The organism is Methylobacterium sp. M6A4_1b (assembly GCF_053345175.1).
Genome location: NZ_JBKEZQ010000006.1, coordinates 110,115 through 219,906 on the forward strand (window position 1 = coordinate 110,115; position 109,792 = coordinate 219,906).

General features: G+C 70.4%; 106 protein-coding genes (1 of these 106 running past the window's edge). 53 read left to right on the plus strand and 53 right to left on the minus strand.

Translation table 11 applies throughout. From position 1 onward, the window contains the following. Together ACLBWX_RS08560 and ACLBWX_RS08565 are read left to right on the plus strand one after the other, a co-directional pair. Positions 1 to 630, plus strand: partial view of an ABC transporter ATP-binding protein gene (locus ACLBWX_RS08560; protein ID WP_447676645.1) — the 3' end only. 984 nt of this gene lie to the left of the window's left edge; the window shows 630 of its 1,614 coding nt (coding positions 985-1,614); the start codon falls outside the window, past its left edge; its stop codon occupies positions 628 to 630. A 200-nt stretch (positions 631 to 830) separates the two neighbouring features. After that, positions 831 to 1,094 carry a hypothetical protein gene (locus ACLBWX_RS08565; RefSeq protein WP_447676646.1) on the plus strand — a complete coding sequence of 88 codons (264 nt, stop codon included), beginning with the start codon at positions 831 to 833 and terminating at the stop codon, positions 1,092 to 1,094. Positions 1,095 to 1,273: 179 nt separating this feature from the next. Here ACLBWX_RS08565 and ACLBWX_RS08570 read toward each other — a convergent pair whose 3' ends face one another. Continuing rightward, positions 1,274 to 2,269: an SDR family oxidoreductase gene (locus tag ACLBWX_RS08570; protein WP_447676647.1), complete on the minus strand. Its 996-nt coding sequence runs from the start codon at positions 2,267 to 2,269 to the stop codon at positions 1,274 to 1,276. An 88-nt stretch (positions 2,270 to 2,357) separates the two neighbouring features. Continuing rightward, positions 2,358 to 3,704 (minus strand): PQQ-dependent sugar dehydrogenase, encoded by a 1,347-nt coding sequence (locus ACLBWX_RS08575; protein WP_447676648.1) that lies wholly within the window; start codon positions 3,702 to 3,704, stop codon positions 2,358 to 2,360. Between the two features lie 197 nt (positions 3,705 to 3,901). Here ACLBWX_RS08575 and ACLBWX_RS08580 point away from each other — a divergent pair, with 197 nt between their 5' ends. Together ACLBWX_RS08580 and ACLBWX_RS08585 are read left to right on the plus strand one after the other, a co-directional pair. After that, entirely contained in the window at positions 3,902 to 4,858 is a 957-nt protein-coding gene (locus tag ACLBWX_RS08580) for a TAXI family TRAP transporter solute-binding subunit (RefSeq protein ID WP_447676649.1), read from the plus strand. Positions 4,859 to 4,922: 64 nt separating this feature from the next. Further along, positions 4,923 to 5,435 (plus strand): SRPBCC family protein, encoded by a 513-nt coding sequence (locus ACLBWX_RS08585; RefSeq protein ID WP_447676650.1) that lies wholly within the window; start codon positions 4,923 to 4,925, stop codon positions 5,433 to 5,435. Between the two features lie 26 nt (positions 5,436 to 5,461). Here the strand turns inward: ACLBWX_RS08585 and ACLBWX_RS08590 are convergent, their stop codons facing one another. Next, complete coding sequence (locus ACLBWX_RS08590) at positions 5,462 to 7,009, minus strand: sensor domain-containing diguanylate cyclase (protein WP_447676651.1); 1,548 nt, start codon at positions 7,007 to 7,009, stop codon at positions 5,462 to 5,464. A gap of 224 nt (positions 7,010 to 7,233) precedes the next feature. On the opposite strand from ACLBWX_RS08590, the gene ACLBWX_RS08595 reads away from it, so the two are divergent. Then, positions 7,234 to 7,458: a hypothetical protein gene (locus ACLBWX_RS08595; RefSeq protein WP_447676652.1), complete on the plus strand. Its 225-nt coding sequence runs from the start codon at positions 7,234 to 7,236 to the stop codon at positions 7,456 to 7,458. Positions 7,459 to 7,483: 25 nt separating this feature from the next. Here ACLBWX_RS08595 and ACLBWX_RS08600 read toward each other — a convergent pair whose 3' ends face one another. After that, positions 7,484 to 7,771 (minus strand): MTH1187 family thiamine-binding protein, encoded by a 288-nt coding sequence (locus ACLBWX_RS08600; protein ID WP_447676653.1) that lies wholly within the window; start codon positions 7,769 to 7,771, stop codon positions 7,484 to 7,486. 418 nt (positions 7,772 to 8,189) lie between these two features. On the opposite strand from ACLBWX_RS08600, the gene ACLBWX_RS08605 reads away from it, so the two are divergent. After that, entirely contained in the window at positions 8,190 to 8,735 is a 546-nt protein-coding gene (locus ACLBWX_RS08605; RefSeq protein ID WP_447676748.1) for a hypothetical protein, read from the plus strand. A gap of 114 nt (positions 8,736 to 8,849) precedes the next feature. On the opposite strand, the gene lpdA is transcribed toward ACLBWX_RS08605, so the two are convergent. The 8 genes from lpdA to gloB form a co-directional block, all read right to left on the minus strand. Further along, positions 8,850 to 10,250: a dihydrolipoyl dehydrogenase gene (gene lpdA, locus ACLBWX_RS08610; RefSeq protein WP_447676654.1), complete on the minus strand. Its 1,401-nt coding sequence runs from the start codon at positions 10,248 to 10,250 to the stop codon at positions 8,850 to 8,852. Between the two features lie 114 nt (positions 10,251 to 10,364). Next, a complete protein-coding gene (gene odhB / locus ACLBWX_RS08615; RefSeq protein WP_447676655.1) occupies positions 10,365 to 11,648 on the minus strand; it encodes a 2-oxoglutarate dehydrogenase complex dihydrolipoyllysine-residue succinyltransferase in 1,284 nt (427 codons plus the stop codon). Between the two features lie 95 nt (positions 11,649 to 11,743). Then, complete coding sequence (locus ACLBWX_RS08620; RefSeq protein WP_447676656.1) at positions 11,744 to 14,716, minus strand: 2-oxoglutarate dehydrogenase E1 component; 2,973 nt, start codon at positions 14,714 to 14,716, stop codon at positions 11,744 to 11,746. A gap of 208 nt (positions 14,717 to 14,924) precedes the next feature. After that, the gene (sucD, locus tag ACLBWX_RS08625; protein ID WP_447676657.1) at positions 14,925 to 15,809 is read right to left on the minus strand and encodes a succinate--CoA ligase subunit alpha; all 885 of its coding nucleotides are present in this window, start codon (positions 15,807 to 15,809) and stop codon (positions 14,925 to 14,927) included. An 8-nt stretch (positions 15,810 to 15,817) separates the two neighbouring features. Next, a complete protein-coding gene (sucC, locus tag ACLBWX_RS08630) occupies positions 15,818 to 17,014 on the minus strand; it encodes an ADP-forming succinate--CoA ligase subunit beta (RefSeq protein ID WP_447676658.1) in 1,197 nt (398 codons plus the stop codon). A gap of 136 nt (positions 17,015 to 17,150) precedes the next feature. After that, positions 17,151 to 18,113, minus strand: a complete 963-nt coding sequence (gene mdh / locus ACLBWX_RS08635) for a malate dehydrogenase (protein WP_447676659.1) — start codon at positions 18,111 to 18,113, stop codon at positions 17,151 to 17,153. Positions 18,114 to 18,385: 272 nt separating this feature from the next. Further along, positions 18,386 to 19,129 (minus strand): TetR family transcriptional regulator, encoded by a 744-nt coding sequence (locus ACLBWX_RS08640; protein ID WP_056471965.1) that lies wholly within the window; start codon positions 19,127 to 19,129, stop codon positions 18,386 to 18,388. Between the two features lie 145 nt (positions 19,130 to 19,274). After that, positions 19,275 to 20,054, minus strand: a complete 780-nt coding sequence (gloB, locus tag ACLBWX_RS08645; protein ID WP_447676660.1) for a hydroxyacylglutathione hydrolase — start codon at positions 20,052 to 20,054, stop codon at positions 19,275 to 19,277. A 260-nt stretch (positions 20,055 to 20,314) separates the two neighbouring features. Here gloB and ACLBWX_RS08650 point away from each other — a divergent pair, with 260 nt between their 5' ends. From ACLBWX_RS08650 to ACLBWX_RS08675, 6 genes are all read left to right on the plus strand, one after another. Beyond that, positions 20,315 to 21,049, plus strand: a complete 735-nt coding sequence (locus tag ACLBWX_RS08650) for a class I SAM-dependent methyltransferase (RefSeq protein WP_447676661.1) — start codon at positions 20,315 to 20,317, stop codon at positions 21,047 to 21,049. A gap of 4 nt (positions 21,050 to 21,053) precedes the next feature. Then, the gene (locus ACLBWX_RS08655) at positions 21,054 to 21,743 is read left to right on the plus strand and encodes a MarC family protein (RefSeq protein ID WP_447676662.1); all 690 of its coding nucleotides are present in this window, start codon (positions 21,054 to 21,056) and stop codon (positions 21,741 to 21,743) included. A gap of 77 nt (positions 21,744 to 21,820) precedes the next feature. Then, positions 21,821 to 22,618: a 4-hydroxy-tetrahydrodipicolinate reductase gene (gene dapB / locus ACLBWX_RS08660; protein ID WP_447676663.1), complete on the plus strand. Its 798-nt coding sequence runs from the start codon at positions 21,821 to 21,823 to the stop codon at positions 22,616 to 22,618. A gap of 158 nt (positions 22,619 to 22,776) precedes the next feature. Next, positions 22,777 to 23,415, plus strand: coding sequence for a 2,3-bisphosphoglycerate-dependent phosphoglycerate mutase (locus ACLBWX_RS08665; protein WP_447676664.1), 639 nt, complete (start codon positions 22,777 to 22,779; stop codon positions 23,413 to 23,415). Positions 23,416 to 23,426: 11 nt separating this feature from the next. Beyond that, the gene (locus ACLBWX_RS08670) at positions 23,427 to 24,104 is read left to right on the plus strand and encodes an alpha-ketoglutarate-dependent dioxygenase AlkB (RefSeq protein WP_447676665.1); all 678 of its coding nucleotides are present in this window, start codon (positions 23,427 to 23,429) and stop codon (positions 24,102 to 24,104) included. A gap of 105 nt (positions 24,105 to 24,209) precedes the next feature. Beyond that, a complete protein-coding gene (locus ACLBWX_RS08675; protein WP_447676666.1) occupies positions 24,210 to 25,169 on the plus strand; it encodes a hypothetical protein in 960 nt (319 codons plus the stop codon). A gap of 133 nt (positions 25,170 to 25,302) precedes the next feature. Here the strand turns inward: ACLBWX_RS08675 and grpE are convergent, their stop codons facing one another. Continuing rightward, positions 25,303 to 25,932, minus strand: coding sequence for a nucleotide exchange factor GrpE (gene grpE / locus ACLBWX_RS08680; protein ID WP_447676667.1), 630 nt, complete (start codon positions 25,930 to 25,932; stop codon positions 25,303 to 25,305). Between the two features lie 114 nt (positions 25,933 to 26,046). After that, positions 26,047 to 28,836, minus strand: a complete 2,790-nt coding sequence (locus ACLBWX_RS08685) for a [protein-PII] uridylyltransferase (protein WP_447676668.1) — start codon at positions 28,834 to 28,836, stop codon at positions 26,047 to 26,049. Positions 28,837 to 29,070: 234 nt separating this feature from the next. On the opposite strand from ACLBWX_RS08685, the gene ACLBWX_RS08690 reads away from it, so the two are divergent. The 3 genes from ACLBWX_RS08690 (at position 29,071) to ACLBWX_RS08700 (ending at position 31,135) form a co-directional block, all read left to right on the plus strand. Beyond that, positions 29,071 to 29,586 (plus strand): hypothetical protein, encoded by a 516-nt coding sequence (locus ACLBWX_RS08690; RefSeq protein WP_447676669.1) that lies wholly within the window; start codon positions 29,071 to 29,073, stop codon positions 29,584 to 29,586. A gap of 181 nt (positions 29,587 to 29,767) precedes the next feature. Then, positions 29,768 to 30,475, plus strand: a complete 708-nt coding sequence (gene rpiA / locus ACLBWX_RS08695; RefSeq protein WP_447676670.1) for a ribose-5-phosphate isomerase RpiA — start codon at positions 29,768 to 29,770, stop codon at positions 30,473 to 30,475. Between the two features lie 66 nt (positions 30,476 to 30,541). Beyond that, positions 30,542 to 31,135, plus strand: coding sequence for a DUF2059 domain-containing protein (locus ACLBWX_RS08700; RefSeq protein WP_447676671.1), 594 nt, complete (start codon positions 30,542 to 30,544; stop codon positions 31,133 to 31,135). A 62-nt stretch (positions 31,136 to 31,197) separates the two neighbouring features. On the opposite strand, the gene ACLBWX_RS08705 is transcribed toward ACLBWX_RS08700, so the two are convergent. Beyond that, entirely contained in the window at positions 31,198 to 32,571 is a 1,374-nt protein-coding gene (locus ACLBWX_RS08705; RefSeq protein ID WP_447676672.1) for a PleD family two-component system response regulator, read from the minus strand. Positions 32,572 to 32,632: 61 nt separating this feature from the next. Then, positions 32,633 to 33,013: a response regulator gene (locus ACLBWX_RS08710; RefSeq protein WP_055946254.1), complete on the minus strand. Its 381-nt coding sequence runs from the start codon at positions 33,011 to 33,013 to the stop codon at positions 32,633 to 32,635. Positions 33,014 to 33,088: 75 nt separating this feature from the next. Between ACLBWX_RS08710 and ACLBWX_RS08715 the strand changes: the two genes are divergently transcribed. Together ACLBWX_RS08715 and ACLBWX_RS08720 are read left to right on the plus strand one after the other, a co-directional pair. Continuing rightward, a complete protein-coding gene (locus tag ACLBWX_RS08715) occupies positions 33,089 to 33,391 on the plus strand; it encodes a DUF3572 domain-containing protein (protein ID WP_447676673.1) in 303 nt (100 codons plus the stop codon). Between the two features lie 135 nt (positions 33,392 to 33,526). Continuing rightward, a complete protein-coding gene (locus tag ACLBWX_RS08720) occupies positions 33,527 to 33,934 on the plus strand; it encodes a DoxX family protein (RefSeq protein WP_447676674.1) in 408 nt (135 codons plus the stop codon). Between the two features lie 22 nt (positions 33,935 to 33,956). Here ACLBWX_RS08720 and ACLBWX_RS08725 read toward each other — a convergent pair whose 3' ends face one another. Next, on the minus strand, positions 33,957 to 34,616 hold the full coding sequence (locus tag ACLBWX_RS08725; protein ID WP_447676675.1) for a class I SAM-dependent methyltransferase: 660 nt from the start codon (positions 34,614 to 34,616) through the stop codon (positions 33,957 to 33,959). Further along, positions 34,613 to 35,215 carry a hypothetical protein gene (locus tag ACLBWX_RS08730; RefSeq protein ID WP_447676676.1) on the minus strand — a complete coding sequence of 201 codons (603 nt, stop codon included), beginning with the start codon at positions 35,213 to 35,215 and terminating at the stop codon, positions 34,613 to 34,615. Before ACLBWX_RS08730 ends, ACLBWX_RS08725 begins: the two co-directional genes overlap by 4 nt. An 87-nt stretch (positions 35,216 to 35,302) precedes the next feature. Here ACLBWX_RS08730 and ACLBWX_RS08735 point away from each other — a divergent pair, with 87 nt between their 5' ends. The 3 genes from ACLBWX_RS08735 to ACLBWX_RS08745 all read left to right on the plus strand — a co-directional run bounded on the left by ACLBWX_RS08735 (position 35,303) and on the right by ACLBWX_RS08745 (position 39,330). Continuing rightward, positions 35,303 to 36,520, plus strand: a complete 1,218-nt coding sequence (locus ACLBWX_RS08735; RefSeq protein ID WP_447676677.1) for a DNA topoisomerase IB — start codon at positions 35,303 to 35,305, stop codon at positions 36,518 to 36,520. A gap of 271 nt (positions 36,521 to 36,791) precedes the next feature. Next, positions 36,792 to 37,799: an SDR family oxidoreductase gene (locus ACLBWX_RS08740; protein ID WP_447676678.1), complete on the plus strand. Its 1,008-nt coding sequence runs from the start codon at positions 36,792 to 36,794 to the stop codon at positions 37,797 to 37,799. 121 nt (positions 37,800 to 37,920) lie between these two features. Beyond that, a complete protein-coding gene (locus ACLBWX_RS08745; RefSeq protein WP_447676679.1) occupies positions 37,921 to 39,330 on the plus strand; it encodes a cytochrome ubiquinol oxidase subunit I in 1,410 nt (469 codons plus the stop codon). Between the two features lie 18 nt (positions 39,331 to 39,348). Here the strand turns inward: ACLBWX_RS08745 and ACLBWX_RS08750 are convergent, their stop codons facing one another. The 3 genes from ACLBWX_RS08750 to ACLBWX_RS08760 form a co-directional block, all read right to left on the minus strand. Then, positions 39,349 to 40,029, minus strand: a complete 681-nt coding sequence (locus tag ACLBWX_RS08750) for a response regulator transcription factor (protein WP_447676680.1) — start codon at positions 40,027 to 40,029, stop codon at positions 39,349 to 39,351. A 239-nt stretch (positions 40,030 to 40,268) separates the two neighbouring features. Next, positions 40,269 to 41,165, minus strand: a complete 897-nt coding sequence (locus ACLBWX_RS08755; protein WP_447676681.1) for a diguanylate cyclase domain-containing protein — start codon at positions 41,163 to 41,165, stop codon at positions 40,269 to 40,271. 102 nt (positions 41,166 to 41,267) lie between these two features. Continuing rightward, on the minus strand, positions 41,268 to 41,783 hold the full coding sequence (locus tag ACLBWX_RS08760) for a hypothetical protein (protein ID WP_447676682.1): 516 nt from the start codon (positions 41,781 to 41,783) through the stop codon (positions 41,268 to 41,270). A gap of 425 nt (positions 41,784 to 42,208) precedes the next feature. Between ACLBWX_RS08760 and ACLBWX_RS08765 the strand changes: the two genes are divergently transcribed. Continuing rightward, entirely contained in the window at positions 42,209 to 42,691 is a 483-nt protein-coding gene (locus ACLBWX_RS08765; protein ID WP_447676683.1) for an ABC transporter ATP-binding protein, read from the plus strand. A 185-nt stretch (positions 42,692 to 42,876) separates the two neighbouring features. On the opposite strand, the gene ACLBWX_RS08770 is transcribed toward ACLBWX_RS08765, so the two are convergent. From ACLBWX_RS08770 to crcB, 6 genes are all read right to left on the minus strand, one after another. Further along, positions 42,877 to 43,116, minus strand: coding sequence for a hypothetical protein (locus tag ACLBWX_RS08770; RefSeq protein ID WP_447676684.1), 240 nt, complete (start codon positions 43,114 to 43,116; stop codon positions 42,877 to 42,879). Between the two features lie 193 nt (positions 43,117 to 43,309). Beyond that, positions 43,310 to 43,468: a hypothetical protein gene (locus ACLBWX_RS08775; protein WP_447676685.1), complete on the minus strand. Its 159-nt coding sequence runs from the start codon at positions 43,466 to 43,468 to the stop codon at positions 43,310 to 43,312. Positions 43,469 to 43,612: 144 nt separating this feature from the next. Beyond that, a complete protein-coding gene (locus ACLBWX_RS08780) occupies positions 43,613 to 43,960 on the minus strand; it encodes a hypothetical protein (RefSeq protein WP_447676686.1) in 348 nt (115 codons plus the stop codon). Then, the gene (locus tag ACLBWX_RS08785) at positions 43,957 to 44,154 is read right to left on the minus strand and encodes a hypothetical protein (RefSeq protein ID WP_447676687.1); all 198 of its coding nucleotides are present in this window, start codon (positions 44,152 to 44,154) and stop codon (positions 43,957 to 43,959) included. Before ACLBWX_RS08785 ends, ACLBWX_RS08780 begins: the two co-directional genes overlap by 4 nt. Before the next feature lie 208 nt (positions 44,155 to 44,362). Further along, on the minus strand, positions 44,363 to 44,800 hold the full coding sequence (locus ACLBWX_RS08790) for an EamA family transporter (RefSeq protein WP_447676749.1): 438 nt from the start codon (positions 44,798 to 44,800) through the stop codon (positions 44,363 to 44,365). 22 nt (positions 44,801 to 44,822) lie between these two features. Beyond that, the gene (crcB, locus tag ACLBWX_RS08795) at positions 44,823 to 45,191 is read right to left on the minus strand and encodes a fluoride efflux transporter CrcB (RefSeq protein WP_447676688.1); all 369 of its coding nucleotides are present in this window, start codon (positions 45,189 to 45,191) and stop codon (positions 44,823 to 44,825) included. A gap of 403 nt (positions 45,192 to 45,594) precedes the next feature. On the opposite strand from crcB, the gene ACLBWX_RS08800 reads away from it, so the two are divergent. Continuing rightward, entirely contained in the window at positions 45,595 to 46,686 is a 1,092-nt protein-coding gene (locus ACLBWX_RS08800; protein ID WP_447676689.1) for a DUF2778 domain-containing protein, read from the plus strand. Between the two features lie 59 nt (positions 46,687 to 46,745). Here the strand turns inward: ACLBWX_RS08800 and ACLBWX_RS08805 are convergent, their stop codons facing one another. Genes ACLBWX_RS08805 through ACLBWX_RS08815 form a run of 3 tightly spaced genes read right to left on the minus strand, consistent with a single transcriptional unit; the run spans position 46,746 to position 50,543 of the window. Beyond that, complete coding sequence (locus ACLBWX_RS08805) at positions 46,746 to 48,998, minus strand: xanthine dehydrogenase family protein molybdopterin-binding subunit (RefSeq protein WP_447676690.1); 2,253 nt, start codon at positions 48,996 to 48,998, stop codon at positions 46,746 to 46,748. A gap of 10 nt (positions 48,999 to 49,008) precedes the next feature. After that, on the minus strand, positions 49,009 to 50,022 hold the full coding sequence (locus tag ACLBWX_RS08810) for an FAD binding domain-containing protein (protein ID WP_447676691.1): 1,014 nt from the start codon (positions 50,020 to 50,022) through the stop codon (positions 49,009 to 49,011). After that, complete coding sequence (locus ACLBWX_RS08815) at positions 50,019 to 50,543, minus strand: (2Fe-2S)-binding protein (RefSeq protein ID WP_447676692.1); 525 nt, start codon at positions 50,541 to 50,543, stop codon at positions 50,019 to 50,021. The genes ACLBWX_RS08810 and ACLBWX_RS08815 overlap by 4 nt, the downstream gene beginning before the upstream one ends. A gap of 393 nt (positions 50,544 to 50,936) precedes the next feature. Here ACLBWX_RS08815 and ACLBWX_RS08820 point away from each other — a divergent pair, with 393 nt between their 5' ends. The 5 genes from ACLBWX_RS08820 (at position 50,937) to ACLBWX_RS08840 (ending at position 57,861) form a co-directional block, all read left to right on the plus strand. Then, a complete protein-coding gene (locus ACLBWX_RS08820; protein ID WP_447676693.1) occupies positions 50,937 to 52,331 on the plus strand; it encodes a M20/M25/M40 family metallo-hydrolase in 1,395 nt (464 codons plus the stop codon). A 70-nt stretch (positions 52,332 to 52,401) separates the two neighbouring features. After that, the gene (locus tag ACLBWX_RS08825; protein ID WP_447676694.1) at positions 52,402 to 53,109 is read left to right on the plus strand and encodes a hypothetical protein; all 708 of its coding nucleotides are present in this window, start codon (positions 52,402 to 52,404) and stop codon (positions 53,107 to 53,109) included. Next, positions 53,106 to 54,959, plus strand: a complete 1,854-nt coding sequence (locus tag ACLBWX_RS08830; protein ID WP_447676695.1) for a glycosyltransferase — start codon at positions 53,106 to 53,108, stop codon at positions 54,957 to 54,959. Before ACLBWX_RS08825 ends, ACLBWX_RS08830 begins: the two co-directional genes overlap by 4 nt. Further along, complete coding sequence (locus ACLBWX_RS08835) at positions 54,956 to 57,010, plus strand: glycosyltransferase (protein WP_447676696.1); 2,055 nt, start codon at positions 54,956 to 54,958, stop codon at positions 57,008 to 57,010. Before ACLBWX_RS08830 ends, ACLBWX_RS08835 begins: the two co-directional genes overlap by 4 nt. Continuing rightward, complete coding sequence (locus ACLBWX_RS08840) at positions 57,007 to 57,861, plus strand: hypothetical protein (protein ID WP_447676697.1); 855 nt, start codon at positions 57,007 to 57,009, stop codon at positions 57,859 to 57,861. The genes ACLBWX_RS08835 and ACLBWX_RS08840 overlap by 4 nt, the downstream gene beginning before the upstream one ends. Before the next feature lie 27 nt (positions 57,862 to 57,888). On the opposite strand, the gene bioD is transcribed toward ACLBWX_RS08840, so the two are convergent. From bioD to ileS, 9 genes are all read right to left on the minus strand, one after another. Beyond that, positions 57,889 to 58,587 carry a dethiobiotin synthase gene (gene bioD, locus ACLBWX_RS08845; RefSeq protein WP_447676698.1) on the minus strand — a complete coding sequence of 233 codons (699 nt, stop codon included), beginning with the start codon at positions 58,585 to 58,587 and terminating at the stop codon, positions 57,889 to 57,891. Then, the gene (locus ACLBWX_RS08850; protein WP_447676699.1) at positions 58,584 to 59,357 is read right to left on the minus strand and encodes a ferredoxin--NADP reductase; all 774 of its coding nucleotides are present in this window, start codon (positions 59,355 to 59,357) and stop codon (positions 58,584 to 58,586) included. Before ACLBWX_RS08850 ends, bioD begins: the two co-directional genes overlap by 4 nt. Positions 59,358 to 59,503: 146 nt before the next feature. Further along, entirely contained in the window at positions 59,504 to 60,439 is a 936-nt protein-coding gene (locus tag ACLBWX_RS08855; RefSeq protein WP_447676700.1) for a ring-cleaving dioxygenase, read from the minus strand. A gap of 103 nt (positions 60,440 to 60,542) precedes the next feature. Next, positions 60,543 to 61,148 carry a HupE/UreJ family protein gene (locus ACLBWX_RS08860; RefSeq protein WP_447676701.1) on the minus strand — a complete coding sequence of 202 codons (606 nt, stop codon included), beginning with the start codon at positions 61,146 to 61,148 and terminating at the stop codon, positions 60,543 to 60,545. A gap of 167 nt (positions 61,149 to 61,315) precedes the next feature. Further along, entirely contained in the window at positions 61,316 to 62,617 is a 1,302-nt protein-coding gene (locus ACLBWX_RS08865; RefSeq protein ID WP_447676702.1) for a M16 family metallopeptidase, read from the minus strand. A gap of 85 nt (positions 62,618 to 62,702) precedes the next feature. Beyond that, entirely contained in the window at positions 62,703 to 64,082 is a 1,380-nt protein-coding gene (locus ACLBWX_RS08870) for a M16 family metallopeptidase (RefSeq protein WP_447676703.1), read from the minus strand. Between the two features lie 153 nt (positions 64,083 to 64,235). Further along, positions 64,236 to 64,874 (minus strand): hypothetical protein, encoded by a 639-nt coding sequence (locus tag ACLBWX_RS08875; RefSeq protein WP_447676704.1) that lies wholly within the window; start codon positions 64,872 to 64,874, stop codon positions 64,236 to 64,238. Between the two features lie 208 nt (positions 64,875 to 65,082). Beyond that, entirely contained in the window at positions 65,083 to 65,571 is a 489-nt protein-coding gene (gene lspA / locus ACLBWX_RS08880; RefSeq protein ID WP_447676705.1) for a signal peptidase II, read from the minus strand. 85 nt (positions 65,572 to 65,656) lie between these two features. Continuing rightward, positions 65,657 to 68,638, minus strand: a complete 2,982-nt coding sequence (gene ileS, locus ACLBWX_RS08885) for an isoleucine--tRNA ligase (protein WP_447676706.1) — start codon at positions 68,636 to 68,638, stop codon at positions 65,657 to 65,659. Positions 68,639 to 69,042: 404 nt separating this feature from the next. Here ileS and ACLBWX_RS08890 point away from each other — a divergent pair, with 404 nt between their 5' ends. Continuing rightward, on the plus strand, positions 69,043 to 69,309 hold the full coding sequence (locus ACLBWX_RS08890; protein WP_447676707.1) for a hypothetical protein: 267 nt from the start codon (positions 69,043 to 69,045) through the stop codon (positions 69,307 to 69,309). Here the strand turns inward: ACLBWX_RS08890 and ACLBWX_RS08895 are convergent. Next, a complete protein-coding gene (locus ACLBWX_RS08895; RefSeq protein ID WP_447676750.1) occupies positions 69,300 to 70,187 on the minus strand; it encodes a DMT family transporter in 888 nt (295 codons plus the stop codon). The genes ACLBWX_RS08890 and ACLBWX_RS08895 overlap by 10 nt on opposite strands. A 333-nt stretch (positions 70,188 to 70,520) precedes the next feature. On the opposite strand from ACLBWX_RS08895, the gene ACLBWX_RS08900 reads away from it, so the two are divergent. Beyond that, on the plus strand, positions 70,521 to 70,802 hold the full coding sequence (locus ACLBWX_RS08900) for a hypothetical protein (RefSeq protein ID WP_447676708.1): 282 nt from the start codon (positions 70,521 to 70,523) through the stop codon (positions 70,800 to 70,802). 43 nt (positions 70,803 to 70,845) lie between these two features. On the opposite strand, the gene ACLBWX_RS08905 is transcribed toward ACLBWX_RS08900, so the two are convergent. Next, positions 70,846 to 71,466, minus strand: coding sequence for a MarR family winged helix-turn-helix transcriptional regulator (locus tag ACLBWX_RS08905; protein WP_447676751.1), 621 nt, complete (start codon positions 71,464 to 71,466; stop codon positions 70,846 to 70,848). Positions 71,467 to 71,804: 338 nt separating this feature from the next. On the opposite strand from ACLBWX_RS08905, the gene rfbF reads away from it, so the two are divergent. Genes rfbF through ACLBWX_RS08930 form a run of 5 tightly spaced genes read left to right on the plus strand, consistent with a single transcriptional unit; the run spans position 71,805 to position 76,385 of the window. Beyond that, positions 71,805 to 72,572: a glucose-1-phosphate cytidylyltransferase gene (rfbF, locus tag ACLBWX_RS08910; RefSeq protein ID WP_447676709.1), complete on the plus strand. Its 768-nt coding sequence runs from the start codon at positions 71,805 to 71,807 to the stop codon at positions 72,570 to 72,572. Between the two features lie 31 nt (positions 72,573 to 72,603). Beyond that, complete coding sequence (gene rfbG / locus ACLBWX_RS08915; protein WP_447676710.1) at positions 72,604 to 73,710, plus strand: CDP-glucose 4,6-dehydratase; 1,107 nt, start codon at positions 72,604 to 72,606, stop codon at positions 73,708 to 73,710. A gap of 5 nt (positions 73,711 to 73,715) precedes the next feature. Then, the gene (locus ACLBWX_RS08920; RefSeq protein WP_447676711.1) at positions 73,716 to 74,948 is read left to right on the plus strand and encodes a methyltransferase domain-containing protein; all 1,233 of its coding nucleotides are present in this window, start codon (positions 73,716 to 73,718) and stop codon (positions 74,946 to 74,948) included. A 4-nt stretch (positions 74,949 to 74,952) separates the two neighbouring features. Continuing rightward, positions 74,953 to 75,483 carry a dTDP-4-dehydrorhamnose 3,5-epimerase family protein gene (locus ACLBWX_RS08925; protein WP_447676712.1) on the plus strand — a complete coding sequence of 177 codons (531 nt, stop codon included), beginning with the start codon at positions 74,953 to 74,955 and terminating at the stop codon, positions 75,481 to 75,483. Further along, positions 75,480 to 76,385 carry an NAD-dependent epimerase/dehydratase family protein gene (locus ACLBWX_RS08930; protein ID WP_447676713.1) on the plus strand — a complete coding sequence of 302 codons (906 nt, stop codon included), beginning with the start codon at positions 75,480 to 75,482 and terminating at the stop codon, positions 76,383 to 76,385. The genes ACLBWX_RS08925 and ACLBWX_RS08930 overlap by 4 nt, the downstream gene beginning before the upstream one ends. A gap of 12 nt (positions 76,386 to 76,397) precedes the next feature. On the opposite strand, the gene ACLBWX_RS08935 is transcribed toward ACLBWX_RS08930, so the two are convergent. Both ACLBWX_RS08935 and ACLBWX_RS08940 read right to left on the minus strand, forming a co-directional pair. Beyond that, positions 76,398 to 76,784, minus strand: a complete 387-nt coding sequence (locus tag ACLBWX_RS08935; protein ID WP_447676714.1) for a response regulator — start codon at positions 76,782 to 76,784, stop codon at positions 76,398 to 76,400. Between the two features lie 177 nt (positions 76,785 to 76,961). Then, a complete protein-coding gene (locus ACLBWX_RS08940) occupies positions 76,962 to 78,215 on the minus strand; it encodes an adenosylmethionine--8-amino-7-oxononanoate transaminase (protein ID WP_447676715.1) in 1,254 nt (417 codons plus the stop codon). A 428-nt stretch (positions 78,216 to 78,643) separates the two neighbouring features. Here ACLBWX_RS08940 and ACLBWX_RS08945 point away from each other — a divergent pair, with 428 nt between their 5' ends. The 4 genes from ACLBWX_RS08945 (at position 78,644) to ACLBWX_RS08960 (ending at position 85,413) form a co-directional block, all read left to right on the plus strand. Beyond that, positions 78,644 to 80,659, plus strand: coding sequence for a TonB-dependent siderophore receptor (locus ACLBWX_RS08945; RefSeq protein WP_447676716.1), 2,016 nt, complete (start codon positions 78,644 to 78,646; stop codon positions 80,657 to 80,659). A gap of 216 nt (positions 80,660 to 80,875) precedes the next feature. Beyond that, positions 80,876 to 83,071 (plus strand): TonB-dependent siderophore receptor, encoded by a 2,196-nt coding sequence (locus ACLBWX_RS08950; protein ID WP_447676717.1) that lies wholly within the window; start codon positions 80,876 to 80,878, stop codon positions 83,069 to 83,071. Further along, the gene (locus ACLBWX_RS08955) at positions 83,068 to 84,327 is read left to right on the plus strand and encodes a PepSY-associated TM helix domain-containing protein (protein WP_447676718.1); all 1,260 of its coding nucleotides are present in this window, start codon (positions 83,068 to 83,070) and stop codon (positions 84,325 to 84,327) included. The genes ACLBWX_RS08950 and ACLBWX_RS08955 overlap by 4 nt, the downstream gene beginning before the upstream one ends. Positions 84,328 to 84,399: 72 nt before the next feature. After that, positions 84,400 to 85,413: a bifunctional riboflavin kinase/FAD synthetase gene (locus ACLBWX_RS08960; RefSeq protein ID WP_447676719.1), complete on the plus strand. Its 1,014-nt coding sequence runs from the start codon at positions 84,400 to 84,402 to the stop codon at positions 85,411 to 85,413. A gap of 49 nt (positions 85,414 to 85,462) precedes the next feature. On the opposite strand, the gene ACLBWX_RS08965 is transcribed toward ACLBWX_RS08960, so the two are convergent. Further along, complete coding sequence (locus ACLBWX_RS08965; RefSeq protein ID WP_447676720.1) at positions 85,463 to 86,014, minus strand: YcgN family cysteine cluster protein; 552 nt, start codon at positions 86,012 to 86,014, stop codon at positions 85,463 to 85,465. 303 nt (positions 86,015 to 86,317) lie between these two features. Between ACLBWX_RS08965 and ACLBWX_RS08970 the strand changes: the two genes are divergently transcribed. From ACLBWX_RS08970 to ACLBWX_RS08980, 3 genes are all read left to right on the plus strand, one after another. Continuing rightward, entirely contained in the window at positions 86,318 to 88,561 is a 2,244-nt protein-coding gene (locus ACLBWX_RS08970) for a transglycosylase domain-containing protein (protein ID WP_447676721.1), read from the plus strand. Positions 88,562 to 88,681: 120 nt separating this feature from the next. After that, a complete protein-coding gene (locus ACLBWX_RS08975) occupies positions 88,682 to 89,296 on the plus strand; it encodes a DUF1214 domain-containing protein (RefSeq protein WP_447676752.1) in 615 nt (204 codons plus the stop codon). Beyond that, entirely contained in the window at positions 89,284 to 89,889 is a 606-nt protein-coding gene (locus tag ACLBWX_RS08980) for a DUF1254 domain-containing protein (protein ID WP_447676722.1), read from the plus strand. Before ACLBWX_RS08975 ends, ACLBWX_RS08980 begins: the two co-directional genes overlap by 13 nt. A gap of 8 nt (positions 89,890 to 89,897) precedes the next feature. Here the strand turns inward: ACLBWX_RS08980 and ACLBWX_RS08985 are convergent, their stop codons facing one another. Continuing rightward, entirely contained in the window at positions 89,898 to 90,722 is an 825-nt protein-coding gene (locus ACLBWX_RS08985) for a hypothetical protein (protein WP_447676723.1), read from the minus strand. A gap of 23 nt (positions 90,723 to 90,745) precedes the next feature. Further along, complete coding sequence (locus ACLBWX_RS08990; protein WP_447676724.1) at positions 90,746 to 90,958, minus strand: hypothetical protein; 213 nt, start codon at positions 90,956 to 90,958, stop codon at positions 90,746 to 90,748. A 536-nt stretch (positions 90,959 to 91,494) separates the two neighbouring features. On the opposite strand from ACLBWX_RS08990, the gene ACLBWX_RS08995 reads away from it, so the two are divergent. After that, positions 91,495 to 91,788: a hypothetical protein gene (locus ACLBWX_RS08995; protein WP_447676725.1), complete on the plus strand. Its 294-nt coding sequence runs from the start codon at positions 91,495 to 91,497 to the stop codon at positions 91,786 to 91,788. 75 nt (positions 91,789 to 91,863) lie between these two features. After that, entirely contained in the window at positions 91,864 to 92,820 is a 957-nt protein-coding gene (gshB, locus tag ACLBWX_RS09000; protein WP_447676726.1) for a glutathione synthase, read from the plus strand. 70 nt (positions 92,821 to 92,890) lie between these two features. On the opposite strand, the gene ACLBWX_RS09005 is transcribed toward gshB, so the two are convergent. Genes ACLBWX_RS09005 through oxlT form a run of 4 tightly spaced genes read right to left on the minus strand, consistent with a single transcriptional unit; the run spans position 92,891 to position 97,646 of the window. Further along, complete coding sequence (locus ACLBWX_RS09005; RefSeq protein WP_447676727.1) at positions 92,891 to 94,438, minus strand: acyl--CoA ligase; 1,548 nt, start codon at positions 94,436 to 94,438, stop codon at positions 92,891 to 92,893. 26 nt (positions 94,439 to 94,464) lie between these two features. Then, a complete protein-coding gene (locus ACLBWX_RS09010) occupies positions 94,465 to 95,475 on the minus strand; it encodes a ketopantoate reductase family protein (protein ID WP_447676728.1) in 1,011 nt (336 codons plus the stop codon). A 55-nt stretch (positions 95,476 to 95,530) separates the two neighbouring features. Further along, positions 95,531 to 96,295, minus strand: a complete 765-nt coding sequence (locus ACLBWX_RS09015) for a fumarylacetoacetate hydrolase family protein (RefSeq protein WP_447676729.1) — start codon at positions 96,293 to 96,295, stop codon at positions 95,531 to 95,533. 4 nt (positions 96,296 to 96,299) lie between these two features. Then, positions 96,300 to 97,646 (minus strand): oxalate/formate MFS antiporter, encoded by a 1,347-nt coding sequence (gene oxlT, locus ACLBWX_RS09020; protein ID WP_447676730.1) that lies wholly within the window; start codon positions 97,644 to 97,646, stop codon positions 96,300 to 96,302. A 357-nt stretch (positions 97,647 to 98,003) separates the two neighbouring features. Between oxlT and ACLBWX_RS09025 the strand changes: the two genes are divergently transcribed. The 6 genes from ACLBWX_RS09025 (at position 98,004) to ACLBWX_RS09050 (ending at position 102,488) form a co-directional block, all read left to right on the plus strand. Further along, the gene (locus ACLBWX_RS09025; RefSeq protein ID WP_447676731.1) at positions 98,004 to 98,216 is read left to right on the plus strand and encodes a CsbD family protein; all 213 of its coding nucleotides are present in this window, start codon (positions 98,004 to 98,006) and stop codon (positions 98,214 to 98,216) included. A gap of 149 nt (positions 98,217 to 98,365) precedes the next feature. Next, positions 98,366 to 98,749, plus strand: a complete 384-nt coding sequence (locus ACLBWX_RS09030) for a CsbD family protein (RefSeq protein WP_447676732.1) — start codon at positions 98,366 to 98,368, stop codon at positions 98,747 to 98,749. 159 nt (positions 98,750 to 98,908) lie between these two features. After that, positions 98,909 to 99,691: a creatininase family protein gene (locus tag ACLBWX_RS09035; protein ID WP_447676733.1), complete on the plus strand. Its 783-nt coding sequence runs from the start codon at positions 98,909 to 98,911 to the stop codon at positions 99,689 to 99,691. Between the two features lie 240 nt (positions 99,692 to 99,931). Continuing rightward, positions 99,932 to 100,543, plus strand: a complete 612-nt coding sequence (locus ACLBWX_RS09040) for an RNA polymerase sigma factor (RefSeq protein WP_447676753.1) — start codon at positions 99,932 to 99,934, stop codon at positions 100,541 to 100,543. Continuing rightward, entirely contained in the window at positions 100,536 to 101,195 is a 660-nt protein-coding gene (locus tag ACLBWX_RS09045) for an NrsF family protein (RefSeq protein ID WP_447676734.1), read from the plus strand. Before ACLBWX_RS09040 ends, ACLBWX_RS09045 begins: the two co-directional genes overlap by 8 nt. Positions 101,196 to 101,633: 438 nt before the next feature. Beyond that, the gene (locus ACLBWX_RS09050; protein ID WP_447676735.1) at positions 101,634 to 102,488 is read left to right on the plus strand and encodes a manganese catalase family protein; all 855 of its coding nucleotides are present in this window, start codon (positions 101,634 to 101,636) and stop codon (positions 102,486 to 102,488) included. A gap of 66 nt (positions 102,489 to 102,554) precedes the next feature. Here the strand turns inward: ACLBWX_RS09050 and ACLBWX_RS09055 are convergent, their stop codons facing one another. From ACLBWX_RS09055 to gcvA, 3 genes are all read right to left on the minus strand, one after another. Continuing rightward, entirely contained in the window at positions 102,555 to 103,430 is an 876-nt protein-coding gene (locus ACLBWX_RS09055; protein ID WP_447676736.1) for an alpha/beta fold hydrolase, read from the minus strand. Between the two features lie 359 nt (positions 103,431 to 103,789). Next, positions 103,790 to 104,632 carry a 2,3,4,5-tetrahydropyridine-2,6-dicarboxylate N-succinyltransferase gene (dapD, locus tag ACLBWX_RS09060; RefSeq protein WP_447676737.1) on the minus strand — a complete coding sequence of 281 codons (843 nt, stop codon included), beginning with the start codon at positions 104,630 to 104,632 and terminating at the stop codon, positions 103,790 to 103,792. Positions 104,633 to 105,368: 736 nt separating this feature from the next. After that, complete coding sequence (gene gcvA, locus ACLBWX_RS09065; protein WP_447676738.1) at positions 105,369 to 106,256, minus strand: transcriptional regulator GcvA; 888 nt, start codon at positions 106,254 to 106,256, stop codon at positions 105,369 to 105,371. A 94-nt stretch (positions 106,257 to 106,350) separates the two neighbouring features. Here gcvA and ACLBWX_RS09070 point away from each other — a divergent pair, with 94 nt between their 5' ends. The 4 genes from ACLBWX_RS09070 to ACLBWX_RS09085 all read left to right on the plus strand — a co-directional run bounded on the left by ACLBWX_RS09070 (position 106,351) and on the right by ACLBWX_RS09085 (position 109,762). Further along, positions 106,351 to 107,307 (plus strand): zinc-dependent alcohol dehydrogenase family protein, encoded by a 957-nt coding sequence (locus ACLBWX_RS09070; protein WP_447676739.1) that lies wholly within the window; start codon positions 106,351 to 106,353, stop codon positions 107,305 to 107,307. Between the two features lie 321 nt (positions 107,308 to 107,628). Next, positions 107,629 to 108,012, plus strand: coding sequence for a nuclear transport factor 2 family protein (locus ACLBWX_RS09075; protein ID WP_447676740.1), 384 nt, complete (start codon positions 107,629 to 107,631; stop codon positions 108,010 to 108,012). Between the two features lie 468 nt (positions 108,013 to 108,480). After that, a complete protein-coding gene (locus ACLBWX_RS09080; RefSeq protein WP_447676741.1) occupies positions 108,481 to 108,876 on the plus strand; it encodes a hypothetical protein in 396 nt (131 codons plus the stop codon). Beyond that, a complete protein-coding gene (locus ACLBWX_RS09085) occupies positions 108,863 to 109,762 on the plus strand; it encodes a sigma-70 family RNA polymerase sigma factor (protein WP_447676742.1) in 900 nt (299 codons plus the stop codon). Before ACLBWX_RS09080 ends, ACLBWX_RS09085 begins: the two co-directional genes overlap by 14 nt. Positions 109,763 to 109,792 lie beyond the last annotated feature (30 nt).

Here is a 109,792-nt window from a genome sequence, read left to right on the forward strand (position 1 = left end):
GCCCGGCTCGCGATCCGGCTGATCGAGCCCGACCAGGGCACGGTGCGCCTCGGCAGCCTGGACTACACGGCGCTGCCCCCCCGCGCCCTGCGCGACGAGCGCAAGCGCATCCAGATGATCTTCCAGGACCCCTTCGCCTCCCTGAACCCGCGCCGCACGGTCGAGCAGATCATCACCGCCGGTCCGATCGCCCACGGCACGCCGCGCCACGAGGCCCGCGCCCGCGCCCGCGAACTCCTCGATCTCGTCGGCCTCTCGGCGAGCGCGGCCGAGCGCTACCCCAACGCCTTCTCCGGCGGCCAGCGCCAGCGCATCGGCATCGCCCGGGCGCTCGCCATGGAACCCGACGTGCTCGTGGCCGACGAGGCGGTCTCGGCCCTCGACGTCTCGGTCCAGGCGCAGGTGCTCGACCTCCTGGAAGATCTCAAGCAGCGCCTGAACCTCGCGATGCTGTTCATCACCCACGACCTGCGCGTCGCCGCCAAGATCTGCGACCGCATCGCCGTGATGCATCGCGGCGCCATCGTGGAGATGCGTCCCACCGCCGACCTCTTCCGCGCGCCCGAACACGCCTATACGCGCGATCTTCTCGGTGCCGTGCCGGGGCTGCAGGCCATGCGAGCCGGATGAGGCGCTCAGCAATCCAGGCGTGAGCCCGGGGCCGGCGCGCCCTGCTCGACGCGAGTAGGCTTCGGGCAATCGACGCGCAGCACGCCGGAACATTTCCAAACCGCGTCGTCGAGAACTCTGATACGCTCCGCCCTTCGGCTCGTGAGACAGGGACGGACCCGTATCCCTCCGGTGAATTCGTCCTGTGAAGAGAGACACCGATGATCGATGAGAAGCCGAACATGGAATTCTCCGACCTGACCGGGCGGGCAACCCAGGACGGCGTCACGGTGACCGTGAACGTCTATCGCTTCGCGGGCACGCAGGATCCGTGGACGCTGGAGGTCATCGACCAGGCGGGTTGGTCGACGGTCTGGAGCGATACCTTCGAGTCCGACGAGGATGCGCTCGACGCCTTCACCGACGCCGTCGAGGAGGGTGGAGGCATGCACGCGTTCCTGGAGCCGCCGCCGACCCTGCACTGACCCGTCTCCGAGGCCGAGAGGCGCGCGCCCCTGAGCGCGCCGCGCGGGCGGGGACGTTCCTTCGGTCGAAGGCTCGTCAGGGCTGATCGCCGACGTCCGTGCGCGGCGGGCCTCCGGTCGGGCGCAAGTCCCGCAGGACGAGGCCGCTGCAGGGCCGGCCGGGGCGCGCCGAGGCTGCTTCAAGGACCGCCGCGTCCCCCGACGGCGCCAAAGACCTGTCCCGTGGAATAGCTCGCCTCGTCGGAGGCGAGCAGGACGTAGATGCCGGCGAGCTCGGCCGGCTGGCCCGGCCGCCCGAGCGGCGTGTCCTTGCCGAAGCTCGGCAGCTTTTCCGGCGGCTGGCCGCCGCAGACCTGCAGCGGGGTCCAGAACGGGCCGGGCGCCACCGCATTCACCCGGATGCCGCTCTGCGCCAGCTGCTTGGCGAGGCCTTTCGAAAAGTTCACGATCACCGCCTTGGTGGCGGCGTAGTCGAGCAGGTTCTCGGAAGGCTCGTAGGCGTTGACCGATGCGGTGTTGATGATCGCGGCGCCGAGGCCGAGATGGGCGAGCGCCGCCTTGGTGATCCAGAACATCGCGTAGACGTTGGTCCGGAAGGTCTGGTCGAACTGCTCGGTGGTGATGTCGAGGATCGAGAGCTGGGACTTCTGGTACACCGCGTTGTTGACGAGGATGTCGAGGCCGCCGAGCGCGCGGGCGGCCTCCGCCACCAGCCGCTGGCAGAAGGCCTCGTCGCGGATGTCGCCGGGCAGCGCCACCGCCTTGCGGCCGGCCTGCCGGATGAGCGCCACCACCTCGGCCGCATCCGGCTCCTCCGCCGGCAGATAGTTGATGGCGACATCCGCGCCCTCGCGGGCATAGGCGATCGCCGCGGCGCGGCCGATGCCCGAATCGCCGCCGGTGATCAGGGCCTTGCGGCCGGCGAGGCGCCCGGACCCCTTGTAGCTGGTCTCGCCGTGGTCGGGGCGCGGCACCATCCGGCTCGCCAGGCCCGGCCAGTCCTGCTGCTGCTTCTCGAACGGGGGTCTCGGGTAGCTGCGCGGCGGGTTCGGGGAGGTATCGGTCTGCGCCACCTGCTCCTGGGCGTCGGCCGCACCGCTCAGAGCCGCCACCATGCCGGCGGAGAGGCCGCCCACCAGGGCGCGCCGCGAGGGATCGATCTTGGTCTCGGTCATCGGGGCTTTCGCTGGTGGTCGGAACGGCGGTCCGGGCCGGTGCCCGCCGTCGCGGGCGGACCGGCACCGGCGGTCGGATCGGAGGCCGCTACTGGGTCCGGCTGGTGGCGCTCACCCGCCAGATGGTCTTGCCGACATCGTCCGAGACCAGCAGCGCGCCGGTCTTGTCGAGGATGACGCCGACCGGGCGCCCCTGGGCCTTCTCGTCGGCATTGAGGAAGCCGGTCAGCGCGTCGACCGGCTGCCCGGTGGGCTTGCCGTCCTTGAAGGGCACGTAGATCACCTTGTAGCCGCTCTTCGGCCGGCGGTTCCACGAGCCGTGCTGGGCGACGAACAGGCCGCTCTTCCAGGCCTCCGGGAGGCTGCTCGCCTGCGCGAACGCGATGCCGAGGGATGCGGTGTGGGTGCCCACGGCATAGTCCGGCGCGATCGCCCTGGCGACGAGGTCGGGCTTCTGCGGCTGCACGCGCGCGTCCACGTGGTTGCCCCAGTAGCTGTAGGGCCAGCCGTAGAAGCCGCCCTCCTGCACCGAGGTGATGTAGTCGGGCACGAGGTCGCTGCCGATCTCGTCGCGCTCGTTCACAGCGGTCCAGAGCTTGCCCGTCACCGGCTCGAACCCGAGGCCGTTCGGGTTGCGCAGGCCGGTGGCGTATTCGCGCATCTGCTTGGTCGCGAGGGTGTATTCCCAGATCGCCGCGCGGCCGGTCTCCTTGTCGAGGCCGTTCTCGCCGACATTGCTGTTCGAGCCGACGGTCACGTAGAGCTTCTGCCCGTCGGGGCTGGCGACGACGTTCTTGGTCCAGTGGTGATTGATGCCGGACGGCAGGTCGACGACCTTCTCCGGCGTCGCGGTGATCTCGGTCTGACCCGCCTGATAGGGCACCTTCACCAGCGAATCCGCGTTGGCGACGTAGAGATCCGAGCCGACCAGCGCCATGCCGAAGGGCGAGTGCAGGTCCTTGAGGAGCACGTGGCGCTCCTCGGCGACGCCGTCGCCGTTCGCGTCGCGCAGGAGGACGATGCGGTCGGGGCTCTTCACGCCGGCGCCGGCCAGGCTCTTGACCTTGTCGGCGACCCAGTCGGCGACGCCGGTCGAGGGATCGTCGGTTTGCGGCTTGTTGGCCTCGGCCACGAGCACGTCGCCGTTGGGCAGGAGGTACATCCAGCGCGGATGCTCGAAGTTCTCCGCGTAGGCCGCGACCTGCAGCCCGGCCGCGGCCTGGGGCTTGGCGCCGTTCTCCCAGCGGGCGACGCGGGCGATGTTCACGGTGGGCATCAGGGTCGGGTTGGGGGCCGGCAGGGTCGGGCTGGCGCCCTGCCCGGCCGAGGCCTCGAGGGTGGCCTTTTCCGGATAGACGATGAAGCGCACGAAGGCCGCGCCGCCGAGGAGGATGACGGCCAGAGCCGCGAGGCCGACTTTCGATCGAGTCCGCATGACGATTACTTCAACTTGCGCGTTGTGCGCGGCCGGCGCGGCCACGTCTCGCCGGATCAAGCCTCCGAGACCGGTTTTGGCTCCCTCGCGCCGTGTCGCAGCCCCTTGCGCGGGACCCGTCGCTTCCGCTTGAATACCGGCCGCGACCCTGCGGGCCGGGGCGGCGGTGCCAAGGCCCTGATAGACCGGGTGAACCCATGCGCAGGCGCTCATTTCTCGTCGGAGCCGCGGCGGCGACGCTGATCGTGCCCGGGCGGGCGCGATCGACCGGCGCGCCGGGCGGCCTCGTGCTGGCGACGGCGACGCCGGGCGGCTCGTTCCCGGCCTTCGGTCAGGCGCTGGTGGAGGCGCTGGGCGCCACCGATCCGACCCTGTCCATCACCCTGCGGCCGTCCAAGGGCTCGGCCGAGAATGTGGGCCTCCTGAAGGGCGGCACCGTCGATCTCGCCCTGGTCCAGGGCGATTACGCCACCGACGCCCTCAGGGCCGAGCCCGAGGCGGGTCCGCGCCTCACCGTGGTGGCGCCGGTGAACGCCTCGCCGGGCCTCTTCGTCGTCCCGGCTGCCAGCGCGATCCGCGGGGTCCCGGACCTTCGCGGCCGGCGCGTCGTCCTCGGCACCCACGCCTCCGGACTCACCGTCATGGGCCGGACCGTCCTGGCCGGCTCGGGGATCGATCCCGACCGCGACATCGCGCCGATCCTCCTCGACCGGGCCGCCGACGGAGCGGTCATGGTGCAGGACGGGCGCGCCGCGGCGCTCTGGGGGGCGGGCCTCGGCTGGCCCGGCTTCCGGACGCTGGCGGAGGCGCCGGGTGGCACCCGTTTCTTCGGACCCGCCCCGGACGCGATCGACCGCATCCTGGCGCTGGGAACCTCGCTGCGCCGCCGCACCGTACCGGCGAACGCCCTCGAGGGTCAGAAGGCGCCCATCGAAACGGTGGGCTCGTGGAGCTTCGTCCTCGCCCGGCCGGACATCGACAGAGCGACGGTGGCGCGCTTCGTCGCGGCTTTAGCCGGGAGTCAGGCGCGCCTCGCGCAGAGCTATCCGCAGGGCGGCGACAGCGACCCGCGCAACCTCGTCGACGCCGTGCCCCGCGGCTGGCTGCATCCGGCGAGCGCCGCCTACCTGCGCGGCATCGGCGCCCTTCCCTGAGGGGAAAAACGCAACTTTCGCCGCCGCCGCCCGGTTGCGCTGAGCGGAAGCGGGGAGAACGATCATGCGGCAGGCCATTTCAGGGATCGTCCTCACGGTCCTGGCCGGCCCGGCGAGTGCGATCGAGGTCTCCCGCAGCCGCGACATCCCGGCTCCGCCCGCCGCCGTGTGGGCGCTCATCGGCGGCTTCTGCGCCATCGCCCTGTGGCATCCGCAGGTCGCCGCCTGCGAATCCTCCGGAACCCGGAACGACGTGGACCGGGAGGACAACGAGCCGATGCGCCGGCTCGTCGTCGCCGGGGGCCTCGGCACCCTCGTGGAGGCCGAGACCCGGCGCGACGAGGCCGGGATGAGCTACAGCTACGCCTTCATCGAGGGTCCCCTGCCCGTGGCCGCCTACAACGCCACCCTTCAGGTCCGGCCGAACGGCACCGGCGCGACGGTGGTCTGGAGCGCGACCTTCGACCCGGCCGGCATGAGCGAGGCCGAGGCCCGGGCCGATATCGAGGGCGTCTACGACCAGGGCCTCGACGGCATCGCCCGGGAGTTCGGTGCCACGGGAGCCAGGCCGAAATAGGTCGCCTGCCACCGCCTCATGCGGGATCAGCCGGCCGCCAGGCGAAGGGCGGCCCTGTCCGGGCGCCGGACCTGCACCTGATTGCGCCCGTTCGCCTTGGCCGCGTAGAGCGCCTGGTCCGCCGCCTCGACCAGGGCGGCGGCGTCGACCGCCCGGATCCCGGGAATCTGCGCCAGGCCGATGCTGACCGTGAGCAATCCGAGGGGGCTGCCCGCATGGGGCAGCGTCCAGCCCGCCACGGCCTCGCGGATGCGCTGGGCGACGGTCTCCGCCCCCGCCGCATCGGTCTCGGGCAGGATCACGGCGAATTCCTCGCCGCCGATGCGGCAGGCCGTGTCGGAGGCGTTGGCGATGCTGACCTCGATGGAGCGCGCGATCAGCCGCAGGGCCTCGTCGCCCCGCTGATGCCCGTAGCGATCGTTGAAGCCCTTGAAGTAGTCCGCGTCGAGGACGAGGAGCGAGAGCGGCAGCTGGTTGCGGACGGCCCGGCGCCATTCGCGGCCGAGGACGTCGTCGAACCGCCGCCGGTTGGCGAGGCCCGTCAGGGCATCGGTGGTCGCCAGCTTCTCCAGCTGGACATTGAGGTCGAGGGCAGCCTGCTCCGCCGCCTTGCGCTGGTGCAGCTCACGCCGGAACAGCCAGGTCAGGACGATGGTGGTGGCGCACAGACTGAGCACCACCGCCCCGAGGACGAGGGCGCGGTGCCACCACTCGGCGTAGATCTCCTCGGGCGCCACGGCGATGCTGAGGTGGAGCGGAAGGTCGCCGACCTTGGTGAACACGAAGTCGCGGCTGCCCTCGCCCACCGTCGCGGGACCGCTGAAGCGGCCCTCCGGCGCATCGAGGAACCTCCGGTAGCTGTCCGTGGCCGAGACGCTGCGGCCGATCACGCCCTCGTCGTAGGGCTCGCGCATGATGATCGCGCCGCCCGGACCGTGGAGGGTGACGGTGCCGGCGTGATCCGCGCCGACGGCGGCGAAGAGCTGGCGGAAATAGTCGAGATAGATCGATCCGAGCACCACGCCGGCGAAGCTGCCGTCCGGGTCCGACAGGCGCCGGCTGATGATCAGCACCCGCTTGCCGGTGAGGCGTGAGATCAGCGGCTGACTGATGTGCAGCGCGTTTCCCGGATGGGTGACGTGATACTGGAAATACTCGCGGTCGGCGTAGTTCAGCGGCTCCGGCGTGAGCGATTTCGAGCTGATGATCAGCTTGCCGGTTCTGTCGAACACGAGGGTTTGGCCGAAATTCTCGGCCGTGGCGGCGCGGTCGAACAGGATCATCTGCCGGAGCTCCGGATCGGCCTGGGCGAGCTCGGGAAGCTTCAGGCCGTCGACGACGGCCCGCAGGGAGAGGTCGTAGACCTCGATGTTGCGGGCGATGTCCCGCCCGAGGACCTGCACGAGGCTGCGCGACGTCACCTCCGCGCGCCGGGCCGCATCGAGGCGCATCTGCCAGAGCATGAAGGCCGAGACGGCACAGAGACCGACCACCGAGAGCAGGGTGATGGCGCTCAGCCAACGGGCCGAGTGCGTCCACTGGAAGCGCTGCATCCAGAGGGTTCGCGTCGGCATCGTCAGGATCCTGACATCCATCGGTGATCCGGTGGCGAACGGGTGGGCGGGAGGAAGACGAGAGCCGTCAGGACCGAGTCATCGCCCGGCAGCGGTTAATTCTTCCTGCGTCCGGCGCATCCCGGGCGCTGGCGACCGTGCGGGACGATCCGACGGGTGGATCGAGCGGCCGTCCGGCCGCGTTGCCCGGTCGAAGCGAACCGAACAGGACGGAAGGACATTCCATGGCATCCCGGCACGGCCTCATTCCAATCATCGCCCTCGGACTGGCGACGCCGGCGGCGGCTCAGACGCCGCCGGCGTCCAGCGGGGAGGCGCGCGGCGCGGCGGTGTGCACGGCGCAGGCCGACCGGAACAACCTCACGGGGGCCGGCCGCGACACCTTCCTGCGAGAATGCCTGGCCGGCGAGAACCTGGATCGGCCGAAGGCGGACCCGTCGAAGCCGTGACCGGTTCGACGGTCGCGGTCGGGGCTCAGAGCACAGCCGTCAACTTGTCCGCCATGGACTGCTCCTTGTCGCGCCGGGACGAGAACGCCATCGTGAAGAAGACGCGCCGAACCCCGATCTCGCTGAGCTTGGCCTCGCAGGCCTCGATGAGCGCGCAGATGTCGCCGAGCTCGCCCTCGACGTTCGTCCCGTTGGCATGCATCTCGGCGTTGAGGGGGCTCGCGTCGATGATCGCTTTGATCGCCTTCACGTAGGGCGAGACCGATGGGCCGACGCCCATCGGGACGATGCACAGATCCGCCACGACCTTCATGATTCTTCTCCCTGCGCTCCACGGTCCCGCCAGAGGTCGCAGGCATGCGGCCCTGTCAATCACGTCCGGGGACCGCCCGCTCGTGCCAAATCTTCATCGGGGGAAAGATCTTCCTCGGAAAGGTGATCCCCGTCGGAGCAGGGACGGGGATCGCGGGGGCGGCCCTCCGGTTCCGAGCCGTCGGTATCCGTGACCGCCCGGCCATGCCGGATGCCGGATCGTCCCCTGCGGAACGGAATCACCGCCTTCGCCGTATCTGCTGACCACGGGGGACCTCTCCCCGGCCCGCGGCCCTGATCCATCCGGGACCGGATGCATGCTGGCTCCGAGTCCGTTCGGGGAGAGGACGCGAGAACGGGAGACGACAGCCTTGACCGACAGATTTCGCGCCCTTGCCGCTGCGATCGCCGTCCTGCTGATGCTGCTGACGTCGGTGGAGGCGCGGGCCCAGGCCGCCACCGAGGCGCCGGCCGTCGCGGTGGAGGAGGAAGCGCGGCCGGGTCCGCCGCCGCCGCTACCGGACCTGGCGGATTCCAACGGACGTGCGGGCGAGCCCCTGAACCAGCCCGGCCAAGCCTCCGGCATTCCCAGGGCGCTTCGCGGCTCGGCCGACCGGGCCGGCGGCCCGGCCAACGACCTGACGCAGGGCGACCGGCCCGACGAGCCGCCGCTGCCCAAGGCCGATCTCGCGCAGGTGCTGGAGGGCCGGGCCCTGTTCCACGGCAATTATTGCGGCGCCGGCCAGCGTGGCGAGGGCCTGCCGCCCACCGACGACCTGGACGCGGCCTGCATGCGCCACGACGCCTGCTTCGACGCCGCCGGGCACCGCTCCTGCGCCTGCAACGCCACCCTCGAACGGGAGGCGTCCGCCGTCTCGGAGCGGCCGGGCCTCTCGCGCCAGATTCGCGAGCGTGCCCTCAGCGTGGCCCAGGCGGCCGACGTGATGGGTTGCCAGGCGCCCTGATCGGGCCTCCTTGAACGGCAGGACCCGCCGGTTTCGCCCCCGCAAAATCCCCCGCGAGAAAGCGGCCGCCGCTCGGGGGAGCGACGGCTGCCTGGACGCGAGAGCGGGCGGGGATCAGATGTGGATCGCGCGCTTGCCGACGGCGAGGGCCGCTTCCTTGACCGCCTCCGTGAGGGTCGGGTGGGCGTGGCAGGTGCGGGCGACGTCCTCGGCCGAGGCACCGAATTCCATCGCCACCGCGACCTCCGCGATCAGGTTGCCGGCATCGGCTCCCACGATGTGGACGCCGAGGACGCGGTCGGTGGTCGCGTCGGCCAGGATCTTCACGAAGCCGTCCGTGGTGTGGTTCACCTTGGCGCGGCCGTTGGCGGTGAAGGGGAATTTTCCGCTGTTGTAGGCGATGCCGTCCTTCTTCAGCTCCTCTTCGGTCTTCCCGACGGAGGCGACCTCCGGATAGGTGTAGACCACGTTCGGGATCACGCCGTAGTTCACGTGGCCCGACTGGCCGGCCAGCAGTTCGGCCACGGCCACCCCCTCGTCCTCGGCCTTGTGAGCCAGCATCGGCCCGGCGATGACGTCGCCGATCGCGTAGATGCCCGTGACGTTGGTGGCGTAGTGGCTGTCGGTCTGGATGCGGCCCTTGTTGTCGAGGCCGACGCCCACCGTCTCCAGGCCGAGGCCCTCGGTGTAGGGCACCCGGCCGATGGCCACGAGCACCACGTCGGCCTGCAGCTTCTCGGCCTCGCCGCCGGCGGCGGGCTCCACCGTGACGGTGGCGGCGCCGTCGCTGACCTCGACGCCCGTGACCTTGGACGAGAGCTTGAACTGCACGCCCTGCTTGCCGAGGATGCGCTGGAACTGCTTGCCGACCTCGCCGTCCATGCCCGGAAGGATCCGGTCGAGATACTCGACCACGGTCACCTCCGATCCGAGGCGACGCCAGACCGAGCCGAGCTCGAGGCCGATGACGCCGGCGCCGATGATGAGGAGCTTGCCCGGGACCTTCTCCAGGGCGAGGGCGCCCGTGGAGGAGACGACGATCTTTTCGTCGATGGTCACGCCGGGGAGCTTCGTGACGTCCGAGCCCGTGGCGATGACGACGTTCTTCGTCTCCAGGAGCTGGTTGCCGCCGTCCTCGGACAGCACCTCGACGCGGCCCGCGCCGGCCAGCCGCGCGGTGCCCCGATAGGCGTCGATGCCGTTCCTCTTGAGCAGGAACTCGACGCCCTTGGTGTTGCCGTCGACGCCGTCCTGCTTGAAGGTCATCATCTTGGCGAGGTCGAGCTCGGGCGCGCTCACGATCACGCCCATGTCGGCGAAGTGCTTGCCCGCCTCCTCGAAGGCCTCCGAGGCGTGCAGCAGGGCCTTCGAGGGAATGCAGCCGACGTTGAGGCAGGTACCGCCATGGGCGGCCCGCTTCTCCACCACGGCCGTCTTGAGGCCGAGCTGGGCGGCCCGGATGGCGCAGACGTAACCGCCGGGGCCGGTGCCGATGACGACGAGATCGTAGGACATAGGAATCTGACTCGCTGGATTGGGCGGCGGGTCATGCCCCACCATCGATGGACGAAGCGCGCGGAAGCGTCCGGCCACGCGGGAGCGCGGCCGGCGGACGGCAGCTGCCGGGCCTTAGAGGTCGAGCACGAGGCGTGCCGGATCCTCCAGCGCCTCCTTGACGCGCACGAGGAAGGTCACGGCCTCCTTCCCGTCGACGATGCGGTGATCGTAGGACAGGGCGAGGTACATCATCGGCCGCGCCTCAATCTTGCCGGCGCGCACCACCGGGCGCTCCTCGATGCGGTGCATGCCGAGAATGCCGGATTGCGGCGCGTTGAGGATCGGGGTCGACATCAGGGAGCCGTAGATGCCGCCGTTGGTGATCGTGAAGGTGCCGCCCTGCATCTCGTCGATGGAGAGCTTGCCGTCGCGGGCCTTCTTGCCGAAGCCCGCGATGGTCTTCTCGATGCCGGCGATCGACAGATCGTCGGCGTTGCGCACCACCGGCACCACGAGGCCCTTGTCGGTCCCGACGGCGATGCCGATGTGGTAGTAGTTCTTGTAGACGAGGTCCTGCCCGTCGATCTCGGCGTTCACCGCCGGCACGTCCTTGAGGGCGCCGATCACCGCCTTGGTGAAGAAGCCCATGAAGCCGAGCTTGGTGCCGTGCTTCTTCTCGAAGATGTCCTTGTACTGGCTCCGCATCGCCATCACGGCCGACATGTCGACGTCGTTGAACGTCGTCAGCATCGCGGCGGTGTCCTGCGCGTCCTTGAGACGGCGGGCGATGGTCTGGCGCAGCTTGGTCATGCGCACGCGCTCCTCGCGCGCCGCATCGTCGGGCTTCGAGGGCGCGCGCGGGGCGGCGGGCTTCGCCTCCCGGGCGGGCGCCGGGGCGGACGGCCCCTTGGCGGTCGCCTCCAGCATGTCGCCCTTGGTCACCCGGCCGTCCTTGCCGCTGCCGTTCAGGGTCGCGGGGTCGATGCCGGACTCGCGCGCCATCTTGGCGACCGCGGGGCCGTGGTCGCCGGACTCGCGGGCGGCCGGGGGGGTGGCGTCGCCGTGGTTGCCGTAGGCGGCAGAGGAGCCCTGAGCCGGAGCCTCTGCGGGCTTGCCCTCGGACTTGGTCTCGGCCTTGGCTTCGGCCTTCTTCGGGGCCGCGGCCTTGCCGCCGCCGGCGGCCTCGACGATCGAGCCGAGGAGCGCGCCGGGCTCCACCGTCTCGCCGTCCTTGGCCAGGATCTCGCCGAGCTGGCCCGCCGCCGGCGCGTTCACCTCCAGGGTGACCTTGTCGGTCTCGAGTTCCACCAAGGGCTCGTCGGCGGCCACGATGTCGCCCGGCTTCTTGAACCAGCGGCCGATGGTGGCCTCGCTCACGGATTCGCCCAGGGTCGGGACGACGATATCGGTTGCCATGGTTCAGTGTCCGTCCGGAGGGTTCGGGACGCCGCTCTGCGGCGCCCTCGGATCGAGAAACGTGGGGGCGAGAAACGTGGGGAAAGGGCCGGCGGTCAGACCGCCAGCGCCTCGTTGAGGAAGGCCTGGAGCTGGGCCTGATGCTTCGAGAGCATGCCCACCGCCGTGGATGCGGAGGCCGGGCGGCCGACGTAGCGCGCGCGCTTGACCGGCGACTGGGCCTGGCCGAGCACCCATTCGAGGTAGGGCTCGACGAAGGCCCAGGAGCCCATGTTCTTCGGCTCCTCCTGGCACCACACCACCTCGGCGTTGCGGAAGCGCGCCATCTCGCCCGCCAGCGCCTTCAGGGGGAACGGGTAGAGCTGCTCGACGCGCATCAGGTAGACGTCGGTCACGCCGCGCTTCTCGCGCTCCTCGTAGAGGTCGTAATAGACCTTGCCCGAGCACAGCACGACGCGCCGGACCTTGTCGTCCTTGACGAGCTTGACGCCGTCCTCGTCGCGCTCGGCATCGTCCCAGAGCACCCGATGGAAGCTCGAGCCCTCCGCCATCGCCTCGATCGGCGAGACCGCCTTCTTGTGGCGCAGGAGCGACTTCGGCGTCATCAGGATCAGCGGCTTGCGGAACTCGCGGTGCAGCTGGCGGCGCAGGATGTGGAAGTAGTTCGACGGCGTCGTGCAGTTGGCGACCTGCATGTTGTCCTCGGCGCACATCTGCAGGAAGCGCTCCAGACGGGCGGAGGAGTGCTCCGGCCCCTGGCCCTCGTAGCCGTGCGGCAGCAGCAGGGTCAGGCCCGACATGCGCAGCCACTTGCGCTCGCCGCTGGAGATGAACTGGTCGATGACCACCTGGGCGCCGTTGGCGAAGTCGCCGAACTGCGCCTCCCACAGCACCAGGGCGTTGGGCTCGGCCGCCGAGTAGCCGTACTCGAAGCCGAGCACCGCCTCCTCGGAGAGCATCGAGTTGATGACCTCCAGGCTGGCCTGACCCTCGCGGATCGAGTTCAGCGAGGTGTAGCGCTGCTCGTTCTCCTGGTCGATCACCACGGCGTGGCGCTGGGAGAAGGTGCCGCGCTCGACATCCTGGCCCGACAGGCGGACGCGGTTGCCCTCGATGAGGAGCGAGCCGAAGGCCAGCGCCTCCGCGGTCGCCCAGTCGATGCCCTGCCCCGATTCCACCGCCTTGGCCCGGTTGTCGAAGAAGCGCTGGATCGTGCGGTGCAGGTGGAAGCCGGGGGGCGGCGTGGTGATGCGCTGGGCGATCTCGCGCAGGGTCTCGGCGGGCACGCCGGTCTTGCCGCGCCGGGGATCGTCCACGTCCTCGCGCACCGCCTTGAAGCCGGCCCAGCGCCCGTCGAGCCAATCGGCCTTGTTGGCCTTGTAGTTCGTGGCGACCTCCAGCTCGGCGTCGAGCATGGCGCGGAACTCGGCCTTGCGGGTGTCGAGCTGCTCCTGGCTCAGCACGCCCTCGGCGACGAGCTTCTTGCCGTAGGTCTCCAGCGCGGTCGGGTGCTTGCGGATGCGCTGGTACATCTTCGGCTGGGTGAAGGCCGGCTCGTCGCCCTCGTTGTGGCCGAAGCGGCGGTAGCACAGCATGTCGATGACGACGGGCTTGCCGAACTTCTGGCGGTACTCGATCGCGATCTTGGCCGCGAAGGTCACGACCTCCGGGTCGTCGCCGTTGCAGTGGAAGATCGGCGCCTCCACCATCTTCGCCACGTCGGACGGATAGGGCGACGAGCGCGAGAAGCGCGGATCGGTCGTGAAGCCGATCTGGTTGTTGATGATGAAGTGGATCGAGCCGCCGGTGCGGTGGCCCTTCAGGCCGGACAGGCCGAGGCACTCGGCCACCACGCCCTGGCCGGCGAAGGCCGCGTCGCCGTGGATGAGCAGCGGCACCACGCGGGTGCGCTCCACCGTGGGCTTGGCCCGCTGGTCCTGCTTGGCGCGCACCTTGCCGAGCACGACGGGATCGACGATCTCGAGGTGCGACGGGTTGGCGGTGAGCGAGAGGTGGACGTTGTTGCCGTCGAAGGCGCGGTCCGACGAGGCACCGAGATGGTACTTCACGTCGCCGGACCCCTCGACCTCGGCCGGGTTGGCCGAGCCGCCCTTGAACTCGTTGAACACCGCCCGGAAGGGCTTGGCCATCACGTTGGTGAGCACGTTGAGGCGGCCGCGATGGGCCATGCCCACGACGATCTCCTCCGCACCCAGCGCGCCGCCGCGCTTGATGATCTGTTCGAGCGCCGGGATCATCGCCTCGGAGCCGTCGAGGCCGAAGCGCTTGGTGCCGGTGTACTTGAGGTCGAGGAACTTCTCGAAGCCCTCGGCCTCGATCAGCTTGTTCAGGATCGCGCGGCGGCCCTCGGGCGTGAAGGTGATCTCCTTGCCCTTGCCCTCGATGCGCTCCTGGATCCAGGCCTTCTCCTCCGGATTGGAGATGTGCATGAACTCGACGCCGAGCGTCTGGCAGTAGGTGCGCTCCAGGATCTCGACGATCTCGCGGATGGTCGAGAATTCGAGGCCGAGCACGTTGTCGAGGAAGATCGGGCGGTCCCAGTCCTTCTCCTCGAAGCCGTAATGCTGCGGGTGCAGCTCCTCGTGGTCGCCGCGGGGGGCGAGGCCGAGGGGGTCGAGCTTGGCGTGCAGGTGGCCGCGCATGCGGTAGGCGCGGATCAGCATGATCGCGCGGACCGAATCCTTCGTCGCCTGCTCCACCGAGATGCCGGGGGCGGAGGCGATGACGACGCCCTTGGCCGGGGCCGACGCGGTGTCGGACTTGGCGCGGATCTTGTCGCCCATCGCCTTCTCGACGGTGGCCCAGTTGCCGTCCAGCGCCGAGACGATCTCGCCATTGGCGTGGATCGGCCAGTTCGGCCGCTCCCAGGAGGCGCCGGCCGCGTTCTTCTCGGGCGCGCCCTTGTCCTCGTTCAGGGACCGGAAGAACGTCTGCCACTCGGGGTCGACCGAGTTCGGATCACGGGCGTAAGCCGCCTGCAGCTCCTCGATGTAGGCGGCGTTGCCGCCGTAGAGGAACGAGGTTTCGAGCGCGTCCTGGCGTGCCATCGTTCGGGTCATCCTGCCGCTGTGCGGGGTCCTCCGCCGGGGAGGCTCCCTGCCCGACCCACCTCGGCGCGGATCGCGGAGGGGATCGGATGTATCGGGAAAGACGCGGGCACCGTCGGGCTCGCGTCGCTCGTTCGTAGATGGGGTCGCGGACCTGAACGCCGGAGCAATGCAGGCCTGCGATCCCCGCGCGTCAGCTGCGCAGGACTCAGCCGCGCAGGACTTCGACGAGGGTGCTGCCGAGGCGGGCCGGCGAGGGCGAGACCCGGATGCCGGCCGCTTCCATGGCGGCGATCTTGTCCTCGGCGCCGCCCTTGCCGCCCGAGATGATGGCGCCCGCATGGCCCATGCGGCGGCCCGGAGGCGCCGTGCGGCCGGCGATGAAGCCGACCATGGGCTTGCTTCGGCCGCGCTTGGCCTCGTCACGTAGGAACTGCGCCGCCTCCTCCTCGGCCGAGCCGCCGATCTCGCCGATCATCACGATCGATTCGGTCTTGTCGTCGGCGAGGAACAGCTCGAGCATCGAGATGAACTCGGTGCCCTTCACCGGATCGCCGCCGATGCCGACCGCCGTGGTCTGGCCGAGGCCGGCATTGGTGGTCTGGAACACGGCCTCGTAGGTCAGCGTGCCGGAGCGGGAGACGATGCCCACCGAGCCCGGCTTGAAGATGTTGGCCGGCATGATGCCGATCTTGCACTGGCCGGCGGTGACGATGCCGGGACAGTTCGGTCCCACCAGGCGGGACTTCGAGCCCTCCAGGGCGCGCTTGACCCGCACCATGTCGAGGACCGGGATGCCCTCGGTGATGCAGACGATGAGCGGGACTTCCGCCTGGATCGCCTCGCAGATCGCGTCGGCGGCGCCCGGCGGCGGCACGTAGACGACCGATGCCGTCGCGCCCGTGGCCTCGCGCGCCTCGGCCACCGTGTCGAAGACCGGCAGGTTGAGGTGCTTGGAACCGCCCTTACCGGGGGAGGTGCCGCCGACCATCTTGGTGCCGTAGGCGATGGCCTGCTCGGAGTGGAAGGTCCCGTTCTTGCCGGTGAAGCCCTGGCAGATGACCTTGGTGTTCGCGTCGATCAGGATGGACATGGGTACTCTCAGCCCTTCTTCACGGCGGCGACGATCTTCTGCGCGGCATCGTCGAGGTCGTCGGCGGAGATCACGTTCAGGCCGGAATTCCGGATGATCTCCTTGCCCTTCTCCACGTTGGTGCCTTCCAGGCGCACCACCAGGGGCACCTGCAGGCCGACCGCCTTCACCGCCGCGATCACGCCGTTGGCGATCACGTCGCACTTCATGATGCCGCCGAAGATGTTGACCAGGATGCCCTTCACCTGCGGGTCGGCGGTGATGATCTTGAAGGCCGCCGTGACTTTCTCTTCGGAAGCGCCGCCGCCGACATCGAGGAAGTTCGCCGGCTCCTCGCCGTAGAGCTTGATGATGTCGAGGGTCGCCATGGCGAGGCCGGCGCCGTTGACCATGCAGCCGATGGTGCCGTCCAGCGCGATGTAGGCCAGATCGTACTTCGAGGCCTCGATCTCCTTGGCGTCCTCCTCGGTCTCGTCGCGCAGGGCCACGATGTCGGGGTGCCGGTAGAGGGCGTTCGAGTCGAAGGAGATCTTGGCGTCGAGGCACTTGAGGTGGCCGTCGCCGGTGAGCACCAGCGGGTTGATCTCCAGCATGCTCATGTCCTTGGCGGTGAACGCCTCGTAGAGCTTGGTGGTCAGATCGCCGGCTTCCTTGGCCTGCGCGCCGGTGAGGCCGAGCGTCTTGGCGACGAGGCGGCCGTGATGGGGCATCACGCCGGTGGCGGGATCGACCGAGAAGGTCACGATCTTCTCCGGCGTCTCGTGCGCCACCGTCTCGATGTCCATGCCGCCTTCCGTCGAGACGACGTAGGCGACCTTGCCGGTCTCGCGGTCCACCAGCATCGAGAGGTAGAATTCCGCCTCGATCTGGGCGCCCTCCTCGATGTAGAGGCGGTTGACCTGCTTGCCGGCGTCGCCGGTCTGGATCGTGACCAGGGTCTGGCCCAGCATCTCGGCCGCGAACTGCTTGACCTCGTCGAGGGACTTGGTGACGCGCACGCCGCCCTTGGCGCCGGCCGGGGCGCCCTTGAAGGTGCCCTTGCCGCGGCCGCCCGCGTGGATCTGCGACTTCACCACCCAGACCGGGCCGCCGAGTTCCTTGGCGGCGGCCTCCGCCTCCTCCGGCTTGAAGATCGCCACGCCCTTGGAAACGGGCAGGCCGAACTCCTTCAGCACCGCCTTGGCCTGGTATTCGTGAATGTTCATGGAAAGACCCTCAACGTCATCCCGGGGCCGCGCAGCGGAGCCCGGGATCCAGACACACAGGTTGCGATCCAGCCTGCCGCATCGGCGGCTCTGGATTCCGGGCTCGCCTCGCGGCGCCCCGGAACGACGGTCAGGTTCAGGCGAGCGCGGGGTTCACGCCCTTGCAGGCCTCGATCAGGGTCTTCACGGCGCCGACCGACTTCTCGAACATCGCCTTCTCGTCGTCGTTGAACGCCACTTCGAGGACGCGCTCGACGCCATTGGCGCCGATCACGATCGGCACGCCCACATACATGTCGGAGATGCCGTACTCGCCGTTGAGGTAGGCGGCGCAGGGCAGCACGCGGCGCTTGTCGCGCAGGTAGCTCTCGGCCATGGCGATGGCGGAGGCGGCCGGCGCGTAGAAGGCCGAGCCGGTCTTGAGCAGGTTGACGATCTCGCCGCCGCCCTTGCGGGTGCGCTCGACCATGGCGTCGAGCTTCTCCTGGGTGGTCCAGCCGAGCTTGACCAGGTCGGGGAGCGGCACGCCGGCCACGGTCGAGTAGCGCACCAGCGGGACCATGTCGTCGCCGTGGCCGCCGAGCACGAAGGCGGTCACGTCCTCCACCGAGACCTTGAACTCGTCGGCGAGGAAGTGGCGGAAACGAGCGGAATCGAGGACGCCGGCCATGCCGACCACCTTGTGGGTGGGAAGCCCCGAGAACTTCTGCAGGGCCCAGACCATCGCGTCGAGGGGGTTGGTGATGCAGATGACGAAGGCGTCCGGGGCGTGCTGCTTGATGCCGGTGCCGACGGCCTCCATGACCTTCAGGTTGATCCCGATCAGGTCGTCGCGGCTCATGCCGGGCTTGCGCGGCACGCCCGCGGTGACGATCACCACGTCGGCGCCGGCGATCGCGGCGTAGTCGCTGGCACCCGTGTAGGTGGCGTCGAAGCCGTCGACCGGTGCGGATTCGGCGATGTCGAGGCCCTTGCCCTGCGGGACGCCGTCGGCGATGTCGAACAGCACGACGTCGCCGAGTTCCTTCAGGCCCGCCAAGTGCGCGAGGGTTCCACCGATCTGTCCAGCGCCGATGAGCGCGATCTTGCTGCGTGCCATGGGGGAAACGAACCTCCGGTCCTTGCGTAGCGGTCGCGGCGCTGGGAGGCTTGGAAAACCACCGGCGCGTTGCTGCGCGGTGTGTGGCCGAAAAGGCCCAGGGCTTCAACCGAGACACGAAGGCCAAAGCAGGGTTCGGGCCAAGCCGGCCCGCTGCCGCGTCCGGGACCCACCGCGAAAAGCCCAGCGATCGCCGTGCCTTAGAGAGGCGAGCCAGAATTCGCTGCGGCGATGGGGGCCAAGTGACAGCGGTAAAATTCTGTCACGGAGGCTCAGAGCGTGCCTGTCCGCAGCACCTTCTGGATGGCCAGAATCACCGCGCCGAGGCGGGCCTCCACGAGGTCGCGCGGCAAGTCGGCATCGTGCTGGATCGCCAGCGGATGGGTGAAGCGGTAGCTGGCATCGAAGATGTGCGCGATGGCCCGCTCGCGGTCCCGGGCGACGAAGGCGCCGGCGCCGATGCCCTCCTCGACCACGCGCTCGACGAGACTGCGCAGGCGCACTCGATGGCGCCGGGCGATCGGGCGGGCGCCCACCGTGGCATCGAGGTGGACGGCGAAGAGGTTGGGTTCGTGGACCAGGGTCTCGCGCTGGACGCTCGCCAGGGCGGTGAGCAGGCGCTCGATCTTGTCGTCGGCCGGGTCCGGCGCGTCGGCGATGCGGGCGAGTTCCGCCTCGACGTCGCGGAGCCAGCGCCCAGCCACAGCGTCGAGCAGCGCGTCCTTGGAGGGGAAGTAGCGGTAGACGTTGGCGTGCGTCATGCCCGCCTCGGCGGCGACGGCCACCACGGTGACCCGCTTGGGGCCGAGGCGGCGGAGGTGTTCCGTGGCGACGGCGAGCAGGCGCGCATCCACCGCCAGGGGGGCCGTGGTCCGCGGCGCCGGACGGGCGACGCGGGGCACCGTGATGCGGACGGCGCTCTCGGGGGCCGTCTGATCCTCCGAAGGTTCGCTTCCCCTGCTCTCGCTGAGGTCGATCTCGTGCCCGAAGGCGAAGGGCGGGCCGGGCGGCTGCATCAAATCGGACACCAGGGCTCGTGAAGGGACGGGACGACGCCTCCCGGACATGTCCACTTCGCGAGAAGCGGGTTTCTCGTCCGAAAGTCCAACGTGGCCAATATCAATGACAGCATCAGCCTCGCTGTAACGCCCCTTTAACGAGTCAGAACCGGTTCTTCCAGGCCCTCAATGCAGCAAAGACAACCGAGGGCTGGGTTCCGGGCGCCAGATCCACGCCTTGAGCGAGGCTCGGCTCGCCGGCCCGCAGGAACGGATTGGTCGCGCGCTCCGCGCCCATGGTGCTGGGAATCAGGAAGCGGCCCTCCGCCGCGGCGCGCTCGGCTTCGGCCGCCCGGGCGGCGAGGGCCGCGTTGCCGGGCTCGGCCGCCCGCGCGAAGCGGGCATTGGAGAGCACGTAGTCGTGGCCGCTATAGACCGCGGTCTCGTCGGGCAGCGGCCGGAAGCGTTCCAGGGAACGCCACAGGGTCGCGGGCTCGGCCTCCATCACCCGGCCGCAGCCGAGGGTGAACAGGGTGTCGCCGGCGAACACAACGCCGGCCCCCTCGAACCAGTAGGTGACGTGGTCGGCGCAGTGCCCCGGCGTCTCCCAGACCTGCGCCGCGAGGTCGCCGACCCGGACCGCGTCCCCTTCCGAGACGGTGGCGTCGACCTCCGGCACGGCCGCCCCCGCCTTCAGGGGCGCCGTCACCCGGGCGCCGGTGCGGCGCTTCACCTCCGGGATGCCCTCGACGTGGTCGCCGTGCCGATGCGTGACGAGGATGTCGGTGAGGGTCCAGCCGGCCGCGTCGAGGGCCGCCAGCACGGGGCCGGCCTCGGGCACGTCGATGGCGGCGCAGGCGCCGGTGGCGGGGTCGCGGATCAGGACGCCGATATTGTCGCTGCGGCACAGGAAGGTGCGGATCTCGGGCCTCTGGGCGGTCATGGGGCTTCCTTCCGGATCGGGGGGCGCGGGGGCGCCGGCGCGACGTGCGGCCGACCCTCGGCGCGGACAACTTCGGTAGGAGGCGAAATGGGTGCGGGACCGGGCAGGTCCAGGGGCCGTTTCCCCCGGTCCTTCGCGGGTCCCGCCGATCCAGGCTTGTCGTGACGGGGCGCGGCCCCCATTGATGCGGCCGGACCTTTCTCGCATCGTGGCCTCCCGGCCGGCTCCCCGCGCCGAGCGACCGTACCGAAACCCGATCCATGCGCCTCGACGTCACCGATCTGCGCGCCTTCTACGCGAGCCCCCTCGGGGGCGTGACGCACCGCATCGTGGCGCGCGCGATCCACAGCTTCCTCGGCTCGGTCTCCGGCCTGCGCGTGCTCGGGCTCGGCTACGCCACGCCCTATCTCGGCCCCGTCCACGTCATCGCCGAGCGGACCCTGGCCTTCATGCCGGCGACGCAGGGGGTGGTGAACTGGCCCGGCAGCGGCCGCTCCTGCTCGGCGCTGGCCGATCCGACCATGATGCCCCTGCCCGAGGCGGCGGTGGACCGGGTGATCCTCGTCCACGCGCTGGAATCCGTCGAGAGCCCGACGGAGCTCCTGCAGGACGTCTGGCGGGTGCTGACCCCGGGCGGGCGCATGATCCTGGTGGTGCCGAACCGGCGCGGCGTCTGGGCCCGGCGCGACGCGACGCCGTTCGGCCACGGCCAGCCCTACAGCCGCTCGCAGCTCGCCCGGCTGATGCGCACCACCCAGTTCTCCCCCGAGGGCTGGGCCGAGACGCTCTACATGCCGCCGGTGGAGAACCGGCTGCTGCTGCGGACCGCCGGGGCCTGGGAGCGGATGGGCACCAGCCTGTCGCTGCCCTTCGCCGGCCTGCACGTGGTCGATGCCACCAAGCAGCTCTACCATCCCGTCGCCGTGCGCCGGGTGCGCCGGGCGACCCGCCTCGCACCGGCCCGCGCGCTGGTGCCCGCCCCCTCGCCGGGCTGAGCCGATGTGGGATCTCATCGCGCCCGAGGCGGCGCTCCAGAGCTTCGTGCTCGCCTTCTCCTCGCTGTTCTCCATCGTGAACCCGGTGGGCTCGTCGCTGATCTTCGCGCAGGTGACGGCCCTGAACTCCCATGCCGAGCGCCTGGAGCTCGCCAGGCGCATCGGCTTCTACGCCGCCCTGATCATGCTCTCGACCCTCTGGGCGGGCGCGCCGATCCTGAACTTCTTCGGCGTCTCCCTGGCCGCGCTGCGCATCGCCGGGGGCCTCGTGGTGGCGGCCTCGGCCTGGACGCTGCTCACGGCGCCCGAGGCGCGCGAGGCGCGCAAGCAGGCGGAGGCGACCCGGGAACCCGCCGGCAACCTGGCGGAGATCGCCTTCTTCCCCCTGACGCTGCCCTTCACCACCGGTCCGGGCACCATCGCGGTGGCGATCGCGCTCGGCTCCAACCGGCCCGCGCCGGGACCGGACCGGATCGGCTTCTACGTCGGCATGTCCCTGGCCGCACTCGCCATCGCCGTGCTGGTGCGCTTCACCTACGGCTCGGCCGACCGGGTGGTGACCTGGATCGGCCCCGTGGGCGCGCGGGTGCTCGGGCGCCTCTTCGCCTTCCTGCTCCTCTGCGTCGGCACGCAGATCACCGTGAACGGCGTCTCCGACGTGCTCGGGCCGCTGCTGGCGCAGGCGGGGCGCTGATCCTTGTCCGGTCCGGCCGGAGGCTGTACCGCAACCCGGACGCGGAAGGCGGCAACAATCTCTGGAGGCTGAGGACGATGCGGCTCGTGGTGGTCGGCGCCGACGGGCGCATGGGGCGGATGCTGATCCGCGCGGTGGCGGAGACCGAGGGCTGCACCCTGTCGGGCGCCATCGAGCGCGAAGGCTCCCCCGCTCTGGGGCAGGATGCCGGCACGCTGGCGGGCGTGGGCGCGCTCGGCGTCGCGGTCACGGACGATCCCCTGCCCGTCTTCGCGGCGGCCGAGGGCGTCCTCGACTTCACGGCGCCCGCCGCCACCACCTTCTTCGCCGAACTCGCCGCCCAGGCCCGCATCGTCCACGTGGTCGGGACCACCGGCCTGCAGGAGGCCGATCTCGCCAGGCTCGGCGCGGCCGCCCACCACGCCCGCATCGTGCGCTCGGGCAACATGTCCCTCGGGGTCAACCTCGTCGCGGGCCTCGTGCGCCGCATGGCGGCGGCCCTCGGGGAGGATTTCGACATCGAGATCGTCGAGATGCACCACCGGATGAAGGTCGACGCCCCCTCCGGCACCGCCCTGCTGCTGGGCGAGGCGGCCGCGGAAGGGCGCGGCGTCGCCCTCGCCGACACCCGGGTCTCCACCCGCGACGGACATACCGGCGCGCGCCGGCCCGGCGACATCGGCTTCGCCACCCTGCGCGGCGGGACCGTGGTGGGCGATCACAGCGTGGTCTTCGCCGGCCCGGGCGAGCGGATCACCGTCAGCCACCACGCCGAGGACCGTGCGATCTTCGCCCGCGGCGCCGTGCGGGCGGCGCTCTGGGCCTTCGCCCGGCCGCCCGGCCTCTACGGGATGGATGACGTCCTGGGGCTTTAGTATGGAGCCCCCGTTCGGCAGGTACGTTTCGTCATCTGCCGTTCAGATTGACGCGCGCATGAGCCGGCGCAGGCGCCTTCGCTGCGCTGCAACATCGTCCGCCGCCCGGACCTTCGCCGCGGCCGTGCGGTCTCAATGACCAAGAGGATCATCCCCCGATGGATCGCCTTCTCGTCCTCGCTCGCCATGGCCAGAGCGACTGGAACCTCAAGAAGCTGTTCACGGGCTGGCGTGATCCCGAGCTGACGGATCTCGGCGTCGAGGAGGCCCGCACCGCCGGGCGCTGGCTCAAGGAGCAGGGCTACGGCTTCGACGTGGCCTTCACCTCCAACCTGAAGCGCGCCCAGCGCACCTGCGCGCTGATCCTGGAGGAGATGGACCTCGGCGGGCTCGAGACGATCCGCAACGAGGCCCTGAACGAGCGCGATTACGGCGACCTCTCCGGCCTCAACAAGGACGATGCCCGCGAGCGCTGGGGCGACGCCCAGGTGCACCAGTGGCGCCGGTCCTACGACGTGCCGCCCCCCGGCGGCGAGAGCCTGAAGGACACCGCCGCCCGCGTGCTGCCCTATTACATCCAGTTCATCCTGCCCCGCGTCATGGCGGGCGAGCGCGTCCTGGTGGCCGCCCACGGCAACTCCCTGCGCGCCCTCGTGATGGTGCTCGACGGCATGACCACCAAGACCATCGCCAGCCTCGAGATCGCCACCGGCATCCCCCTCGTCTATCAGCTCAAGGCCGACACCACGGTGGAGAGCAAGGCGGTGCTGGAGCGCGACATCGACCACAAGGTCTGACCGCCGCGTCCGTGGCGTCCCACGCGCCGGCCGGGATCGTCCTGGTTCCCGGCCTGATCCACGTCCCCGGCTACCTGGACGGCGCGGCGCAGGCGCGCCTCGCCGGCGAACTCGCGGTCGCGCTCGCGGCCGCGCCCCCCTACACGCCGCGGATGCCCCGCACCGACCGGCCCTTCTCGGTGCGGATGTCGAATTGCGGGCCGCTCGGCTGGGTCTCCGACCGGGCGGGCTACCGCTACCAGCCGCATCACCCCGTGACGGACGCGCCCTGGCCGGCCATCCCGCCCGTGGCCCTCTCCGCCTGGGAGGCCCTGTCGGGCTATCCCGCCCCGCCCGAGGCCTGCCTCGTCAACCTGTACGAGCCCGGCGCCCGCATGGGCCTGCATCAGGATCGGGACGAGGACGCCCGCGACGCGCCCGTCGTCTCGCTGTCCCTCGGCGCCACCGCCCTCTTCCGCTACGGCGGCCTGCAGCGCGCGGACCCGACCCGTTCGGTGCGCCTGCGGGCCGGTGACGCGCTCGTGATCGGCGGTCCCGCCCGGCTGATCCACCACGGAATCGACCGCCTCGTCGCGGAGGCGCCGGACCTGCTCCAGGGCGCCGCCCCCGGCCCGCGCCCGGATTTCCTTCCGCCGGGCGGGCGCTGCAACCTGACCCTGCGACGCGTGACGCGGCCCCCGGACGCTTGACAGCGGCGGGGCGTGGGTCGACCCATCGCGTCAGCCTCACCGCGGGCCTGCCCCGTGAGGAGCGGGCCGGCGGACCTGCCCGGGGCCTTGCGGAGAACCGATTCGATGCGTCTGCGTAACCTCGTCCGTCCGGTTTCCATCCTGGTCCTCGCCCTGGGACTGGCGAGCCCCGCGCTGGCGGCCGACCCGGTCTTCCCGCCGAGCTCGCGCTTCGGCTTCGATCCGCCCTCCGACATGGTCCCCTCGAAGCGCTTCTCCGGCCTGGAGCGGGTGGAAGGCGGCGCGACGGTCTCGGTGGTGGAACTGCCGGCCAACGCCTTCGCCGACCTCGAGACCAACTTCACCGACGAGAACCTGAAGGCCCAGGGCTTCGTCGTCGCCAGCCGGCAGGCCATCAAGGTCGCGGGCGACGTCGACGCGGTGCTGTTCACGGGCGATCAGCCGGCCGTGGAATCGGCCGGCACCCCGGCGATCAAGAAGTGGATGCTCCTCGTGGGCGACCCGACCGTGACCGGCATCATCATCGCGCAGGCGACGCCCGATGCCGAGACCGAGGAGACGATGAAGCGGCTGCTGACCGGCATCCACATCCGTCCGGCCCTCACCCTGGAGCAGCAGGTCGCCGCGCTGCCCTTCCGGATCGGCAACGAGGCGGGTTTCCGCCCGGTGCGGGTGCTGGCCGGCAATTCGGTGCTGCTGACGCAAGGGTCGAAGGACGAGATGCTCGGCCTGGAGCAGCCGATCCTGGTCCTGGCCCAGGCGGTGCAGCCTCCGCCGGCCACGGAGCAGCGCGACGCCTTCGCGCGCGCCGCGCTCTATTCCAACCAGACGATGAAGGACTTCGTGATCGAGCGCGCCCAGAGCTACCGCCAGAACGGCGTCGACTGGCACGAGATCGTGGCCCGCGCCGTGGATTCGGCCTCGGGCACGCCGGTGGTCATCTCGCAGACGATCCGCTTCGCTCCCGACGGCTACCTGCGGGCGGTCGGCGTCGTGAAGGCCGAGATGCGCGAGGGCGTGCTGGCGAAGTTCCGCGAGGTCGTCGACAGCGTGCAGCTGCGTTAGGGGCCAGCGAGGGTCGGGCCGGGACGAAGTCCCGCAAGAGGGGAGCGCCCTATCCGGAGAAGTCGCCTCCCCTCTCCCGCCTGCTCCGCGACGCCGACCCTCCCCCGCAGAGGGGGGAGGGTCGGCGTCGCGCTCAGGCCGCGTCGGCCGGGTTGGCGGCCGGCTTCGGTCCGCCCTTGGCCACGCCGACCAGGGCCGGGCGCAGGACCCGGTCGCCGATGATGTAGCCGGCCTGCATCACCTGCACGACGGTGCCGGTGGGGACCTCGGGATCGGGCACCTCGAACATCGCCTGGTGGCGGTTGGGGTCGAAGCGCTGGCCCTTCGGCTCGATCAGCTTGACGCCGTGCCGCTCCAGGGTCTTGGCGAGGTCGCGCTCGGTGAGCTCGATCCCGTCGATCAGGGCCTTGAAGGCGCCGTCCGCGCCGGTCCGGTCCGCTTCGGGGATGCTCTCCAGGGCGCGCCGGATGTTGTCGGCGGAATTCAGGAGGTCGCGGGCGAAGTTCGTCACCGCGTACGCGCGGGCATCGGCGACCTCGCGCTCGGTGCGCCGGCGCAGGTTCTCCATCTCGGCCAGGGTGCGCAGAATGCGGTCCTTCAGCTCGTCGCGCTCGGCCAGGAGGGGCGCCAGGGCGTCGGCCTGCGGCGCCTCGCCGGAGGCCGGACCTTCGGCCTGCGCGGCCCCAGCTTGCGCGGCTCCTTGGGTCTCCTCGACCGTCTGGGCCGGGTCGCGCCGCTCGTCGTGCATGTCGTTCGCCATCATGTGGTTTCGTCGGAGAGTGTCGGGGTTCGCGCTGATATCAGGCCGTGCCGCCGTGAAATCAAGCGCGGGGCGCCCGGGCGCGGAGAACCGCCCCCCCGCGTGGTCTTCGCCCGCTCAGGCCTCGCGCGGGGGCGGCGAATCGATCAGCGCGTCGAGCCCCTCCGCGCGCAGGGCCGCCACGTCGCCGGCGAAGACCTCCATCACGGCGGTCCGGATCGCCACCTGGCGGTCGGGCTGGGTGACCCGGGTGCCGGTGAGGTCGGTCACGTAGAACACGTCCACCGCCCGCTCGCCGAAGGTCGCCACGTGGGCCGAGGTGATGTTGAGGCTGAGCCGGCTGAGGGCCGTGGTCAGCTCGTAGAGGAGGCCGGGCCGGTCGAGGCCGGTGATCTCGATCACGGTCTCGCGGCTCGACAGGGCGTTGTCGATCGCCATGTCGGGCGGCACCAGGAAGGTCCGCGTCCGCTCGCTCGGCGGGTGCTTGTCCGCCACAAGGTCGGCGATGCGGATCTCGCCGCGCAGGGCCTTCTCGATGGCGGTGGTGATGCGGGCGGCCCGGCGCAGCTCGTCCTCGTCGCGCTCGAAGGCGCGCGAGATGAAGATGGAGTCGAGGGCGAAGCCGTCCGTGGTCGTGAAGATCTGCGCGTCCACGATGTTGCCGCCGGACGCCGCGCAGGCCCCCGTGACGATGGCGAGCAGGCGCGGATGGTCCGGCGAGTAGATCGTCAGCTCGGTGACGCCGCGGACCGGATCGGTCTCGGCGACGGTCGCCACGGTGCGTCCCTCCGCCGTCAGCGCCTTGACGAAGCCGGCATGCTTGAACTGGCGCGTGGTGTCGACCTTGAGCCAGTAGGCCTGGTTGTGGCGGGCCGCGTAGGCGTCGAAGGTCTGCGAGTCCCAGCCGTTCAGCTGCTCGCGCAGGGCCATCTGGATCAGGCGCACCCGGTCGGTGCGGGCGATCTCGGAATGGCCGCCCGACAGCACCACCTCGGTCTCGTCGTAGAGGGTGCGGATCAGGGTCCCCTTCCAGGCGGTCCAGACGCCGGGGCCGACCGCCTTGATGTCGGCCACCGTGAGGATGGTGAGGAGCTTCAGGCGCTCCAGGGTCTGCACGACCCCGGCGAACTTCTCGATGGTCTTGGGGTCCGAGAGGTCGCGGCTCTGGGCGGTCATCGACATCAGCAGGTGGTGCTCCACCAGCCAGGCCACCATCTCGGTCTCGGCCGGGGTGAGGCCGAAGCGGGGTCCGAGCTTCTCGGCGATCGCCGCCCCCGCGATGGAATGGTCCTCCGGCCGGCCCTTGGCGATGTCGTGCAGGAGCACCGTGACGTAGAGCGCCCGCCGGTGGCTGATCGTGTCGATGAGCCGGCTCGCGAGCGGATGCTCCTCCTCCGTGCGGCCCGATTCGATCGCCGAGAGCACGCCGATGGCGCGCAGCAGGTGCTCGTCCACCGTGAAGTGGTGGTACATGTTGAACTGCATCATCGCGACGATGCGGCCGAAATCCGGAATGAAGCGGCCGAGCACGCCGGCCTCGTTCATCAGCCGCAGGATGGTCTCGGGCGAGTTCTTCGAGGTCAGGATGTCGAGGAAGAGCCGGTTGGCCTCCTCGTCCGCCCTCAAGGAATGGCCGATGAGGCGCAGGGAGCGGTTGGCCGCGCGCGTCGCGTCGGGGTGGATCGGCAGGTTGTGGCGGTCGGCGAGCCAGAACAGCCGGATCAGGTTCACGGGGTCGCGGCTGAAGGCGTCGGCGTCGCGCAGGTTGATGCGGCCGTGGTCGTCGACGAAGTCCTCCGCCTCGATGGCGGTGGCGCGGAAGCGGTCCCGGAACCGGCCGATCCAGCGGTCCAGCACCGGCGTGCGCTTGGCGTGGCGCGCCTCCAGCGCCGCGCAGACGATGGCGGTGAGGTCGCCGACCTCCTTGGCGATGAGGAAGTAGGCCTTCATGAAGCGCTCGACGCCGGAGAGGCCGCCGCGCGGCTCGTAGCCGAAGCGCTCGGCGATCCGCGGCTGCAGCCCGAAGGACAGGCGCTCCTCGGCCCGGCCGGTGACGAAATGCATGTGGCAGCGCACCCGCCACAGGAGCTCGTCGCAGCGCTCGAACACCCGGTACTCCTCGGGCGTGAACAGGCCGGCGGCCACGAGCTCGCTCTGGTCGCGGACCCGGTAGGTGTACTTGGCGATCCAGAACAGGGTGTTGAGATCGCGCAGCCCCCCCTTGCCGTCCTTGACGTTGGGCTCGACGAGGTAGCGCGAGGCGCCCGCCTTCGAGACCCGGGTGTCGCGCTCGCGCAGCTTGGCCTCGACGAATTCGGGCGCGGTCCACATCACCAGCTCGGTGTCGAACCGGGTGACCAGCTCCTCGAACAGGACGCGGGTGCCGAACAGGTAGCGGGCCTCGAGGAGCGAGGTCCGGATGGTCATGTCGGCCCGGCCCTCGCGCAGGCACTCCTCCACCGAGCGGGTGGCGTGGCCGACCTTGAGCTTGAGGTCCCACAGCACGTAGAGCATCGCCTCGACGACGCTCTCGGACCAGGCGGTCTGCTTGTAGGGCAGCAGGAACAGGAGATCGATGTCCGAGCCCGGCGCCATGGTGCCCCGGCCGTAGCCGCCCGTGGCCACCACGGCGAGCTGCTCGCCGGTCGACGGGTTGTCGTTCGGATAGAGCCGCCAGACCACCGCGTCGTGGATGGTGCGGATCACCGCGTCGGTGAGCCGGCTCAGGCGCCGGGCGCAGGCGATGCCGTCGCGCTCCTCCAGGAGGCGTTCCTCGGCATCGGCGCGCCCGAGCTCGATCACCCGCCTGAGTTCCGGCACCAGCACCGCCCGCAGGCGCGTCGCCTCGCGGGCGTCGCGGTCGAGATTCTCGAGAACATCTTTGAGGGCGGCGACGGCGTCGAACATGGCCAACCCCGTTAGCATGTTGGCGGAATGACGCCAGCGGGTTCACCGCGCGGGCACCGCGCGGGTGCGGGATCGAACCGTGTTTTCACCGGCTTCCCCCGCCGCGGCGGCGCTCCGCGCTTTCGCGCGGCGATCCGGCGGGCCACGGTTGCGCCGCAAGGCCGCGCTAGCGCAGCACCGTCGTCCGTCCGAAACCCGCCGCCCCGCGCAACTCAGCATTCACGAAGGCCCCCGATGCGCTCGATTCCCATGCGTTCGCTCCCGCGTCCGCCGTCCGCCCGCCCGGCCCGGATCCTCGTCCTGGCGGCCGGCCTGCTCCCGGCGCTCGCCGCACCGGCCTGGGCCGCCTCCTTCGAGTTCGTGCCGGCGCCCCAGATCGACCTCAACCGCGTCTACCGGGTCGACAAGGTCACGGGGGAGGTGACGTCCTGCCAGTACGGCCTGCGCGAGGGCGCGGTGGGCAGCGTCGGCGTCACCGTCTGCTACGGCGCCGGCGAGGGGGCGAGCGCGCAGGCGCCCTCGGAATACGGCCTCGTGGCCTCCCGCCACACCCGCGAGGCGGGGGTTTTCCGGGTCAATTACCGCACCGGCGAGATGAGCATCTGCTACGTGCAGCTGCAGAAGGAGGCCGTGGTCTGCACCGCGCAGGCGAACCCTGCGGGACCGGGCGCCGACGAGGCGCCGGCCACCGGCGCCGCCCCGGGCCGGGCGGGCCCGAGCGCCACGCCGCCCCAGGGCACGCGTCCCTGACCGCCCCCTCCCCCGATCCCGGCGCGCGCCGCGTTGGACCGGCCCGCCCGGCGTGCTAGGGGCACCCGGTCGCGCCCGCCCAGCGGCGGCGCGCCGCCCGATCCGTTTCCCGCCGCCTCGTCCCACGCCTGAGCCGTCCCATGCCTCACGCCCCCCACTTCCCGGACACCGGAGTCTTCGCGTGAGCGGGCCGGATCTGCGCCGCGCGGCGGCCGAGGTCGCCGTCGATCTCGTCACCCCCGGGATGCGGCTCGGGATCGGGACCGGCTCCACCGCCAACGTCTTCGTCGAACTCCTGGGTGCCCGCGTGCGCGCCGGCCTCGACGTCGTCGGCGTGCCGACCTCGGAAGCGACCCGGGTCGCGGCGGAGGCGGCCGGCATCCGCCTCGCCACCCTGGAGGAGATGCCCGAACTCGACCTCACCATCGACGGGGCCGACGAGATCGACGGGGCGATGCGCCTCGTGAAGGGCGGCGGCGGCGCGCTGCTGCGCGAGAAGATCGTCGCCTTCGCCAGCCGGCGGATGGTGGTGATCGCGGATGCCGCCAAGCGCGTCGAGACCCTGGGCGCCTTTCCCCTGCCGATCGAGGTCAACGCCTTCGGGCTCGGCGCCACCCGGCGCGCGGTCGCCGCCGCCCTGCGGGCGAGCGGCTGCACCGGTGAACTCGTCCTGCGGTCCCGGGAGGGCGCGCCCTTCGTCACCGACGGCGGCCATCACATCCTCGACGCCCGTCTCGGGCGCATCCCCGACCCGGAAGCTCTCTCGGGTGCCCTCTGGGCGGTGCCGGGCGTGGTCGAACACGGCCTGTTCCTCGGCCTCGCCACCGGCGCCATCCTGGCCGAGGCGCGGGATGGGCAGGCGGTGGTGAGCCGGCTCGGCACCGTCTGAGCGCAGGTGGCCGTCCCTCTCCCCTCACCTCATCCCCTTCGCCGAATCCATCCCGGAGCGTCCGACATGTCCCGCCGCCTCGCCGCCCTGGCCGCCCTCGTCCTCGCCAGCACGCCCTTGAGTGCCCAAGCCCAAGCCCAAGCCCCGGCGCAGAAGCCGCCGGCGGCCAAGCCCGGCGCCAAGCCGCCGACCCCCGCCGCCGCACCGGCACCGAGCACCCCCGCCGCGCAGATTCCGGCCTACTCGGCGACCCACCTCGCCCTCGCCCGCGAGGTCATGCTGAATTCCGGCATCGCCCGGTCCTTCGACTCGATCATCCCGGCCTTCAGCGACCGCATCCGCCAGGGTTCCGTGACCCGGCCCGAGCTCACCAAGGACCTCGACGGGGTGCTGGCCTCCCTCGAACCCGAGATGGAGATGCAGAAGCAGTCGATGATCGACGTCGCCGCCCGGATCTACGCCTCGCGCCTGTCCGAGGCGGAGCTCAACGAGATCGCGACCTTCTTCCGCTCGCCCGCCGGCAAGCGCTACGTCGAGACCCAGCCGCAGGTGCTCGACGAGATGGTCCAGGCGATGCAGACCTGGACCCAGGACGTGTCGGAATACATCATGGTCCGCGTGCGCGCCGAGATGGCCAAGAAGGGCCACCAGCTGCAGTAGCGGCCCCCTTTCGGGAGGGGCGCCCCGCCGGGACGCCCCCTGCAAGGATTCGGGCCGGGCCTTCAGGCCGCGGCCGCCTCGACGCGGTTCCGGCCGGTGCTCTTGGCCCGGTACAGGGCGAGGTCGGCGCGCTTGAGCATGTCGGCCGGCCCGGCATCCTCGGCCCGGCGCCAGGCCACGCCGATGGAGACGGTCACCGCCACGGTGCGGGTGTCGCGGTGGATGGAGAACGGCACCGCCTCGATGCGCTCGCGGATGCGCTCGGCGATGGCGTAGGCGCCCTCGGCCTCGGCATCCGGCAGGATGATGACGATCTCCTCGCCGCCGTAGCGGGCCACGATGTCGATGCCGCGGGTATGCGTGCGGATGCGCTCGGCGAAGGCCTTCAGCACCTCGTCGCCGGCCTCGTGTCCGTAGGTGTCGTTGATCGTCTTGAAGCGGTCGATGTCGAGCATCAGGGCGGCCACGGGGCGGTTGCGCAGGGCCGCCTCGCCGAACAGCGCGCCGAGATGGCTGTCGAGGTAGCGCCGGTTGTGCAGGCCCGTGAGGCCGTCGGTGACGGCGAGCTCCATCGAGGCCTGGACGGCGCCGCGCAGGGCATCCGAGAAGCGGCGGCGGCGGACCTGGGTGCGCACCCGGGCCACCAGCTCGTTCCGGTCGACGGGCCGCATCAGGTAGTCGTGCACGCCGAATTCGAGGCCCCGGATCACCCGGGCGCGGTCGTGCTCCTCGGCGATCATCATCACGGGCATCAGGCGGGTGCGGTCGAGGGAGCGCAGCTGGCTGCACAGGCGCAGGCCGTCGAAGCCCTGGATGTCGAGGCTGACCAGGGCGAGGTCGAACGTGCCCTCCGCCGCCAGCACCAGGGCCTTGTGCGGGTCGGCCTCCACGGTGAGCGTGTGGTGCTGGCCCAGGGCCGCCGCGAGGCGGTCGGCCGAGCCGGGGCGGTCCTCCACGAGGAGGATCGAGGCGTCGAGGCCGGTCTCGGCGGCGGCGAGGGCCAGGGGGTCGCCGATCCCGAAATCCCGCGAGGCCATGGCGCGGGAGCGCAGCTCGTCCGTCACCGCCTTGAGGCGCACGAGGCTGCGCACGCGGGCGAACAGGGCCGTGTCGTCGATGGGCTTCGTCAGGAAGTCGTCGGCGCCCGCATCGAGTCCGCGCAGGCGGTCGGAGGGCTGGTCGAGGGCGGTGACCATCACCACGGGCAGGTGGGCCGTGTTGGGATTGCTCTTGAGCCGGCGGCAGACCTCGAAGCCGTCCATGCCCGGCATCATCACGTCGAGGAGGACGAGGTCGCAGAGGCCCTTCTCGCAGATGGTCAGCGCATCGGGGCCGTTCATCGCCGCCACGACGTCGAAGTATTCCAACGAGAGCTTCGTCTCCAGGAGCTTCACGTTCGGAAAGAGATCATCGACGATCAGAATTCGGGCCGACATCGTTCCTCGCGCAGGGTCGTTCTACGGGGCCGTCTGGGACGCACTGAGCGAGGCGGCGGGCTCAGGCGGTCCTGGCGTCGCCGAGGTATTGGCGGACGGTGGCGAGGAACTTCGCCACCGAGATCGGCTTCGACAGGTAGGCCTCGCAGCCGCCCTCGCGGATGCGCTCCTCGTCGCCCTTCATGGCGAAGGCCGTGATCGCGATCACCGGGATGGCCTTGAGGTCGTCGTCCTCCTTGAGCCACTTCGTGACTTCGAGGCCGGAGACCTCGGGCAGCTGGATGTCCATGAGGATGAGGTCGGGGCGGTGCGCCCGCGCGAGCTCGATCGCCTCGATGCCGTTGGCCGTCTTCAGCGTGGCGTAGCCATGTCCCTCCAACAGGTCGTTGAAGAGCTTCATATTGAGTTCGTTGTCCTCGACGATGAGCACGGTCTTCTTCATGGCCCGTTGTTCCCGGTGCGTGGACGGCCCAATGTCGTTCGACGCATGCCCCGCCCCAGGAGATTTAGCGGATACATGTTGACGAAACGCAAACCCAATAGCGCGGACGATTCCGCCGAAGGCCTGGCCCTGGCGGCCCTCGCCTGGATGGCGACCGACGACGAGCGCCTGTTCGCCTTCCTCAATGCCACCGGGGCGACGCCCGAGACCCTGCGGGCCAGCGCGCAGGACCCCGGATTCCTGGCGGGCATCCTCGACCATATCATGAGCGACGAGACGACGCTCCTCGCCTGCGCCGAGGCCCTCGACGTCAAGCCCGAGCGCATCGCCGCCGCCTGGCGCCGCCTCGGCCCGCCGGACTTCGACGACGGGATGTAGGCGGGGCGCGGGGCCGGATATCCCCGCGGGATTGTCCGCCGAGGCTCGCCCCGTCCCGTGCCGCGCGGTATGGCTCGACGGCTTCGCGCGGGCGCCGTCCGCCCGGCCGCGCCCATCGCCGGAGATTCCCCGTCCATGTCCCTCGCCAGCCTCTCGACGACCTGGGCCCCGCGCCTCCTCAGCGTCCTGCGCATCGTGGCCGGCCTGCTCTTCCTCGAGCACGGCACCCAGAAGCTGTTCGGCTTCCCCGTGCGGATGGGCGGCGGGGCCGGCCCCGCGATCCTGTCGCTGCTGTGGTTCGCCGCCGTCCTGGAGACCCTGGGCGGCGCGCTCGTCATCCTCGGCCTGTTCACCCGGCCGGTGGCGTTCCTGCTCTCCGGCCAGATGGCCTTCGCCTACTTCATCGCCCACCATCCCAAGAGCCCGTTCCCGGCGCTCAACGGCGGCGATGCCGCGATCCTGTTCTGTTTCGTCTTCCTCTACCTCGCCGCCGCCGGCGCCGGCCCCTGGAGCCTCGACGCGCGGCGCCGCGGCCGGTTCTGAGCCGGCCTCCGTCCGGGGTGGCTCAGGCGCTGAAGCGCCAGACGCTGCTGCGCTTGACCTCGGCATCCTCCAGGGAGCGGCTCACCGGCACCGTGTAGGTGGCGAGCTCCGTGAGCCGGTCGCGGGGAAGGTAGGAGCGGCCGGGATCGCCCACCAGCACGGTGGCGCCGCCCGCGTGCAGGCCCGAGAGCCAGCCGGTGACGCGGGCCGCGAGGTCCCGCTCGTAGAAGATGTCGGCGGCGAGCACCACGGCCGAGCCCGGATCGGAGCCGATGAGGTCCCGCGCCACCGCCTCGATCCGCTCCGCGACGCCGTTGGCCTCCGCGTTGAGGCCGATGGCCGGGATCGCGAAGGGGTCGAGGTCGCTGGCGGTGACGTGGACCGCGCCGGCCCGGGCCGCCGCGATGGCGACGAGGCCCGAGCCCGAGGCGAAGTCGAGCACCCGGCGTCCCGCCACGAGGCCGGGATTGTCCAGGACGTAGCGGGCCAGGGCCTGCCCGCCGGCCCAGGCGAAGGCCCAGAAGGGCGGCGGCAGGCCGATCGCCTCCAGCTCGTCCTCGGTCTTCTGCCACAAAGCGGTGGCCTCGTCGGCCACGTGCAGGACGATCTCGGGCGCGTGCGGCACCGGGCGCAGCGCCGTGTTGGCCCGGATGAAGGCGTGGGGATCGGCCGAGGGCGTCATGCGCGGGCGAACTCGCCGTAGAGGGGGCCGGCGGCGGCTCCGAGGCCGTCGGCGCCCACCAGCGCGAGGGCCGTATCGGCCGGGTCGAGGCCCAGGGCGGCGGCATCGGCCGGGGTCTCGCAGAGGTAGCGGGTGGTCCGGGTGGCGAGCGGGCCGCGCAAGGCCTGGCGCAGGCCGAAGCGCGTCAGGCGCCCGCCGGCATCGGTGCGGGCATTCAGGGCCGCGAGGTCGTCGGGCTGATAGATCCGCGCCGCGATGCCCGACATCGCCGCCGCCGTGCCGCCGACCACGATCGCCCGGAGGCCGAGGGCGTGCAGGAGGTCGGCCTCCAGGGCCTTGAGGATGCCGGCGAGCTGGCCCGCCGCGTAGCCCGCCGCCATCGGGTTGAGCCGCGAGGTCCCCAGCGCGAAGGGCACCACCCGGGCGCCCGCCGCCTCGATCGCCCCGCGATGGGCGTCCACCCGCGTCACCACCGTGGCGGCGAGCCCGGCGGACCGGGCCGCCGCGACCAGGGGCAGGAAGCGGGCCGCGAAGCCCGCATCGTCGGGGGCGAGGAGGACGAGGCGGCGGGGTGCGGCGCCGGAAGCGGGGGTATCCATCGGACGGGATGTAGCATGCCCCGTCCGGAACAGGGCATGGCGCGTACCCGTTGACGACGAACCAGACACCGCAGGGACGGGACCCGCATGGCCACGGCGCGCGACGAAGAGGGCACGGTCGCCGATCCGCGCGACGCCGCCGAGGAGGCGGGCCTGCGCTACGTCGACGACACCATGCCGGGCCTGACGCGCCGGAAGAGCGGGACGGGCTTCGGCTATCGCGACGCCCTGGGCCAGCCGGTGCGGGACGCCAAGACCCTGGCGCGCATCCGCTCCCTGGCGATCCCGCCGGCCTATACCGACGTCTGGATCTGCCGCCACGCCAACGGCCACATCCAGGCGACGGGCCGCGACGCCAAGGGGCGCAAGCAGTACCGCTACCACCCGGATTTCCGGGCCGCCCGCGACCTCACCAAGTTCGAGCACGTGATGGCCTTCGCCGACGCGCTCCCGGCGATCCGCGCGCGGGTCGATGCCGACATGGCGAAGCGCGACCTCCCCCGGGAGAAGGTGCTGGCCACCGTGGTCCACCTCCTGGAGACCACCCTGATCCGGGTCGGCAACGACGATTACGCCCGCACCAACAAGAGCTTCGGCCTGACGACGCTGCGCGACCGGCACGCCCGGATCGAGGGCTCGACACTGACCTTCCGGTTCAAGGGTAAGAGCGGCAAGAGCTGGGATCTCGGCCTCAAGGACCGGCGCGTCGCCCGCATCGTCAAGGCCTGCCAGGACCTGCCGGGCCAGGAGCTGTTCCAGTACCGCGACGCCGACGGCACGTTACGCGACGTGACCTCGGCCGACGTGAACGCCTATCTGCGCGAGATCACCGGCCAGGACATCACGGCAAAGGATTTCCGGACCTGGGCCGGGACGGTGCTGGCGGCCCTGGCGCTGCAGGAATTCGAGGCCTTCGACAGCGAGGCCAAGGCCAAGAAGAACCTGCGCGCCGCCATCGAGGGCGTCGCCGCCCGGCTCGGCAACACGCCGACCATCTGCCGCAAGTGCTACGTCCACCCCGAAGTGCTCGACTGCTACCTCGAAGGCGCCCTCCTCCTGCAGATCAAGGACGCGGTGGAGGACGAGCTGCGCGAGGACCTGACCGCGCTCAAGCCCGAGGAGGCCGCGGTGCTCGGCCTGCTCCAGGCGCGGCTGGCGCAGGTGAAGGACGGCAAGGGCCGCGACCTCTCGGATGCGGGGGCGGGCGAGCGCGTCGCGAAGGGAGCGGCGAAGGGAGCGGCGAAGCGCGCCGCTTCCCGGGCCCGCGGGTCGGCAACGGGTTCTCAACAGGACCGAGCCGCCTGATTCGAAGCTCCGGGACTTCTCGCGCAGGCGCGCGAACCGTCCCTCCTCCGCGGGGCGGGAGAGGGAGCGACCTCTCCGGGCAGCGCGCTTCCCCTCACCCGACCCGATGATGCGGGCCACCCTTTCCCTCAAGAGGGAAGAGGGATGCGCGGAGGGCGTCTGCTCGGATACCCCCGCGCCGCCCGTGTCGATTGGGCACGCGGGCCGCGCGGCAACAGCCGCTCCCCTGGGCCGTTGGCGCAGGCTGTCGTGGAACGGGAATGAAACCATCATGAAGGTCGCGGTCGTCACCGGGGGAACCGCCGGAATCGGGCTCGCCACCGCCCATCTCTTCGCCCGCCGGGGCTGGGCCGTGGCGGTCATCGCCCGCGACGTCGGCCGCCTGCGCGACGCGGAGGCCGATCTGACGGCCTATGGCCGTCCCGTCCTGGCGATCTCGGCCGACGTCACGGATGCGCAGGCCGTCGACGACGCCGCCGCGCGGATCGAGCGGGAATTCGGTCCGATCCGGGCCTGGGTCAACAACGCCATGGCGACCATCGTGAACCCGGCCGACCGGATCACGCCCGAGGAGTACCGGCGCGTCACCGAGACGACCTATCTCAGCCAGGTCTACGGCACGCTGGCGGCCCTGCGCCACATGAAGCCACGCAACCGCGGCGCCATCATCCAGGTCTCGTCGGGCCTCGGCATCCGGGCGGCCCCGCTCCAGGCACCGTACTGCGCGGCGAAGTTCGCGGTCTCGGGCTTCACCGACGCCCTGCGCTCCGAGCTGATCCACGATCGCGTGGAGGTCTCCCTCAGCGTGGTCTACCTGCCCGCCGTCAACACCCCGCAGTTCGACTGGGCCCGCAACCGTACCGGCCACGGCCAGTACGCCCCCGACCCGGTCTACGATCCGCGCCTCTGCGCCGAGGCCATCGTGGCCACGGCGGACAAGCCGAGCCGCGAGGTCTGGGTCGGCCACAGCACGGTCATGATGGCCGCGGCCCAGGCGCTGATGCCGGGCTACGCCGATTCCAAGGCCGCCACGATGTGGTCGGCCCAGCTCACCGACGAACCCGCCCCCGACAAGGCCGGCAACCTGTTCGCGCCGGTCCCGGGCCATGTGGGCATCGACGGGCGCTTCTCGGACCGGACCAGGTCCACGCGCAGCGCCTACTGGACGAGCCGCGACCGCGACCTGCTCGTCGCCGGGCTCACGGGCGTGGTGGCCCTCGGCCTGTTCGGGGTGGCGACCCTGGCCCGCGCCCCGCGCCGCCTGCTGCCGCGGCGCTGACCACCCGGGGGGATCGTGCGGCCTCAGGGCGGTGCGCGAACCGGATGCAGCGCCGGCCTCTTCACGCTATAGCTGTTCCAGGGTTCCCTGATTCAAGGCCCCGCTTCGGACGAGGTTCGCCATGGAAGTCGACGCGCTGCTGCTCTCACGCATCCAGTTCGGCTTCACCATGGCCTTCCACATCATCTTCCCGGCCTTCACCATCGGGCTGGCGAGCTTCCTCGCCCGGCTGGAAGCGCAGTGGCTCTGGACCGGCAACCCGATGTACCGGAACCTCTACCGGTTCTGGGTGAAGGTGTTCGCGGTCTCGTTCGGCCTCGGCGTCGTCTCCGGCATCGTGATGAGCTACCAGCTCGGCACCAACTGGTCGCGCTACTCCGACTTCACCGGCAACGTGCTGGGACCCCTGATCCAGTACGAGGTCATCACGGCCTTCTTCCTGGAGGCCGGCTTCCTCGGGATCATGCTGTTCGGCTGGGACCGGGTCGGCGACCGGCTGCACTTCGTCTCGACGTGCATGGTGGCGATCGGCACCCTGATCTCGGCCTTCTGGATCCTGTCCGCCAATTCCTGGATGCAGACGCCGGACGGCTTCACCGTCGAGAACGGCCGGGCCATCGCCACCGACTGGTGGAAGGTGATCTTCAACCCGTCCTTCCCGATCCGCTACGCCCACATGGTGCTGGGCTGCTTCCTCACCACCGCCTTCGCGGTGGCGGGCATGTCGGCCTGGATGATCCTGCGGGCGCGCAAGGAGCCGGCCGAGAAGGTGGCGGGCGCCCGGCTCTCGCTCTCCATGGCGCTCTGGTTCGCGGTGATCTTCACGCCGGTCCAGATCTTCGTCGGCGACACCCACGGCCTCGCCGTGCTCAAGCTGCAGCCGACCAAGCTCGCCGCGATCGAGGCGAACTGGGACCGGCAGGACAACATGCCCCTGCTGCTCTTCGCGATCCCCAACATGGAGGCGGAGAAGAACGACTTCGAGATCGGCATCCCGCGGCTCGGCAGCTTCATCCTCACCCACGACTTCTCGGGCGTGGTGCCGGGCCTGAAGGACGTGCCCCGCGACCAGCGTCCCCCGGTCTGGCCGGTGTTCTATTCCTTCCGCATCATGGTCGCGATCGGCATGGCCATGCTGGGCCTGAGCCTGTGGAGCCTCTACCTGCGCTGGCGCGGCACGCTCTACACGAACCGCTGGTTCCTCAACGCGGCGATGCTGATGACGCCGTCCGGCTTCGGCGCGGTGCTGTTCGGCTGGTTCACCGCCGAGATCGGGCGCCAGCCCTACATCGTCTACGGACAGCTGCGCACGGCCGACGCGCACTCGCCCCTGACGGTCAACGCCGTGACCACCTCGCTCATCGCCTTCCTGATCGCCTACACCTTCATCTTCGGGTTCGGCAGCTACTACCTCGCCAAGCTCCTGCGCAAAGGACCGGAGCCGCTGGAGGAAGCCATCCGCGGCGGCGACATGGCGCAGAAGCCCAAGCGTCCACTCTCCGCGGTCAACGAAAGCCTCACCCCCGCCTGAGGGGCCTCGCGGCCCGGCTCAGAGCCGGGCCGCGCACGCGCTCGTGAGCTGGCTCCGGGGGCGGTCGCCGCCGCTGCCGCGGACCGGACCGGCATCGACCACCGGGGCGAGACCGAGGTGGCGAGCCAGGGCGACGAGGTCCTTGAGGCGCCCGGTCTGGGTCTTGCGCCGCAGGTTCAGGCGGTGGGTCTCCACGGTGCGCACGCTGAGGTTCAGGCGGCGCGCCACCTCCTTGTTGCTGAAGCCGGCGCTGAGGAAGCGCAGGATCTCGGCCTCGCGCGGCGTCAGGCCGTCGACGGGCGCGGCGGCGGCCGGGGCGTCCTCGCCCGGAACCGGTCCGGCCGAGCCGGCGGCGAGGCTCAGGAGCGCGCCGCACATGTCGCGCGGCGTCGCCGAGCGGGCGATGAAGGCCTCGGCCCCGACCTCGATCAGCCGGGTCAGGAGGTCGGCCCGCAGGACATCGAAACCGACGAGGACGTGCAGGTCCGGCGCGCGCGCCTTGAGGGCCGCGATCCGCGCGACGAGACCCGGCTCGGGCTCCGATCCGACGAAGACCAGGGCGACCTTGCGCGCCGGTCCCTGCGAGAGTTCGGTCTCGCTCAAGGTGTGCAGGCGCGGCTCGTGCTCGATGACGGCACGAAAGGCCGGCTCGACTCCGAGGGGCTCGCCGACGATCAAAACTCCCACGGCGTCATTCATGCCGCTGTCCTCCCATTGTCTCACCACGACACACCGCAGCGATCCCTGGGAGGTTCAGATCAAGTTTCGTTCCAGCGATTTACTCGCCAAGACTCGGGGATGAATCCGACCGAATTGGTCGAAGACTGAAGAGGACTCACGGTTAATTCGGCAAGTCTTTGGTAAACACGACGGCCGCGCGTACCGCTACGGTACAACGGCCACGCTGCGGCCGTCCTCGATTCGGGACAGGCGCGGGCTCAGCCGGCCCGGGCGAGAACGAGGTCGGAGGCGGCACTCACGACGCGGTTGCGGCCCGTGGTCTTGGCCTCGTAGAGGGCGATGTCGGCCCGCTTGAGCAGCCCCTCGATGGTGTCGCCCTCGGACCACTCGCTGACGCCGAAGCTGCAGGTGAGGCGGATCGGCACCCGGCCCCCGCGGATGCGCAGCGCCTCCATCGAGCGGCGCAGGCGGGTCGCCATGCCCTCGGCGTCCGTGCCGGAGCGGTGGGGCAGGATGATGCCGAACTCCTCGCCGCCGAGGCGTCCGACGATGCCGTCGACGGCCAGCTCGCGGCACACGGCCTGGATGGCCGCGTCGCCGACATCGTGCCCGTACTCGTCGTTGATGCGCTTGAAGTGATCGATGTCGAGCAGAATGGACGACATCTTGCCGTGGTCGCCCACGCGCTCGGCGGCGTCGCGCGACTTCTGCAGGAAGGCACGGCGGTTGAGCAGGCCCGTCAGGGAATCCGTGTCGGCGAGGCGGATCAGCTCGCTCTGCATCGTGGTGAGGCGCTCCGCGGCCCGCAGGCGGGCATGCAGCTCCTCCGGTCCCGGCGGCTTCTCGATGAAGTCGTCGGCGCCGCTGTCGAGGGCTTCGGCCAGGTTCCGGGCATTCTTGGCCGACGACATGGTGATGACGTAGAGGGGGCGGTTGGCCTCCGCCAGGAGGCGGGCGGACCAGCACAGTTCGAGGCCGCCCAGGGGCCGCACCTCGAGGCTGGTGATCAGCACCCGCACCGAGCCGGTGTTCTCCACGAAGTCGAGCGCTTCCGCCGAGTCGGTGAAGGCCGAGACGGTGTGACCGTGGGGTTCGAGCAGCGCCGCGATCATCTTGAGGACGACCCGGCTGGTATCGACGAGGACGATATGCATGGCGCGGACTGACCACCTTCACGGTTCTTGACGTGACGATGGCACGAACAGATTAACCGCTTGCGAAAGCCCTCCCGGATGGAGCGGCCGCGGCGCGGGCGCTCAGCGGTGGGAGACGCGGACCGGAACGACGCGGGCGCCGCCGCTCGTCTCGGCGGACGGAGGTGCCGCCCGGAAGGCCTCGTTCCGAGCCGGCGAGCGCTCGGGTGCGCCAGACCAGCGCCCCTGCCGGCTGCGCGTCAGGATCCGGGACCGACCCGCGGCGGCCGCGCGGAGGGCGGAGGGCGGCGCGTCGATGACGTAGACCGTCGGCGTGCCGACCGGGGCGCCGCGGATGCCCGCCACCGTCGGAATCCCGTAGGTGCCGTAGCCCCAGGCGCTCGGCACGAGTTCGCTCGGGCGGGGAAAGCGGGTGAGCGGCGCGCCGACATAGGTGCCGTGGATCAGCGGGCCGCCGTAGCCGCCCGCGTAACCCGAATCGTAGGACACGGGCCGGCCGTAAGTCAGATCCTGGCCCTGCGCCGTGCCGGCGAGGCCGCACAGGATCAGGGAACCGGCGAAGCCGACCAGGCGAAGCGAGACGAGCCCGGAGGACGAAACCTTGGATCGAGTGGTCATGCGACGCCGGACTCCCGCGCTGGCCGATTCGGGAGAGAACCGGCGGAGACACCCGTCGTTCCAGAAATCCGGCCGGCTTCGAGCATCGAAGACTGCTTAGGGGCTCGCAATGCCGGGGACGGGTCGGCCGGGGACGGGTCGGCCGGGGACGGGTCGGCCGGGGACGGGTCGGCCGGGGACGGGTCGGCCGGGGACGGGTCGCGAATGGAGCCGAGGAACGGGCCGAGACAAGAACCGATTGATCGAACCGGAGCCCGTCCCGTATGAGCCCGCGCGGCCCGCGCGCGAAGCCCGGACCCGCCACCCCGTCGGGAGCGATCGGATCGGGTCCGGGACGCAGGAAGCCCCGAAGACGGTTGCATCCGGGACCGAGGGGGCTTCATGGTTGAAGGCAGGACCGAGGCGAGGAGGCTGCAGGAGGCTGGATGAATCAGTTTGTGAAGGACGAGCGGCTGTCGCTCGACTATGTGTCGGTCGAGGATCTGAACGCCGCCCTGCGCGTGTTTCGCCGGCTGCCGCTGGAACTGCTGGGCTTCCTGATCCTGTTGCCGATCGTCTGCATCGGCCTGTCCCGGCTCGGTACGGCCCTCGCGCCGCCCTACGGTGTCTATGTCCTCGGGCAGGGTCTCGTGACCTGGGGCCTGCTTCTGATGCTCGTCCTGCTGTACGGGCTGTTCTGGTGGCGGGGACGCCAGGTCGGGCGCCTCCTGAACGACCCGGAGATCCTGGCTTCGCCGGTGACGAGCCTCCTGTCGGTGCCCGACGTCCTGGCCAGACGCGCGCAGGCCCTGGGGATGGAATGGAGCGGCTTCTACGGTCCGCTCCGTACACGCCGGAAGTCGGTCGTCCACGCCAGGGCACGACGCACCGACCCTGGGCCGCAGCCCGAGACGCCGGAGCGCTCGTGATCGCGGGCGATCCCGCCGAAGGAGAGCGCCACCGCGGGTCCGGTCCATCCCCCCGGGCGCACGAACGGGGGTCGGATTCGGCTCGGATCGGACGATGGCCCGGCCGCAGGAAAGTCCCCGCCTCGCGGCAGGGTCGGGTCGTCCGGCGATCTCGAACGTCGTCGTCTCGAACGTCGCCTTCGGCTTCAGCGGCAGGTGGTGACCCGACGGACGATCCAGCCCTCGCCCTCGACCCAGAGCCGCTTGCGCGAGCGGCTGCAATTGACGGCGTCGTCGTCCGATTCGGTGACGGCCGCCACGGGGGTGACGGCGGGCGCCGCGACGGAGGCCTTGTCCGGCCCCTGGTTGGCGACCGGGGCGGCAACGGCACCCGGAACGAGGGCCGCGACCGAAACGGCGCCGGCCAAGAAGAGGGTGACCGCCATGACGGACACACGCAGTCGATTCGCTACCATCGGAAAGTCTCGCTCGCACATCCCTCGGCGGACGTGCCCTCAACATGTCAGGATCGTGCAGCGGGATGCGCCGCGTCTTGGACTGTTAAGTCGCGAGAGGTCGGAAGGGTTGCAGTCAACGGAGCCGGTCGACCAGGAATCCTTGGGCGGCCCGGATGGACTGTCAAGGCATCGCCGAGACCGAGATCATCGGCAGCGTGACCGCGATCTGGGTCGCGGCCGGGCGCGGCAGGGCATGGTCGGACAGGACCAGGGCGCCGAGCCCGAGGACGAGGCTGAGGGCGAGAAGGCTCGTCTCGATGCCGCGATAGAACCCGTCCATCTCACACTCCCGGCGCATTGACGCGAGGCCGCGGACGGCCTCGCGCCGTCCCTGTTCGGCCCGCAAGCATGTTCGACCCGAGAGTATGAGGGAATCGTAACCGCGCGGCGGCGGTCGTCCGCCGAATCTCGGAGAGACGGAGTATCAGGCCCGCCCGAGGGGCGTCATGCGGGCGAGATCGGCCTCCGGCGGCTGCATCAGGGCCGCCGCCAGGTTGGCCTCCAGCACGATCAGGTCGCAATCGGGGTCCGGCTCCCAGCCGCAGCGGCAGCCCAGCGGGCCCTCGTGTGCCTGGGCCACCTGCCGGTAGAGGGCGCCGACGACCCGGGCCGCCACCTCCAGCGCCGTCATGGCCGGCAGGGGAGCCCGGTTCAGGCTCTGCCAGAAGGCGCGGCGCAGGGCCTCGTCAAGGTGGGCCTCGGGCGAGGCGGGCTCGGCGCAGGCCGGCGCGGCGCGGGACGCGGCGTCCATCCGTTCGTCCGGCCCGCTCATGCCCGGAGTCCCGAGGACCGGTCGGACAGGCGGTCGCGCCAATGGGCCGGAACCAGGGCGGGATCCGTCTCCGGCGCGCCCGCCAGGGCATCGATGAGGTCGGAGAAGCGGTGCAGGCGCAGGTCGAGGGCCGAGCCGTCCCACCAGGCGATCCGCGCGTAGCCGCGCAGCCAATCCAGCATGCGTTCCATCATCCGCTCTCCTCTTGCGATCGGCGCCCCGTGGAGAGTGTTTGAAAGCTCAACTTCCAATTGGCAAGCAATTCACCAAACATTGGAATTGATTGAATCTTCCGTAGGCCCGGACTTCTATTGTCTTCGATTTGGAAGAATTCCATGCACGAGCGAAAAACCGCGCGCCGGCCGATGCTTGATCGTGCGACGGGGCGGGCCGGAGCGGGTTTCAGCCGCGATAGGCCACCAGGATGGCACCGGCCGCGATGAGGGCGACGCCGATCCAGTTCGGCAGGGTGAGGCTCTCGCCGAGCAGAATCACCCCGAGGATCGCCACCAGGACGACGCTGAGCTTGTCGAGGGGCGCCACCCGGGCCGCATCCCCGAGGGCGAGGGCCCGGAAGTAGCAGAGCCACGAGGCGCCGGTGGCGAGGCCGGAGGCCACGAGGAAGCCGGTGCTGCGGCCCGGGATCGCCGCGAGGCCGGGCGCCTGCCCGGTGCCGACCAGGATCGCGCCCGTGAGGGCGAGGATCACCACGGTGCGCACGAAGGTCGCGACGTCGGGCGCCACGCCGGTGACGCCGACCTTCGCCAGGATGGCGGTGAGGGCGGCGAAGGCGGCCGACAGCAGCGCCCAGAAGCGCCAGGATTGCAGCAGCGCGCTCAGCATGGCGACGGTCCGTCGGGCTTCACAGGATCATCCGCATGACCATCAGGCCGAGGAGCAGACCGGCCAACCCGAGGACCACCGAGCCGAGGATGTAGATGATGGCCGCCGCCACCTCGCCGCGCTCCAGCAGGAGGATGCCCTCGAGGGCATAGGACGAGAAGGTGGTGAAGCCCCCGAGCACGCCGGTGGCGAGGAACAGCCGCACGGGCTGGCTGCCGCTGCGCATGGCGTACCAGCCCGCCAGCACCCCCATCAGGATCGACCCGAGGATGTTGATGCCCATCGTGCCGTAGGGAAAGGCGGTGCCGAAGCGCAGGGCGGCGAGCCCGACGCCGTGCCGGGCCATGCCGCCGAGGCCGGCCCCGAGAAAGACGATGAGAAACCCCATGCGGGCATGATCTCCCTGAAGCCGGCCGCCGGCCCGGCCCTGCGCATAGGATACGCCACGAACGCGTCCGGTACGCCGGCCGGGCGCGGCTTTCCCCCGAGGTTCACAGGGTATCGCCCGTCCGCGGCGCCGATCCGCGCGCCGGTGCCCGGCCGCCGTCCCCGACGTCATCGCGCAGGCAGGGCGGCGTCCGGAACGTTACGAAGCGGAAAACCGGAATTCTCCACAAGATGCGCCGCGGTTTATCTCGGATTAACCAAGTTGCGGCTGAATAGCGCCAGTTAAGGTTGATGTTTTCCTAACAGGCACCTTCCGCACTTCGCGTCGTCGCTTAACCTTTTCTTGAGGTCTGCGCGGCGGGAGGGGGTGCCGGTTCGGGAACCGCGTATCCGAGTTCGCCCGCATGAACGACGCTGTGTACCCGCCCGGCCGCCGCCTCCGCCGTCATCGCCGGACCCACGGGCGGGGGCTCCTGCGGACCTCCGCGGCGGCCCTCCTCTGCGCCGCCTTCCCGCACCTGACCGCGCCGGACGGTCCCGTCCCGGCCGGACCGGGGCGGCCGGTGCTGGCGACCGTCTCCGCGCCCGGCGCCTATGCCTGGATGCTCGACCCGACCCCGGCCCTCGGCAATGCGGCGCGCGGCCTGGTCGAGGCCGCTCCGCTCAGCGCCGCCCTGGTGCCGCCCGCGCGTGCGGACAGGACGGTCCTGGCGATGGCGGCGCCGCGCCCGGTGCCCACCCCGGCGGCGGCCCCGGCCCGGATCGCGCAGGCGCTGCCCCAGACCATCCCGCTGCCGGTTGCGCGCCCGGCCGGCCTCGTGGCGCAGGCCGAGCCGGCGCGCCTGGCCCTGCGCTCCGCCCCGGCCCTGCGCTCGCTCGCCGCCCGCCGGACCCAGGTCGCCCGCGCCAGCGCCGATGCCGCGGCCGAGCGCTCCTTCTTCGACACCGTGTTCGGAACGCGTCCCGACCCCGAGCCCCAGCCGCGAACCACCCTCGCCTACGCGTCGGTGGACCCGAGCGTCGATCCGGGTCCGCGCCGGGTGATCGAGAGCAGCCCCGTGGTCGGTGCCGGGACGGCCGTCTACGACATCACCGCCCGCACCGTGACCCTGCCGAGCGGCGAGCGCCTCGAGGCGCATTCCGGCCTCGGCGAGAGCATGGACAACCCGCGCCACGTCCACCGCCGGATGCGCGGCTCGACCCCGCCCGGCACCTACGATCTCACCGAGCGCGAGGCGCTCTTCCACGGCGTGCGGGCGATCCGCCTCAACCCGGTGGGCGGCAGCGCGGCGATCCACGGCCGCGACGGCATCCTGGCCCACACCTACATGCTCGGCCCCAGCGGCGCCTCGAACGGCTGCGTCTCGTTCAAGGACTACAACCGCTTCCTCCAGGCCTATCTCCGCGGCGAGGTCCGCCGCCTCGTGGTGGTCGCCGGCCGCGGCGATGCGGGCCCGACCTTCGCCGAGCGCCTGTTCGGCCGCGCTACGCGGTAGAACGAAAGCGAGCCGCGCCCCCGGAGGCGCGCGGCTCGTCACGTCGACCCCGGCAAACCTCAGCCGATGATCTTGTCGATCGTGATCGGCAGCTCGCGGATGCGCTTGCCGGTGGCGTGGAAGACCGCGTTGGCCACCGCCGCCGCGGTGCCGACGATGCCGATCTCGCCCAGCCCCTTCACGCCCATCGGATTGGCCTTGTCGTCCTCGTCCACGAAGATCACGTCGATCTCGTGGATGTCGGCATGCACCGGCACGTGGTACTCGCCCAGATTGTGGTTCATGAACCGGCCGATGGTGTGGTCGAGCATGGATTCCTCCTCCAGCGCCGAGCCGATGCCCATCACCACGCCGCCGAGGATCTGGCTGCGCGCCGTCTTGGTGTTGAGGATCTTGCCCGCCGCGATCGCCGAGACGACGCGGGTGACGCGCACCACGCCGAGATCCTCGTCGACCTTCACCTCGGCGAAGATCGCCGAGTGGGTGTAGCCGGCGAAGTCCTGGGCATGGTTGGAATCCGGGCCGGCCGAGCCGGTGGCCTCGATCCGGTCCATCCCCGCCTTCGCCATCACGTCGGTGATCGCGATGCCGCGCGACGGGTCGCCCGCCACGGAGATGCGCCCCTCCCGGAACACGGCGCGGTCGAAATCGACGTTGGCCAGCGGCGAATCGTCGAGGCCGCGGGCGAGGGTGAAGACCTGGGCGGCGATGTCGCGGCAGGCCCGCATCACCGCCGTGCCGGAGGAGGCCGCGGTCCAGGAGCCGCCGGCGATCGGCGCGTCGGCGAGCCTCGAATCCCCGAGCTTCGTCGTCACGTCCGCCATCGTCAGGCCGAGCGCGTCGGCGGCGATCTGGGTCAGGATGGTGTAGGTGCCGGTGCCGATGTCGCCGGTCTGGTTGCCGACCACGAGCTTGCCGTCGGCGGTCAGCGTCGCCTGGGCGCTCGACTGCTGCATCAGGGCCTCCCAGATGCCGGTGGCCATGCCCCAGCCCACGAGCTCGCGGCCCTGCCTCATGGAGCGCGGCTCCGGGTTGCGGGCCGACCAGCCGAAGCGCTCGGCGCCCTGCGCATAGGCGGCGCGCAGGGACTTGGAGCTGAACGGCTTGTCCTGGGTCCGGTCCTTCTCGGCGTAGTTTCGCAGGCGCAGGTCGATCGGGTCCTGGCCGGTCTCGTGGGCGAGCTCGTCCATCGCGATCTCGAGGGCGAACACGCCCGTCACCGCCCCCGGCGCGCGCATGTCGGAGGGGGTGTAGGTGTCGATCTTGGCGAGGCGGTAGTCGAGGGCGACGTTCGGGCAATCGTAGAGGATGCCCGACCAGTTCACGACCACCTCCTGGTAATCCTCGAAGCCGGAGGTGCCGGAGATCGCCTCGTGCCGGATGGAGGTCAGCGCGCCGTCGGCCTCGGCCCCGAGGGCGACGGTCTGGCGCACGTCGGGCCGGTAGCCGAAGGTGAACATCTGGTCGCGGGTCAGGGTCACCCGCACCGAGCGCTCCAGCTCCCGCGCGGCCATGACGGCGAGGAAGAGCTGGTATTGCGGGCGAAGCCCCGAGCCGAAGCCGCCGCCGAGATAGGGATTGAGGACGTGGACGTCGTCCTTCTTCATCCCGAACACGCCGGTGATGTAGCCGAGGCTGTTCGAGACGCCCTGGATCTTGTCGTAGACGGTGAGCTTGCCGCCGCCCTCCCAGACCACGGTCGAGGCGTGGGGCTCCATCGGGTTATGGTGCTCCACGGCCATGTGGTAGTGGTTGGTGAGCCGGACCGGGGCGGCCTTGTAGGCGCCGTCCGCATCGCCCCAGGGCGCCGGCGGCGGCTTGATGCCGGAGCGCTTCTTCGGCGGCACGTAGGCCACGTCCTCCAGGGTCCGCAGATCGGTGGTCGGCGCCTCGGCCTCGTAGGTGAGCTTCACCAGCGAGGCGGCGTAGCGCGCCGTGCCGAAATCCTCCGCCACCACCAGGGCGACGGGCTGGCCGCTGTAATGGACCCGGTCGTCGTAGAGGGGCCGGAAGGGCGAGCCGGGGGGCGCGACCTGGTCCTGGTAATTGTAGTCGAGCCAGGCCGTGCGCGGCCGGTTCGCATGGGTGAACACCTTGACGACGCCCGGCACCGCCTCGGCGGCGGCCGTGTCGATGGACAGGATGCGGCCGCGGGCGATGCCGCTCGAGACCACGTAGCCGTGGGTCAGGTCGGGGGCGGCGAACTCGCCGGCATACTTCGCCTGGCCGGTGACCTTGGCCGGGCCGTCGACGCGGCTCTGCGCGGTGCCGACATAGGTGTCGGTGCCTGAGGTGCTGATGCTGTGGGCCATGGGGGTTCCTTCAGGCGATGCGCTTGTCGGACTGCGACTGGGGCGTGCCGGCGGCAGCCTGGGCGAGTCCGCGAATGAGGGCCCGCCGCGCGAGTTCGATCTTGAAGCCGTTCTCGGATTGGGGTCGCGCCTCGGCCACCACGATGTTGGCGGCCGCCGCGAAGGTCTCTTGGGTGGCCGGCTTGCCCACGAGGAAGGCTTCCGCCTGGGGGTCGCGCCAGGGCTTGTGGGCGACGCCCCCGAGGGCGAAACGCGCGCTCCGGATGGTGTCGCCGTCGCGCTCGATCACGGCCGCCACCGAGACCAGGGCGAAGGCATAGGAGAGCCGGTCGCGCAGCTTCAGATAGGTGTGGTGGGCGCCGAAATCCTCGTCGGGCAGGTCGACCGAGAGCACGATCTCGTCGGCCGCCAGCGTGGTGTCGCGCTCCGGCGTGTCGCCCGGCAGGCGGTGGAACTCCGCGAAGGGGATGGTGCGCTCGCCCCCCGGCCCGGCGACCCGGACCTTGGCCTCGAGGGCGGCGAGCGCCACGCACATGTCGGAGGGATGCGTGGCGATGCAGGACGGGCTCGTCCCGAAGATGGCGTGGATGCGGTTGACCCCGCCGATGGCGGCGCAGCCGGTGCCGGGCTCGCGCTTGTTGCAGGGCGTGGCGTCGTCGTAGAAATAGTAGCAGCGGGTGCGCTGCAGCAGGTTGCCGCCGGTGGTGGCGGCGTTGCGCAGCTGGCCCGAGGCGCCGGCCAGGATCGCGCTCGACAGCAGCGGATAGCGGGCCTGCACCTGCGCGTCGTAGGCCACGGTCGCGTTCGTCACCAGGGCGCCGAGGCTCAAGCCCCCGTCGCGCTCCTCGATCCGGTCGAGGGGCAGGCGGGTGATGTCGACCAGGCGCTCGGGGCGCTCGACGTTGTACTTCATCAGGTCGACGAGGTTGGTGCCGCCCGCGATGAAGCGGGCCTGGGTGCCGGAGGCGATCGCGCGAACCGCCTCGTCCACGGTGGTCGGGCGGACGTAGTCGAAGCGGTTCATTTCGCGGCTCCCGCGTGCATCACGTCTTCGATGGCGTCGACGATGTTGGTGTAGGCGCCGCAGCGGCAGATGTTGCCGCTCATCGCCTCGCGGATCTCGTCCCGCGACCGGGCGTGGCCCTCGGCGAGCATGCCCACCGCCGAGCAGAGCTGGCCGGGCGTGCAGTAGCCGCACTGGAAGGCATCGTGCTCGACGAAGGCGGCCTGGAGCGGGTGCAGGCCTTCCGCTCCGGCGAGTCCCTGGGCTCCGGCCAGGCCCTCGACGGTGGTGATGCTGGCCCCGTCCTTCATCACCGCGAACGTCAGGCAGGAATTGATGCGGATGCCGTTCACCAGCACCGTGCAGGCGCCGCACTGGCCGTGGTCGCAGCCCTTCTTGGTCCCGGTGAGGTCGAGATCCTCGCGCAGGAGGTCGAGGAGGGTGGTCCAGGGGGCGACCTGCAGCGTCCGGGCCTCGCCGTTGATCGTCAGGGTGATGCCGATGGTGTTCGCCGCAGAGGGCGAACCGCTTTCGATGAGCATGGCGGTATCCGTGACTTGCGGGACGGGACGGGTCCGGCGCCGCTGGATTTCGAGACAGGGTCGCAGGGGCCGTGGCGGGGAAAAGACATCCGCCCCGGGCCGGTCCAATCGATAACAGTTCCAAAAAGCCGGTGTTCCCGCCGGGCGTTCGCGGGCCGATGCCACCCGCGGCCGGCGGAGAGGCTGCAGCGTGGCGTCGACACGCACCGGTGACCGGATGCGACCGGGTGGCCGATCCGCTCGACAGGGGCCGGTCCCTCGGCCGCATGGCCCGGGGCGGCGACGGGGAGCGGTTGCTCGAAGGAGATGCTCGAAGGGGATGCCTGGTACGGTTGCTTGGCCCATCCCCCATGGGCTAACCCGGTCCCGCCCGCCTTCGATCAAGGACGCCCGATGACCGCGCTCGCTCCCGTTCTCAACGACATCGACCGCGACCTCGACAACGCCCTGGAGCGGCTCTTCGCCTTCCTGCGCATCCCCTCGATCTCCACCGATCCGGCCTTCGCGCCCCAGTGCCGCGACGCCGCCACCTGGCTCGCCGGCACCCTGACGGCGCTCGGCTTCGAGACCGGGATCCACGAGACCTCCCTGCACCCGGTTGTGCTGGCCCACGCGCCGAAGCCCGGCACCCCGCACGTTCTGTTCTACGGGCATTACGACGTGCAGCCGGTGGACCCCCTGAACCTCTGGGAGACGCCCCCCTTCGAGCCGCGCCTCGCCCTGAACGCCAGGGGCGAGAAGCAGATCGTCGGGCGGGGCGCCTCGGACGACAAGGGCCAGGTGATGACCTTCGTGGAGGCCTGCCGGGCGCATCTGGCGATGGCGGGCGAGCTGCCCTGCGGCGTCACCATCCTGATCGAGGGCGCCGAGGAGAACGGCTCGCAGGGGCTGCCCGAATGGGTCGCGGCCAACCGCGACAAGCTGGCCGCCGACATCGTGCTCGTGTGCGACACCAGCATGTGGAATCCGACCACGCCGGCCATCACCACCTCCCTGCGCGGCCTCGCCTATTTCGAGGTGAAGGTGACCTGCGCCGACCGCGACCTGCATTCGGGCTTCTTCGGCGGCGCGGCGCGCAACCCGATCCACGTCCTGTCGAAGATCATCGCCGACCTGCACGATGCCGACGGAAAGGTCGCGCTGCCGGGCTTCTACGAGGGCGTGCGCGAGACGCCCCCGGAGGTGCTGGAGCAGTGGCGCGGCCTCGACTTCACGGCGGAGACGTTCCTGGGACCCATCGGCCTGTCGGAACCGGCCGGCGAGCGCGGCCGCATGCTCATCGAGCTGATCCAGTCGCGCCCCGCCTGCGACGTCAACGGCATCATCGGCGGCTATACCGGCGAGGGCACCAAGACGGTGATCGCCGGGCAGGCCAGCGCCAAGGTCTCGTTCCGCCTCGTCGACGACCAGGACCCGGAGGTTCTGGCCACCACCTTCGAGGCCTTCGTGCGCGCGAGAATCCCCGCCGACTGCTCGGTGGAGGTGATCTGCTACAAGGGCAGCCGCGCCATCAGCCTGCCCTTCGACATGCCCGAACTCGAGACCGCCCGCGCGGCGCTCGCCGAGGAGTGGGGCGTGCCCGCCGTCACCATCGGCGCCGGCGGCTCGATCCCGATCGTGGGCGACTTCAAGCGCCTGCTGGATCGCAACACGCTCCTGATCGGCTTCGGCCTCGACGACGACCGCATCCACTCGCCCAACGAGAAGTACGACCTGAACAGCTTCCACAAGGGCACCCGCTCCTGGGCCCGCATCCTGGCGGCCTTCGGGGAACGGCGGGCCGGCTGAGGCGCAGCCCTGTCCGCGCGCCACGCGCGGAGCCGCCTCGAACGCCCCCTCCCCCCCTCGCCAGGGTCGCATGACAGACACCTCCGTAACGCACGCTCCGATCGCGGCCCGTCTGTTCGCGGCCGGTCACGGCGTGCTGGTCTGCCGCTACCCGGTGGCCACCGACCTGCCGATCCCCCTCGCGGTGACGGAGCCCCCCGGCCTGAGCCTCCTGACCTGGGCCTTCACCGGCTTCGGCGGCCCCGAGCCCGATCCCGCCGGGCTCCTCGTCCTGCACGATGCGCGGGCGGCGCTGACGCAGGGCGGTGCCCTGAGCCTGGAGACGCATTTTCGCGATCGGGCGCTCGCCTGCCCGAAGCCCCGGCCCGTCGCGGAGCTGGCGCGGCCCGACCGCGCCGCTCTCGGCGAGGCGGTGCTGGCGGCCGTGACGCCGGACACGCTCGACCTCCTCGCGACGCTGTTCCCGCTGCTGGCGCCCGCCGTCGCCGACGCAGCGGTGCCGGAGGCGGCGCCGCGCCTCGGCCTCGCGGGCGACGCCGCGGGCCGCGCCACGCTCTCCGGCTCCACGGTGCCGAACTACCTGCTGCTGCGGGCCGGCAGCACTTGGAGCTGCGCCCGCGTGGCGGCGGCCGAGCTCCGCTTCGGCCCGGCCCCCGAGATCGGCCTCACCCTGGCGCCGGCCTGGGGCAATCCCCGCGGCGCCACGGTGGAGACCGCGCTCCTTCTCGGCACGGGCCGCGTCACGCCGGCCGCCCTGCGCCGCGAGGGCGCCCGGTGAGCGGCCCCGCGATCCTCGTGGTGGCGCCGATGCCGGCGTTCCCGACCAGCGCCGGCAACCGGCGCCGGCTGCTCACCACCTGCGCCGCCCTGCAGCGCGGCGGCCATGCCGTCGACCTCGCCTATTACGCCCACGAGGACCAGATCTATCGCCGCTTCGGGCAGCACCCGCCCACCGACGAGGCCGCGGCGGCCGGCCTGTTCCGGCACACCTTCCGGATCGAACCCCGGGGGACCATCCCGCTCACCACCCGGGCGCGCTGCTTTCCCATCGACGCCTGGTGCCCCGAGGAGGTCGGCGCCTTCGTGGCGTGGTACGGGCAAGCCTATCCGGAGACCCGCGCGATCCTGGTGAACTACGTGTTCCTGTCGCGGGCGCTGGAGGCGGCCCCGCCGGGCCTGCTGACGCTCATCGACACCCACGACCGCTTCGCCGACCGGCAGCGGCAGTACCGGCCGTTCCGGGCCGAGCCGAACTTCTTCTACACCGACCGCCCCGGCGAGGCGGCGGGCCTCGCCCGGGCCGACATCGTGCTGGCGATCCAGTCCGAGGAGGCGGCCTATTTCCGGACGATCACCGACCGGCGCGTCCACCTGCTGCCGCCGCGCTTTCCCGCGCGCCGGCCCTTCGCGGCCCCGGCCCGGGTGAAGCGGATCGGCTTCCTCGGCCATGGCAACGACCCGAACCTGTTCTCGATCCGGCGCTTCGCCGCCGCCTGGAGCGCGGATTGGACCCCGGCCCGGCCCGAACTCGTGATCGCGGGCGAGATCGGCGACAGCCTCGGCCCGGCCGCGCGGCCCGGGGTGAACTTCGCCGGCTACGTGCCCGAACTGGAGGACTTCTACGACGGCGTCGACCTGGTGGTGGCGCCGATCCTGATGGGCAGCGGCCTGAAGATGAAGGTCGCCGAGGCCCTGTCCTTCGGCAAGCCGGTCATCGGCACGGCCCTCGGCTTCGAGGGCTTCGACCCTGTGTGCCCGGACCACCGCCTTCGCGATGCGGAAGCGGTCAAGGATCGGGTGCTCGCGCTGGCCGCGGACGCGGCGTCTCTCGAAGCCCTCACCCGCGCCTGCGCCGATCTATTTGCCGGCTACAACGAGCGCGCGGAGCGCGCGGAGACCGCTTTGCTGGCAATGCTTCCGGAACCCGGTACGGACACATCCCCGACCGAAGATCCTTTGCCGGCCCCCGAACCGGTTCGCTCAAGCACGCCCTTCGCGAGCGGATGCCTCACCTGCGAAACCTCCCTGCGGTCGAACCTGCGCGCGGATGACGACCTCGGGCTCCTGGTCGCCACCGAGCGCGTCGCCCCGCCGGGGACCGGATCCTATTCGCCCATGCGCCGGCGCTGGTTCGCCAAGGCCGAGGGCGGCGTGCCGGACGCCGTCCCGGAGGCCGGCCTCGCCGGGCTCCACCTCGCCCTGTCGCCGGAATGGGTCCGCGGCCGGCGCTTGCCCTCGCCCCTCCGGGCGGATCTCGCGACCCGGTTCGCGCCCGTCGCGGCGGATTGGGAGGCGCAGGCGCGCCGCGTCGGCGCGACCCCGGAGGGGACGATCCTGGTTGTCACGTTGCCCCGCCACCTGACATCCGGACTCCACCCCAACGCCGCCTTCGAGATCGGCGCGCCGACGCGGGAACTCGCGCTCCGACGCGTCACCCTTTTGAATACCGGCCAGGGTCTATTGTATGCCACGGCCCGCGCGGACCTCCCGGGCGCGCCGGCGGCCGTGACCTTCGCGGGCCTCGCGGCGGACGCAGGCGCGTCCACGATCCTGTTCCTGCACGACGACCTCATCGGCCGCATCACGGTCCTGGCCGACACCGCGGCGATCCCGGAGCTCCTGCCATGATGGCGGCCCCCGACATCCTCGACGCCCCCGCGGGCCGGAAGGCGGCCCTGGTCGAGGCGGCCCTGATCTGGAACGCGTTGTTTCTCAACGACATCCGCATCGCGTTCCGGGCGGAGGCGGAGCCCCTGATCTCCGTCGTGATCGTCTCGCGCGGCGCCCGGCACCTCCTCGCCTGGACCCTGGCCAAGCTCGCCGGGCAGCAGGCCTTCGCCGGGCCGTCCTTCGAGGTGATCCTGGTCGACAACGCCTCCGATGCCGAGACCCGGACGCTCTTCGCGCGGATCGACGGCGCCCGGATCGTCCTCAATCCGGAGAACACCGGCTTCGGTCCCGCCTGCAACCAGGGCGCCGCCGAAGCCCGCGGCCGCCACCTGCTCTTCCTCAACCCCGACATCGACCTGATGCCCGGTGCCCTGGCGGCCCTCGTCGGCACCTTCGCCGCTTCCAACGACATCGGCATCGTCGGCGGCCGCCTGGTGTTTCCCGGGGGCATCCTGCAGGAGGCCGGGGCGGGCTTCCAGGACGATCCGCAGCTGACCCACCCGGCCGGCCGCGGCAGCCTCGATCCCTTCGCGCCGGAGGCCTCCTATACCCGGGACGCGGGCTACGTCTCCGGGGCCCTGCTGATGATCGAGGCCCGGCTGTTCACGGAGCTCGGCGGCTTCGACGCCCTGTTCGCGCCGGCCTATTTCGAGGACACCGACCTGTGCGCCCGCTGCCATCAGGCGGGGCGGCGGGTCGTCTACCAGCCGCGCGCCATCGCGATCCACGTGGAGAGCGCCACCAGCGTCCGGCGCGCCGACGTCGAGGCGCTCCTCGACCGCAACCGGGTGCGCTTCCGCGAACGGCACGGGGCCTGGCTGTTCGGGCAGGGGCCGCGCCGCACGGGCTTCGGCCCCCGCGACGACGCGCCCTTCGCCCTGCGCGTCCTCTACGTCGACGACCAGGCACCCCATCTCGATCTCGGGGCCGGACTGCCGCGGGCCAACACCATCCTCAATGCGATGGCCGATCTCGGCTACGCGGTGACGGTCTGCTCGGTCTACGGCGAGCGCGAGGAGCCGGCGGCGACCTACCGCGACCTCTCGGAGCGCATCGAGATCATCGAGCCCTGCGGCCGAGAGGGCTTCCGGCGGCTCGTCACGGAGCGCGCGGGGGCCTACGACGTGCTCTGGGTCAGCCGGCCTCCGCACATCCGCATGGTCTGCGAGGTCCTGGCGGATCTCGGCCTGAGCCCGCGGGATGTCGGCCGCTCCCGCGTCGTGTTCGATTCCGAATCCCTCTACGCCCTGCGCGAGTTCGTCGTCGACGCCCTCAAGGGTCGGCCGGCGCCGGGGCCGGCCCTCGCCCGGGCCACCGCCCTGGAGCTTCGGTCGATCGCGGCGGCCGACCGGGTGGTCTGCGTCTCCCCGGCGGATGCGCGATTGCTGCGACGGGCCGGCGTCGCCGATCCGGTGGTCCTCGGCCACGTCCAGACACCGCATCCGAACCCGCCCGGCTTCGCGGACCGCCGGGGCTTCGTCTTCCTCGGCTCCCTCGCCCGCGAGGGGGAGCCCAACATCGACTCGCTCGACTGGTTCTTCGGTCAGGCCTGGGAGTCCCTGCGGGCGATCCTGCCGGAGGCGCACGTCACCATCATCGGCACGGTCGCCCCCTCCATCGCCGAGCGGCTGACGCGCCCCGGCGTCACCGTGCTGGGCCGCATCGACGATATCGGCCCCGCCCTCGACGCCGCGCGCGTCGCCCTGGCGCCGACGCGCTTCGCCGCCGGCATCCCGCACAAGGTCCTGGAGACCGTGGCCCGCGGCCTGCCGAGCGTCGTCACGCCCGTCCTCGCCGGGCAGATGGGCTGGCCCGACGGCACCGGATACCGGATCCGCGACTGGCACGATCCCGGCGGCTTCGCCGAGGCCCTGGCCCATCTCCACGAGACCGAGGCGGCCTGGACGCAGGTGCAGCGCGCCGGCCTCGCCCAGGTCGGCCGCGACGAGGATGTCGAGGCCTACCGCGCGGTCCTGCGCCACCTGTGCGAGGCGCCGACCTTCACATGACGCTCCCGCTCCCCCCGCGCGCCGTGCGCATCGCCACGACCCTGCTTCGCCGGACGACACTCGGCCGCGTCCCCCGCCTGTTCGACGCGGCCTATTACCGGGCGAACCACCCGGACGTGGCCCGTTCCGGCATCGATCCCTTCCTGCATTACGTCTGGCGCGGCGCGGCGCAGGACCGCGATCCCAGCGCCGATTTCGACACCGCCTTCTACAAGCGCCAGAGCGGCCCGACCCGCCTCGACCCGGTGCGGCACTACCTGCGCGTGGGGGCGAAGGCCGGCCTCGACCCGAACCCCGCCTTCAGCACCCTGATGTACGTGGCGCGCTATCCGGATGTCGGGCTCGCCGGGGTCAACCCCCTGGTGCATTACCGGCAGGACGGCCGGGCGGAGGGCCGTGTCGCCGCCCCGTCCGCCTCGCAGCCCGAGGAGTGGGTGGCCTTCCAGGGCGTACGCGAGGCCCAGCGCTGGGCCTATCCGGCGCAGGGCTCGTCCCGCTTCGCTCTGACCCTGCGGCGGGACGTGCCGGTCTCGGCCTGCCCCGGCTTCGTGCCACGGCTCTGCCTCGTGCTGACCCTCGACGGGAGCGAGATCGACGGCCTGGTCCAGAGCTTCGACGCCTTCCCGGGTGCGGCGGCAGACGCCGTCACTGTCGCGGTCGACACCGCCTTGCGTCCGCACCCGCCCCGCCCGACCCTGGTGGTCGCCCTGGAGCAGTGCTTTCACGGGCCCGGTCCGGGGGGCGCGGTGCTGCTGCGCTACGCGGAGGCGCGGATCTGGGACGTGCTGCCGGAGCGCCCGCGTGTCCTGCGGACCTGCCCGGCCGGAGCGCTCTCGCTTCGGGTGCTGTGAGGCCATCCGCAGGGGCCACACGCAGGTTCAGGCTGCGGAGGCCGGGCGCACCAGATCGACGAGTGCGGCCGGGCAGTCGCCGTTGCGGGCGATGACGACGACCGGGACGGCCTGATGGCGGGCGATCGCCGCCGCGACGAAGTCGGGGGGCGTCGGAGCATCAGCGCTGGCGCAGACGACGAGTCCGAGCAGCGGGACGCCATGCGCGTGCAGGGTTTCGGCGGCCGTGAGCGCGTGGCTGATCGCGCCCAGATAGGAACCGGAGACGAGGAGGGCCGGCAGGCGGAGGGCCTTGAGCCAGTCGAGGCCCGTCGCCTCCCCGGTCACGGGGCTCATCACGCCGCCGACGCCCTCGATCAGCAGAGTTGCGTCACGCGGGGTGGCCGCGATCGCGGCCCGACACCAGCCGACGAGGTCGTCGAAGGCCAGGATCCGGCCCTCGCGGGCAGCGGCCAGGTCGGGGCTCAGCGGGGCGGCGAAGCGCCAGGGCGAGCAGGCGGCGACCGTCTCCGGCGTCACGGCCAAGCCCTGCGCCGCGAGCAGACGCCCGGTGTCGCTCTGCGCGAAATCCGCGGCAGCGAGGGGCGGAACACCGCTCGCCAGGGGCTTGAGGGTGCGCACGCCGTGGCCCAGGGCGCGCAGCCGCCGCGTCAGGGCGGCGGTGACGTAGGTCTTGCCGATCTCGGTCCCGGCGCCGGCGATGAAGACAGCGCGGGAGTCGTTCACTTCTCGACGAAGGCCTTCTCGATCACGTAGTGGCCGGCCTCGCCGTGGTTGCCCTCCTCGTAGCCGCCATCGGTGAGCAGCTGGCGGGTGTCCCGGATCATGTCCGGCGAGCCGCAGAGCATGAAGCGGTCGTTCTCCACCGACATCGGCGGCAGGCCGATATCCTCGAACAGCTTGCCGGAGGTCATGAGATCGGTGATGCGGCCGCGGTTTCGGAAGGGCTCGCGGGTCACGGTCGGGTAGTAGATCAGTCCGGCGCTGATCAGCTCGCCGAGGAACTCATGGTTCGGAAGGTCCTTGGTGATGGTCTCGCCATAGGCGAGTTCCTGCACCTGACGACAGCCGTGGACGAGGACGACCTTCTCGAAGCGCTCGTAGGTCTCCGGGTCCTTGATGATCGACATGAAGGGCGCGAGGCCGGTGCCGGTGCCGAGGAGGTAGAGGTTCCTGCCCGGCATCAGGTTGTCGAGCACCAGGGTGCCGGTGGGCTTCTTGCCGACGATGATCGGGTCGCCGACCTTGAGATGCTGCAGCTTCGAGGTGAGCGGACCGTTCGGAACCTTGATCGAGAAGAATTCCAGCTCCTCCTCGTAATTGGCCGAGACGACGCTGTAGGCGCGCAGCAGCGGCCGGCCCTCGACCTCGAGACCCATCATCACGAACTCGCCGTTGCGGAAGCGGAAGGCGGGATCCCGGGTGGTGCGGAAGGAGAACAGCGTGTCGGTCCAATGGTGGACGCTCAGCACACGCTCCTCGTTGAACTTGCTCATCGACGGTCCGTCTCGAATTTCGCTCGAATCTCGAAGCTTTGGGTGGGGTCTTCTCGCACCTGCGGTAGGCCCGTCAAGGCGGCGCGCGTACGCAGGCGCACGACGGTACAGTGGCTTGGAATCGTTCTTAATTCCGTCCGGGCCGATCAGAGGGGCTTCAGCCCGGCCTCGATCTCCGCGCGGCGGGGCTCGAGGAAGGGTGGCAGGGCCAGGCGCTCGCCCAGGGTCTCCATCGGCTCGTCGGTGGCGAAGCCCGGCCCGTCGGTGGCGATCTCGAACAGGATCCCGTTGGGTTCGCGGAAGTAGAGGCTGCGGAAGTAGTAGCGGTCCACCGGCCCGCTGGAGGGCATGCGCCGCTGCTTCAGACGGTCGGCCCAGGCCGCGTGGTCGGCATCCGGGATGCGGAAGGCGACGTGGTGCACAGCGCCGGCACCCTGGCGGGCGGGCGGCAGGCCCGGCTCGGCCACGAGGTGGAGTTCGGCGGCGGGACCGCCCGCACCCATGCGATAGACGCGGACCTCGCCCTCGGGAAGCTCATAGTTCCGGTCGTGGCTCATGCCGAGGATCTCGGTGAGGACCGCCTCCGTCCGCTCGATCTGCGCGACGCTGAGGCGGATCGGTCCGAGGCCGCGGATCTGGTGCTCGATCGGCACGGGGCTTCGCGCCCAGGCGTGGGCCTCGCCGGCGCCGCCATCATCCACGAGCATCAGGCGCTGGCCCTCGCCATCCTCGAAATCGAGGGTCAGGCGGCCGTCACGTTCCACGGGCACCGCATGGACCACGCCCTGGCGGGCCAGGTGCTCGCGCCACCAGCCGATCGCGTCGGCACCCGAGACCCGCAGGCCCGTGCGGCTGATGCTGTTGGTGCCGCGCCGCTCCGGAGGCGCCGGCCAGTCGAAGAAGGTGACGTCGGTACCGGGCGAAGCGAGGCCGTCGGCGTAGAACAGGTGGTAGGCCGAGACGTCGTCCTGGTTCACCGTCTTCTTCACCAGCCGGAGGCCGAGGACCCGCGTGTAGAAGGCCAGGTTGTCGGCCGCCTGCGCGGTGATGGCGGTGAGGTGATGGAGTCCGGTGAGCTGCATGGGCTGATCCCTGAACGGCGGGCGGATCCATCAGATGGGGCGACGTACCCGAAAACAGAACGGCCCCCGTGAGGGGGCCGTTCGACGATCGGGGACAGGGAGGTCAGAGAGCGCTGGCGAGGAGGCCGAGACCCGCGATGGCGAGGCCCGCGCCCGCCACCCGCAGGGCGGTGAGGCTCCGTACGAGGCGTCCGGCCGAGAGGCCGAGTCCGAGGCCCACCGCGTGCAGGAGCGCCGTCGCGCCGAGGAAGCCGAGGCCGTAGGCGAGACCCGAGCCGGTCTCCGGCATCTCGGCGCCGTGGGCGTGGCCGTGGAACACCGCGAAGGCGCCCACGAGGACCATGGCGGCGGCGACCGGCAGGGCCGGGCGCAGGGCGAGGGACGCGCCGAGCACCACCACCGAGAGGGCGATCCCGATCTCGACGAAGGGCAGGCCGATGCCCACGACCCCGAGGGCGCCGCCGACGGCCATCATGCCGAGGAAGGACAGGGGCACGAGGATGAGCGCGCGGCCACCGATGCGGGCCGCGATCAGCCCGACCGCCACCATGGCGAGGACGTGGTCGAGGCCGCTCAGGGGATGGAGGAAACCCTGCGCCAGGCCGGCGGCGGCCTCATGGCCGGGATGGGCCAGGGCCGGCGTCGCGGCGATGCCCATCGCCGTGACGAGGGCGAGGCGGGCCGGCAGGGAGGCGAGGCGTGATGTCATCCGGACTGTCCCGAGCTTGAAAACGAGCGGTGCAGCATCGTCGCCGCCCCGGCGGAAACTAGCAACCGCCGTGCCCGCGTACAGGCCCGCGAAGCCGCCGCCGGGGCGCGGCGGCTCGTCCTCGGATCACGGAAAATCTCCGGGAGCCCTCCGAAACTTGCGGGCGCTCAGAAGTCGGTGGGCCGGCCGGCGGCGACCACGAGCATCTTCCCGTCCGCGAAGGTGCGGGCGCCGGCGCGGCGGATATCGGCCTGGGTCACGTTGGCGACGAGATCGTTGCGGCGGGCGATGTAGTCCATGCCGAGGCCCTCGAAGGCGATCTGCACGAGCTGGTGCGCGATCTTGGTCGAGGTGTCGAAGCCGAGCGCGTAGGAGCCGGTCAGGTAGTCCTTGGCCTTCTGCAGCTCCTCGTCCGAGGGACCGTCCGTGATGAGGCGTCCGATCTCCTCGCCGATCACCGACAGGGCCTCGCCGACGCGTTCGTTCTTGGTGGCGGTGTAGCCCCAGGTCATCGATGCGGCGCGATGGCTGACGAGGGAGGTGCCGACCGAGTAGGCGAGGCCACGCTTCTCGCGGACCTCCTGGAACAGGCGGGAGGTGAAGGAGCCGCCGCCCAGGATGTGGTTCAGCACGTAGGCCGGAATGAAGTCCGGGTCGCACCACGGCACGCCGTTCATGCCGAAACGGATCACGGATTGCGGCACGTCGAGATCGACCACGTGGCGGGCGCCGATGTTCTGCATCCGGGTCTGGGGCACCGCCTTGAGGGGGGCTGCCATGTCGAGCTTGCCGAAGGCCCGGTCGAGGCTCTCCGCAAGACGCGCCGCATCGATGGCGCCGACCGCCGCGACCTTCACGCCGCCGCGGCCGATGATCTGGCGATGCATCGTCACGAGGTCGTCGCGGGTGATCGCCGCGATGCTCTCGGGCGTACCGGAGGACGGGCGCGCATAGGGATGACCGGCATAGGCCTCGGCGAAGAAGCGGCGCGAGGCCATCACGCCCGGATCGTTCTGCTGGTAGCGCAGACCGGCCAGGGTCTGGGCCCGCACGCGCTCGATGGCGTCGGGGTCGAGGCGGGGCTTGGCCAGGGCCAGGGCCAGGAGGTCGATGGCCTCGTCGGCGTGCTTGACCAGCATCTTGAGGGAGCCGCCGAGCGCGTCGGAGCCGGCATGGAAGGAGAGTTCGATGGCCCGGGCCGCGAGGCGCTCCTGGAAGGCGTCGGAGGAGAGGTCGCCGGCACCCTCGTCGAGGAGGCGGGCGAGCATCTGGGCCACGCCGGCCTTGCCCTCGGGATCCTGCGCCGCGCCACCCTCGAAGGTGAAGGCCAGGGCGATCAGCGGGACCACCGGTGATTCGACGTGCCACGCCTCGATGCCGGCAGCCGCCGCGACGGGGACCGCCTGCGTCGGCGAGGTCGCGGAGCGGGTGGCGGAGGAGTCGAGCAGGTCGGTGGTGGCCACGTTCATGGGAACCTCATGGTGTGCGCGGGGCGCGGCGGCGGGCGCCACGGCCTCTCGAATTGCGTGGCCCGGCGCGAGACCGGGAGCGGCCTCAGGCCGCGTCGGCCTCGCGGGCCTTGGTCAGGTAGCCTGTGACGGACCGGGACGGCGTCAGGTAGCGCTCGGCCACCGCCGCGAGCCGGGCCTTGGTCACGCCCTCGATGTCGGAGGGCCAGCGGCGGACCTCCTCGATGCTCTCGCCGATGGCCAGCGCCGAGCCGTAGATGCGCGCGAGCGAGGATTGGCTGTCGGAGGAATAGACCGTCTCGGCCACGAGCCGGGTCTTGGCCCGCTCGATCGCCTCGGGCTCCAGGGCCTCGGAGGGGACGCGGCGCAGGACGCGGTCGACCTCCTCCTCCAGCTTCTCCAGGCTGACGCCCTCGGCGGGGATCGCGTAGACGGAGAAGCGGGTGTCGTCGATGGCCGAGCCCATGTACCAGGCGCCGGCATTCACGGCGACGCCGAGCTCCATCACCAGCTTGCGGTAGAGGTAGGAGGTGGAGCCGCCGCCCATCACCTCGGCCAGCAGCTCGAGAGCGTGGCACTCGCCGTCCCGCGCGGTGATGCAGGACGGGGTGAGGTAGAGCCGCTGCAGGGTCGGCTGCTCGACCTTCGGGTCGGCCACGGCGAGGCGGCGGAGCGCCCGGGGCTCCGGCTCCTTGGCCCGGATGCGCAGGGGGCGCGTGCCCTGCGGGGTGACGCGGCCGTAGGTGTCGTCGGCCATGCGGCGGACATCGTCCGGCGTCACGTCGCCGGCCACCACCAGGATGGCGTTCTCCGGCGTGTAGAAGCGCTTGTAATAGTCGAGGGCGTGGGTGCGGTTCAGCTCCTCGATCTCGTGCATCCAGCCGATGATCGGCGTGCCGTAGGGGTGGTGCACGAACAGGGAGGCGGCCATCGCCTCGGAGAGCTGCGCCGACGGGTCGGTCTCGACCCGCATGCGGCGCTCCTCCAGCACCACGTCGCGCTCGGGCGCCACCACGGCGTCGTCGAGGACGAGGCCGGTCATGCGATCGGCCTCGAACTCCATCATGGTCCGAAGGTGGTCGCGGGCGACGCGCTGGAAGTAGGCGGTGTAGTCGTAGGAGGTGAAGGCGTTCTCCTGGCCGCCGAGCCCGGAGACGGCCTTCGAGAAGGCGCCGATCGGGTGCTGCTCGGTGCCCTTGAACATCAGGTGCTCGAGGAAGTGGGCGATGCCCGACTGGCCCAACGGATCATCGGCGGAGCCGTTGCGGTACCACACCATGTGGGTGACGACCGGGGCGCGGTGATCGGGAACGACGACGACGTCGAGGCCATTGTCCAGCGCGAAGGCACTGACCTCGGGTCCGCCCGCCTCGGAGCGCCCGAAGGGCGCGGCTTCCGCCCGGCCCGCGCTCGCGTGGCTGCGCGCCGGTCCGAAGAGGGGCATGTCCTTCCTGAACAGGTGCATCAAAGCTCTTCCTTCCGCGGTCAGCCGCTTGCGAGGGCCATCCGTCATGTTGGCATTGCGCCGGCTCCGTACCACTGGGGTGCGTCGGAGGGGCAGGAAACGGGTTCTCCCGCGGCGCCCGCGACCCGCGCGGCTCCGCGCCGGACCCGCGGTTCAGTTCGCGGACCGTGCCCGCATGTAGGCGGCCGGATCGGATTCTTCGCGCTCGCGGTACGGGTTGTTCACCGGGTCGCCGTTGGTCTTGGCGACCTTGCGCGGCGGCTTGCGATAGCCGGTCGGCGGATCGGTGAGCACGTCGCGGTCGGGCTCCACCGCCGAAGGCTCCGCCACCTCGGCCGAGCGCAGGCCGAAGGGATTCGCCCAGAACGAGTTGCGGTCGTCGTTCTCGCCCTCGGGCCGGCCCGGCTCGGTGCGGGTCTGGGCGCCGGCGCGGCGCCCGCCACGCATCTCGTCGATGGAGAGGGTCATGTTGTTGTCGTTCATCCGGCCCTGCGCGCCGCGCACGATCGGCTTCCGGGCCTCCTCGCGCTCGCGCTCGCGCTGGACGATCTCGGGATCCTTGGGCCACTGCGCCGAGGCTTCCGGCTGGCGCGGCGGCGGCAGGGCCTTGCCGTCGAGCTTGGGCGGCATCACCAGGGGCGCGCGCTCGCGGTAGGTGATCGCGGGCTTCTCCGGCTCGATCAGGCCGATATTGCTGAGGGCGTCACGCATGAACACGCCCTGCTGCGCCTGAGCGCTCCCGGCGGTCAGAACGCCCGCCACCACCATCAGCAAACCGCGATGCCCGATCATGCTATCCCCGCTCTCCGCCCGGTCATGGGTCCCGGTTCCCCGAGCCCGGATGGTCGCCTTGTGCAGCGATCCTGATCCGACCTTCTCGGCCTGATCCCGGTTTCGGGCGATCGTATGGCGCCTTGACCGCAGTGCACCAGCCTCGCCGGCACAACGATCCCCGTTGTGGTTTACGGATCACAGGTCAGGCGGAAATGCCGATCACGGATCAGAGGCCGGAACCGGTGCTCCGGGGGGCGGGCCGGAGGCTGTCGAGGATGAGCCCGACGACGCCCGCGACGATCGCCACATCGGCGATGTTGAAGACGTACCAGGACCAGCTGCGCCAGTGCAGGTGCACGAAGTCGAACACGGCCCCGTAGGCCGCGCGGTCGATGACGTTGCCGATGGCGCCGCCCGCGACGAGGCCCAGGGCCACCGCCAGCAGGCGCGACTCCGCCCGCCGCATCCAGAGCGTCAGGCCGATGGCGGCGAGACAGGACACGCCCACCAGCACCCAGCGGCCGAGGCCGCCCTCCTGCTGGAACATCCCGTAGGAGACGCCCCGGTTCCATACCACGAGGAACTCCGCGAAGGGCGCGATCCGCCAGGGCTGCGTCAGCACGAGGTCGGTGCCGAAGTAGAGCCAGAGCTTCGAGGCCTGGTCGAGGACCAGGGTGAGGAGGAGCGCCACGAGCCCCAGGCGGAAGGGCGTCATGCGGGAGGACTTCATTCAGGAGGACGTCATGCGCAAAGTCGGGTCCTCCCCCCGAGGCGGGGGAAGGGAGGGCGCAGCGAGCGCGTCACGCGGCGTTCGTGCCGGCATGGGCGGCGTCCCACTCGCGCAGGGCGCGCGCGTCGCGCGGCGTCACGTCGGGGTAGTCCGGGTCGCTGCCGACCTCCGGCGTCACCCGCCAGGAGCGGGCGCATTTGCGGCCCTCGGCGAGGGCCGGCACCACGGCGACGCCGAGCACGTCGTCGAGGCGGAAGGCCTCGGTCGGGCCCTCGCCGTCCACGATGCGGATGGCGGAGGTGATGCAGATATCGGCGAAGTCGACGCCCTCGACCACGGCGCGCAGATCGGCATCCGCGATGTGCACGGTGGGTGCCGCTTCCAGGCTGGCGCCGATGCGCTTGGCCGTCCGCTCGATCTCCAAAGCACCGGTGACGACGCGGCGTACCCGACGAATGGTCTGCCAGCGGGCGGCGAGGGCGGCGTCCCGCCAGGCGGCCGGTGTCTCCGGCAGCGTCTGGAGATGGACGGAACCCGTCGGTGACGGGTAGCGATCGAGCCAGGCTTCCTCGGCCGTGAAGGCGAGCACGGGCGCGAGCCAGATCGTGACCCGGCGGAATGTCTCGTCGATGACCTGGAGCGCGGCGCGGCGCACCGGGGAAGAAGCCGGGTCGCAGTAGAGCACGTCCTTGCGCACGTCGAAGTAGAAGGCCGAGAGGTCGCCGGTCATGAAGCCGTTGAGGAGCGCCACCACCCGCTTGGTGTCGAAGGTGGCGTAGGCCTCGCGGATCTCGCCGTCGAGCTCGGACAGCCGGTGCCGGATCAGGCGCTCCAGTTCGGGCAGCTCCGCGTGGGGAATCTCGGTGCCGGGCTCGAAATGCGCCAGCGATCCGAGCATCCAGCGGATCGAGTTGCGCAGCTTCCGGTAGGTCTCGGCGAAGGTCTTGATGATCTCCGGACCGATGCGCAGGTCGTCGGCGTAATCGGAGGCCGCCACCCACAGGCGCAGGATGTCCGCGCCGGAATCCTTGATGACGTTCTGCGGCGCGACGACGTTGCCCTTCGACTTCGACATCTTCAAGCCCTTGGGGTCGAGGACGAACCCGTGGGTCAGGACGATGTCGTAGGGAGCACGGCCGCGGGTGCCGGCCGATTCGAGCAGCGACGACTGGAACCAGCCGCGATGCTGGTCCGACCCCTCCAGGTACATCACCGTATCGGAGCCGCCGTCGCGGCGGCGCTTGACGCCGGACAGTCCGGGGAACTGCTCCGGGTCGTCCAGCACGAACGCGTGGGTCGAGCCGGAATCGAACCAGACGTCGAGGACGTCCGTGACCTTCTCGTAGTCGGCCGGATCGTAGTCGGGGGCGAGGAACCGGGCGCCGTCGGCATCGGTGAACCAGGCATCCGCGCCCTCCGCGTGGAAGGCCGCCGCGATGCGCGCGTTCACCGCCGGGTCGCGCAGAACCTCGTGGGTGCCGCGCTTGACGAAGACCGTGATCGGCACCCCCCAGGCGCGCTGGCGCGAGACCACCCAGTCGGGCCGGTTGGCCACCATGCCGTTGATGCGGTTCCTGCCCTGGGGCGGGACCCACTGCGTCTCCTCGATCGATTTCAGCGCCACGTCGCGCAGGGTCTTCTCGCCGAGGGACCCGACCGGCCTGTCGAGGGCGATGAACCATTGCGGGGTGTTGCGGAAGATGACCGGCTTCTTCGAGCGCCAGGAATGGGGATAGCTGTGCTTGAGCGTGCCGCGCGCCACCAGGGCGCGGGCCTCCGTGAGGGCGGCGATGACCGCCTTGTTGGCGTCGCCCTTCTCGCCCTTGTGGTTAAGAACGAGTTTTCCCGTGAAACCGGGTGCCTCGTCGGTCAGCGCACCGTCCGCGTCCACGGTGTAGGGGATGCGGGTCTCGATGCCGCGCTGGGCCAGCGCGCGGCCATTGGCCATCCAGACCTCGAAATCCTCGCGGCCATGGCTCGGCGCCGTGTGGACGAAGCCGGTGCCGGCCTCGTCGGTGACGTGCTCGCCGTCGAGGAGGGGAACGGCGAAGTCGTAGCCGGACAGGTGGCCGGCGAGCGGATGGCTCAGGGTCAGGCCGGCGAGTTCGGCCGGCGCGACGTCGCGCAGGCGCTCGAAGGCCTCGACGCGGGCGCTCGCGAAGACCGAGGCGGCCAGGGCGTCAGCGAGGACGTACAGGTCACCGACCTTGGCCCAGTTGTCCTCGGCCGCTGCCGTGACGCGATGGAGGCCGTAGGTGACCTTGCGCGAATAGGCCACCGCCCGATTGGCCGGTATCGTCCAGGGCGTCGTGGTCCAGATGACGACCCGCGCCGCCGCGAGATCCTCGGTCGCCCCCTCGGTGATCCGGAATGCCGCGAAGATCGCGTCGCTGACGACGTCCTCGTACTCCACCTCGGCCTCGGCGAGCGCCGTCTTCTCCACCACCGACCACATCACCGGCTTCGAGCCGCGATAGAGCTGGCCCGTGGTCGCGAAGGTCATGAGTTCGCGGGCGATCGCGGCCTCGGCCGGGAAGGACATGGTGACATAGGGATGATCCCAGTCGCCGGTGACGCCGAGGCGCTTGAACTCGCCGCGCTGCACGTCGAGCCAATGGGCCGCGAAGGTCCGGCACTCCTGGCGGAACTCGATGACCGGCACGTCGTCCTTGTTGCGGCCCTTGGCGCGGTACTGCTCCTCGATCTTCCACTCGATGGGCAGGCCGTGACAGTCCCAGCCCGGCACGTAGTCGGCGTCGTAGCCGAGCGTCCCCTGCGCGCGGACGATGACGTCCTTCAGGATCTTGTTGAGCGCCGTGCCGATGTGGATGTTGCCGTTGGCGTAGGGCGGGCCGTCGTGCAGCACGAATTTCGGCCGCCCGGCGGCCTGCGCGCGGATCTGCCCGTAGAGGTCGGTGGCGGCCCAGCGCTCCAGCAGCAGGGGTTCGCGCACCGGCAGGCCGGCCCGCATCGGGAACTCGGTCTGGGGCAGGAACAGGGTCTTCGAATAGTCGCGGGCAGGGGCCGCGGCGGGGGAGGTCTGGTCGCTCATGGGATGTCTGTGAGGTCTTCGGCGCGGATCGTCATTGAGGCGGTCGGCGGGCAGGACTGCCCCCCGGGGCCGGCGGAACGGAGGCGAGTCGTCGCCCTCCCGGCCTTCGCATCGGCCCGCCGCGGCGGCCCTCAGGCGCAGGCCGGGCTCATAATTCGAGGCCGGGACGCGCTCGGCACGCCGAACCGCCCGCGCGGATCACCATCAACGCACATGCGGCGGCTTCTAGCAGCGGCGCAGGCGCGAGACCAGCGAGCTTTCGGCCTTCCGCGCGCCGCGCATTTTCCTCGGGACCTTTTTCAAGCTCGGCCGTTGTCCCGCACGCGTTCGGGTGCCGTCCGGCCGTTCGCCGGGAACCAAGTCCAAGGGGTGACCGAGACGCGCCGTCACTGGGAGATACGATCATGAGAAAAGCTCTGCTCGCCGCCAGCCTCGTCCTGTCCGCCTTCGCCCTGTCGGGCACGGCCGAAGCCCAGGGCCTGCCGGGCGGCATCCGCCGTGGCGCGGCCGAGGGCGACCGGGTCGCCGGTCCGGTGGGCGGCATCGTCGGCGGTGCGGTCGGCGGCGCGGTGGGAACCGTGAACGGGGCGCTCGGCATCGATCCGGGCCGTCGCGCCTATCGCACCCGCATGAAGTCGCGCCGCCACTATCATCACCGCCGTCACCGCTGAGGGGATGCGGGATCCTGCGCCGCGTGCCGTGCGTCCGTCCGACGCCGCGCACGGGGGGTGGATTCCTGGGCCAGGAGGTAGAGCCCGGACCCGATGACGATGGACGCGCCGATCAGCGTCCATCGGTTCGGTACGTCGCCGAAGATCAGGTAGCCCAGCATCACCGACCAGAGCAGCTGGGTATAGATGAACGGAGCCAGCACGTTGGCCGGCGCCCGGGCATGAGCGAGCACCAGCAGCCAGTGTCCCAGAGTGCCGAACAGGCCGACTCCGACCAGCAGCGCCCAGGTGCTCCACGCCGTCGGCGTCGTCCAGATCCAGGGCAGGACCGGGCTCATCACCGCGAGCCCGGCGAGCCCGGAATAGAAGACCGTGGTGGCCGTCGAATCGACGCCGGCGAGCTTACGCGTGGTCAGCACGTAGAACGCGTAGCACAGCATGTTGCCGATGCTGAGGAGCACCGCGGGCTGGAACGCGCCGATGCCGGGCCGCACGATGACCAGCACGCCGAGGAAGCCGACCGCCACCGCCACGAGGCGCCGCGGCGAGGACCATTCGCCCAGCAGCGGGCCGGCGAGCAGCGCCACCATCAGGGGCGTCGCGAACTGGATCGACAGGGTCTCGGCGAGCTGGAGCTTGCGCAGGGCCAGGAAGTTGAGGGCCGTCGACCCGAACAGCAGCAGCGAGCGCAGGACCTGAAGCGTGAGCCGGTTCGTCCGCGCCACGCCGGGCGTCCGTATCGGATTGAGGACCATCAGCACCAGGGTGACGTTCACCGCGTAGCGCATGAAGGTCGAGAGCAGCGGATCGACGCCGAGGCCCGCCAGGGTCTTGGCCGAGGCGTCGAGGCAGGCGAAGAACGCCAGCGTGCCGCACATCAGCGCGATGCCGGCCGGGCGCCGGCTGGCGGGCGCGGCGCCCCCTGGTTCTGGCCTCACGATTCGATCCCGATGCGCGACGGCTTTCCGGCCGGCCCGGACGACGCGTCGGAGGGAGCTTTAGAGCAGGGTCCCGGTCCCGCACACCCGCGTCGCGGTCGGACCGGCCGCGCACTGGCGACACGGGCTCACGACGGTTGCGGCGCGCGCGTGGGCTTCGATACCGATCGCTAACCTTCGGTTGCGATTTGGGCGACGGATCGCGTCGCATCCACGAAATCTTATCGATGTCCGCCGCATGCTCGTCCGCGCATCACCGGCGGAGCGCTGTCCATGGCGAAGGTCATACCCTTAATTGCGACCTTCGGGCTGATCTGCCTGATGGTTCTCCCGGCACCGGGGATCCTCGGGCTCATGATCGGCCTCGCCTGCACGATCACCATCGTGATCTGCGCGGCCGTTTGGCTGTTCGACCGGGCCGCCACGCACATCGCCCTCTTCATGGAGCGGACCGGCGAGCGCCTCTTCCGGCGCCGGGCCGTCCATGCGGGCTCCGGCATGATGCGCAAGGCCAAGCCGTCGAAGGCCTTGACCCCGCGAGCAAAGCCCGTCTGACCGGGACGGACCGGCAACACCCCTCGTCGCAACGATCGCGCGGCTACAGCGCGCCCGGCACCGTCAGGGTGTCCGGCTCGTCCTCGTCCATCTCGGAATCGCCCTCGACTTCGTGACCGGTGACGCCGGAGACCTCGGCGAGGTTGCGCGCCGCCTTGCGCAGGAGCTTTCGCAGCCGGCGCTTCTCCTTGCCGTCGAAGCCGTCGAGGAGTTCGGCCTCGACATCGTCCCACAGCCGCTCGATGGCCGCCGCCTTGGCGAGGCCCGTCTCGGTGAGGCGCACCCGCACGATCCGGCCGTCGCCGGCCTCGGCGCGGCGCTCGACGAATCCGAGGGCAGCGAGGCGCGAGATGGTCTTCGAGGCGGTCGGCGGACGCACCCGCAGGGTCGCGGCGAGGTCGCCCATCGTCATGGTCCCGGCCGCGGCCAGCGCCTGCACCACCTGTTCCTGCCCGGCGAAGAGGTCGAGGGCGGCCAGGCGATCACCGACGCGGGACCGATGCAGGCGGGCAGCCTGGACCAGGGCCCAGCCCACGCTCTTCGAGCCCGGAGGCCGCAGCCGCTTGTCGGACTTGCTCATGCTCCGCTCGCCATCCCTGTCGTCGCGCGTCTCGGGGAGCGAGGCCATCGCCGCGCGGGCCGAGCCCTCGCCGGGTTCGGCCATCCCGCGCTCGTCAGCCGCCCGCATCGCTCATCCTCTTCGACATGATAACCCGCGGGTGGTAGGCCCGCGCCGGTCCATCCGGGCGCATCCACCGGCAACCGTGACCGTCCACCGTGAGGGGGGCATGACCGGCGCGTATGAAGCTGCGATGACAGAGCCCCTGGATCGAAGCCGTCCCGGTGGGAAAAGTCGGCTAAGGGGTCCGTTCGGGCGCCTGCCTGGACGAAGCCCGACCCCTCGATTAAGCGTTGCGGACCGGCGCCGACGCTCCCCGGGATCTGTGAAGATCTCTCGGGAACTCAGAGATTCCCCAGGACCCGAAGACCCCGCAGGCCCCCATGAAGGCAGTCATCCTCGCAGGCGGTCTCGGCACGCGCCTCTCCGAGGAGACGGTGACCCGCCCCAAGCCCATGCTGGAGATCGGCGGCCGACCGATCCTGTGGCACATCATGCAGATCTTCGCCGCCCACGGGGTGCGCGAGTTCGTGATCTGCCTCGGCTACAAGGGCTACGTCATCAAGGAGTTCTTCCTGAACTACCGGCTGCACCTGTCCGACGTGACCGTCGACATCGGGCGCGGCCACGTGGACTTCCACCGCAGCACCGCGGAGGACTGGCGCGTCTCGCTGATCGAGACCGGCGAGACCACGATGACGGGCGGGCGCCTGAAGCGGGTGCGCGACTATCTCGGCGAGGACGACTTCTTCATGACCTACGGCGACGGCGTCGCCGACGTGGACCTCACGGCCCTGGCCGCCTTCCACCGGGCCCACGGCAAGCTCGCCACCCTGACGGCGGTGACGCCGCCGGGCCGCTTCGGGGCGCTGGAGCTGGAGGACGGCACGGTGCGGCGCTTCCGCGAGAAGCCCGCCGGGGACGGGGCGACCATCAACGGCGGTTTCTTCGTGCTCTCGCCGCGCGTGCTCGACCGGATCGCGGGCGACGCCACGGTCTGGGAGGCCGAGCCCCTGGAGGGCCTCGCCGCCGACGGCCAGCTCGCGGCCTACGTCCACGCGGGCTTCTGGCAGGCCATGGACACCCTGCGCGACAAGAACCACCTCGAAGCCCTGTGGGCGGGGGACGCGCCGCCCTGGAAGTGCTGGTAGTCTGGCGCCTCACCGGAGATCGTTTCAGAGCGTGCAGCCCTCGCCCTTCCCCCTGCCGCGCACGCGCGACCCGAACCCCGATCCCGCCTTCTGGGCCGGGCGGCGGGTGCTCGTCACCGGCCATACCGGCTTCAAGGGCGGCTGGCTCTGCCTGTGGCTCGAGCGCCTGGGCGCGCGGGTGAGCGGGCTGGCGCTGTCCCCCGACACCACGCCGAGCCTGTTCGAGGCGGCCGGCATCGGTGCCGACCTCGACTCGCACCTCGCCGACATCCGCGACGCGGCGGCGGTGCGCGCGTGCCTCGCCGCCACGCAGCCCGAGGTCGTCATCCACATGGCGGCCCAGGCCCTGGTGCGCGCCTCCTACCGCGATCCGCTGGCCACCTACGCCACCAACGTGATGGGCACGGCCCACGTGCTGGAGGCGGTGCGGGCGACCCCCTCCGTCCGGGCCGTCGTGGTGGTGACGAGCGACAAGGCCTACGCGAACCGCGAATGGCCCTGGGGCTACCGCGAGGAGGAGGCCCTCGGCGGCCACGATCCCTACAGCAGCTCGAAGGGCTGCGCCGAGCTGGTGGCGGCGGCCTACCGGGCCTCGTTCCTCGGCCAGCAGGATTGCCGGGTCGCCACCGCCCGGGCGGGCAACGTCATCGGCGGCGGCGACTGGTCGGAGGACCGGCTCGTGCCCGACATCGTCCGTGCCTTCGCGCTGGGCGAATCCGTGGAGATCCGCGCCCCCCACGCCACACGGCCCTGGCAGCACGTGCTCGAGCCCCTGAGCGGCTATCTCCGCCTGGCCGAATGCCTGTCCGGCGAGGCGGGCGCGCGCTACGCCGAAGCCTGGAATTTCGGCCCGGCCGACGAGGATTGCCGGCCGGTGGCCCACCTCGTCGACGAACTCGCCCAGGCCTGGGGGTCGGATGCCCTGTGGCACCTGTCGGAGGCGATCCACCCGCACGAGGCGACCTTCCTCAAGGTCGATTCGGCCAAGGCCCGCGCCCATCTCGGTTGGGACCGGCGCCTGCGCCTCGACACGGCCCTGGCCTGGACCGCGGCCTGGCACCGGGCGCAGGCCGGCGGCGGATCGGCCCGCGACCTGACCCTGGCGCAGATCGGCGCCTACGAGGCTCTCGGAGCGTGAACGGCGTGAACGGACTTCGTCCCTGCCGCGTCTGTGGCGCGCATCTCGACCGGAGCCTCGTCGACCTCGGGCTGTCGCCGCTCGCCAACGCCTACGTGCCGGCGGACCGGGCCAACCGCGGCGAGACCTTCCACCCCCTCCACGCCTATGTCTGCGACAGTTGCTTCCTGGTGCAGCTCGAAGCCTTCGAGACGCCGGAGGCGATCTTCTCGGATTACGCCTACTTCTCCGGCTTCTCGGCGGGCTGGCTCGCCCATGCGGAGGCCTATGTCGCCGCCATGCAGGCGCGCTTCGGCCTTGGGGCCGAGAGCAAGGTCGTGGAGGTGGCGAGCAACGACGGCTACCTGCTGCAATCCGTGGTCGCGCGGGGCATCCCGGCCCTCGGGGTGGAGCCCGCCGCCAACGTGGCGGCGGCGGCCCGCGCGCGGGGCGTGCCGACCGAGGTCGCGTTCTTCGGAGCCGAGACCGCCGGGCGCCTTCGCGCCGCGGGTCACGCGGCCGACCTGATGGCGGCCAACAACGTGCTCGCCCATGTGCCCGACCTCCACGATTTCGTGGCCGGCTTCGCCATCCTGCTGAAGCCCGCGGGTGTCGCGACCTTCGAGTTCCCGCATCTCCTGCGCATGATCGAGCAGCGCCAGTTCGACACCATCTACCACGAGCACTTCTCGTATCTCTCCCTCGGGGTGGTGATCGGTGTCCTGCGCCAGCACGGCCTGCGCGTGTTCGACGTCGAGGAATGGCCGACCCATGGCGGCTCGCTGCGCGTCTTCGCCTGCCGGGAGAGCGCCGCTCACGCCCCGACGGAGGCCCTGGAGCGCGTGGTGCGGACCGAGTGGGCGGCCCGCCTGTTCGAGCCCGCCGGCTATGCGGGCTTCGGGCGGGCGGTGGCCGACGTCAAGTGCGCGGCGCTGAGCTTCCTCATCGCGGAACGGGAGGCGGGCCGGACGGTCTGCGCCTACGGGGCGGCGGCCAAGGGCAACACCTTCCTCAATTATTGCGGCATCGGCCCCGAGTTGGTGCGGGCGGTGGCCGACCGCTCGCCGCACAAGCAGGGCATGCTGCTTCCCGGCAGCCGCATCCCGGTGGTCTCGCCGGAGGCGCTGCTCGCGCTGCGGCCGGACTGCGTCCTGATCCTGCCCTGGAACCTGCGCGACGAGATCGCCGCCGAGATGGCCGCGATCCGCGCCTGGGGCGGACGCTTCGTCACCGCGATCCCGCATCTGGACGCGTTCTGAGCCCATGCGCTTCGAGACCCTGCCGCTCGCCGGCGCGTACCGGATCGTCCCCGAGCCCCATGCCGACGCGCGCGGCTTCTTCGCCCGCACCGCCTGCGCGGAGGATTTCGCCGCGCGCGGGCTGATCGGCGCCTTCGCGCAATCCAGCATCTCCTACAACGCCCGGCGCGGCACCGTGCGCGGCCTGCACTTTTCCGCCGAGCCCCACGCGGAGACCAAGCTGGTGCGCTGCACGGCCGGAGCGATCCACGACGTCATCGTCGACCTGCGGCCGGACTCCGCCACCTACCTCCGGGCCTACGGGACCGAGCTCAGCGCCGCGAACCGCCACGCCCTCTACATCCCGGCCGGCTTCGGCCACGGCTTCCAGGCCCTGAGCGACGGCGCGGAAATGCTCTACATGATCGACCGCCCCTACGTGGCCGGCAGCGCCCGGGGCCTGCGCTGGAACGACCCGAGCCTCGACCTCGTCTGGCCGGAGCCCGTCACGGTGATCGCCGAGCGCGACCTCGCCTATCCCGACTGGGTCCGGTGAGCGGGCGCGTCCTCGTCACCGGTGCGGCCGGCTTCGTCGGGCGCCACGCCGTGCCGGCCCTGCGGGCGCGCGGGTTCGAGGTCCACGGCGTCGGGCGTGCCGCGTCGGCGGCGGCGCACTGGCACGCGGCCGACCTGCTGCTGCCCGAGGCGCGCCGCGCGCTGATCGCGGAAATCCGCCCGAGCCATCTCCTCCACCTCGCCTGGGATGCGGAGCCCGGCCGCTACTGGACCTCGGCCCGCAATCTCGACTGGGTCGCGGCCACCCTCGACCTGGCACAGGCCTTCGCGGCCGCCGGAGGCCACCGCTTCGTCGGCGTCGGCACCTGCGCCGAATACGCCTGGGGCGCGGCCCGGCTCGACGAAGCGACGACCCCCTGCCGGCCCGCGACGCTCTACGGCGCCGCGAAGGACGGCACGCGGCGCATCCTGTCGGCGCATGCCGCGCAGCACGGCCCGAGCTTCGCCTGGGGCCGGCTGTTCTATCTCTACGGCCCCGGCGAGCGCCGCGGGCGGCTCGTATCGGACGCGGTCCACGCGCTGATGGCCGGGACCGCGTTCCCGACCTCGCACGGACGCCAGCGCCGCGACTTCCTCCACGTCGCGGATGCCGCCGAGGCTCTGGCCGCCCTGGTGGCGGGCGACGTGAGCGGGCCGGTGAATATCGGCTCGGGGGCGGCGATCCCGGTGCGTGCGCTTCTCGAAGGGCTCGCCGCCCGACTCGGGGGCGCCGAGGCTCTGGACTTCGGCGCCCGGCCCTTGAGCCCGACGGAACCGCCCATCATCGAGGCCGAGACCCGCATCCTGACGGAAGCCGTCGGTTTCCGGCCGCGTTTCGATCTGGCGCGCGGCCTCGACGACACCGTCGCGTGGTGGCGTGCCCGTAAGAGCGCGCCAGGCTGACGGATCATCCCCTCAGCAGGGCAGCAGGCCCCTGAGCTGGGACAGGATGTCCTCGCCGGTGCAGGGCCGGGCAATGAACTTGGCGCCCTTCGGCATCCGCTCGGGATCGGGGGCGGCGCGGCCCGAGACGATGACGATGGGCAGCTGCGGGCGGGCCTCGGACACCGCGGTCGCGAGCTCGAAGCCGTTGGTCTTGCCGGACAATTCGACATCGGTGACGAGGCCGCAGATGTCGGGGCGAGCCTGGAGGATGCCGAGCGCCCGCTCGGCCGAGGCGCATTGCACGGTGTCGTAGCCGCCATTCTCGAGAACGTCGCCGAGGTCCATGATCGTCAGGGCCTCGTCCTCCACCAGCAGGATCACCGGCCGGTCGTCGTTCGCCTTCGCCTCATCCACCACGATGCACCCTCCAGCCTGTCTGGCCGCGGGCCCCGCCCGGGACCGGGCCCCTCGCGTGGAGCCGGAAGGCTCGCAGGGCGCGATCGAGGACTCCGGAAATTCTGGACCTGGGGCCAGCGCAACGTCATCCCAACGAGCGACGGGGGCGTGGGTTGCACCGGGTGCAGGGTCTCGCCGTCAGGCGGCGGTCTCCCGCACCACCGCACGCATGGCGTCGAGGAGGTCGGCCAGGTCCTGCGGAGCGATCGTCAGCGCGGGCGTCAGGTAGACGATGTCGCCGAACGGCCGCACCCAGGTGCCCCGCGCGAGGAAGCGGCGCTTCAGCTCGGCGAGATCGGGCGGCGCACGGAACTGCACCGCCCCGATCGCCCCGAGGACCCGGATGTCGGCCACGTGCGGCAGGTCCCGCAGGGGTTCGAGCCCGTCCGCGAGGACCGCCGCGATGGCGGTGGCCTGGGCGAGGCGCGGCTCGCGCGCGAACAGGTCGAGGCTGGCATCGGCCGCCGCGCAGGCGAGCGGGTTCGCCATGAAGGTCGGTCCGTGCATGAGGGCGGCGGCGGGATCGTCGGAGAGGAAGCTCTCGAACACGGCCCGCGTGGCCACGGTGGCGGCCAGCGCCATCGTGCCGCCGGTGAGCGCCTTCGACAGGCAGAGGATGTCCGGCACGATGCCGGCCTGCTCGCAGGCGAACAAGGTGCCGGTGCGCCCGAAACCCGTGAAGATCTCGTCGGCGATGAGCGGCAGCCCATGGTGTGCCGCCAGCCGCGCCACGGTCGCCAGCACCTCGGGGGGATGCATCCGCATGCCACCGGCCCCCTGGACCAGGGGCTCCACGATCACCGCCGCCAGGGTCTGGCGCTCGGCCGCCAGGGTCGCGTCGAGGGCGGCGGTCTGCGCCGCCGTCCGGGGCAGATCGCAGAAGACCTGGGTCGGCAGGTAGGCGCCGAAGCGCCGGTGCATGCCCTCGTCGGGGTCGCAGACCGACATCGCCCCCAGGGTGTCGCCGTGATAGCCCTCCCGGAAGGCCAGGATGCGGGTGCGGCCGGCGACGCCCCGGTTGATCCACATCTGGACCGCCATCTTCAGGGCGACCTCGACCGCCACCGAACCGGAATCCGTGAAGAAGACGTGGTCGAGGTCGCCCGGAAGCAGGGCTGCGAGGCGCGCGGCCAGCCGCTCTGCCGGGGCATGGGTGAATCCCCCGAACATCACGTGCGGCATCGCCTCGAGCTGCGCCGCCACGGCGGCGCGGATGTGGGGATGGTTGTAGCCGTGGGCCGCCGTCCACCACGAGGCGATGCCGTCGATCAGCTCGCGCCCGTCGGAGAGCACGATGCGCGACCCCTGCGTGCGCACGGCCTCCAGCGGCGGGGCCGCCCCCCGCATCTGTGTGTAGGGCCGCCAGAGATGGGGGATGCGCGGGCTGTCCATGGCCCGCAGGGGATGGGCCGGCGCAGACCTCGGGTCAAGGCGGGGCGCAATGCTCCGCGCGGGACCCGGGATCATTCGGCAGGAAGTTTAGTTTGTGAAATATATCGATGTTCCGAGATATATAACAACACACTTAGACATATTCCAATATACAGCGTAGCTATTGTTATAAAACCAAGACTATCCTACGGCAGATCGAACCCCGCTCAGGAGCGATCATGTCCCGTCAGGCCCGACATCATCACCGCACCTCGTCCTGCGGCCGGAAACCTGCGGGTCCCGTGGCATGGATCTCGACGCGGTGGATTTCGGCGGGATGGATCTCGGGAGCCGCACTCCTGCTTCCGGCCGGGCCAGCGGCTGCGCAACAGCCCGAGTTCTCGTCCGTCGCCCTCGATGAGATCAGGGTTGCGGGCGACGGCGGGGCGGTGATCGGCTACCAGCCCCGGCGCACGAGCTTCGGAGCGGGGTCCGACACGGCCCTCCTCGATACGCCGGCCAACATCGCCATCGTGCCGGGCGCCGTGCTGCGCGATCAGCGGGTGCTGAGCCTCGACGAGGCCCTGCGCAACGTCAGCAGCGTGGTGCAGACCAACAGCCTCGGCGGCACGCAGGAGGCCGTCATCCGGCGCGGCTTCGGATTCTCCCGGGACAGCTCGATCCTGCGCGACGGGCGCCGCACGGTTCTGCAGCAGAACTTCAACCATGCCATCGAGCGGGTCGAGGTGCTGAAGGGCCCGGCCTCGCTCCTCTACGGCATCTCGGAGCCCGGCGGCCTCATCAACCTCGTCTCGAAGCGACCGGACTTCACGCCGCGCGGCTCCCTCGACCTGACCGGAACGAGCTTCGGCGGCGGCCTCGTCCAGGCCGACCTCACGGGTCCGATCCAGGACACCAACCTCGCCTACCGGGTCGTGGGCGACTTTCAGGACTACGCCTACTGGCGCAATTTCGGGCAGATCCGCCGCCAGGTCGTCGCCCCGTCGATGACCTGGCGCGGCGACGACACCACCGTGACGGTGGGCTACGAGTTCGCGCACTACAGCATCCCCTTCGACCGGGGCACCACCTTCGACCCGCGCACCGGGCGCCCTCTGCGGGTGCCGCGCGACCGGCGCTTCGACGAGCGCGTCAGCAAGGTGGACGCCACGAGCCACCTCGCCACGATCGATGTCGACCATCGGTTCGACGAGGATTGGAAGCTGCATTTCGGCTACAGCTATTCGCGCTTCGGCTACGACGACAACCAGATCCGACCCGTCGCCTACGATTCCGGCACGCGCCTCCTGACGCGCCGGGCGGACGCGACGCGCGGCGGCGATTTCGAGGCTCACGCGGCGCGCCTCGACCTGACGGGACGCTTCGAAACCTTCGGCCTGCGCAACGATCTCCTCGCCGGAGCGACGGTCGAGCGGATCGACTATTATCGGAAGACCAGCGTGCGGGGACCGAACGTGGGCGGCTTCGATCCGTTCGCGCCCGTCTACGGCCTGATCGGTGCCTCCGACCGGGTCTCGCTGGCAGCCAGCAACAACCGCGACCGCCTGAGCAACACCAGCCTCTATCTTCAGGATTCGCTCCACCTCACCGACCGGCTCATCCTGGTGGGCGGGATCAGCGCCCAGATCTACGACCAGCTCGCCTATGCGGGCCGCCCCGCCGTGATCTCGACCGCCATCGACGGCGTGAAGCCGGTGCCGCGGGCCGGGCTCGTCTACAAGCTCGCGCCCAATCTCTCGCTCTATGGCAGCTACACGCAGTCCTTTCGCCCCAACGTCACCGACCTCGACGTGACCGGGGCCCTGCTGCCGGAAGAGGGGACGGCCTACGAGGTGGGGGTCAAGGCGGAGGTCGCCGACGGCCTCCTGATCACCGGCGCGATGTTCGACGCGGAGAAGAGCAACGTGCTGATCACCCAGGTGATCGACGGCACCCGCTTCGGCTCCACCGCGGGCAAGGTGCGCTCGCGCGGCTTCGAACTCGATTTCGCGGGGCAGATCCTGCCCGACTGGGCCGTGATCGGCAGCTACGGCTTCACCCAGGCGGTCGTCACCGAGGATCCGGTGCTCGCCGGCAAGCAGCTCCAGAACACGCCGCGCGTCACGGCCTCGCTGTTCCTCACCCACCAGCTCGGCGCCGTCACCGAGGCGACGGCGTTCGGCTCGACCCTCCTCGGCCCGGGCTTCCTGGAGGCCGGGTTCGGCAGCCGCTACGTCGGCGCGCGGCCCGGGGACGCCGCCAACAGCTTCAGCCTGCCGGACTACGTGGTCTGCGACGCGTTCCTGTCTTACCGGACCCAGGTGAACGGCCTGCCGACCACTCTGCAGCTCAACCTGAAGAACCTGTTCGACGAGACCTATTATCCCTCGGCCGGCGCCAGCAACCTGCTGGTGGCGGTGGGCGAGCCCTTCCAGGCTCTGGTCACCGCCCGCGTCGCCTGGTGAGCGGGCGCGCCGAAGCCGGGTGGAATGCCGGGTCACCTCGGATTCCGATACCGGGACGAACCGGCCGGGCTGATCTTGCGTTCACTGCGCGAGGTCCAAGAATCATTCCAGAATTCGACTTCTCTTCTGTTTTTGAATGCTTCTAATCTTGATATCCACAATGGAAATTCCGCAGGGGAGCCGATAGAGGTACCGGCTTCCTCGCACGGACCCGTCATGCCTTCCGCTCCCCGTACCTTCGCCGCCACGCGGCGGCCCCTGCCGACCGGCCTTCTCCTGCTCCTCGCCACCGGGACCGCCGTGCAGGCCGAGCGCGCTTCGGACCAGGCGGCCTCGCCGTCCGCCGTCACCCTCGAGGAACTCAGCGTGGCCGGCCTGGGCAACGGACTCGCCACCGTCGGCTACCAGCCCAGGCGCTCCACCTTCGGGGCGGGCGCCGACACCGCGATCCTCGACACGCCGGCCAACATCGCCGTGGTCTCCGCCGGGGTGCTGCGCGACCAGCGCGTGCTCTCGCTCGACGAAGCCCTGCGCAACGTCAGCGGTATCGCCCAGACCAACAGCGTCGGCGGCACGCAGGAGGCGGTGGTGCGGCGCGGCTTCGGCACCTTCCGCGACGACTCGATCCTGCGGGACGGGCGCCGCACCGTGCTGCAGCAGAACTTCAGCTACGCCATCGAGCGCGTGGAGGTGCTCAAGGGCCCGGCCTCGCTCCTCTACGGCATCACCGACCCGGGCGGCCTGATCAACCTCGTCTCGAAGCGGCCCGAATTCACCCCGCACGGCTCGCTCAACTTCACGGGGACGAGTTTCGACGGGGGCCTCGTGCAGGGCGACCTCACCGGACCGATCGCGGGCACCACCCTCGCCTACCGGATGGTGGCCGACATCCAGAGCTACGCCTACTGGCGCAATTTCGGCCATCTCAGCCGGCAGGTCGTGGCCCCCTCGCTGACCTGGCAGGGCGACGACACCACCGTGACGGTGGGCTACGAGTTCGGCCATTACCGCGTGCCCTACGATCGCGGCACGATCTTCGATCCCCGCACCGGGCGCGCCTTGCGGGTGCCGCGCGACCGCCGCTTCGACGAGCGTTCGAGCGCGCACGCGGCCACCAGCCATCTCGCCACCCTCGACGTCGACCACCGCTTCGACAACGCCTGGAAGGTCCACTTCGGCTACACCTATTCCCATCTCGGCTACGACGAGGACCAGATCCGGCCGGTCACCTACTTCCCGGCCACCGGCCTCCTCACCCGCCGGGCCGACGGCACCCGCGACGCGGACTTCAACGCCCACGTCGCCCGCCTCGACCTGACCGGCGGCGTCGACACCTTCGGCCTGCGCAACGACCTCCTGGCCGGGGTGACCTACGAGAACATCGACTACGGCCGGCCCGACATCATCCGGGGTCCGAACCGGGCGGGGTTCAACCCGTTCCGACCGGTCTACGGCACCCTCGCGGCGGTGCCGGTGGTCTCGCCCGCCGACAGCAACCTGCGCGAACGCTTAGTGAATACCAGCCTCTATCTGCAGGACTCCCTGCACCTCACCGACCAGTGGATCCTGGTGGCCGGGGTCAGCGCGCAGATCTTCGACCAGTTCGGCGCCAAGGGGACGCCGGCGGTGGCCTATACCGATATCGACGGGGTGCGGATCCTGCCGCGGGTCGGCCTCGTCTACAAGCTCGCCCCCAATCTCTCGCTCTACGGCAGCTACGCGCAATCCTTCAAACCCAACACCTCGCTGGCCAACATCGTCGGCGCCCTCCCGCCCGAGGAGGGCGAGGCCTTCGAGGTCGGCGTGAAGGCGGAGATCGCGGACGGGCTCACGGTGACGGGCGCGATGTTCGACATCGACAAGGCGAACGTGCTGGTGACGCAGGTCAACGGTCAGGGCCTCACCATCGCGACCACCGCCGGCAAGGTGCGCTCGCGCGGGTTCGAGCTCGACGTCGCCGGCCAGATCCTGCCCGACTGGGCGGTGATCGCCAGCTACGGTTTCACCCAGGCCGAAGTCACCCAGGACCCGGTGCTGGCGGGCAAGCAGCTCCTCAACACCCCGCGGGTCACCGCCTCGGCGTTTCTCACGCACCAGTTCGGCGCGATCGCCGAGGCGACCGATTTCGGGTCGAGGCGCCTCGGCGCGGGATTTCTGGAAGCGGGCTTCGGCGCGCGCTATGTCGGCGCCCGACCAGGGGACGCCGCCAACAGCTTCTCCCTGCCCGAATACGTCGTCTGCGACGCGTTCCTCGCCTACAACACCCAGGTGAACGGCTTGCCGACCACGCTCCAGCTCAATCTGAAGAACCTGTTCGACCGCACCTCTTATCCCTCCTCGGGCGGCAGCAATCTGCTGGTGGCGGTGGGCGAGCCCTTCCAGGCCCTCGTGACGGCGCGGGTGTCCTGGTGAGACACCTGCGCGCCATCCTGTTCCAGTTGCACTGGCTGCTGGGACTCGGGGCCGGCCTCGTCCTCGCGGTGGCGGGCGTCACCGGCGCTCTCCTGAGCTACGAGGATGCGATCGGCGAGATCGTCGATGCCGATCTGATCCGGGTCGCGCCCCGGGCGGAGGACCCGCTCGCGCCGGACGCCCTCCTGGCCCGCTTTCATGCCCAGCGTCCCGACACGGTGGCGAACCTCACGCTCGCGGCCGAGCCCGGCACCGCCGCGTTGGTGCGGCTCGGGCGCGACGCCGCCACCGGCCAACGTCCGCCGTCCCTCTACCTCGATCCGTATGACGGCACGGTACGGGGCGCGGCCCGGATGGAGGAGACCTTCGCCACCATCCGGCGCCTTCACCGGTGGCTGCTCCTGCCCGGCGATGGCAAGGGCTGGGGGCGGACCGTGACCGGCGTGAGCGTCATCGCGCTCCTCGTGCTGCTCTGCACCGGCCTCTACCTGCGCTGGCCGAAGGTGATGACCTGGCGGATCTGGCTGAAGCCGAACCTGCGGCAATGGGGCCGGCCGACCTACTGGTCCCTGCATTCCGTGGCCGGCACTTGGGTGCTGCCGGTCTACGTCGTCATCGGCCTCAGCGGCCTGTGGTGGTCCTACGACTGGTATCGCGACGCCGCCACCGCGCTCCTCACGCGTGGCGAGACCATCACCCGGATGGCGGACGGCAAGCCGCCGGCAGGCAAAGAGATTCCGCCGGCAGGCAGGAAAGGCTCGCCGGCGGGCCAGGACGAGCGGCAGCCCCCCAAGGACAAGCCCGGCCGGAGGGAGGAGGGGCTGGGCGCTCCCGGCGCGCCGTCCCTCGACACGGCCTGGGCGGCCTTCCGCGCGGTGGATGCGGGCCGGTTCACCCGCGCGACGCTGCTGCTGCCGGGGGGCTACGCCGGCCCCGTGCGGGTCCGCTCCGAGAACCGGAACGGCTGGCGCGACGACACGCGGGTCGAGGCCGCCACCGGCCGGATCCTCGTGCACGAGGTCGGCGGAGAACGTTCGCTCGGCGTCCGGATCGCCGGCAACATGCTCGACGTGCACAGCGGGCGCATCTTCGGCCTCCTCGGCCCACCGATCTTCCTCGTCGCGGCCCTGCTGATGCCGCTCTTCCTGGTGACGGGGCTGCTGCTCTACATCGGCCGCCGCGCCGCCAAGGCCCGGCGTCGCGGACGGTCCGCGCCGGCCGCCGCCGCGACGCCCGCGATCGGCCCGCGCGCTTGACCCCCCGACCGGTTTTCGACAGGTTCCGCCGCCACAGTTCCCGACCCCGACCGCTGCAACTTCCGAGATCCGATGTCGTCTGGCGACGAATCCGCCGTCCCGCCCGCCGCATCCGCGCGCGAGCGACGCTTCACGATCTGCCGCGAGGACGAGCCGGTGCCGCCCGCGATCGCCGGCGCCATCGCGGCCATCGGCAATTTCGACGGGGTGCATCTCGGCCACCGCGCGCTGATCGCCGCCGTCCGCGAGACTGCCCGGGCGGCGTGCCATCCTGCGGTGGCGCTCACCTTCGAGCCGCATCCGCGCGCCTATTTCGCGCCGCATCTCCCCATGTTTCGCCTCACAGACGCGGACGCCAAGGAGATCGTCTTCGCCCATCTCGGCCTCGACGGGCTGATCGTGCGCCGCTTCGACGCAATCCTGGCCGGGACCAGTGCGCGCGACTTCGTCGAGGGATTGCTGGTGCGTGACCTCGGGGTGGCCGGGGTCGTCATCGGCCACGACTTCCATTTCGGACGAGGCCGCGAGGGTACGCCTGCCCTGCTCGCCGACCTCTGTGCGCAGGCGGGCCTGAGCTGCCGCATCATTCCGCCCGTGGGCCTGAACGCGGGTGCGGAGCCAGTCTCGTCGAGCGCGATCCGGGCAGCGCTGGCCGAAGGCGCGGTGGCGCGGGCCAACGCCCTCTTGGGCTACCGCTGGTTCGTCTCCGGCGAGGTCCGCCACGGTGACAAACGCGGGCGAACCCTCGGCTATCCGACCGCCAACGTGGCGCTGACCGCCTGCAATCTCGCCCACGGCATTTATGCGGTCCGTGTGCGCCTGCCCGACGGACGGGTGACGGACGGGGTCGCCAGCTACGGCCGGCGCCCGACCTTCGATGACGGCGCTCCGCTCCTTGAGGTCAACCTGTTCGACTTCTCCGGCGATCTCTACGGCCAGACGATCACGGTGGAGTTCCTGGGCTACATCCGTGGCGAGGTCCGCTTCGACGGAGCGGAGGCCCTGATCGCCCAGATGCATCGCGACGCGGCGGAGGCCCGCCGGATCATCGCCGAGGACCTGGTGCCCTCGATGTTCGACGCCTGATCCGATACCGGGCTGATCACAGGGACCGCCTGGATCCGGCCTCCGGCGCTCAGTCTTCGTCTTCCTCGGTCTCGGGTGTGCGGTTGGGCCAGGTGACGATCCGGTCGAGGAGTTCGTCGGCCGTGAACTCCTCCTCGTTGCCCGACACACGGCCCCGCACGGAGATGCCGGCCTCGTGCACGCTGGCGGCGCGGCCCGATAGGAGGGGATGCCAGTCGTAGAGGTCGCGGCCCTCGCGGATGAGGCGATAGGCGCAGGTCGGCGGCAGCCACGGGATCGTACGCACGGCTTCCGGCGTCAGGCGCACGCAGTCGGGCACCCGCTTCTGGCGCCGGGCATAGTCCCGGCAGCGGCAGCCATGGCCGTCGAGGAGGGTGCAGCCGACATCGGTGTGGTAGACTTCCGCCGTGTCCTCGTCCTCGAGCTTGAGGAGGCAGCAACGGCCGCAGCCGTCGCACAGGCTCTCCCATTCGGCCGGCGACATCGCCTCCAGGCTCTTGGTCCGCCAGAACGGTTCCAGGGCCGGAGCGAGGGTTTCGGGCGGTGCGGTTTCTGGAAAGGCCCGCGGCGTTGGGGAACGGGCGGCCGAGCGGTCCCGCATGGGGAACACCTTGGGCTGGGAGCGACGAGAATCCGAGTGATCCGCCCCTGTGCCGCAACGCGGAGCCCGGAGCAAGCGTTGCCGGCGCGGGGCATGACGCCACGCGCGGCGTCGGATTTCCCGCGCCACCGGCCCGCCCCATTCCAGGATCAAGGTTAAGAACAGGTTATGGCCTGCGGCGGCGGGACGCTTGCCCTTGTCGAGCGTTCCCATCAACGAAGCCTCGCGGCCGGACGCAGGTGTTGGTAGGGTCGCGCGGATCGGCGTCGTGCCGGATCGGGGTGCGGAAGGACTGGAACTCAGGTGCGCCTGCCCAAAGCGACGTCCTTCACGACACGGATCAAGCGCGCCGCCCTTGCCTTCGATGCCTGGGTGAACGCCAGCCTCTACGATGGCAGCCGCTCGGCCGGCGAGACCTACGAGCGCTTCCAGGAGCGCATGAACGTCTTTTCGGTTCGGGGCTGGAAGCGGTTCGCCCTCGACCTGACCAGCGAGGGGGTGACTCTCGGCACCGGCGGCGCCGTGGTGATGTTGGCTCTGGCGCAGCCCGCCTTCAACCTCACCAGCGACAACTGGCTGAAGGCCCAGGATCTCGCCGTGACCTTCCTCGACCGCTACGGCACCGAGGTCGGACGGCGGGGCATCAAGCACGACGACTCGCTGAAGCTCGACGACTTCCCCGACATCATGATCAAGGCCCTGGTCTCGACGGAGGACCGGCGCTTCTACGAACACTGGGGCATCGATCCCATCGGCACCGCCCGCGCGCTGGTGTCGAATTCGCGCGGCGGCGGCAACACCCAGGGCGGCTCGTCGATCACGCAGCAGCTCGCCAAGAACCTGTTCCTCACCAACGAGCGCTCCCTCGAGCGCAAGGTCAACGAGGCCTTCCTGGCGCTCTGGCTGGAGAGCCACCTCTCCAAGAACGAGATCCTGAAGCTCTACCTGGACCGGGCCTACATGGGCGGCGGCACCTTCGGCGCCGTGGCGGCGGCGGACTATTATTTCGGCAAGCCGCTCAAGGACATCACCCTGGCCGAGGCGGCGATGCTCGCCGGCCTGTTCAAGGCGCCGACGAAGTACGCGCCCCACGTGAACCTGCCGGCGGCGCGCGCCCGCGCGGCCGACGTGCTGCACAACATGGTCGAGGCCGGCTTCCTCACGGAGGGTCAGATCCAGACCGCCCTGCGCAACCCCGCGACGCCGGTGACCCGGACGCGCGACATCACGGCGGACTACTACCTCGATTGGGCGTTCGGCGAGATCAAGCAGATGGCCGATGCCGGCCGCTTCCGCAACGACCGCGTCCTCACCGTGAAGACGCCCCTCGACCTGACCATTCAGCGTCGGGCAGACGAGGCGGTGCAGAATACCCTGCGCCGCTTCGGTGACCAGTACGAGGTCGACGAGGCCGCCATGGTGATCCTCGATCCCGACGGCGCCCTGCGAGCGATGGTCGGCGGCGCCGATTACGGCGAGAGCCAGTTCAACCGCGCCACCGATGCGCTCCGCCAGCCAGGCTCGTCCTTCAAGCCCTACGTCTACGCCGCTGGCCTCGCCGCAGGCCTCTACCGCCCGGATACCCGCGTCGTCGACCGGCCCGTCTGCATCGGCAACTGGTGCCCGCAGAACTACGGACGCTCGTTCTCGGGCGCCACGACGCTCACGGTCGCGGTGGCGAAATCCATCAACACCATTCCGATCCAGGTCTCGATCGCCTTGGGCAAGGCGATGGGCATTTCCCATGAAGCGCGGGCGGCCGCCGCCGGACGCAAGAAGATCATCGAGACCGCCCACGCCATGGGTATCACCACGCAACTGACCGATTCCGTCTCCTTGCCCATCGGCTCGGCGGAGGTGAACGTGATCGATCAGGCCGCCGGCTACGCCGTGTTCGCCAATGGCGGGCGCCGGGCCAAGCCCTACGCGGCCATGGAGGTGCGCAACTCGTCCGGCGACCTGATTTATCGCCACGCCGACGAGCAGGTGCAGCAGGTCCTCTCGACCCAGGTGGTCGCCGACATGAATTACATGCTGACCAAGGTGGTGGAGGAGGGCACCGGCAAGCGCGCGGCGCTGGAAGGCATCAAGGTCGCAGGCAAGTCTGGCACCACGAACGCCTATCGCGACGCCTGGTTCGTCGGCTACACCGGCAATTACGTCGGCGCCGTCTGGTTCGGCAATGACGACCACACGTCCACGAACAAGATGACCGGCGGCTCGCTCCCCGCCATGACCTGGCACGACGTGATGGAAGTTGCTCATCAGGGGATCGAACTGAAGCCGATGCCCGGCCTGAAGGATCCGGGGCGGGCGGTGGCACAGTCGAGCCAGAGCGCGGCGCCGGTCAACGCGGCAGCGAGTGCGGCCGGCAAGCTCTCCCGGCGCTCTTTCGAGGTCATCGGCAGCATGAACGGGCTGTTCCGCCAAGTGGAGAAAACCTCCGCCAAGGCGCCCGAGAAGACCTCGGCCCTCGAGCCGGTGCACGCGCCCGGCGCGGTGGCCGAGGGGGTCCGCGCCGTCGGCGGCCGCATGGGCACACCGTAAGCGGCGATCATGCGCATGACATTGGCCGAGACGGTCGCGCGGTTGCGCCCGGACCAGACACGAACGCCCTCCTCCGCGACCAAGAGGCCGGGCAGCGCCGCCAAGGCAGGCGGGCGCACGATGCACGTGCTGCGGCAGGGGGTGCAGCGGGCCTCGATCCTGTCCCTGGTGCTCTACGCCTTGGCCCTCGGCGCAGGGATCGGCCTCGTCACCGCCGATTATGCCACGCGTGGCGGCTATCCCTTCGGCGGCGTCCGGGTCGGGGCATGGACAGCATGGCCGAAAGTCGGCTCGGTGGGCGCCGACCCCTACAGCCGGGCGGTCAATGCCCGGCGGGGCGAAATCCCCCTCGCAGTCGGCGAGGGCATGCTCCTCACGGCCGACCAGGACGAGTCCGGCCGCGGCCTCGACGCCACCTGCACCTACCGGGTGGCGGGGGTTACACCGCCAGCCCGCGCCTGGACCGTGACGGTGGCCGGGCGCGGCCCACGCGATCCGGAGGCCGCGCCGATGCGTGAGGGCTTCACCGCCACCGAGATCCTGCGCGAGACCGACGGGCAGTTCGTGATCACCCTGTCGCCCGAGGTGCAGCCGGGCAATTGGCTGCCGATGCCGCGCGCCAAGGGGGCCGTGCGTCTGGCCCTGCGCCTGTACGACACGCCCGTGGCAGCCAGCGCAGGAAACCTCGACCGCGCGTCTGTGCCGTCCATCACCCGTACCGGATGCACCCCGTGACGCCGCGGGGACGCTTTCTCGTCGCCACCCTGTCGGGGCTGGTGCTGGCTGGCCTGGTGCACGTGGCCACGGTGCTGCTCATCCCGGGTCTGGCGCAGTCCGACGCCTTATCGCGGGCGCGCTCCGGAGAGAGCCTCGACCACCCCTTGGCGGTCAACACGGTGGCCACCGGCGACACCGCTCCGCCGGTCGAAGCCTGGCTTCCGATTCCCGATCCTGCGGTGGCGGTCGGGCTCTGCGCCTACAATCTCAGCGAGGGACCCATGCGCGTCTCGGCACGCACCGGCACACTGATGCTGTCGCTCGCGGTGCACGGGCCGCGTGGCGCCTTCTACGCCGTGACGGATCAGGCGGCGGTCCGCGGCGCCCTCGACCTCGTGGTGCTCACACGGGCACAATATGACGAGGCGCTCGCCAATGCCGACGAGGACGAGGTCAGCCACGACGTCCGCATCGTCGCCGGTGAGGTCCGCGGATTCGTGGTGGTGCGTGTGATCGCGGCCCTGCCGAGCCAGCGTGCGGCAGCCGATGCGGCGGTGCAGGCGGTCTCGTGCACCGTCGACAGCCCCGGCGACGAGAAATCCGGCGGCTGAGGCCGCCCTCAGTTTTTGGCCACGATCGGTCGCGGGGCGGCGACCGCGACCTCCGCCTCGGGCAGGAGCCCGCACCGCGCCTCGGCTTCCGGAGGCACCAGTGGATCGAGCATCGGACGCCGCCCGTCGAGGGCGGCCAGGGTCCGCTCCACCGACACGGCCTCGGGCCCCGGCGCCTCGATCAGCAGATGCTCGAGAGCGTAGCGGTAGCGATGAGAGCGGCGGCCGGTCTCGAAGCGGACCCAGGCGATGAGGCAGCGGTTCTCGGCCACCCGCATGGCGGCTTGGCGGACGTCGCGGTCGTCAAGGCTCTTGGCGAAGGGCAGGCTGCGCAGGCGCAGGGCATCGCCCTCCTTCACCCGCAACGCCAGGGCTGCGAATTGCGGGATGAGCCGGGCGTCAGTCGCGATATCCTCAGACAGGCGCCGGTAGCGGGAGACCGGCGAGCGGAAGCGCTCTGCCATCAGGGTGTCGTGATAGGCCGCCGGATCGTCGATCCGCCAGGAGACGGGCAGCACGCGGGTACGCGTGAGATTGGCGAGAATGTCCGTGAAGGCATCATGGCCCGCCGCCGGCATCAGGAATCGCCAGGCGCGGTCGCGCAGGGTGCGTTCCTCGTCCGTGAAGGGGAAGGTGGAAGCTGGTTCCTCGCGCTCCCGCGCGGCGAGGGTTCCGGTGGTCTCGATCAGGCTGTTCCAGGCGCCGGCCTTAGGCCGTCCGAAATCGCCCTCCTGCGCGCAGCCGGCGAGAAGTGCCAGGGTCGCGAGGGGGATCAGGCCTGCCGGGCGCAGCCGCGAGGCGTGCCGGCGTCCGGTCCGGGAGAGGGGCACCATGCGGGACCGCGCCGGTCGTGGCTTCAGGAGCGGCGGCGCAGGCGCGGCGCAGGCGCTTCCGGCTCGGGCATGCGCTCGTAGCGGATCCCGGTGAAGAGCAGGATCGCGCCCCGCGGCGTGTCCGCGTCGGGCCGCCGGAAGCGGCGGGCCGTGGCCGGGAACGTGACGACCGTGGCCGTCGGACGCTCGGAGCGGCGATCGATGCCGCCAGTATCGGGCAACCTGTGGCTGTTCATCGGCTGATTTCCGATTCCATTCGATCTCTGAGGCGAGCCGTTATCGACCTGCCACCACCGCTTCCGGGCCGTTCCGGTGTCGGGGTGTTGCCCGCAGAGATCAGCATGGGGTGGTTAACGGAATCTTGCGATGCCACGACCGCTCCCGTCTTCCCGCAAGCCGCGGTGGCAGATGCGGCATGCGTGGCTTCCCTGCCACGGTCCGCGGCTCAAGGCATGGCCCGCGACTTGCACCAGTGCAGGCTGCCCATGGCAGGCATTTCCTCCCTTGTACTCGGCCCCGCTCGCCCGGCGAGCGGGGCTTTTTTGCGGGATGGACGTTGGCGTGATGGTGAGACCGCCGCGGAATCCCGCACCACGACCATGGAACACGCGGCAGCCGGAGCGCTTGCTAAGGGCCGGTCGCGCCCGATATGCCGTGTCGCTTCCCGTCGGAGTCGCTGTCCATCGAACGGCCAGTCTTTTCGCGAACGCACTCTTCCGTCCCAGGCACTCCCCTTTTGCACACCTCACTTCCGATTGAAGGACACCGCCGGATGCGCGTGGTTATCTCCCGACTCTTGAGCTCGGCCAAAGGGCTCAGCACAGCCCTGCGGATCGCACCGTTCGCCCTGCTGATGGTGGCGGTCAGTCCGGCTCAGGCCCAGCGCGAGGACCAAGGCCTTCAGCTGGGATGCGCCAACGACTACTTCCGCCTCTGCGCCGGCGTGGATCCCAATAGCCAGGATGCGGAGCGCTGCATGGACCGCAACCGCGCCCGCCTCTCACCCGAGTGCAAGTCCGCCATCGGCGACTATGACCGCCGCACCGGTGGGAAATCACAGAAGTAGGGTGCTGCACGGCACACCGCATCACGGTCGAGACGGGCATCGACGGTGCCCGTCTCCAGACAAAGGTTTGACAGCATGACCCTGACCGTCGCGGTGCAGATGGACCCGATCCAAGCGATCCGGATTGCCGGGGACACCACCTTCGCACTCCTGCTCGAAGCCCAGGCACGCGGGCATCGCCTGTTGCACTACACGCCGGATCGACTGTCGATGCAGGGCAGAGCCGTGACGGCGCGCGTCGAGGCCCTCACAGTCCAGGACGTAGAGGGCGCGCACGCCAACCTCGGACCGATCGAGCGCATCGATCTGTCGAGCGTCGACGTGGTGCTGATGCGCCAGGACCCGCCCTTCAACATGGCCTACATCACCGCGACCCACATGCTGGAGCGGATCCATCCACGCACCCTGGTGGTGAACAACCCTGCCGAAGTCCGCAACGCTCCAGAGAAGCTGTTCGTCCTCGACTTCCCCGAATTGATGCCGCCGACCCTGATCACGCGCGACAAGGCGGAGATCGAGGCGTTCCGGGCCGAGCACGGCGCCATCGTGATGAAGCCCCTGCACGGGCATGGTGGGGCGGCCGTCTTTCGAGTCCTGCCGGAGGACGCGAATTTCGGCTCGATGTTCGACCTGTTCTCGGTGACCTTCCGCGAACAATGGGTGGTGCAGCGCTTCCTGCCGCGCATCACCGAAGGCGACAAGCGCATCATCCTCGTGGACGGCGAGCCGATGGGCGCCATCAACCGGGTGCCTGCGCTCAACGACATCCGCTCGAACATGGTGCGGGGCGGGGCCGCCGCGGCCTCGAATCTCACCGAGCGCGAGCGTACGATCTGCGCCACCATCGGCCCGGAGCTGAAGCGCCGGGGCCTGATCCTCGTCGGCATCGACGTCATCGACGGCAACCTGACAGAGATCAACGTGACCTCGCCTACCGGCATCCGGGCGATCAAACGCCTCGGCGGCCCGGATCTGGCGGTTTCCGTATGGGATGCGATCGAGGGTCGCGTCGGCAAGGTCCTGTCGGCCTGATCGGCGGTTTCTTCGAGAGCTCGAGCGGCAGGTTCCGGGTGCTCCAGAGCCCGCCGCGTTCGTTCCGGCCTCAGACGAGCCCCAGTTTCTGGGCGAGGCCGATCCGTTGGAGCTTTCCGGTGGCGCCCTTCGGGATCTCGTCCAGGATCATGATCTTGGCCGGTACCTTGAAGGCGGCCAGCCGCTCCGAGGCGAAGCCGCGCAGCTCCTTCTCGACGAGGTGATGCCCCTCGCGCAGGACGATCGCGGCACAGACGTCTTCACCGAGCTTGTCGTGGGGCATTGCGAAGGTGACGCATTGCGACACCGCGGGATGGTCCATCAGGATCTCGTCGACCTCGCGGGGCGAGATCTTCTCGCCGCCCCGGTTGATGATTTCCTTGAGACGCCCCGTGATGGTCAGGTAGCCCTCGGGCGAAAGCGAGCCCTGGTCGCCGGTGCGGAACCAGCCCTGCTTGGTGAAGGCCTCGGCATTGGCCTTGTCGTTGTTCTCGTAGCCCGACATCACGTTGTCGCCGCGGATGACGATCTCGCCGGTCTCGCCGGCCGGCAGGGGCTCGCCGTCCTCGTCCACGATGGCGATCTCGGGGCCGGCCGCGAGACCGACCGAGCCGGCGTAGTGCGGACGCGGCGGCAGCGGGTTCGAAGCCATCTGGTGGGAAGCCTCCGTCATGCCGTAGGCCTCGATCAGGGGTGCGCCGAAGACCTCCTCGATTTCCTTCATGACCTGCGGCGGCATGGAGGAGGAGGAGGAACGGATGAAGCGCAGCGGGTTGGCCTCGATGATCTCCCGGTTGCGGGAGGCTCGGCCGAGAATCGCCTGATGCATCGTCGGCACCGCCGTGTACCAGGTGGGGCGAACCTCGCTCATCCAGCCGAAGAACTTCAGGGCGTTGAAGCCCGGGGTGCAGCAGACCTGGCCGCCGGCAGAGAGCGGAGCCAGGATGCCGGCGATCAGCCCGTGGATGTGGAACAGCGGCATGATGTTGAGACCGCGATCCTCGGCCGTGAAAGCCACGGTGGTGCGGATGTTGCGGGCGGACGCGCAGACGTTCAACTGCTTCAGAGGCACGATCTTCGGGCGCGATGTGGTGCCCGAGGTGTGCAGCACGAGGCCGATATCGTCGGGCTGGGCCGGGCCGCCCTGGGCGGCCGGGGCTGCAGTGGAGCCTTCGAAGGACAGGGTGAAGTTGCCCGCCCCCTCTGCCGGAGTCGGAGTCAGGCGGACCACCGGGACGCCGAGGCGCGCGGCCACGGCCACGGCCGGGCTCTCGGAGCCTTCTGCGACCACGAGCAGGCGGGCGTTGAGGTCGGAGAGATAGAACGTGAACTCGTCCGCCTTGTAGCTCGGGTTGAGGGGGGCAGCCGTCGTGCCCGCTCCGATGGCGATGAAGGCGGCCGCCATTTCCGGTCCGTTGTCGAGGACGATGCCGACCCGGTCGTTTCGGCCGATGCCCTGAGCGTTCAAGGCCGCGATCGTCCGGTCGGTGAGTGCACGGAGCTGTCCGAAGGTCAGCGGCACGCCACCGGGGCTCGACAGGGCGGTAGCCTCCTCGGCTCCGGCCCCGATCAGAGCGTGGAGGGTGGCGGCGGTCGTCGGTGCGGCGGTCTCGGCCATGGTCATCGTCCTCGAATGTCTGGGGTTCAGGCCGGCGTGATGGAGAGGCGCCCCTGCGCCCGCTCCAGGCTCTGGGCGAGGAGGCGCATCAGGGCGTAGACGGTACCGATATGCGGGGTCGGGGTCTCGGTGAGGCGCCCGAGCTCGATGATCGAGCCGACCAGGGCCTCGAGCTCGATCGGCCGCCCGGCCTCCACGTCCTGCAGCATCGAGGTCTTGTGGGCGCCGACCTTCTCGGCCCCGGCGATGCGGCGCTCGATGCCGAGCTTGAAGGTGACGCCGAGCTTGTTCGCGATGTCCTGCGCTTCCCGCATCATGTCGGCGGCGAGCGTCCGGGTCTCGGGGAACTGGCAGATGTCCACCAGGGTGGCGTGGGAGAGCGCCGAGATTGGGTTGAAGCTGAGATTGCCCCAGAGCTTGAGCCAGATCTCCGCCCGGATGTCGCTGGTCACCGGCGCACGGAAGCCCGCCTTGATCAGGATCTGGGCCAGGGACTGCACGCGGGGCGACATGGAGCCGTCGAGCTCGCCGAGACCGAAGCGGTGTCCCTCCACCACCTGCACCACGCCGGGCTCGGTGAGCACGGCGGCCGGATACACCACCGAGCCGATCACGTGCTTGGGATCGAGGTGCTTGGCGATGAGACCACCCGGATCGGCGGTCTCCAGGTGCGTGCCCGTCAGGTCTCCGCCATGCCCTTGCGAGAAGTACCACCACGGAATGCCGTTCTGCATCGTCACCACCATCGTGTCGGGTCCGATGAGGTGATGAAGGTCGGCTGCGATCGGTCCGACCTGATGCGCCTTGACGGTGAGGAGAACGATGTCGTGCTGGCCCGCCTCGGCCATGGACTTGGTGGCCTTGAGGTTCGTCACGTGGATCTCGGAGCCGTCCTCCTCGATCAGCCGCATGCCGTTCCGCTGGATGGCGTCTAGGTTGGCGCCGCGCGCGATGAAGGTGACGTCTTCGCCCGCATGGGCGAGGCGCACGCCGAGAAATCCTCCGATGGCGCCGGCGCCGACGATCGCGATGCTCATGTGGGTGTCCCTAAAATCCGTCCTGATCACGTCCGCTTCGTGCGATTCGGGTGTCTCACGAAAACCCGTTCGACAACACGCCGATGCCGCCGATCTCGACCTCGACCGTAGCACCCTTGGGAATCGGCCCGGCGCCGACCGAGGTGCCGCAGGCGATGAGGTCGCCGGGCTCCAGGGTCATGCCCCGGGAGAGCTCCGCCACGAGTTCGGCAGGCCGGCGCATCATGTCGGCGAGGGGATAGCGCTGGCGCTCGCGCCCGTTGACCCGCACGGCGACCTCGAGGGCCTCCGGATCGATGTCGGTGGCGATCACCGGGCCGAAGGGGCCGAACCCGTCGTACCCCTTGGAGCGCGTCCAGTGCACGAAGCTCGGATCGGCCTTCAAGGCCTCCAGCGCGGTGACATCGTTCACGCAGGTGTAGCCGAAGATGTGCGCGCCCGCCGTCTCGGGGGTGAGGTCGCGGCCGCGCCGGCCGATCACGATCCCGAGTTCGCCCTCGAACAGCAGCCGGCCGGCGCCCTCCGGCGCCGTAATGGTCTGCCCGCTGGCGAGGTAGCAGCTCGCCGGCTTCACGAAGTAGAGCGGCATCTCGGGTCGGGTCAGGCCCTGCTTCTCGGCCGAGGCGTGGAAGTTGTTCCACAGGGCGATGTACTTCGAGGGCCGGCACGGCAAGTCGAGAATGACCTCGGACAGCGGCAGAGTCGCCCCGGTGGGCACCGGGTCGACGAAGAGATCGCCGTCGTGGACTGCGATGGTCTGGCCGTCGAGACGGCCGAAACCGCTCGTGCCGTCGTGGAGATAGCGAAGCCACTGAGCCATCGGGTCAGCTCCGCGCGATGAACCGGGCGCGCATCGGCTTCAGCACGAAGAGCGCGAGGAACCCGGCCAGGAAGGCCATGCCCGAGGCGGCGTAGAACACATGCTGCCAGCTGCCGGTCTTGGCCTGGATCATCAGGAGGATCGGCAGCAGCAAGGCGGCGGTGCCCTTGGCGGTGTAGAGAAGGCCGGCATTGGCCGCTGCATTCTTGTCGCCGTAGGTGTCGCTGCAGGTCGCGGGAAACAGCGAGTAGATCTCGCCCCAGGCGAAGAACACGAGACCGGTGAGCAGCACGAAGGCCATCGGGATGTGGGCGAACATGCCGAGCGCCAGGATACCGGCGCCCTCGATCATGAAGGCGATGACCATGGTGTTCTCACGGCCGATCTTGTCGGAGACCCAACCGAAGAACGGTCGGGTCACACCGTTGAGCACCCGGTCGATGGTGAGTGCGAAGGTCAGGGCCGGCAGGGTGATGCCGATGAGCGAGACTTCGACCCCCGCGACCTTGAAGTCCTTGGCGATGGGCGCGAGGGAGGCCGCCGCCATCAGGCCGCCGGCGGCCATCATCACGAACATGAGGTAGAGCAGCCAGAAGACCGGCGTCCGGACCATTTCGGCGGTGGAGTACTGGCGCCGGGTGACGGTGTTCACGATGGCGGTGCGGCCGGCGAGCATCCGGTCCTTGAAGGCGGCGCTCGGCGAGACGAGGAGCAGGGCCGCCAGCATCACGATCAGGCCTTGGCCCAGGCCGAACACGAAGAAGGTGTGCTGATAGCCGGAATCGCGGATCATGTTGGCGATCGGGATCACGGTCAGAGCCGAGCCCGCGCCGAAACCGGCGGCGGTGAGGCCCGCTGCGAAGCCGCGGCGGTCGGGAAACCACTTCAAGGCGTTGCCGACGCAGGTGCCGTAGACCGCGCCCGCGCCGACGCCGCTGATGGCGGCAGCCGCGTACAGCATGCCCAGGGAATCCGCGTAGGAGTTCATCACCCAACCGAGGGCGCAGAGGGCACCCCCGAAGACGGTGACGAGGCGCGGACCGTACTTGTCGACGAACCACCCCTCGATCGGAACCAACCAAGTCTCCATCACAACGAAGATGGTGAAGGCCCACTGGATGGCGGTGCGCTCCCAGCCGAATTTCTGCTGGATCGGATCGACGAACAGCGTCCAGCCGTATTGCAGGTTGGCAATCATCGACATGCACAGCACGCCGAGAACGAGTTGCCCCCATCGGCCGAGCGGCGGCACGCCCGCCTTCACGGGGACATCAACTCTTGCGGCATGGGCAGCCGCAGGCGCGATCGATGGTTCCCCGCGCGTAGCGGGCGCAGCAGTACGCGCGATCATGGGCGTCTTCCTCGGATCAACTCTTGTTTGTGAATTTTGGTTTTATCGGTAATTATTTTGAATTCAAGGATCTGTACCTCGACCAAACCTGCACTTCTTCTGGAAAATTTTTGGGTTAAGCCCGTAAAAAATTTAAGATGCTGCGCCGACGCGCCTCGAGTCTGGATTTTCAGCTGCACGGCGAAGGCGACGTCTGCAGTGGCGTATTGCGACACGCCGCCGGCCCCCTGTCCCGGCCGTGGCGAAACTGTCGGGAATGGAACCAACGGTAGTGAGCCCCGTTACGCTTGCCAGTCGACATCGGGTTGCAGCCTGCGACCCGACGTTCAACCCAACACATGACTCATGGAGCGTTTGGTGAGCAGCACGACGGACAAGATCAAGGGTCTCGCCAACGAGGCCGTCGGCAACATCAAGCAAGGCATCGGTTCGGCGACCGGCAACGAGCAGCTTCAGGCCGAAGGCAAGGCTCAGGAATTGAAGGGCGAGGCCCAGAAGACCGTTGGTGATGCCAAGGACGGCATCAAGGGCGCGGCGCAGAGCGCTGCCGACGCTATCAAGAAGATCTGAGCGATCCGTCCTCGCGCCCCCGGCCATAACGGGCGGGGGTGCCGGGCGGCGCGGCTGACTCCGCCGCGCCATGGATGGAGGCCCGCCCGGAACGACCACTCATGATTGCTTTGGTGTTCCGGCAGGGGCCGAGACGAAGAGGATTGAGTATGAACCGCGACCAGATCGAGGGCGGAATTCGCAACATCCGGGGCCGCGGGCGCTCTGCGCTCGGCGCCGTGACCGGACGGGTGCGTCCGCAGGCCGAGGGCGCCTACGATCAGGCTGCCGGCGCCGTACAGTACGCCTACGGCCGAGCCCGGGGTACCGCCGACGACCTGCATCGCGACGGCGCCCACCTCGTTGACGAGGCGCGTCACCGGAGCCGGGCGATCGCCGGCGATTTTCAGAAGCGCGGTCGGATCTACCAGAACGAGGCGGTGCGCCGCGGGCGGACCGTTGCCCGCCGGGCCGACGAGAACAAGGCCGCCACGCTTATTCTCGTGGCCGCCGCGGCCTTCAGCACCGGATGGCTTCTGCGCCGCACCCGCTGAGCGGACTCCAAACCACCTGACGGAAGGTCGGGGCGCTCGCGCGTCCCGGCCTTCTTCGCATTGGGCGGTCCCGCGTGGCACCCCTTGGATGAGGGACGGTTTCCGTGGCACGCAGGGCGACGCGCGGCGATTCGATCGCTCCGCCCGAGGAGAGCGGGGATGCCGATACGCCACTGGGCCGAGTTGACGACGGAGGAGATCCGGGCTCGCGACATGGGTCGGGCCATCGCGGTGCTGCCCGTCGCCGCCATCGAGCAGCACGGCCCGCACCTACCCTTGGCCACCGACGCAGTCATCGCCGAGGGCTATCTCGCGCGCCTGATGGCGCTGCCGGCCGACGATCTCGACGTGCTGCTCCTACCGATCCAGGTGATCGGCAAATCCGACGAGCACGAGAGCTTTCCCGGCACCCTGTCGCTGACCACGGCGACGGCCCTGCAGGCTTGGACCGGGATCGGCGATGCCGTCCGCCGGGCCGGCTGCGGCAAGCTCGTGATCGTGACCTCGCATGGTGGCAACAGCGGCTTGATCGACCTGGTGGCCGGAGACTTGCGCGGGCGCCACGCGATGGTGGCGGTGACCACTGCCTGGAGTCGGTTCGGCTATCCCGACAAGCTGTTTCCCGAGGTGGAGATTCACCACGGCATCCATGGCGGCGGCATCGAGACCGCCCTCATGCTGGCCCTGCGACCGGACTTGGTGCGACGTCACGAGATAACGGATTTCACACCGCGCACGCTGGCGATGACGCGGACCTTCACCCACCTGCGCGCCGGTCGCCCCGCCGCCTTCGCTTGGCGGGCGGAAGACCTCAACCCGGCCGGTGCCGTCGGCGATGCTCGGCTCGGTACGGCGGAGGCGGGGAACCTGGCCCTCGACCATGGCGCCAAAGCCTTCCGCGAACTCCTGCGCGACGTCGATCGCTTCCGTCTTGCCGAGTGAGATGTTGCCGCGTGAGACAGCGAACGGGGTGAGGGTCGGTTCCATGTGCTCCGTAACCTTCGGAGATGCCAGCGCGAACAAGCGGGATGCGAGAGGTCCGACCTCCCGGATCATGGAGCCCTCCCGATGGCCTGTGCCGTCCCGGCCGGACACGTCCTGCCCGCCCTGCGTGCCCGCGACGCCTTCCGCTGGGCCCGAAGCGTCCGACACGCGGCGGTGCGTGGCGGAATACTTGAGCGCATGACCCGGGACCAGACCCTCGCGGCCGACATGGCGGCCGCCCAGGCAGGCGACGCGGAGGCCTATCGCCGCCTGTTGCGCGACTGCCTGCCGGTGATCGCCGGGATGGCGCGGGCGCAGGGCGTTCGTCCGGAAGCGGTGGACGACGTCGTTCAGGACGTATTGCTGACGATCCATCGGGCGCGGGCGACCTACGACCCGGCCCGGCCTTTCCTGCCCTGGCTGCGCGCCATCACCCAACGGCGGGCCATCGACCGGATGCGCCGGGCCGGCCGACGCCCGCGGGAGGTCCACGACCCCATCGCCTACGAAGCGGAGGTCGATCGCGGCCCCGCTCCGGAGCACGGATTGGAAGCGCGCGAGCGCGAGCGCGTTCTCGCCCGGGCGGTCGCCGCCCTGCCCGAAGGGCAGCGCCAGGCGGTGGAGCATCTCGCCCTGCAGGAGCGCAGCCTGGACGAGACGGCCGCGTTGACGGGACGCAGCAAGGGCGCCCTGAAGGTGAACCTGCACCGGGCGCTCAAGGCCCTGCGCCGGACGCTCGGGCCGGGATCCACCGATCAGGACGCGGTAGGCACCCCCCGGACGGGCGAGCGAGGACGACACGATGCCTGATGCGACCCGCACGCCCGCGCAGGACCGCCTCGTGGACAACCTCGCCGGCGGCCTGCGGCCCGTCCGGCGCCTGCCTGCGCCGTCGTTCCGGGCGCTCGCCTGGTGTGCGGCCGCCCTCGGGCTGGGCCTCGCCCTCTTGCCGTTCGCCGACCTCGAGGCCCTGCGCGCCCGCATGGCGGTGGCCGACCTGCGCTATGCCGCCCTCGGCGCGGCGCTGACCGCCGTCACGGCGGCCGTCGCGGCGTTCCAGACCAGCGTGCCGGGGCGCTCCTCCGCCTGGGCGCTGCTGCCCCTGGCGCCGGCCGCACTCTGGATCGGAGCCAGCGGCGCCGGCTGCCTGCGCGACTGGGTGGTGCCCGGGGCCGATCGGGCCGACATGCACCAGACCGGCGGATGCGTCGCCTTCCTGCTCACCGTCTCGATCCCGCTGTCGCTGGTCCTCGTCTGGATGCTGCGGCGGGCCTGCCCCCTGCGGCCCAACCTCACGGCGGCCCTGGCAGGGCTCTCGGCAGCGGCGGCGGCGGCGGCGCTCCTCGTGCCGTTTCACCCGCACGACGCCACCGCGACGGACCTCGCCCTCCATGCGCTCGTGGTCGGCCTCGTGATCGCCGGCAACGGCCTCGCCGGCGGACGCCTGCTCGGACGGGGCTGAGCCGCGTCACGTCCCAGGCGAGAAGAACCTCCACGGTGGTCGCGGGGCGGACCTGCCGGCCGTGGCGGCGAGGATACATCGTCAGCAGGGTGTCGATGCCGCGGGCTCGGCGGCGGGCCTCGAGGTCGGTGCCGAGCCAGGGCGGGTGTCCCCTTCGTCCACGGCACCCGCCCTCGTGCGATGCGGCCGGGCCGGGTCCGACGCCAAGCGGTCTTGGGCAACCGCCGTTCCGGCCGGGGGTCCGAGGAAAAATGACCGCCGCCCGAGGCTAGAAGCGCCGATACGGCAACAAATTGCATCCCCGAAAAAACTGAACACGAAGTGAAACCCTCGGTTCTCGGAATAGCCGGAGGCCGATGTCTCCGCAATCGCACCCATCGCACCGTCGCCAACGTGATGCGTGGGTTCTCTTCGTTCGAAAATGGCGAGACTTACCGCATGTTATACTATGATAAGCGCCTCCAATACCCTGTGAAGGTCGACAGCCCGGACCCGATCTTCGCGCGGATGCTGCAGCAGGCGATCGGCGGCATCGAGGGCGAAATCCGCGTCTGCATGCAGTACTTCTTCCAGGGCTGGGGCACGCGCGGGCCGACGACCAAGTACCGCGACATGCTGCTCAACACCGCGACGGAGGAGATCGGCCACATCGAGATGCTGGCCACCGCGGTAGCGCTGAACCTCGAGACCGCGCCGACGACGCTGCAGGAGGAGGGAGCGGCCGACGGCGTCGTCGGCGCGGTGATGGGCGGGGCGAACCCGCGCCACGCCATCGAGGGCATGCTCCACCGGCACGTGCTCTCCACCGGCATGGCGGCCTATCCGGGCAATTGCGACGGCGTGCCCTTCGACATGAGCCATGTCTACGCCAGTGGAAATCTCGCGGCGGACATGTATTGCAACGTCGCCGCCGAGACGACGGGCCGTGTCCTGGCGGTTCGCCTGTTCAACGCCGCCCATGATGCCGGCATGAAGGACATGCTGCACTTCCTCATCGCGCGCGACACCATGCACCAGCAGCAATGGCTCGCGGTGATCGAGGAGCTCGGCGGCAACGAGGGCAACCTGCCGATCCCGAACAGCTTCCCGCAGAGCAAGGAACACGAGAAGTTCAATTACAACTTCTTCGCCACCACCCGCGACGGCGCCCCGCCACCGGCCGGGCGCTGGACCAGCGGGCCGTCCCTCGACGGCAAGGGCACGTTCACCGTGGTCCAGAACGAGCCGATGGGCGAGGTGCCCGATCTCGGTCCGGCGCGGCCCGACAGCGGCGCGCAGACCCAGCAGATGTGAGGCTGCGGACGCGCCGGTATACCGACGGGGTCGCGTCGAGGTCGCGCGGTTTTCGTCCCGCGCGGCTCAGGCGGCGCGGATCGCGGCCGCGACCTCGCCCGGATACTCCTCGTGCGGGCTGAGCGCGCCCGGCACCGAGGCCCGGGCGACCCGGCCGGTGGCGATCAGCGCATCCATCTCGGCGCCGGAGCGGCGCGGCGCCCGCTCCGGCCGCAGGACCAGGACCGGCGGCAGGCCGGGGGCGTCGAACAGGTCGCGGAAGTCCCGCCGGTTGGCGAAGGGGTCGAGGCCACCGGTGACGAAGGCGGCGGTGCCGAAGCGGCCGCCGTTCTGGCGGGTGATGGCGTGCTTGTCGGCGATGACGCCCGGGGTGACGTGGTCGGGGTCGGCATAGACGTGGGCGCGCATCATCCGGCCGATGACCGGGCGGCTGATGTTGATGCGGTAGAGGGCGTCGCCGAGGAGCGGCAGTTCGACGGCCCGGCGCAGGCCCGCGAACAGGCCCTTGCGCTCCGGCCCGAGGGCGGTGGGCAGGGGGCCGCGCCAGGTCGGAGCGACGAGGACGAGGCGCGCGAAGGCCCCGGGATGGCGCCGGGCGGCGGCCACGAGGTAGCCGGCCGCGTGGCCGGCCGCGACCCCGAGGGCGTAGGGCCCGGGGGCCTCCGCCAGCAGGGCGTCGAGGAAGGCGTGCATCGTCTCCGGGTTCATCGGCACCCGGGCGCGGACGTGGTCGCCGAAGCCCGGCCAGTCCGGCACGAGGCAGCGATAGGCGTGGCCGAGATCCTTGGCCAGGGGCCGCATCTCGACCCGGGCCGAGATCGAGGACAGGGCCGGCAGCAGGAGGGCGTCGGGGCCGCTGCCCACGACGTCGTAGGGGGTCGACACGCGGCGCCCGGCGAATTTCAGCGCGAAGCTCCGGGCGGAATGGGCCGGGTCGATCATCGTACGCCTCTTCCTCGCTTCCGGGACGATTCCATCGGCCCCAGATGGGGCAGGGCCGGCCGCACCGGCACGCGACCGAGCGACGCCCCGGAAGGGGCTTCGCTCGGAAACTCCTGACGCGATCCGGCGACGCCCCGGAAGGGGCTTCGCTCGGAAACTCCTGACGCGATCCGGCGACGCCCCGGAAGGAGCATCGCTCGGAAACTCCTGACGCGATCCGGCGACGCCCCGGAAGGGGCTTCGCTCGGAAACTCCCGACGCGATCCGGCGACGCCCCGAAGGGAGCATCGCTCGGAATCTGGTCGGTCGATCCGGCGACGCCCCGGAACCGGGGCGACCAATCCGGAGATGCCCCGGGATCAGGTGCGCAGGAGCTCGTTGATGGCGGTCTTGGAGCGGGTGCCGGCATCGACGCGCTTGACGATCACCGCGCAGTAGAGGCCCGGGCCGGGGCTGCCGTCGGGCAGGTCCTTGCCCGGCGTGGTGCCGGAGACCACCACCGAGTAGGGCGGCACCCGGCCGTACATCACCTCGCCGGTCGTCCGGTCGATGATCTTGGTCGAGGCGCCGATATAGACGCCCATGGAGAGCACGCTGCCCTCGCCGACGATCACGCCCTCGGCCACCTCGGCGCGGGCGCCGATGAAGCAGTTGTCCTCGATGATGACGGGGTTGGCCTGGAGCGGCTCGAGCACGCCCGCGATGCCGGCGCCGCCCGAGATGTGGCAGTTCTTCCCCACCTGGGCGCAGGAGCCGATGGTGACCCAGGTGTCGACCATGGTGCCCTCGCCGACGCGGGCGCCGAGGTTGATGAAGCTCGGCATCAGCACCGCGCCGGGGGCGATGAAGGAGCCGCGGCGCACGATGCAGCCGGGCACCGCCCGGAAGCCCGCCTCGCGAAAATGCTTCTTCTTCCAGCCCTCGAACTTGGAGGGCACCTTGTCCCACCAGGTGGCGCCGTCCGGCCCGCCATGGATGATCTCCATGTCGTTGAGGCGGAAGGAGAGCAGCACCGCCTTCTTGAGCCACTGGTTGACCTGCCAGTCGTCGCCGACCTTCTCGGCGACCCGGGCCTTGCCGGAATCGAGGAGGTCGAGGGCCTCCTCGACGGCCTCGCGCACGGCGCCCTTGGTGCCGGTGTCGATGCCGGCGCGCTCCTCCCAGGCGGACTCGATGGTGGCGGCGAGGTCGGCGTGGGACATGGACGGGCTTTCCGAGAACGGGCGGGCTGCGATGGCCCCGTGCTTACAAAAGCCCGCCCGGCCTGTCACCTTCGCGAAGCCTCCGCCCCCGGGGGGTCGTCGATGCACGGCCGCGCGCGGACCGGGGGACGCCGGAGGCCATCGGGGAGGCCTGTTTCGCGATCGCGGGAGACGCGCCTCCGGTTCGGCGGCTCAGGGTCTGGCAGCGGGAGGACTGCCGCCCGCCGTTCTGCGGGGCCGTCACGCCGGTCGCATTCCGGTTTTCGGCACCCGGATCGAGCGTCGACGGCGGGTGGTGTGCGGGCCTTCGCAGAGGAGCCGTCCGGGGCATACCCTCGCTCGCATACCCTTGCCGTGAACGGACGCCCCTTGTCGTGAACGGATGGCCGCCGACCTGGACCACAGGGGCGATGTGCATCCAGACCGATCCGGCTGGCCCGACGCAGTCGTCGCGACGGTGCGAGGCGGGTATGGCCTCATGGGGCACGACGGCGGGACCAGTTGCTCCGCGCGGATGAGCGGTACGACCAAGACCGCGATGGGTGGTCACCAGACCCTGGCCCTGTGCCCCGAAGCGGACGTTCCGCCCCCGACCCGACTTGGCCATCCAATCGCAGTCGCGTGGTTGCCGGAAGCGGACGCCCCCCGCCAATCTTTCGGTCGCAGTGCGCATCCATGAGGAATTTCGGGCGGTGGCGGCACTTCCCGGAAGCGGACTTTCGTCAGGGCTCCTCGATCACACGGTCAAGGACCGGAGCCACTCGACCAGCTTTGCCACATCCCTTGCCCGTGCGGGCTGTCGCGGGTGGACGACCCAGTAGGGATGGGCGTCGAGCACCGGCCCGAAGGGTTGCACCAGTGCGCCGCTCGCGAGGTCGTCGGCGGCAAGCACGAGCGATAGGAGTGCGATCCCCTGACCCGCGATCGCGGCCTGGATGACGTGCCCTTCGTCGCTGAAGCGAATACCCGCGTCGCCGTCGACGTCCGTGATTCCAGCCCGCCGCAGCCAGACGGACCATGTCGGGGTGTCGTCGGTCAGGTGCGGCCACTCGAAGTGCAGCAGCGGGTATTTTGCCAGATCGCTCTCGGAGCGAACCGCGAGGCGCGGACTGCAAGCGGGTGCGACCCGGTCGACCGCCAGTCTGTGAGCGTCGAGATCAGGGTAGGGGCCAGGCCCGTATCGGACGGCGACGTCTACCCCGTCGCGCGCAAAGTCCACCAGACTGTCGGAGGCGTGCAGGCGAAGATCACGACCGGGATGCAGGGCGCGAAAAGCGGCGAGCCGCGGCACGAGCCACTTCGCGACGAAGGCAGTCGGCGCTGAGAGCGTAGGGACGCCGGCGGCGTGCCGGCTGCGTATCCGTTCGATGGCCTCGGCGAAGGCGTCGAAGCCGTCGCGCAGCACGGGCAGCAGCACGGCCCCCTCGGCGGTGAGACGGACCCGGCGCGTCTCGCGGTGGAAGAGGCGAAGCTCCAAGGTCTGTTCGAGCAGCCGGATCTGGTGGCTGATCGCGGTCGGCGTGACGCCCAGCTCGTCGGCGGCGTCGCGGAAGCTCAGGCGGCGCGCGGCTGCCTCGAAGGCCCGCAGCGCCGCGAGCGGGGGAAGTCGTCTCCGCATCGGCATGGCTGAACGTAGCTCATCCGTCACGTGAGGAGAACGCGTTCGTCATCCGGTTCTTCGGCTGACACAAAGGCACCTGCCACGGTAGGAGGCTCACATGAAAGCGATGGTGTTGACCCGGTTTGGCGGGCCGGACAGCTTCGCGCTCCGTAATCTTCCCGACCCCCGACCGGGGCCTCGGCAGGTCCGCGTGGCGGTGCATGCGACGTCGATCAACCCGCTCGACTGCCAGATCCGCCGGGGGGACTATGTCGAAGAGGTCGAATTGCCGGCCATCATCGGACAAGACGTCTCCGGGGTCGTCGACCAGATCGGATCCGCCGTGACGGAGTTCAGTGTCGGGGATGAGGTCTACTACACGTCGAAGATCTTCGGCGGCCCGGGATCATACGCGGAATACCACGTGGCGGATGTCGACATCGTGGCGCGGAAGCCGGTCAACATCTCCCATGCCCAGGCCGCGAGCGTCGGTCTCGTCGGCGTGACCGTCTGGGAAGGGTTGGTCGAGCGCGCCCGTTTGCAGGTGACCGAGACCATCCTGATCCATGGCGGCGCCGGTGGCGTCGGGGCCATCGCCGTCCAGGTTGCCAAGGCCGTCGGCGCGCGGGTTCTGGCGACGGCACGAGGCAGTGACGCGGCGCTCGTCGAAGGGCTCGGCGCCTCTGCGGTCATCGACTTCGAGCGCGAGGACTATGTGGACGCGGTCAATCGCCTGACCGGAGGCAGGGGCGTCGACGTCGTCCTGGATACGCTGGGGCGCGACACGCTTGCGCGTTCCCCCCGTATTCTCCGCGAGGACGGGCGTGTGGTCACCCTGGTCGACACGGCGACACCCCAGAACCTCATCGACGCCTGGGGCCGGAACGCGACCTATCACTTCGTCTTCTCTCGCCAGAATAGAAGCAAGCTCGACGCCCTCACGCGCCTCATCGACCAAGGTCTGGTGGTGCCGCAGGTCGGTTCGGAGTTTCCTCTCGGCGAAGTCGCACGCGCTCACGCGCGCTCGGAGGAGGGCCGGATGAGGGGCAAGATCGTGCTTCGGGTCAGGTCGTGACACCGCAGGTTTCCTGCCGGCTCCTCTGACCTGCGAGGGCACAAGGTCCTGGTGGTCGCAGACGACACCTCCACCTCTCCCTGCTCCGGATGCGGCGCCGGGCCTGAGGGGAAGACCGCGTCGCCACCACGGTCGTAGGATGTGCCGACCTGTTCGGTCGCGCCTATCTCGCGGCCATCACGTCCGGACACGGGCTCGTCGTCCGGTCCACCTCGGCAGGACCCGAGCGCCACCGCGTGCGAGGTTCGACTGATGCGAGCGACCGCATCCTAGCCTTGAACCGTGTCCTGCTGCGTCAAAGCCGACACTCTGAGGAAGCGCATGATTGATCTCGCAAAGAACAAGGCGAACGTGATCGCTTTCTATGAGCTGATGTTCAACGATTGCCGGCCGCGCGAGGCGATCGAACGGTATGCCGGCGCCGACTACATTCAGCACAACCCGCATGTGGCAAACGGCAAGGACGGCTTCATTGCGTATTTCGAACGGATGGCCCGTGAGTGGCCGGGCAAGCGGGTCGAGGTGAGGCGGGTCGTCGCCGAAGGTGATTTCGTCGTTCTTCACTGTCTCCAGCATTGGCCGGGCAACCGCGATTACGCGGCCATCGACATTTTCCGGCTCGACATCGACGGAAAGATCGTCGAGCACTGGGATGTCATGCAGGTCTTACCCGAATCCTCCGCCAATCCGAACGGGATGTTTTAGGCGGCGCGTGACGGGCAACGGTCGCCCGGGCGGCCATCATTCCGCAAACGACCGACATGTCCGCAAAGCCGCCGATCGGGACGATTTATGAAATCGTCCGGTTTCGTTGCATTTCCTTCCGGAAGCGGGCCAGCAAAAGTCCACCCGAACCGGTCGTAGAGCGGACGGACCGGTCTCGACCCGACGTTGCCGTCAATGCCCACACCCGGGCATCTCGAAAGCGGTCGGTCTTCGATGGAGGTCGCTGCGATCGGAGCATTTCCGGCTTGCGGATCATGGCTTGCGGATCAGGGCGCGAACGCGTGCTTCGCAGCGACGCTCGAACATCGGATCACGCGACCACTGCCCCGTGATCCGAGCCGTGCAAAGCCAAGGTTCCGGACGGTGCCCCGCGGCAACGCGCGTCCCATGTCACATCGGACGGCAGCGCATCGTCACGCACGTGAACCGATCGCGTGGGAGAGCTCAATGATCAGAACCATACCGGCACTCGCCGGCATCCTCGGCGCGGGGCTGGCCGGAAACGGCCTCTTCATGCTCAACGCACCCGAGGCATGGTATTTCGCGGTACCGGGCGTGACGACGACAGGCCCCTTCAATCAGCATTTCCTGCGCGATATCGGCCTGATCTTCGTGCTGATCGGGTCGGGCTTCGTCTATGGGGCCGTGAGACCCGGCTCGCGCGTCCTGCTCTGGAGCATGGGTGCGATCTGGCTCTCGGGCCATGCCCTTTTCCATTTCTGGGAGGTCGCGGTGGGCATCTGCGGGCCGGAGGTTCTGCCCCGGGACTTTCCCGCGGTGACGCTTCCTGCCCTTATCGCCGTCGCCCTCAGCGCCTGGTCGTTCCGCCATGCCGACCATTGACGATCCGACCAACGTCTTCGAACAGGAACGGGCACGTCTCGTCCGGCTCGCCTACCGCATGCTCGGCTCCCTCGGCGAGGCCGAGGACGTCGTACAGGACGCCTGGCTCCGTTGGCGGCACGTCGACCATGCCGAGGTCGCCTCGGCCGGCGCCTTCCTATCCCGGACGGTGACGCGGCTCTGCCTGGATGTGATGAAGTCCGCCCGGGTTCGGCGAGAGACCTATTTCGGAACCTGGTTGCCCGAGCCCGTCGCCCTGGTCCCGGACGAAGCCCCGGGCGATGATCTGACGCTGACGCTGATGCTCGCCCTGGAGAGGCTTTCACCGCTGGAGCGGGCGGCGTTCCTCCTCCACGACGTCTTCGCGGTCCCGCTCGCGGACATCGCGACCACCCTCCGGCGCGAGCCGCCGGCTGTCCGTCAGCTCGCCGCGCGGGCCAGGAAACACGTGCAGTCCGCGCGCCCGCGCTTCCCCGTCGAGCGGGACGAGGGGGCGCGCATCGCCAAGGCCTTCTTCGAGGCGGTGTCCACGGGCGAGATCGCGGCGCTCCGGACCATGCTGGCGGATTCCGTGGTCGTTCACTCCGATGGGGGTGGAAAGGTGCACGCGTTCCCACGGCCCATCATCGGCATCGAGAAGGTCACGCGCATGTTCGAAGGTGCCGTGCGCAAAACCTGGGTCCAGGATTCCCAGAAGCTGCAGGATCTCTGGATCGACGGCCTGCCCGGCTACTTTAGTTTGGAGCGGAGCGGGACGTATCAGACCGTCGCGCTCGACATCGAGGATGGCCTGATCATCGGCATCTACTTTACCCGCAACCCGGATAAGCTCGAGCGAATGGCGAAGCTGTTCGGAGGGGTGTCTGGAGTGCCGACGTCAAACTGAGGCTTAACGGCGAGCGATTGCCAGCTCCCT

What these genes read in the sequence shown, in the direction of transcription:
- ACLBWX_RS08565 (WP_447676646.1), top strand. Translation starts at nt 831, where the DNA reads ATGATCGATGAGAAGCCGAACATGGAATTCTCCGACCTGACCGGGCGG.
- ACLBWX_RS08570 (WP_447676647.1), bottom strand. Translation starts at nt 2,269, where the DNA reads ATGACCGAGACCAAGATCGATCCCTCGCGGCGCGCCCTGGTGGGCGGC.
- ACLBWX_RS08575 (WP_447676648.1), bottom strand. Translation starts at nt 3,704, where the DNA reads ATGCGGACTCGATCGAAAGTCGGCCTCGCGGCTCTGGCCGTCATCCTC.
- ACLBWX_RS08580 (WP_447676649.1), top strand. Translation starts at nt 3,902, where the DNA reads ATGCGCAGGCGCTCATTTCTCGTCGGAGCCGCGGCGGCGACGCTGATC.
- ACLBWX_RS08585 (WP_447676650.1), top strand. Translation starts at nt 4,923, where the DNA reads ATGCGGCAGGCCATTTCAGGGATCGTCCTCACGGTCCTGGCCGGCCCG.
- ACLBWX_RS08590 (WP_447676651.1), bottom strand. Translation starts at nt 7,009, where the DNA reads ATGCCGACGCGAACCCTCTGGATGCAGCGCTTCCAGTGGACGCACTCG.
- ACLBWX_RS08595 (WP_447676652.1), top strand. Translation starts at nt 7,234, where the DNA reads ATGGCATCCCGGCACGGCCTCATTCCAATCATCGCCCTCGGACTGGCG.
- ACLBWX_RS08600 (WP_447676653.1), bottom strand. Translation starts at nt 7,771, where the DNA reads ATGAAGGTCGTGGCGGATCTGTGCATCGTCCCGATGGGCGTCGGCCCA.
- ACLBWX_RS08605 (WP_447676748.1), top strand. Translation starts at nt 8,190, where the DNA reads ATGCTGCTGACGTCGGTGGAGGCGCGGGCCCAGGCCGCCACCGAGGCG.
- lpdA (WP_447676654.1), bottom strand. Translation starts at nt 10,250, where the DNA reads ATGTCCTACGATCTCGTCGTCATCGGCACCGGCCCCGGCGGTTACGTC.
- odhB (WP_447676655.1), bottom strand. Translation starts at nt 11,648, where the DNA reads ATGGCAACCGATATCGTCGTCCCGACCCTGGGCGAATCCGTGAGCGAG.
- ACLBWX_RS08620 (WP_447676656.1), bottom strand. Translation starts at nt 14,716, where the DNA reads ATGGCACGCCAGGACGCGCTCGAAACCTCGTTCCTCTACGGCGGCAAC.
- sucD (WP_447676657.1), bottom strand. Translation starts at nt 15,809, where the DNA reads ATGTCCATCCTGATCGACGCGAACACCAAGGTCATCTGCCAGGGCTTC.
- sucC (WP_447676658.1), bottom strand. Translation starts at nt 17,014, where the DNA reads ATGAACATTCACGAATACCAGGCCAAGGCGGTGCTGAAGGAGTTCGGC.
- mdh (WP_447676659.1), bottom strand. Translation starts at nt 18,113, where the DNA reads ATGGCACGCAGCAAGATCGCGCTCATCGGCGCTGGACAGATCGGTGGA.
- ACLBWX_RS08640 (WP_056471965.1), bottom strand. Translation starts at nt 19,129, where the DNA reads ATGCAGCCGCCCGGCCCGCCCTTCGCCTTCGGGCACGAGATCGACCTC.
- gloB (WP_447676660.1), bottom strand. Translation starts at nt 20,054, where the DNA reads ATGACCGCCCAGAGGCCCGAGATCCGCACCTTCCTGTGCCGCAGCGAC.
- ACLBWX_RS08650 (WP_447676661.1), top strand. Translation starts at nt 20,315, where the DNA reads ATGCGCCTCGACGTCACCGATCTGCGCGCCTTCTACGCGAGCCCCCTC.
- ACLBWX_RS08655 (WP_447676662.1), top strand. Translation starts at nt 21,054, where the DNA reads ATGTGGGATCTCATCGCGCCCGAGGCGGCGCTCCAGAGCTTCGTGCTC.
- dapB (WP_447676663.1), top strand. Translation starts at nt 21,821, where the DNA reads ATGCGGCTCGTGGTGGTCGGCGCCGACGGGCGCATGGGGCGGATGCTG.
- ACLBWX_RS08665 (WP_447676664.1), top strand. Translation starts at nt 22,777, where the DNA reads ATGGATCGCCTTCTCGTCCTCGCTCGCCATGGCCAGAGCGACTGGAAC.
- ACLBWX_RS08675 (WP_447676666.1), top strand. Translation starts at nt 24,210, where the DNA reads ATGCGTCTGCGTAACCTCGTCCGTCCGGTTTCCATCCTGGTCCTCGCC.
- grpE (WP_447676667.1), bottom strand. Translation starts at nt 25,932, where the DNA reads ATGATGGCGAACGACATGCACGACGAGCGGCGCGACCCGGCCCAGACG.
- ACLBWX_RS08685 (WP_447676668.1), bottom strand. Translation starts at nt 28,836, where the DNA reads ATGTTCGACGCCGTCGCCGCCCTCAAAGATGTTCTCGAGAATCTCGAC.
- ACLBWX_RS08690 (WP_447676669.1), top strand. Translation starts at nt 29,071, where the DNA reads ATGCGCTCGATTCCCATGCGTTCGCTCCCGCGTCCGCCGTCCGCCCGC.
- ACLBWX_RS08700 (WP_447676671.1), top strand. Translation starts at nt 30,542, where the DNA reads ATGTCCCGCCGCCTCGCCGCCCTGGCCGCCCTCGTCCTCGCCAGCACG.
- ACLBWX_RS08705 (WP_447676672.1), bottom strand. Translation starts at nt 32,571, where the DNA reads ATGTCGGCCCGAATTCTGATCGTCGATGATCTCTTTCCGAACGTGAAG.
- ACLBWX_RS08710 (WP_055946254.1), bottom strand. Translation starts at nt 33,013, where the DNA reads ATGAAGAAGACCGTGCTCATCGTCGAGGACAACGAACTCAATATGAAG.
- ACLBWX_RS08715 (WP_447676673.1), top strand. Translation starts at nt 33,089, where the DNA reads ATGTTGACGAAACGCAAACCCAATAGCGCGGACGATTCCGCCGAAGGC.
- ACLBWX_RS08720 (WP_447676674.1), top strand. Translation starts at nt 33,527, where the DNA reads ATGTCCCTCGCCAGCCTCTCGACGACCTGGGCCCCGCGCCTCCTCAGC.
- ACLBWX_RS08725 (WP_447676675.1), bottom strand. Translation starts at nt 34,616, where the DNA reads ATGACGCCCTCGGCCGATCCCCACGCCTTCATCCGGGCCAACACGGCG.
- ACLBWX_RS08730 (WP_447676676.1), bottom strand. Translation starts at nt 35,215, where the DNA reads ATGGATACCCCCGCTTCCGGCGCCGCACCCCGCCGCCTCGTCCTCCTC.
- ACLBWX_RS08735 (WP_447676677.1), top strand. Translation starts at nt 35,303, where the DNA reads ATGGCCACGGCGCGCGACGAAGAGGGCACGGTCGCCGATCCGCGCGAC.
- ACLBWX_RS08740 (WP_447676678.1), top strand. Translation starts at nt 36,792, where the DNA reads ATGAAGGTCGCGGTCGTCACCGGGGGAACCGCCGGAATCGGGCTCGCC.
- ACLBWX_RS08745 (WP_447676679.1), top strand. Translation starts at nt 37,921, where the DNA reads ATGGAAGTCGACGCGCTGCTGCTCTCACGCATCCAGTTCGGCTTCACC.
- ACLBWX_RS08750 (WP_447676680.1), bottom strand. Translation starts at nt 40,029, where the DNA reads ATGAATGACGCCGTGGGAGTTTTGATCGTCGGCGAGCCCCTCGGAGTC.
- ACLBWX_RS08755 (WP_447676681.1), bottom strand. Translation starts at nt 41,165, where the DNA reads ATGCATATCGTCCTCGTCGATACCAGCCGGGTCGTCCTCAAGATGATC.
- ACLBWX_RS08760 (WP_447676682.1), bottom strand. Translation starts at nt 41,783, where the DNA reads ATGACCACTCGATCCAAGGTTTCGTCCTCCGGGCTCGTCTCGCTTCGC.
- ACLBWX_RS08765 (WP_447676683.1), top strand. Translation starts at nt 42,209, where the DNA reads ATGAATCAGTTTGTGAAGGACGAGCGGCTGTCGCTCGACTATGTGTCG.
- ACLBWX_RS08770 (WP_447676684.1), bottom strand. Translation starts at nt 43,116, where the DNA reads ATGGCGGTCACCCTCTTCTTGGCCGGCGCCGTTTCGGTCGCGGCCCTC.
- ACLBWX_RS08775 (WP_447676685.1), bottom strand. Translation starts at nt 43,468, where the DNA reads ATGGACGGGTTCTATCGCGGCATCGAGACGAGCCTTCTCGCCCTCAGC.
- ACLBWX_RS08780 (WP_447676686.1), bottom strand. Translation starts at nt 43,960, where the DNA reads ATGAGCGGGCCGGACGAACGGATGGACGCCGCGTCCCGCGCCGCGCCG.
- ACLBWX_RS08785 (WP_447676687.1), bottom strand. Translation starts at nt 44,154, where the DNA reads ATGATGGAACGCATGCTGGATTGGCTGCGCGGCTACGCGCGGATCGCC.
- crcB (WP_447676688.1), bottom strand. Translation starts at nt 45,191, where the DNA reads ATGGGGTTTCTCATCGTCTTTCTCGGGGCCGGCCTCGGCGGCATGGCC.
- ACLBWX_RS08800 (WP_447676689.1), top strand. Translation starts at nt 45,595, where the DNA reads ATGAACGACGCTGTGTACCCGCCCGGCCGCCGCCTCCGCCGTCATCGC.
- ACLBWX_RS08805 (WP_447676690.1), bottom strand. Translation starts at nt 48,998, where the DNA reads ATGGCCCACAGCATCAGCACCTCAGGCACCGACACCTATGTCGGCACC.
- ACLBWX_RS08810 (WP_447676691.1), bottom strand. Translation starts at nt 50,022, where the DNA reads ATGAACCGCTTCGACTACGTCCGCCCGACCACCGTGGACGAGGCGGTT.
- ACLBWX_RS08815 (WP_447676692.1), bottom strand. Translation starts at nt 50,543, where the DNA reads ATGCTCATCGAAAGCGGTTCGCCCTCTGCGGCGAACACCATCGGCATC.
- ACLBWX_RS08820 (WP_447676693.1), top strand. Translation starts at nt 50,937, where the DNA reads ATGACCGCGCTCGCTCCCGTTCTCAACGACATCGACCGCGACCTCGAC.
- ACLBWX_RS08825 (WP_447676694.1), top strand. Translation starts at nt 52,402, where the DNA reads ATGACAGACACCTCCGTAACGCACGCTCCGATCGCGGCCCGTCTGTTC.
- ACLBWX_RS08835 (WP_447676696.1), top strand. Translation starts at nt 54,956, where the DNA reads ATGATGGCGGCCCCCGACATCCTCGACGCCCCCGCGGGCCGGAAGGCG.
- ACLBWX_RS08840 (WP_447676697.1), top strand. Translation starts at nt 57,007, where the DNA reads ATGACGCTCCCGCTCCCCCCGCGCGCCGTGCGCATCGCCACGACCCTG.
- ACLBWX_RS08850 (WP_447676699.1), bottom strand. Translation starts at nt 59,357, where the DNA reads ATGAGCAAGTTCAACGAGGAGCGTGTGCTGAGCGTCCACCATTGGACC.
- ACLBWX_RS08855 (WP_447676700.1), bottom strand. Translation starts at nt 60,439, where the DNA reads ATGCAGCTCACCGGACTCCATCACCTCACCGCCATCACCGCGCAGGCG.
- ACLBWX_RS08860 (WP_447676701.1), bottom strand. Translation starts at nt 61,148, where the DNA reads ATGACATCACGCCTCGCCTCCCTGCCGGCCCGCCTCGCCCTCGTCACG.
- ACLBWX_RS08865 (WP_447676702.1), bottom strand. Translation starts at nt 62,617, where the DNA reads ATGAACGTGGCCACCACCGACCTGCTCGACTCCTCCGCCACCCGCTCC.
- ACLBWX_RS08870 (WP_447676703.1), bottom strand. Translation starts at nt 64,082, where the DNA reads ATGCACCTGTTCAGGAAGGACATGCCCCTCTTCGGACCGGCGCGCAGC.
- ACLBWX_RS08875 (WP_447676704.1), bottom strand. Translation starts at nt 64,874, where the DNA reads ATGATCGGGCATCGCGGTTTGCTGATGGTGGTGGCGGGCGTTCTGACC.
- lspA (WP_447676705.1), bottom strand. Translation starts at nt 65,571, where the DNA reads ATGACGCCCTTCCGCCTGGGGCTCGTGGCGCTCCTCCTCACCCTGGTC.
- ileS (WP_447676706.1), bottom strand. Translation starts at nt 68,638, where the DNA reads ATGAGCGACCAGACCTCCCCCGCCGCGGCCCCTGCCCGCGACTATTCG.
- ACLBWX_RS08890 (WP_447676707.1), top strand. Translation starts at nt 69,043, where the DNA reads ATGAGAAAAGCTCTGCTCGCCGCCAGCCTCGTCCTGTCCGCCTTCGCC.
- ACLBWX_RS08895 (WP_447676750.1), bottom strand. Translation starts at nt 70,187, where the DNA reads ATGTGCGGCACGCTGGCGTTCTTCGCCTGCCTCGACGCCTCGGCCAAG.
- ACLBWX_RS08900 (WP_447676708.1), top strand. Translation starts at nt 70,521, where the DNA reads ATGGCGAAGGTCATACCCTTAATTGCGACCTTCGGGCTGATCTGCCTG.
- ACLBWX_RS08905 (WP_447676751.1), bottom strand. Translation starts at nt 71,466, where the DNA reads ATGGCCGAACCCGGCGAGGGCTCGGCCCGCGCGGCGATGGCCTCGCTC.
- rfbF (WP_447676709.1), top strand. Translation starts at nt 71,805, where the DNA reads ATGAAGGCAGTCATCCTCGCAGGCGGTCTCGGCACGCGCCTCTCCGAG.
- ACLBWX_RS08925 (WP_447676712.1), top strand. Translation starts at nt 74,953, where the DNA reads ATGCGCTTCGAGACCCTGCCGCTCGCCGGCGCGTACCGGATCGTCCCC.
- ACLBWX_RS08940 (WP_447676715.1), bottom strand. Translation starts at nt 78,215, where the DNA reads ATGGACAGCCCGCGCATCCCCCATCTCTGGCGGCCCTACACACAGATG.
- ACLBWX_RS08950 (WP_447676717.1), top strand. Translation starts at nt 80,876, where the DNA reads ATGCCTTCCGCTCCCCGTACCTTCGCCGCCACGCGGCGGCCCCTGCCG.
- ACLBWX_RS08960 (WP_447676719.1), top strand. Translation starts at nt 84,400, where the DNA reads ATGTCGTCTGGCGACGAATCCGCCGTCCCGCCCGCCGCATCCGCGCGC.
- ACLBWX_RS08965 (WP_447676720.1), bottom strand. Translation starts at nt 86,014, where the DNA reads ATGCGGGACCGCTCGGCCGCCCGTTCCCCAACGCCGCGGGCCTTTCCA.
- ACLBWX_RS08975 (WP_447676752.1), top strand. Translation starts at nt 88,682, where the DNA reads ATGCACGTGCTGCGGCAGGGGGTGCAGCGGGCCTCGATCCTGTCCCTG.
- ACLBWX_RS08980 (WP_447676722.1), top strand. Translation starts at nt 89,284, where the DNA reads ATGCACCCCGTGACGCCGCGGGGACGCTTTCTCGTCGCCACCCTGTCG.
- ACLBWX_RS08985 (WP_447676723.1), bottom strand. Translation starts at nt 90,722, where the DNA reads ATGGTGCCCCTCTCCCGGACCGGACGCCGGCACGCCTCGCGGCTGCGC.
- ACLBWX_RS08990 (WP_447676724.1), bottom strand. Translation starts at nt 90,958, where the DNA reads ATGAACAGCCACAGGTTGCCCGATACTGGCGGCATCGATCGCCGCTCC.
- ACLBWX_RS08995 (WP_447676725.1), top strand. Translation starts at nt 91,495, where the DNA reads ATGCGCGTGGTTATCTCCCGACTCTTGAGCTCGGCCAAAGGGCTCAGC.
- gshB (WP_447676726.1), top strand. Translation starts at nt 91,864, where the DNA reads ATGACCCTGACCGTCGCGGTGCAGATGGACCCGATCCAAGCGATCCGG.
- ACLBWX_RS09005 (WP_447676727.1), bottom strand. Translation starts at nt 94,438, where the DNA reads ATGGCCGAGACCGCCGCACCGACGACCGCCGCCACCCTCCACGCTCTG.
- ACLBWX_RS09010 (WP_447676728.1), bottom strand. Translation starts at nt 95,475, where the DNA reads ATGAGCATCGCGATCGTCGGCGCCGGCGCCATCGGAGGATTTCTCGGC.
- ACLBWX_RS09015 (WP_447676729.1), bottom strand. Translation starts at nt 96,295, where the DNA reads ATGGCTCAGTGGCTTCGCTATCTCCACGACGGCACGAGCGGTTTCGGC.
- oxlT (WP_447676730.1), bottom strand. Translation starts at nt 97,646, where the DNA reads ATGATCGCGCGTACTGCTGCGCCCGCTACGCGCGGGGAACCATCGATC.
- ACLBWX_RS09030 (WP_447676732.1), top strand. Translation starts at nt 98,366, where the DNA reads ATGAACCGCGACCAGATCGAGGGCGGAATTCGCAACATCCGGGGCCGC.
- ACLBWX_RS09035 (WP_447676733.1), top strand. Translation starts at nt 98,909, where the DNA reads ATGCCGATACGCCACTGGGCCGAGTTGACGACGGAGGAGATCCGGGCT.
- ACLBWX_RS09040 (WP_447676753.1), top strand. Translation starts at nt 99,932, where the DNA reads ATGACCCGGGACCAGACCCTCGCGGCCGACATGGCGGCCGCCCAGGCA.
- ACLBWX_RS09045 (WP_447676734.1), top strand. Translation starts at nt 100,536, where the DNA reads ATGCCTGATGCGACCCGCACGCCCGCGCAGGACCGCCTCGTGGACAAC.
- ACLBWX_RS09050 (WP_447676735.1), top strand. Translation starts at nt 101,634, where the DNA reads ATGTTATACTATGATAAGCGCCTCCAATACCCTGTGAAGGTCGACAGC.
- ACLBWX_RS09055 (WP_447676736.1), bottom strand. Translation starts at nt 103,430, where the DNA reads ATGATCGACCCGGCCCATTCCGCCCGGAGCTTCGCGCTGAAATTCGCC.
- dapD (WP_447676737.1), bottom strand. Translation starts at nt 104,632, where the DNA reads ATGTCCCACGCCGACCTCGCCGCCACCATCGAGTCCGCCTGGGAGGAG.
- gcvA (WP_447676738.1), bottom strand. Translation starts at nt 106,256, where the DNA reads ATGCCGATGCGGAGACGACTTCCCCCGCTCGCGGCGCTGCGGGCCTTC.
- ACLBWX_RS09070 (WP_447676739.1), top strand. Translation starts at nt 106,351, where the DNA reads ATGAAAGCGATGGTGTTGACCCGGTTTGGCGGGCCGGACAGCTTCGCG.
- ACLBWX_RS09075 (WP_447676740.1), top strand. Translation starts at nt 107,629, where the DNA reads ATGATTGATCTCGCAAAGAACAAGGCGAACGTGATCGCTTTCTATGAG.
- ACLBWX_RS09080 (WP_447676741.1), top strand. Translation starts at nt 108,481, where the DNA reads ATGATCAGAACCATACCGGCACTCGCCGGCATCCTCGGCGCGGGGCTG.
- ACLBWX_RS09085 (WP_447676742.1), top strand. Translation starts at nt 108,863, where the DNA reads ATGCCGACCATTGACGATCCGACCAACGTCTTCGAACAGGAACGGGCA.